Genomic DNA, 114557 nt, shown 5'->3' on the forward strand with positions numbered 1-114557 from the left:
TCCGGTAGGGATCGGGCAGACGTCGCCCTGACCAGATCGCCGATCCCGCGCCTGCGCCGGGTCTCGTCGGCGGGGTCGAGCTCGGGATCGATCACCCGACGAACCCGGCGAATCAGGCCATCCGGATTCGCTGTGTCCGATAGTGATTCGGCCAGAAGATCACCGAAACCCGAACCCCGGCAGTTGGTCGCGATACCGCGGATCAGGTCGACGATCGCGTCGTCTGCCTCGATGCGGGACACGACGCCGTCGATCGTGAGCCGTCCACCGTCGGACACCATGACGGCGTCGTCCCGCAGCGTCACCGGACGGCCGCGGCGCGTGCCCGCCAGTTCGACCTGGTCTACCAGGTCCGCGACCAGTTGTGCGGCTTGCGGCGGCGTCAGCCGCCCGACCGACAGCAACGTCGGCAGCGTGACACCGGTCCCGGTGACACCGGGACCGCCGCCACCCGAATCGTCGTCGATCGGTTCCGGCGGTTCCGGTCGGGTCACGGCAGGCTCGCTACCGCTCGCATGGACACCCAAGGCTGCTTCGTTCATCGCGCATCCCCGAAACGGTCTGCCTCCCGCAGGCGGCAACCAGACCGGAGCGGGCGGGCGGTGGACTGGGCTGGCCGAGCTGACTCCTGTCGAAATCCCTTGCGCCTGTTCGAATCTATTTAACTCCGATCCGGTCCGTCGAGGGGAGGAATCGAGAAGGCGACGGGACCGGATCACACGTTCGGCGTCATTCCCGGTTTGTCTGATTCGATCGCACCCCCGAACGTTTCGTAACGTAATGATTCGTGTCGATCGAAACGCCTCCCCAGTTACCCACGCCGACGCGGCCCTGGCCCGCGCTGGTGCGGGTGCCGCGGGACGGGCGCCGCTGGCCGGGGACAGCGCGAGCAGCCGTCGCCGTAGCCCTGCCCGGTCTGGTCGGTGTCGTGCTCGGCCACGACCTGGCGGCTGCGACGGCGGCGCTCGGCGCCTTCGCGGTGGTTTACGGCGAGAGCCTGCCGTACCGGGTGCGGTGGCGGGCGGTCTCGGCGGCGGCGGGCGTGATGGTGGTCGCGGCCGCCCTCGGTGCGGTCGTCGGCAGCACGGTCCACGACGCGGCGGCCGCCGGTGGGTCTGCTCTGTGGCCGATGGCGCTGGTGCTCACGATGTCGGCGTTCGTGGCCGTCGCCGCATTCGTGGTCGACGCGCTGCGCATCGGCGCGCCCGGTGCGTTCCTCCCGCTCCTCGCCGTGGAGATCGCGTCGGCGTTGCCCGCGGCCGGTGTTCCCGTCGGCCACGTCGTCGCCTGGACCGCCGTCGGAGCGGTCACCGCCGTGCCCGTCGCGATGTCGGGGTGCGTGCTGCGGCCGCGCACCCCCGAACGCGCTGCGGTCGCATCGACGATCGCAGCGGTCGATGCCTTCGACCACGATCCGGGATCGGCGGCGCGACGACACGCGGCCGTCAAGGCCGTCCACGCCGCCTGGCAGTGCCTGCACGACGCCGGCATCGCCGCCCGAGATCATCCCCTCACCCGGGATCTGCTCACCGCCCAGGACCGCTGCGTCGCACTGCTGCACGGCAGCCCGGCGATTCTCGATGCCGACGGCGAGGATCTGTCGCGGCGCGTCCCTGCACCGCGGCCGACCGTCCGATTCCGCCTCGGTCGCGCGGCGAACCTGCGCAGCCGATCGACGCTCATCGTCGTGCGCCTGCTCGTCGCGTGTCCGACAGCAGGTGCCGTCGCGATGCTTCTCGGTGTCGCCCGGCCGGACTGGGCCGTCATCACCGCGGCGATGATCCTGCACCAGGGCCCGGACCGGATTCTGGGGACGTACCGGGCAATGCACCGCTTCGCGGGAACGGTGCTGGGTCTGGTCATCCTCGCCGCGCTGACCCCGCTCGACCCGACCGGCGCGGTGCTCGTGCTCGTGCTCGCCGTATCGATGGCCGGCATCCAGGCGTATCTCGTCCGCAACTACGGACTGGCGATGGTGTTCATCACGATCCTCGCACTGGTGTTGGCAGGGCTCGGATCACCGGACGACCTGACCGGGGTCACCCGGGATCGACTTCTCGAGACTGTGATCGGCGTCGTCGCCGCGATCGTCGTGCTGTGGGCAGTGCTGCCCGCGTCGTACCGCCGGATCCTCGACGACGCCGACGACCGGGTCGGGGTCACAGTCGCGCAGATCGACGCCGCGTCCGACCCGGCCGAGGCACGTGAACTGCGGCGCGGCCTCGAGTTCGATCTGCACTCGGCGACCGCGGCCGCGCTGGTGGCCGCACACACCGACCCCGAGTGGACCGAGACGCGGTGGCGGCGCCATCACGAACTCAACGAGGCCGGCTACCGCGCCCTGGCGCTGTCCTGACCGCCACATGCGAGCGACCGCGGATGTCCACGACAATGAGCTGCGCCTGCTCGGCGTACTCGCTGAGCACCCGCACCGGCCGGTCGCGCGCGCTCGACCGAACAGGTGCGCATGCCGACGCGTCTCACCGACCCGTCCTCGTGCGTCGTCGGCGAAGACTCCGACATGTTCCCCGCGCTCGAGCCCGATGCACTCTGGAGTCGGACGCGCGCGCTGTCAATCGCCGTCGGTCAGTTCGCACTCAGCCCCAAGGGTTCTCCACTCCGATGTACTGGGTCGCGGTGTACTCGGCGATCCCCTCGGCACCGCCCTCGCGCCCCAGACCAGACTGCTTCATTCCTCCGAATGGTGCCGCCGCGTTCGAGATCACCCCGACGTTGAGTCCCATGAGACCGAAATCGATACGCTCGCCGACGCGCAGACCTCGAGAAATGTTCTCGGTGAACACGTAAGACGCAAGCCCGTACTCGGTGTCGTTTGCCATCTCGACTGCCTCGTCCTCGGTGGAGAAGGTCATGACAGGGGCAACGGGACCGAAGATTTCCTCGCGCACGACGCGAGCATCCCGCGGAACATTCCGCAACAGCGTGGGCTCGAAGAAGTAGCCGGGACCATCTATGCGCTTGCCACCGACCACAATCTCTGCCCCGCGCGCCACCGCATCGGACACGAGCTGCTCGACGCTGTCGCGAGCCTTGGCGTCGATGAGTGGTCCGACCGCCGTACCGGCGTTGAGGCCGTTACCGACTTCCAAGACTCGCAGCCTGTTCGCGAGCTTGTCCACGAACTCGTCGACGATCGAATCGTGGACGAGGAATCGGTTGGCGGCAGTACATGCCTCACCCATGTTGCGCATCTTCGCAGCCAATGCTCCCGCTACGGCTTTGTCGATGTCTGCGTCCTCGAACACGAGCAGGGGAGCGTTTCCACCGAGCTCCATGGAGGTACGCAGCACGTTGTCCGCTGCGACCTTCATGAGCGTCTTGCCCACGGCGGTCGAGCCGGTGAATGAGACCTTACGCAAGCGCGGGTCTGCCATCACCGGCCCGGACACCGCGGAAGCGGAGACCGAGGGAACGACATTGAGCACTCCGGCGGGGATTCCCGCGTCGACCATGATTTGTGCGAAGTACTGGGACGTCAGCGGAGTGAGGCGCGCCGGCTTGAGCACCATGGTGCAACCCGCCGCCACCGCGGGTGCAACCTTGCGAGTGGCCATGGCGAGCGGAAAGTTCCACGGCGTGATGAGTAGGCAGGGACCGACAGGCTTCCGAGTCACCAGCATGCGAAGCTCGCCCTCGGGCGCATTCATGTAGCGGCCGTAGTCACGAGGAGCTTCCTCGGAGAACCAGCGCAAGAACTCGCCGCCGTACCTGACCTCGCCCTGTGCCTCGGCGAACGGCTTCCCCATCTCCAGGGTCATCAACAGGGCAAGATCGTCGCGGCGCTCCTGCACAAGGTCGAACGCCCGACGCAGAATCTCGGCCCGTGCACGTGCCGGGGTGCGCGCCCAGGACTCCTGCGCGCCGGCGGCGGCGTCCATGGCCGCTTGCGCGTCCTCACCTGTCGCGGAGGCCAGAGTGGCCACCGTCTCCCCAGTGGCCGGGTTCTCGACATCGAAGGTCGACCCGTCCGAAGATTCGCGCCAATCACCATTGATCAACAGACCCTTGGGAGTCCTGTCGAGCACCTCTCCGATCCGCTCGATACCGCTCGCCGCAGTGGACCGGTCCAGGATCTTCATTTGTCAGCCTCTCGTGTCATAGCGGGTCCTTCATCGATTCGCACGCCGCCGGCGTCTGCGAAGTGGTGGTTCGCCATGGGGCGGCGCCAGGCAGTAGCCGGTTGACATACAGGCCGTCGTTGACGAACGCCACCGGAGCGCCGGCATCCCTCACCGATTTGCCTCGTTCTCGACCAGTGCTGCGATGAACTGCACAGCCCGGTCCAACAGAACACGGCCGGTCGCGACGCGTCCCGCCGAGGTGAAGATGCCGTGGGCATGGCCAGGAAGGTGATGATGCTCCACCAACGTCCCGTGCCGCGCCAGATATCCGGCGTAGGCGACGCCCTCGTCCCCGAGCGGGTCGAGCCCGAGCGACACCACGAACGCGGGTGGGAACGATCCCCCCTTAGCGAAGCGGATCGGTGAGATCCTCGGGTCGTTGGGATCGGTCCCCGGTTCCAAGTACTGGTCCGCAAACCACCTCATCGAGTTCGCCGTCAGAGGAAAGCCTGCCGCGATCCTTCTGTAGGAGCGGGATTCGGCTGCGAGGTCGGTCACGGGATACAGCAGGACCTGCCCGATCACCGTTGTACCCGTGACGGCGCACTCGGGGATATTGGCCAGCACAGTTGCCAGGTTGCCGCCGGCGCTGTCGCCCACCATCACTATTCGGTGCGGGTCCACCTCCAAGCTGTCCGCGTTGTCACGAACGAACGACAGCGCTTGGAGACAGTCCTGCAACGAGACTGGGAATCTGTACTCCGGGGCAAGCCGGTAGTCCACGGCAATGAGCACCACCCCTGTATGAGCCGCCAGATACCGACAGAGTCGATCGTGGGTCTCCAGGCTGCCCAATGCCCAACCACCACCGTGGATGAAGACGATGGCGGGGCCGGCGCTCTCGACGCCGTCAGGCGCGTAGCGGCGCAGTGTGATCGAACCACCTGGCACGGGGCAGAGGATGTCCGTCACGTCCGCGAGCTTCTCGGCCGGAACACCGTTGACCGTGCAGGAACTGGCGTAGTTCGCCCTCGACTGTTCGAGCGGGACGTCCTGGAACGAAACCGCTCCCGAATCCCGGAACGCTGCGATGAGCGCTACCTGGTCGGGGGCAACCTCGCTCAGCGGCACCGTAGACGAGATGATGCCGCACCCAACGTGCATGTCGCTCATGCCGGCTGAATCTCCTTTGCCGGGTACCGAATGTAATCGCCCTCGACCCACGCGCCAGCGAGACGCCGGTATTCGTCGACCGTGCCGGACCAGTTGTTGATGACCTTGCCCGCCGCGTTCTTGTACCAACTCGAGCATCCGGCAGAGAAGGCGGAATGCTCCATCTCCGCCTGCAGCCGCCGGTTGTATTCGGCGAGGACGTTCGAGCATACGGATACCGACTCGCCCTGAACGTGCTGAAGCGCCTCGACGACCTGAATGATGTAGCTCTGCTGAATCTCGAGCATGGCGAGGATCGAGTTGTGGTTCAGATTCGTGTTCGGCCCGTAGATCATGAACATGTTCGGGAAGTTCTCCACCGCCATCCCGAGGAACGCTTCCGGCCCGTCGACCCATCGCGATTTGAGGTCGATCCCGGCGAGTCCGGTGATCGCGAGATCGCCCTGGAACGCCTGGCTGTCGAACCCGGTGCCGAAGATGATGACGTCGGCCTCGTGCACGACACCGTCGGCCGTGATGACGCCCTCGGGAACGAACCGCGCGATTCCCGAGGTTACGAGCTCGACGTTATCGCGCATCAGCGCCGGATAGTAGTCGTCGGTACGCAGGATTCGCTTGCACGCGAACTCGTAGTCCGGTGTCAGCTTTCGGCGAAGTTCCTCGTCCGCGATCTGGGAGGACAGGTGGGCCAGCGCCTGCTCCATCCCCGCCCTCTGCGCATCGGTACCGCGTCGGGTGCGCTCGAAGCCGTCTTCGCGGAACGCATGCAACCGGCGACGGCTGTCCTCGAACAGCTCCGGATTCGCCTCGAAGGCATCCAGCTCTTGTTCCGAAAAGACCACTTGATTGCGGGGCATGATCCAGTTGGGGCTGCGTTGGAGAACGGTGAGCCGGTCCGCGGCCTCGGCAACCGCCGGAACGTACTGGACGGCGCTGGCCGCTGCCCCCACGCTGACGACCCGCTTCCCGGCCAAATCCACCGAGTGATCCCACTGCGCGGAGTGGAAGAAGGCGCCCGCGAAATCCTCCAGACCTTCGAAGGCCGGGATGTGGGGATTGTTCAGCTGACCCCACGCAGGAACGAAGAACCTACTCCGCCAGACTGTTCCGTCCACGGAACGGATGACCCAAACACCGACCTCCTCGTCCCAGTCTGCGCTGGCGACCTCTGTGTCCAGGTTGATGTGGGACTCGAGTTCGAACGAATCGACGAGGCTGTGCAGGTACCCCATGAGTTCGTCTCGGCCGGCGTACATGCTGCTCACCCGTAAATGGGGGGCAAAGCTGTAGCAGTACAGATGCGACTCGGTGTCACAGGCGGCCCCCGGGTAGGTGTTGTCCCGCCATACACCCCCGATTCCGGAGGCCTTGTCGAGAATGACGAAATTGCTCAGCCCGGCCCGCTTGAGCTGGGCGCCCATACCCAGCCCGCCGAAACCGGCTCCGAGGACGACGACGTCGTATGTGTGGGTGGAGTTGTTCATTGTTGATCTGTCCCTCTTGTGAGCTACTGAAGCTGGTTCCGTCAGAAAGTGATGATTTGACGCAGGACGGTGCCCGCCGCCAGCGCATCCATGCCGTCGTTGATCTGTTCGAGACCGATCCGGTCCGAGATCAGTCTCTCCAGCGGCAATGTCCCCTCACGCCAGAGGGTCTCGAACTTGGGGATGTCGCGACTCGGCACGGCGGAACCAAGATAGCTCCCGACGATCGTCCTCGCGCCGGCCGTCAGGCCCAAGGGCTCGATCTCCGCGACGGCCCCCGGTGAGGGAAGGCCGACGGTGATCACCGTCGCTCCCACCCCGGCCATCCGGTACGCCGTTTCGAACGCGCCCGGGTGCCCGACGGCTTCGAGGACGATGTCGGCGGTCACGCCGGCGGCAACGGCTTCCTCCGGCGTGTAGGCCTGGTTTGCACCCCAGGTCCTCGCCAGATCCAGTTTGGCCGGCACGTTGTCGACGGCGATGACCTGCCGGCAGCCCACAGCGAGGGCGGTCAGTAGCCCCGCCATACCCACCCCGCCCAGGCCGACAATCGCGACGCTGTCGTCTGCCTTGATCCGGCCCGCGTTCAGAAGCGCTCCTCCCCCGGTGAGAACGGCGCAGCCGAGGAGTGCGGCGATTTCGGCGGGCACATCGGCGCCGACGGGCACCACCGAGCGTCGATCGACGACCGCGTAAGTCGCGAACCCGGACACACCGAGATGATGAGTGATCGGGCGACCACCCTCGGCAAGCTTGACGTCACCGCTCAGCAGGGTCCCGGCCGCATTGCTGGCGCTGCCACGGGAACACGGCAGCTTCCCGTCTGTGCGACATTCCCGGCATTCGCCGCACCGAGGAAGAAACGTCATCACGACTCGCTGCCCCTTCGCGAGATCACTGACGCCGCTACCGAACTCGACAACCTCACCGGCGGCTTCATGACCCAACAGCATGGGCACTGGGCGGGGACGCGTTCCGTTGACCACAGACAGGTCCGAGTGGCAGATACTAGCGGCCTCCACACGCACCAAAACCTCGTTGGCGCCCGGGCCCCGGAGTTCCAGGTCCTTCACGACAATCGGGCGGCTCTGCGCATAAGGGGGTTCTGTGCCCGTGGCTTCCAGCACGGCTCCTCTGATGCGCCGCGCCGAATTCTGTTCGCTTCCAGTGTGTGCCGCAGTCGTCATCGGCGTGCCTCCTCGTGGGCTTCGTCGACGCTCTCGAGTGAGATGCCCCTCGTCTCGTGCAGGGAAAGTAGTGCCACTACGGAGAGCGCAATGACAAGGATCAAGTAGAAGACGATAGGCGTCGGGCCGCCGAACCTGTTGAGCAGAGCCGTGGCGACAAGCGGCGCGACAGAGCCGGCGAAGATGGTGGCCACCTGGTAGCTGAAAGACGAGCCCGAGTAACGCATCCTTGTGGGGAAGATCTCGGACATCAGTGCGGCCTGCGGTGCATAGCAGAATGATTGAACGAACAGGCCGAAGCTGACGACACCCATGATCACCCAGAAGTTGCCTGTGTCGAGAGCAGGGAAGAAGGCCAGAGCCCACACGATCAGCCCGGCGTAGCCGAGGAGAATTGCTTGCTTGCGTCCGATCAGATCGGAGAGATGACCCCCGAGCAGCATCGAGAAGAACTGCACGATGTTGGCTAGGAACATGACCAGCAACACGGTGCTGTAGCTCATCCCGACCTGGGTAGTCATGTAGGTGATCGAGAAGACGACGATAACGTAATACGCCGTGTTCTCGCCGATGCGCATCAACAGGCTCTTCGCGACCTGCTTCGGGTAGTACTTCAGCACTTCCTTCAGGCCGGCTGCCTTCTCCTCGGCCGCCTGCTGTTTACGAAGGGCCTCCAGGAAGACCGGCGCATCCTCGACACTGCGGCGGATGTAGTAGCCGATGAAGATGATCGCGGCCGACAGCCAGAAGGCCACACGCCATCCCCAGCTCATGAAGGCTTCGTCCGGCAACATCCATGAGAGACAGAGCAGTACAACGGTGGCCAACACGTTGCCGACTGGGGCCGCGGCCTGCGGGAAGCTCGCCCAGAAGCCACGCCTGTTGTCCGGGCTGTGTTCGCTCACGAGCAGGACCGCTCCACCCCATTCACCACCGACGGCAAAGCCCTGAAGGAATCGCAGCATGACGAGCATGATCGGGGCCCAGTACCCGATCAGATCGAATCCCGGGATGCAACCCATCAGGAATGTCGATACACCCACCAGTAGGAGACTGAACTGGAGCAGCTTCTTGCGGCCGAAGCGATCACCGAAATGTCCGAAGACCAATCCGCCCACGGGCCGAGCAAGGAATCCGACGGCGTACGTCGCGAAAGCCGCGATGATGCCGTCCAACTGGTTGCCCGTCTGGGGGAAGAAGAGGGCGCCGAACACAAGTGTGGACGCCGTGCCATAGATGAAGAACTCGTACCATTCCGCGACTGTGCCGGCCATCGAGGCCCCGACCACCCGCTTGATGGACGACTGGCTCGTGCTGGAACGCGCTGGAGATTCTGTCAGCGGTCCAGGTTCATGAGTGCGGGAGCTCATAGCTTCTCCTCGGAAAGGGCGTGGAAGGCGATGTAAATCACAACTTGCTCAAGAATGGAGGAGCAGTCGCCGTCTCGACATGTACAAATCTCTACAATATTCGCGAAAGCATGGACACTTACACATGATGAGGTCGGGATGACGCGGACCACGCCGGAGATGATCACGCACGCACTCGAGCTTCCTACCGAGGAGTTCCAGTCAGCAGTCGACGACATTGCGGGGTCCGGGGTCGAACCGGCCATGAAGGCCGCCCTGCTTCGGGTCAACCAGCTTGCCTCCGCATCGCACAGCAACCGGTTTCTCGCGCGAGCACTCTCCGAATCCGCGGTGAGCGTCTCGTCGCTGCGCGAGCGCGGCGGGACTCTTCGTCAAATCGTGTCCACCACACGAACCATCACCGGGGCCGATATGGCCTACATCAGCCTCAACGACCCGGAACGTAACGAAACGCGAATCATCGAGACTGAAGGCGTGTGGACGCAGGATTACCGCAACATTCGGATGCCTTTCGACACGGGCGTTCTCGGCCGAGTCGCAAGAGCGAACGGGCCTATTCAGGTATCCGACTATCTCAGCGACGCCGACCTCGACCATCTTCCCCACATCGATTCCGCGGTGGCGAAGGAAGGCGTGCGGGCGATCCTCGGCGCCCCGTTGCGGGTCGATGGTGACATAATCGGTGCTCTCCTCGTCGCAGAGCGCCAACCCCACCGCTTCACCCTGAGTCAGGTGTTCGCGGTGGAGGCATTGGCCAACCAAGCAGCCGTGGCACTGGACAACCTTCGACTTCTCGACGAGGTGACAGCTTCCCTCGAACGACTCGAATCTGCTCAGGCGCAAAGCCGCTCGTACATCCAACGACTCGAGGCACTGTCGACGGCAGACGATCGACTGTTCGCCAGCATCAGCTCGAGGCAGGGCCTTCCCGGCCTTTCGCATTGTCTCGAAGAACTGCTCGGCGCCGACGTGGACGTCTTCGAGTCGCACACGAGGTTCATCCTCTCCCACCGCCCACCGGAGGACTCTGCAACCGTCCGTCAACTCCTGTCGACGTCGGCAGCTACGAACGCGCCGACATACGGAATGCTCAACAGTGCCGAGGAACTCACCGTCATGGCTTCCGTCGTGGAGGGTCAATTGCTTGGTGGCATAACCGTCCACGCAGCCTTGACGGAGGACCAGCAGTCAGTTGTCAAGCGAGCGGCGCTGGTGTTGGGCACGTTCATCTCCTACGCCGGCGTGTCGAGACGGGACAGAGAAAGACAGCGCAGCGAACTGCTCTCGTCGTTGCTGCACCCGTCATATGAAGGCCTGACAACGTCGACGCGCAGGCAGGCCGAGCAGTACGGATTGCGTGACGGCTACCCGTTCCGCATTGCTGTGGTGAACGGCCCGACCGAAGCACTGAACGAGGTGGAGATCCAACTCGAGGCCAGGCTCGGGGATCCGTTTCTGCGATCACAGATTCACGATCACTTGTGCCTGGTCGTGCCCGAAACCGTGCACTCCTGGGTGACGGACTACTTCGAAAAGTCCAACGACAGCTCGCACAAGCGTCTGCTCGTGGCACACTCGGAGCCATTGTCCGATTTGGGCCGGCTACCGGATGAGTTCATACTCACCGAACGCATCCTTCACGCAGCACAGTCACTGGGAGTGACGGACACAGTCGTCTCGTGGCGTTCACTGGGGGCGATCGGAATCTTCCTGGCCAACACCGACGAAAAGACGATCCTGGCCGCACTGCAGCGATCAATCTGGCCGCTGGTCCAGTACGACTCCACCCATCACACCGCCTTGCGTGACTCGGCACTCGCCTTCCTCGACGCCGGGCAGAACGTTGCAAGTACCGCCAGCACGCTGGTCATCCATCCGAACACGGTGCGACAACGCTTGGAACGGATCGATGCCCTACTCGGCGGCGACTGGCGGCTGGGACGGCGCGCATTGGATATGCACGTCCTGTTGGTCATATCCAAGACGATGCTCGCGGGACGAGAGGCACCCGAGTGCTGAAGCGTCATGGCGGCACCCCCCAGCCCGACTGCGCAGCGACCTGGGCCTGGAAGGTCTCCTGGCGATCTTGACGCGAAACAGCTCCACGTCGCGACAGGAGACCTCCTGGTCGAACTGGCGGCGAACCGCCCAGGCCATCGGGACATACTGCAGGTCAACGTTGTTCAGTGAAACCTGACGGGACGATCAGTACCGGGCAGTCGGCGGTGTGCAGCATCGCCCGGCTGGTGGATCCGAGCAGCATGCCCCGGAATCCGCCGCGGCCGCGCGTGCCGACCACGATCAGCTGCGCCTGCTCGGCGTACTCGCTGAGCACGCGCACCGGCCGGTCCCGCGCGACGACACGCTCGACGGCGACGTCCGGGTAGCGTTCCTGCCAGCCCGCGAGGCGCTCGGCCAGCACCACTTCCTCACCGGTCTGGATGCTGCTCCAGTGCGGATCGTCGGGGGTGGCGCCGAGCGACGGCTGCACACTCACATCACTCCACACGTTGACCGCGATCAACGCGGCGTCGCGCATCGCGGCCTCCTCGAACGCAACCGCCACGGCCGGCTTGCACGACTCCGACCCGTCGACACCCAGGACGATCGGTCCCTCGGTGGGCGGGTGCCCGTCGAGCGTGCGCCCGCGGACGACCGCGACGGGGCACGCCGTGTGCGCTGCCACCGCGGCGGTGACGGAGCCGACGACCAGACCGGTGATCTCGCCGTGTCCGTGCGAGCCGAGGACCAGCATCCACGCCTTCGCCGACAGGTCGATCAGCACGGGCGCCGGCCGGCCCTCGAGCTGCTCGGTCGTGATCTCGATCGACGGCAGGTCCTCGACGGACTGCTTCGCCAGGACCTGCGCGCTGTCGAGGCGGGAGCGCGCGGTGTCGCGCAGCTCGTCCTGGAAGCTACGGGCCAGGTACGGCTCGGAGTAGTAGAAGGCGGGGATGTGCACTGCGGTCACGATGTGCAGGCGCCGCTGGTGCACCGCAGCGGCCCGAGCCGCCCACACCACCGCGTTCGATGCCGCCTCGGATCCGTCGACGGCGACGACGATCGCTTCGGTTGCGCTCATTGGATTCAGCTTCTCCTTCACCCTTACGGACCGGTCGAGCACCATTGTCCCGGTTTCGGCGGTCCGGCGTGTAGGTCTTCGGTCCCGTGCCGGCCGTGACGCACAGCACCACGTCAGGCCCGGGCGCGGTCAGGCACGGACGCGAGAGCCCCGGTTGTCCGAGGGGACTCCGGAGCTCTCGCCGAGGTGCATGCCGTCAGTCGACGATGGCGCGCAGCTGCTCGATCAGCTTCACTCGCCCGGACCGGTCCGCCGCCATCGGCGTCACGTTGAGGGTCGTCACGCCGGCCGCGGCGAACGCGGCGACACGCTCCTTGACGAAGCTCTCGGTGCCGATGAGGGAAACCGCCCGCACCAGCTCGTCGGGCACAGCTGCGGCTGCCTCGTCCTTCTTGCCGGCCAGGTACAGGTCCTGGATCTTCTCGGCCTCCTCCTCGTAGCCGTAGCGGCACGCGAGGTCGTTGTAGAAGTTCTTCCCCTTGGCACCCATGCCGCCGATGTAGAGCGCCAGATGCGGCTTGATCCACTGCAGCATCGGCTCGACGTCGTCGCCGATCGCCAGCGCGGGACCGGCATAGATCTGCAGGTCACCCAGAGCCGGGTCCCGCTTCGCCTTGCCGGCCGCGAGCGCGTCGCCCCACACCGATTCCGCCTTCTCCGGGTGGAAGAAGATCGGCTCCCAGCCCTCGGCGATCTCGGCCGTGAGAGCAACGTTCTTGGGGCCGAGCGAGGCGATGACGATCGGAATGCGCTCGCGCACAGGATGGTTGATCAGCTTCAGCGGCTTGCCCAGGCCCGTGCCCTGATCCGCGGGCAACGGCACCTGGTAGTACTTGCCCTGGTAGTTGACCTTCTCCCGGCGCCACACCTGGCGGCAGATGTCGACCAGCTCGCGGGTGCGCCCGAGCGGGGCGTCGTACTTGACGCCGTGGAAGCCCTCGATCACCTGCGGGCCCGACGCCCCGATGCCCATCACGAATCGACCGTTCGAGACGTAGTCCAGGCCGGCCGCGGTCATCGCGGTCAGGCTCGGGGTGCGGGTGTAGATCTGGAAGATGCCCGACGCCAGTTCGATCTTCGACGTCTTCGCGGCGAGGAAGCCGAGCTGACTGACGGCGTCGAACGAGTACGCCTCGGGGACGAAGACGATGTCCAGCCCGGCCCGTTCCAGGTCGGCGACCTCGTCGACGGTCTCCGTGAAACCTCCGCTGTAGTTCAAGCCCATACCGATGCGCACTTCGGCGACCCCATTCCGTATTACATGTGACGGATGTTACGACGAAGTGGACTCTACGACCGCTCGGGCCGAACCACCATCACCGGGCACTGCGCCTTCTGCACGAGCTCGTTGCTGGTCGACCCCAGTAGGAGTCCGCGGAATCCACCCCGGCCGCGGCTGCCGACCACCACCAGCTGCGCCTTCTGCGACCACGCCAGCAGGTGGGTGCGAGGGCCGTCGATGTAGAGCTCACGCTGCACGTCCACGTCCGGGTACCGGTCGGACCACCCGGCGAGACGCTCGGCGAGCACCTCCCGCTCGGCGTCCTCGAACGCGCGCGGATCGCGGATCGCGCTGCGCCCACCGGCGAGCGTCCCGTGCGGGGTGTCGCTCCAGGCGTGGATCGCGACGAGCGGAACCCCGCGCTGCGCCGCCTCCTCGAACGCGACCCCGATGGCCCGCTCACTGGTGGGACTGCCGTCGATGCCCACGACGACCGGACCCTCGTCGGGGACCTTGCCGTCCCGCTCGTGGACGACGACCACCGGACACACGCCGTGGCTCGCCGCGTTGACGGCGGTCGATCCGATACCGCCCGCCGCGCCGCTCCCGGACGCACCGAGAACCAGTGCCCGCGAGTCCTCGGACAGCGACACCAGCCAACGGGCTCCGCCCATCGTGGAGATCTCGGTGGAGATGTCGAGATCGGCGGACACCTCCCGGGCCACCGCCGCGGCACGACCGAGGATCTCCTTACCCTCGTCCTCCATCCAGTCGTAGATGCCCGCGACGTCGAGGTACGGCGCCCCGTAGGTGTAGGGCGAGAAGTTGAGGGCGTGGATGATCCGCAGCGACAGGTTGCGGTCGGCGCACATCCGCGCGGCCCAGGCGACGGCAGCCTCCGCGGATGCCGATCCGTCCACACCGACGATCACCGAATTGGCGTCCCGTGCGGCCGACGGCTCCCTGGTGTCCTTCTCCGTGCCCTGTGCGGTCATCCCGCTCACCCTCTTCCGGTTGCGACGAATCGGTGCAGCATCCGCGTTCGGTCCGGTCCCGGACCGAACGTCGGGGTGCCACTTCCGACGGTAGTCACTCGAACCGGTTTGCGCGGGGAGGCGTCGGTCCCGAGTGGTTCGGGACCTAAGTCCCCGTCGCCCGATGCCGAAGGTCGGGACTTCCGCCGACGGCCGCGACGCGGGTCACACTTAATTGGAATTTTGGATTCCAATTTTCTACGGTCGGTTCATGCAACTGACGCAGTTCACCGATCTGGGCCTGCGGATCGTCATGCGACTGGCGGCCGACCAGCCCGGATCCGACGCTCCCAGCACCCGGGCGGTGGCCGAACAGCTTGCGGTGTCGTACACACACGCGACGAAAGTGGTTGCGCGGCTGAGTGAACTCGGCGTCGTCACCACCCGGCGCGGACGCGGCGGCGGGCTCGCGATCACCGAACTGGGCCGCTCCGCGTCGGCGGGTTGGTTGACCCGACAGCTCGAAGGCGACGGCGAGGTCGTCACGTGCGAAGGCGACAGGCCGTGCCCCCTGCGTCACGGTTGTCGCCTGCGCTCGGCTCTGCGCGACGCACAGGAAGCCTTCTACTCCGCCCTGGACGCGATGACCGTCCGCGACCTCACGGCGTCCGTCCCCACAACCGTGCTGCCGGCACCGACCGTGCCGGCAGCAGTCGAACCGTAACCCCCTCGAACGACAGGAGAATCCGATGCTCTCGGAGGCCTCGAAGGAAACCGTCCGCGCCACGCTGCCCGCGGTGGGCGCCGCGATCGGCGACATCACGACGCTGTTCTACCGCAAGATGTTCGACGCGCATCCCGAGCTCGAGCGCGACCTGTTCAATCGCGGCAACCAGCAGCAGGGCGAGCAGCAGAAGGCGCTCGCCGGGGCCATCGCAGCGTTCGCGACGCTGCAGCTCGATCCCGATCCGGCACGGGTCGCGACGGTCCTGTCCCGGATCGCGCACAAGCACGCATCGCTCGGCATCACCGCGGACCAGTACTGGATCGTGCACAAGCACCTGTTCGAGGCGATCGTCGAGGTTCTCGGCGAGGCCGTCACACCAGACGTGGCCTCCGCGTGGGACGAGGTCTACTGGCTGATGGCCAACACGCTGATCGCGATGGAGGCCGGACTCTACGAGAAGGCAGGAGTCGCCGCCGGTGACGTGTGGCGCGCGGTGCGAGTGACCCGACGCGAACACCAGTCGGCGGACACCGTCTCGTTCACGCTCGCGTCGGCGGACGAATCGGTGCTGCCGACGTTCGCACCCGGCCAGTACATTTCGGTCGCCGTCCACCTGCCCGACGGCGCCCGTCAGATCCGGCAGTACAGCCTCGCGTGCAGCCCCACCGATGACGAATGGCGGATCACCGTCAAGCGCATCGGCGCCCACACCCTGCCCGACGGATCCACCGCTCCGGCCGGTGAGGTGTCGAACTTCCTGTACGACAATGTCTTCGAGGGCGACGAGTTCGCCGTGTCGCTGCCGTTCGGCGATCTGGTACTGCCCGAGGACGATTCGCCGCTGCTGCTCGTCTCGGCAGGCATCGGCTGCACGCCGATGATCGGCATGCTCGACCACCTCGCAACCACCGGCGACCGTCGCAGCATCTCGGTGCTGCACGCCGACCGCTCGGCAGCGCAGCACGCCCACCGCGCGGAGCTGACCGAACTGGTCGATCGCCTGCCGTCGGGCGTGATGCACCGTTGGTACGAGGATCTGGGCGCCCGCGAGGCATTCGAGGGGACCCATGTGGGGCGCGCGGACCTGTCGGAGGTGCCGCTCGAGCCCGGTACCCGTGCCTTCCTGTGCGGTCCGCTGCCGTTCATGCTCGCCATGAAGGACTCACTCATCGCGCGGGACGTGCCGGCGGAGAACATCCACTACGAGGTGTTCGGCCCGGACAGCTGGGCGGGCGCGACGGCGTAGAGGCGCTTCGCGCCCGTGCGCCTTTCTGGTAGTTCCGGCTACCAGAAAGGCGCACGGGCGACGGAGTCGCCCGGAGTGTTCTAACGTAAGGCGTGGCCCGATCTCAGTTGATCCTGACGCCGCTGACACCAGCGGCGATCTTCCTCGTGCTCACCATCGACGAGGGCGGTGAGGACACCGTCCGTGACGTACTCTCCGACGTCGACGGCCTCCGCAAGGCCGTCGGATTCCGGGTGCCCGACTCGGGATTGGTGTGTGTCACCTCGATCGGCTCGTCCGCATGGGACCGGCTCTTCGACGGCCCCCGGCCTGCGGAACTGCACGAGTTCGTCGAACTCGACGGCGGCCGGCACCGCGCCCCCGCGACACCGGGCGACCTGCTCTTCCATATCCGTGCGGTGTCGATGGACCTGTGCTTCGAGCTGGCGTCGAAGATCGTCGGACGGCTGCGCGGCGCCGCGACCGTGGTCGACGAGACGCACGGCTTCCGCTACTTCGAGCAGCGCGACCTGCTCGGTTTCGTCGACGGCACCGAGAACCCTGAGGACGTCGAGGCCGCCGAGGCCGCGCTGATCGGCGACGAGGACCCCGATTTCGTCGGCGGCAGCTACGTGATCGTGCAGAAGTACCTGCACGACATGGATTCCTGGAACGCGATCTCCACCGAGGAGCAGGAGCGCGTCATCGGGCGCACCAAGCTCGACGACATCGAATTCGCCGACGACGTCAAGCCGTCCAATTCCCATGTCGCCCTCAACACCATCACCGACGAGAACGGCGACGAGCGGCAGATCCTGCGCGTCAACATGCCGTTCGGCAGCCTCGGTGACGCCGAGTTCGGCACGTACTTCATCGGATACGCGGCCACCCCGGAGGTCACCGAGGAGATGCTGCGCAACATGTTCATCGGCAAGCCCGAGGGCAACACCGACCGCATCCTCGACTTCTCCACCGCCGTCACCGGCGGCCTGTTCTTCTCCCCCACCGTCGAGTTCCTCGACGATCTCCCGCCGGCGCCGGGCATCCGGGCGGCCGACACCGAAGACACGAGCCCGTCTCCCGCCGCTGACGGATCACTCGGAATTGGCAGTCTGAGAAGGAGTTCCACAAAATGAACAACCTCTACCGCGGTCTTGCCCCCATCACCGACGCCGCCTGGGCGTCGATCGAGGAGGAGGCGACCCGAACCTTCAAGCGGCACATCGCGGGACGCACCGTCGTCGACGTCTCGGGCCCGCACGGCACCGACTTCTCCGCGGTCGGGCTCGGCCGCACCACCGCGATCGACGCCCCGGCCACCGGCGTGCAGGCACGCCAGCGCCGCGTCGCCCCGCTCGTGGAACTGCGGGTGCCGTTCACGTTGTCACGCGAGGAGATCGACAACGTCGAGCGTGGCGCGCAGGACGCCGACTGGGACGCCGTGAAGGAGGCCGCGAAGAAGATCGCATTCGCCGAGGACCGCACGATCTTCGAGGGCTACGCCGCCGCCGGCATCGAGGGCATCCGCGCGAGCGCGTCGAACCCGCCGCTGCAGTTGCCCGAGGACGTCCGCGACGTGCCCGAGGTCATCAGTCAGGCCCTGTCCGAGCTGCGCCTGGCCGGCGTCGACGGCCCGTACTCGGTGCTGCTCAGCGCCGAGGCGTACACGCTGGTGAGCGAGACGTCGGACCACGGCTACCCGATCCGAGAGCACATCAAGCGTCTCATCGACGGCGACATCATCTGGGCACCGGCCATCGACGGCGCGTTCGTGCTGACCACCCGCGGCGGCGACTTCGACCTGCAGATCGGTCAGGACCTCTCGATCGGCTACCTGTCGCACGATTCCGAGACAGTGGAGCTGTACTTCCAGGAGTCGCTGACGTTCCTCACCTACACCGGCGAGGCCTCGGTGGCGCTGTCGCCCCGCTAGTCACAGCCGGAGTCGCAGCCCACACGCGCGAGACGAGGGGTTGACAACAGGATGGGAGTGAAGGCTAACCTAATCACCGTTACCGAACGGTGACATCGAATCCCCGACGACCGGGGTGTGAGGAGCAGCCTTCGTGATCGACGACCTGATCGAACTCGCATATGCGCAGCACGTCGTGCGCGAGGCGCTCCCCTGCCCCGACGGCTGCGACGAGTACGTGCTCGGGCGTGCGGACGCCGCGGATGCATCGATCCGCCTGTGGGTGCGCCCGGACGGCCGATTCTCCCGAGCTCAGGGCGACGAGGGGCAACTGAGCCTCGGCCAGGTGATGACCGCGTGCGGGCTGACCTACGCGTCCCGTAAGGCCGCCGCCCCCGCCACCTGAGACCGACCGACCCCCGAACAACGACGAGTCCCCGCCGGGTGCGCATTGCATCCGACGGGGACTCGTCTCGTTTCGGGGGTCGACTCACATGGTGGTCGAGGCGCCGCGCCACGTGACGGCCACGCCGCGCTCCTCGAGCCACGCCGAGGGATCCATCTTGGCGCCGCCCGGGCTCCACACCTCGAAGTGCAGGTGCGGACCGGTGGACTGACCGCGGTTGCCGACGGTGGCGATCTGCTGGCCGGCGACCACGTGCTGACCGGTCGTCACCTGGTAGTCGTTGATGTGGCCGTAGACGGAGGTGGTGCCGTCGTCGTGCTTGACGCGGACCCAGAGGCCGAAGCCCGAGGCCGGGCCGGCATCGACGACGACGCCGTCGGCGGCTGCGTACACGGGGGTGCCGATCGGCGCTGCGATATCGAGACCGCCGTGGTGGCTGCCCCAACGGGGGCCGAAGTCGGAGGTGAGGGTGCCGGAGACCGGCTTCACGGCCCGGGGCTTGGTCACCTGGTCGAGAGAACCGAAGCTGGCCTCGGCGGCGGCGGTGAGATCCCGTACGACCTGCTGGACCGGCTGCGGCAGTTCCTGCGGCAGCTGCACGGCCTTGAACGACGCGATCGCCTGATCCGGCGTGGGCAGTTGCGGCAGAACCGGCAGCTGAACCTGAGGCAGGGCCGGGAGCTCGAGCCCCTCGGGAAGCAGGCCTTCGGGAAGCTGGATCTGACTGGGCGCGCCCACGGTATCGGCGGCGGCGCTTCCTGCGCCGAGCTGCGCGCCGGCGGTGAGGATCGCACCCGTTGCCGCGGCGACGGTGGCGGCCTTCAGGCCTGCGCCGGGACCGGACGCCTCACAACGATGGCGTCCCCGCACTGCGGTCGGGTCGAGCTCGAAGATGACAGCGTCGGCTTCCGTCCGGCGATGGCGTCCCACAGTCAGTTACCTCGTCAATTCGTCTACGGCCGCACACTTCCGGAGTGCACTCGATCTTGCTGCCGGGCCAAGGTAACAAATTCATATAGGCCGTGGCCAGCGTTACCGGATCTTTATCTGGATTGTTTCGGCCCGGCGTGGGCATACGCAGGACGGTTCCGGTTCGCGGACCGCCCGCACGCTCCGGCGTGTCGGAGCGGCGACGGCCGACCCGTCGATCCGGTACGCCCCGCGACCGATTCATCCCGGACCCTGATCGGCCGCTACACTCCCTACTGCGGAACAGCGCGAACATAGTTCGATCACGCGTTCGCTTCGCCCCCGCCCTCGTAGCTCAGGGGATAGAGCACGGCTCTCCTAAAGCCGGTGTCGCAGGTTCGAATCCTGCCGAGGGCACCCTCGAGAAACTCTGTCGCTCCACTTTTCGCGGTGCCGCGCTCCCGATCGGCGACGCGACGCCGCCAGCACCGGAGCGGCGGCCGGTGGAGATGTCGCGGATCCAGTCCAGGTCGGCCATGTCCATCACCGTCGTCGCCCGGATCCGGTCGCATCCTCGCTGCTCGGGTAGCCCCTCGGGCCTCTTCCTGCGGAATCGGACGCCCATCCCGGTCGTCCCGCTTCCGACCCGGCCCCTCACGGTCCATCATCACCCGCCCTCCATCGTCGGAGCCACCTCGACGACGTGCGCTGGGCACTGCCCCGGTTTCGGCTGACGAGTGCATCGGCAAGCAGATATCTATGCCAGATGATATAGATTTACTAATCAGATTGACGAAGACAAGATGAAACGAACGAGAGAGGAAACCACTGCCGCCTCGGCACCACCGAGGTCCGGTACATCGCTTCCGCGATCCGCGAAACCACTCCGCGAGGTTCGGTAGCCCGAAAGAGAGACGAACGTCATGGCACGCAAGCACGAGTACTTCACAGATCTCTACACCGACGCCCTGATCGGGTTCGCCGCCTACACCCATCTGCCGGCATCAGTCGTGCGGACCACCTCGGGTTACGCCATCCGCGCCGATGCCGACTTCGGGCGCTTCCTCCTCGCCACCAACGGAGATTCCGGACTGTCCGAGACACGCACCGACTTGGACACCTGGACCGTCGAGATCCACGAGAACTCCGCCGTGGGGGCCGACCTACTGGCGACGGAAACCGACCGTGACCTGGTGGCCGCGTACGGACGCGCGGTTCAGCGCCTCGAACTCGAGGGCTCCTGGTCGCCTGTCGAGGTCGCGCTCGACCGCCCGGTCACGATCGTAGAAGGCGCCGCCTGACGCCGTCCCCCGTCAGGCCTGATCGGATGTGACCGGAGACTTCACGAGCTCACCGAACTTGACGTCGGACTCGATCCACTTTCCCGAGTTGCGCAGAGTGTCGAGCGCATGGTCGAAGGCGTCGGCCAGCCATTCGTGCTGGGCCTCGGCGAGCAGCTCGTCCCCGGTGGCAGCGTCCGACTGCTGGAAGAAGGCCACGTGCCAGGCCTCGATCGCGTCGACGTCGGAGGTCAGCCCATCGTCCGCATTCGTCGCCAGAACGTAGCGATTGAACTCGAAGTCGACGCGGATCGCGTACCGGCCCGCGGCGTTCACGATATTGGCTGGACGGTGTGTGGCGGCCGCGAGAGCAATCAGGGCGTCGGTGTAGCGATCGACATGTTCCTGTGTGCGGGGCATATGCCCTCATCTCTTCCTTGAAGTGGCCCCCGTGGAGCCCACGGTGGCAGCCGCGCGCAGGACTCGAACTGGCCCGCCCGTTGCGTTTCGCCCGTTGGATCGTAACGGCCGCGACGGCGATTCCCACAAGTCAGGGCGCAGCTCTGACGCCGTCGAATGCGATTACCTGTGTGTCGACGACACAGGTTTCGACCGGTCAGCCCGCCGCTGCCACCCACGTCCGACGCACATCAGCAGCACTGCAACGAAGCGGAGGATTCGATGAGCACTCCTGCCCGCAAGCACTCGGCCCGTCCCCGTGGTTCGACCACGGCACCCCCCACCCGGGGTGTGTACGGCATGTCGGTGGCCACCGAACTGTCCGGCGTCGGTCCACAGACCCTGCGCCTGTTCGAACGCCGCGGCCTGCTCGCGCCGGGCCGCACCGACGGCGGCACCCGCCGCTACAGCAGAAACGATCTCGATCGGATACGACGCATCACCGAACTCGTCGAGGCAGGCGTCAATCTGGCCGGGATCCGCGAGATCCTCGCGCTCGAGGGCCGGGCGTCCGAGCCGGGCGGCGCCGGCGAGGGCCCCTCGGAGCGCAGGTCCTCGACGAGCACACCCTGATCGACACGTTCACGAGTCCTCGACTCGAACGTCCTCCGGCGACTTGTCGTCCCGCACCCCACGCCAACTCGGGTGCCGCAACCGGCCGGCCTCGGTGCGCTCCCGATACCGCACCTCCCCGACGATCCTCGGGGTCACCCACACCGTGTCGCGGCCGACGTCCGGGACCTCCCCGGCGAACGGGCTCGTCCTGCGCTCGAGGGGCGCGAGCATCGCGGCCAGTCGTTCGAGTTCTCGTTCACCGAACCCGGTGCCGACCCGCCCGATGTAGCGCAGTCCGTCCGCTTCGGGGATACCCAGCAACAGGGACCCCACTCCCCCGCCTCGGGCGCCCCGTCCCCGCCGCCAACCCCCGATCACCGCCTCCTGGGTGAGCCAGTTCTTCGTCTTGATCCACGCCGATCCCCGCTTGCCCGGCAGATAGACCGAGTCGCGGCGCTTCGCCACGACGCCCTCGAGGTCGCGGCTGCTCTCTCGGACCTCGGCGACAGACCCGGTCAGCTGAGGCGGCACCACCAACCCGTCGACGGCCGCGGCCAGCGCGTCGAGGATGCGACGGCGGTCGTCGTAGCGCTTGCGGACCAGGGAAACCCCGTCGAGATAGAGCACGTCGAAGGCCCAGAACTGCGGAGCTCCCCCGGCCTGCAGCACGGGAAAGCTGGTTCGCCCCTGACTGTCCAGGCTCACGACTTCGCCGTCGAGCACCACCAGGTGCCCGTCCAGCGTCCGCGCGAGGGGCTGCAGCGCCGGGTACCGATCGGTGACGTCGTTCCCTGCCCGCCCTCGCAATCGAACTGCGTCACCGTCGAATTCGACGATCAGCCGGATACCGTCCCACTTCCCCTCGAACGCCCACTCGTCGGGGTCGAGGCCGTCGAGACTGCCCGCGGTGGCGAGCATCGGGGCGAGTCCGCGCGGAAGCTCGGTCCGGTTGCCGTCCCCGTTGCCGTCACTCTTCATCAGGTGCATCAACCACTGGTCGCCCTCGGTGCGGATGAGCGCGTACCGGCCCTGCACGCGGCGGCCGAAGAGTCGGACGATCACCTCGTCGTCCCGCCACTTCTCCGGTTCGTATGTTCCGGCGTCCCAGATGCTCACGGTGCCACCGCCGTACTCCCCACGGGGAATGCTGCCCGAGAAGCCGGCGTACTCGAGTGGGTGGTCCTCGGTGTGCACTGCCAGGCGGTTCTCCTTCGGCGACGTCGGCACACCCCGCGGCACCGCCCACGAGACCATGACGCCGTCGTGTTCGAGCCGGAAGTCGTAGTGCAGTCGTCGGGCGTGGTGTTCCTGGATGACGAACGAGTTACCCTCGCCGCCTTCTTCTTCCGTCCGGGGGATCGGCTCGGGCGTGCGGTCGGGGTCGCGCTTGCGGCGGTACTCGGCGAGCGGATCCAGCGGTGGGTCCAGGCCGGCCAGCAGGTCGCCGTCGCGGTGGAACCGATCGAGCACCTCGTCGAACCGCAGGTGCCGCAGATCGGGATCCTCGAGTTCCTCCCACGCGCGCGGTGCCGCCACCGTCGGAGCGGAACGTCCGCGCATCGAGTACGGCGCGATGGTGGTCTTCGCGGCGTTGTTCTGACTCCAGTCCAGGAACACCCGCCCGCCCCGCACCGACTTCGCCATCGTCGCCGTCACCAGGTCGGGATGCATCTGCTCGAGACTCGTCGCCACCTTCTTCGCCACCGTCGACGCCCCACCCGGCGCGAGCGCCCGGTCCAGTGGCACGTAGACGTGAATTCCCTTGCTGCCGCTCGTGACCGGGAATGCCGACCATCCGAGGGTCGCGACCAGGTCGCGGACCGCGAAAGCCACCCGTGCACACTCGGCCAGTCCGACGCCGTCTCCCGGATCGAGATCGAACACCAGCCTGGTCGCCGGCCCCGGCTCGTCGTCGACGAACCGCCATTGCGGCACGTGCACTTCCAGCGCGGCCTGTTGGCCGATCCACGCGAGCGCCGCCGTCGAATCGATCAACGGGTAGCGGACGGTCCGGTCCTTGTGGTGCACCGCCCTGCTGCTGAGCCATTCCGGGGCGGACGCGGCGAGGTTCTTCTCGAAGAACGACGGCTCGTCCACCCCGTTGGGCCAGCGCTTCCGGGTGACCGGACGATCGATCGCGTGCGGGAGCAGGGCCGGTGCGATCGCGGTGTAGTAGTCGATGACCTCACCCTTGGTGGTGCCGGTGGCCGGGTACAACACCTTGTCGAGACGACTCACGGTCACGCGTCGGCCGTCGATCGTGCGCGTGGGCATCCGGGGCACCTCCCGTCACGGATTACCCACATTGTGCGCCCGCACGCTCGCCTCCCGTCCGCATTTCGCGGCCGAGAGGACGAGCGGCAGGTCCGCTACGCGGCCGCGGCGTCCACCAGATAGCGTGCCAACGCCTCCGCGACACAGACCGGCTTGGTCGTGCCCTCGCACTCGACGCTCACCTTCAGCGACACCTGGACGCCCCCGGGCACCTCGGCCACGGAGGCGATCTCCCCGTGCGCACGAATCCGTGATCCCGCGGGAACCGGTGCAGGGAAACGCACGCGGTCGAGCCCGTAGTTCACCGCGACCGTCACGTTCTCCACGCGGATGAGGTCCTCGAGGAACCGGGACAGCAGCGACAACGTGAGGTAGCCGTGGGCAATCGGTGCACCGAACGGCCCGTCCACCGCCCGCACCGGATCGGTGTGGATCCACTGCCGATCCTCGGTGCAGTCCGCGAACGTGTCGATCCGGTCCTGCGTCACGCTCACCCAGTCGCTGACCCCGAGACTCGTCCCGGAGGCCCGGCGAAGGTCGTCGAGTGAACCGAACGTCGTCATCAGACTCCCCCTCCCATCGTCAGCCCACCATCGACCACCAGCGTCTGGCCCGTGATCCAGGAGGCGTCGTCGGAGGCGAGAAACGCGACTGCCCCGGCGATGTCCGCGGGTTCACCGAGACGACCCAGCGGATACCTCGCGACCACCTCGTCCTCCCTGCCCTCGAACAGCGGCCCCGCGAACCTCGTCTTCACGACCGCCGGTGCCACGGCGTTGACCCGAACGGCAGGACTGTTCTCGGCCGCGAGTTGCGCCGTCAACGCGATCACCGCGGCCTTGCTCACCCCGTACACACCGATGCCGGTGGCAGGCCGCAGCCCGGCGACCGACGCGACGTTGACGACGGCCCCGGGACGACCGGCGAGCCGGTCCCGGAAGCAACGGGCCCAACCGAGCACGCCGAGGACGTTGACGTCCAGTATCTTTCGCGCCGCGCCGAGGTCGGTGTCGAGTGCGGGCCCGGCCACCGGGTTGATGCCGGTGTTGTTGACGAGGACGTCGACCCGGCCGAAGGCCTCGACAGCCCGGCCGACGGTCTCCGACTGGTGCGCCTCGTCGTCGGCATGCCCCGCGACCGCGAGCGCCACCGACGGGCCACCGAGCCGCTCGACGGCCTGCTCCAGTGCCTCCGGCCTGCGTGCGGTGATCACGACGCGGGCGCCTTCCTCGACGAGTCGTTGCGCCACCGCGAGACCGATTCCCCGGCTGGCGCCGGTGACGACCGCGACGCGGTCGGTGAACCGGCCCGCCACTCCGCTCGTCATATCGAGATGCCGCCGTCTACGGGAAGTACGGTTCCGGTGATGTATCCGGCGTTCGCGGAGGCGAGAAACGCTACGGCGGCGGCCATCTCACGCGGGTCGGCGAAGCGCCCCATCGGCACCTGAGCGATCAGCTCGGCCTTCTTGTCCTCCGGGATCGACGCGATCATGCGGGTCTCCGCATTGGGCGAGATCGCGTTCACCGTGACGCCGAAGCGGGCGAGTTCCTTCGCGGCGGTCTTGGTGAAGCCGATGATGCCGGCCTTCGCCATGGAGTAGTTCGCCTGGCCGGGGTTGCCACGCAGTCCGGTGTAGGAGGTGACATTGACGACGCGTCCGTAACCGCGCTCCCGGAAGTGCGGCACACACGCGCGAGTGAACCGGAACGTGCCGCCCGCATGGACCGCCATGACCTGCTCGTAGTCGTCGTCGGTGAGCTTCCACAGCACACGGTCGCGCAGAATGCCGGCGTTGTTGACCAGCACGTCGATCCGTCCGGTCTCCGCGATCACCTGATCGACCACCGACTGGACCGAATCGGTGTCGCTGACATCGGCCACCGCACAGCGGCACCCCACCTCGGCGGCGGCTTCCTGCACCGCATCACCGTCGAAATCGACGAGATACACGGTGGCGCCGGCCTCGTGGAAGAACCTTCCCAGTTCCAGCCCGATGCCCCGGCCACCACCGGTCACGATCACGGACTGTCCGGTGAAGTCGAACGTCAGGTTCGACGCGTTCCGCGTCTGCACTGCAGCAGTTTCCGTCATCAGCTGAGCCTTTCGAAGACGATGGCCATGCCCTGGCCCCCGCCGATACACATGGTCTCGAGTCCGAACTGGCGGTCGCGTTCCTGCAGCGAGTGCAGCAACGTGGTGGTGATGCGGGCACCGGTCGCGCCGAAGGGATGCCCGAGGGCGATCGCCCCGCCGTTCACGTTGAGCTTGTCGATGTCGATGCCGAGGTCCCGATAGGACGGGATCACCTGCGCCGCGAACGCCTCGTTGATCTCGACGAGGTCGATGTCGGAGATCGACAGACCGGCCTTGGCAAGCGCTCGCCGTGACGCCTCCACCGGACCCAGCCCCATGATCTCGGGAGACAGTCCGCTCACGGCCGTCGAGACCACCCGCGCCAGCGGAGTCAGTCCCAACTCGGCGGCGCGCCGGTCGCTCATGACGACCAGTGCGGCGGCACCGTCGTTGAGGGGGCACGCGTTGCCGGCCGTGACGCTGCCCGCCTCACGGAACACCGCCCGGAGCCCGGACAGCTTCTCGACGGTGGTACCGGCGCGGGGTCCGTCGTCGGTGCGTACCACCGTCCCGTCCGGCAGTGTGACCGGTGTGATCTCCCGATCGAAGAAACCGTCGGCGATGGCCTTCTCCGCCAACTGCTGTGAGCGCGCCGCAAACTCGTCCTGCTCGGCCCGACCGATCCCCCGGTAGGTCGCGACGTTCTCCGCCGTCTGCCCCATCGTGACGTAGATGTCGGGCAGGGCGCCCGCGGCCCGCGGGTCGGTCCAGGCCTGGTTGGAGGCAGCGAGTCCCGCCGTCCGCTCCTGCGCCTGCGCGAAGATCGGATTCTGGAACTGCGCGTCACCGGCACCCACGCCGTTCTGCTGGGGGTACCGCGAGACGCACTCGACGCCGGCCGAGATGAACACGTCGCCGTCGCCGGCCTTGATGGCGTTGAACGCCATGCGCGTGGTCTGCACGCTCGACGCGCACGCACGGTTCACCGTCACCGCGGGCACCGCGTCCATCCCCAGCTGGACCGCGACCCGGCGCGCGACGTTCTCGCTCTGCTCGCCCGTGTGCTCCCACGCCCCCAGGTACAAGTCGTCCACAGAGTTCGGATCGAGCGCGGGAACGGCCTCCAACGCCGCTCGAACCATCTGCGCAGCAAGATCGTCCGGCCGCATTCCGGCCAGCGATCCCTTACCCGCCCGGCCGATCGGCGAACGTGCGGTCGCAACGATGACTGCTTCGGTCATGATTCGTAACTCCTGTTCCGCCGGCCACGGCCGGCACAGGTCACGGCGCCGGATCGCGCCACGGTGACTTATCCGCACTAAGCGTTTGCTTAGTTTGGGATGGATGTCCGCGAATGTCAATCCTCGACACCCGGATGGAATCCGCTTCTGGCGAGCCGACGGATTCGCCGCGCGATGACTTGCGGAGCAGACGTTCTCGCATGTCGGTGCGCACGAGCCGCGCACCGAGCCCGCGGATGACGTCGTGCGGCGCGGCGGGTACCACGCCCCATACACATGAGCAATCGCTTATGTGGCCACGGGCGCCTGCGCCGGCGACACCGAGGCCCGCCGCACATCCAGTGCAGCGGGCCTCGGGTTCGCTTCGCCGGTACGAATCAGAGCATCAGCACACCGGTCAGGGCGATCAGGAACACCCAGAGGGTCGACACCGCCGCCAGAATGAAGGGCCGGCCTCCCACCTTCTTGATCGTGGCCACCCGCACGCCGGCGCCGAGCGCGAACATCGCGGCAGTCAGCAACCCGGTCTGAACGGATGACGCGACAGAGAGAACGCCCGCCGGAACGACTCCCGTCGATCGGATCGCCACGAACACGAGGAAGGCCACGACGAACAGGGGCAGGATGGGAGGCCGTTCGGTCGCTACGGATTCACCGGTCGACCGCCGACGCTGCATCACACTCAAAACGACGATGACGGGTGCCAACATCACGACTCGCGCGAGCTTGACGATCGTCGCGACCGTCAACGCAGCGCCGCCGATGATGCCGCCGGCCGCAACCACCTGCGCGACCTCGTGGATGGATCCGCCGGCCAGAAGTCCCGCATCGAAATCACCGAATCCGAATGCGCTCGTCACCAACGGGATCGTCGGAATCATGGCCGTACCGAAGATCACCACGAGCGCGACGGCGGTGAGGACTTCCTCTTCCTCCGCGTCCACGACTCCATCCGCCGCGGCAACGGCCGCGGCGCCGCAGATCGAGAACCCGCAGGCGATGAGCACCCGCTGCGCCCACGAGATGCCGAGCAGGTTACCCACGAACATGGTGCCGACAATTCCCAGGACCACGATTGCGACAACCATCACGATGACACCCCAACCGAGACCGAGGATGTCGCCGATGACGAGTTGCAATCCCAGCAGGGCGATCCCGATACGGAGGAGCTTCTTGGACGCGAAGGTGAGTCCGGGCCCGAACGACGACGGCAGGACCACAAGATTCGCCAGCCCCGCACCCATGATGATCGCGATCAGCAGCGGGCTCACGGCAGGGACGAGGTACTTCACACCCAGCGCAATCAACGCCGCCACGGCAGACAACCCGATCCCCGGGACGAGAGCGGACACCTTGCCCGTCGGCAGCCCCCGGGGCTGGGGCGGTTCCGCCACTTCCACTGATCGCGATTGCCCTGGTTGGGAACTCATAGTACAAAGATCCGCCATCGCGTGCGCCTCCGGTAGTGCCGGATCGGGCAACACCCCATGCGAATCTGATATATCCCGGAACGCGTCTACACTCGTCGCATGTCACTTCGCCCGCTCGACTACACCGCATTGGAGTTACTGGTGGGCGTCGATGATTGCGGAAGCCTCAGCGCTGCAAGCAAGCTCGTCGGAGTCGCGCAACCGAATGCAAGCCGCGGCATCCGCCGACTGGAGCGACGTTTCGGAGTGGCACTGATCCAGCGGAGAGCCACCGGATCGGTACTGACCTCCAGCGGAGTGGTCGTGGCCCACTGGGCGCGCAAGATCATGGCCGATACCCGCAAGCTGCTCGAGGTCGTCGACAGCCTCAAGGCGGAACGCTCGCGAGGACTCATGGTCAGCGCGAGCATGACCATCGCCGAACATCTGATTCCCGTATGGCTGGGGAACTTTCGGGAATCGCATCCCGATCTGACGATTCACCTGCAGGTGCAGAACTCACATCGTGTGTTCGAGCAGATCTCCGACGGTTCGTGCGAGCTCGGGTTCGTCGAGTCTCCGTCGATTCCGCGGCACCTCGAGAGCACGCCGGTCGCACGAGACCGATTGGTCGTCGTCGTGCACCCGGGACACCCGTGGGCCCGACGCAGGAGACCGGTCACGGCCGCCGAACTCGCACTGACGCCACTCATCGTTCGAGAGCCAGGATCGGGCACTCGAACGACACTCGACGTGGCCCTCGAACACCATCACAGTTCGCCTCCGATGCTGGAGCTCGGAAGCTCGGGCGCGATCCGCAGTAGCGTCCTCGCTGGAGTCGGCCCCGCCGTGCTGAGCACACTGGCGGTCGCCGACCATGTGGCGTCGGGCGACCTCCGGGTGATCGAGATCGAGGGGCTCGATCTCACGCGCACCCTCCACGCCGTGTGGAGCACGCAAGGCCCCATGCACGCCGCCGCAGAGGAACTGGTGCGGCTCGCGCGCACTCGACACTGAGCGCAGAGTCGAGCAGAGTCCCCGGCAGTCCCGACGACCACTCGTGGCGCTCGGCCGATGAGGGGCTCGGTGGACGATCGAGTCCACCGAGCCCCTCAGCCGATCCAACCGTCAGTTCACAGCGCGAGATCGCGCCCGATGATCTCCTTCATGATCTCGTTGGATCCGGCCCAGATCTTCGTGACGCGGGCATCCATCCAGGCCCGCGCGACGCGATACTCACGCATGTAGCCGTAGCCACCGTGCAGCTGTACGCAGTGGTCGAGGACCTCGTTCTGCACCTGCGCCGACCACCACTTGGCCTTGGCCGCGTCGACGGCGCTGAGGCCGGCGTCGGCATGCTCGGCGACGGCGGCGTCGATGTACGCCTGCGCCACCTCGATCTTGGTGACCAGCTCGGCCAGCAGGAACTTGTTGTGCTGGAACGTACCGATCGAGTTCCCGAACGCCTTGCGCTCCTTGGCGTATTCGATGGTCTCCAGCAGGATCTGCTTGGCATGCGCGACATTGGTCACCGCGGCGCCGATACGTTCCTGCGGGAGGCGTTCCATCATCGCCACGAATCCGCCGCCGGCATCGCCGAGCAGGGCATCGGCGGGCAGGCGGACGTCGTCGAAGAACAGCTCCGCGGTGTCGGCCTCGGGCTGGCCCACCTTGTCGAGCTTGCGTCCCCGCTCGAATCCGGGGAGCGACGCATCGACGAGGAAGAGGCTGATGCCCTTGGACCGCTTTTCCGGGTCGGTCCGCGCCGCGACGACGACCACGTCGGCCGTGTAGCCGTTCGTGATGAAGGTCTTGGATCCGTTGAGAACCCAGTCCGAGCCGTCGCGGACGGCCGACGACTTCAGGTTGGCCAGGTCGGAGCCCGCCGACGGCTCGGTCATGCCGATCGCCGCCACGGCCTCACCGGAAGCCATCCGCGGCAGCCACTGCTGCTTCTGCTCCTCCGACGCGAGGTCGACCACGTACGGCGTCACGATGTCGAAGTGGATCCCGAAGCTCGACGCCAGGGCCATGTTGACCGCGGCCAGTTCCTCGGTCGCGACGGCGTTGAAGCGGTAGTCACCGGCCTCGCTGCCCCCGTAGACCTCGGGAATCTCGAGACCGAGGATGCCCTGCTTGCCGGCCTCACGCCACACCTCGCGCGCGATCAGCTTGTTCTCGCTGTAGGACTCGGCGTTCGGGACCACGTCCCGCGCCAGGAAATCGTGGACCGACGCGCGGAACTGCTCGTGATCGTCGGTGAAAACTGCTCTCTTCACTTCGTACCCTTCCCGACTCAACCTACATCGGCTAAGCGTTCGCTTAGTTTGCGATGAGAGTGTAGGAAAGTCAATGTGGAAACGCCGACACCGGGTCGGCTGATGCGCCGGAGGTCGGAGACAGATGTCATCGCAAGCAGCAGCACCCCGCGCGGACCGCCCCACCGGGGAGGCCGAGCAGCGACTCCTGGACTCCGCTCGCGACGCGTTCGCGGCAAAGGGCTACCACGGGACCAGCACGCGTGAGATCGCAGCCGGCGCGAACATGAGCCCAGCCGCGATGTACATCCACTTCCGGTCCAAGCAGGACGTCCTGGCCAGGCTGAGCCTGGAGGGGCACACCGCGGCGTTCGCAGTCCTGCGCAGCGGCGCCGAGATCGCTGGATCTCCGACGAAACGCCTGCGTGCCGCGGTCTATGCATTCGCGCACTGGCACGCGGAGAATCACAAGGCCGCCCGGGTGGTTCAGTACGAACTCGCCGCACTCGACGACGAGATCCACGCCCGGGTGGTGCAACTGCGCCGGGACATCGTCGCCACGGTCCGTTCGATCATCTCGGACGGGACGCGGGACGGGGAGTTCGCGGTGGACAACATCGACGTCACCGCGCTCGCGATCCTGTCGCTGTGCATCGACACTGCGCGGTGGTACCCGTCCCGCGAACTGCACACTCCAGAGTCGGTCGGTGCGTCTTTCGCGGCCCTCGCCGAACGTATGGTGCAGGCGGGCGCGTGACACCGCACACCCACCCGCACCACTAAGCGATCGCTCAGAAGGTCGTTCGGTGGCTCAACTGCTGCTCACCGAGTATGAGCAGCAGCGCGCGCACAGTGAGCCTTCCTGTGCAACCGTCCAAGTGCCCGAGAGCCTAGGCTCGGACTCCCCGTGCAGGAGTCAGAACTGTGAAATCCACTCTCGGGTAGAGGCATTCGGACGGCCGCGGCAGCTCACACCAGTTCGCGTTTGAGGATCTTCCCGGTACCGGTCATCGGGAGCCGATCCACGATCCTCATCTCGCGCGGATACTTGTAGCTCGCCATCCGCTCCTTCGACCACGCGATCAACTCGTCGGCCGAGATCCCCGAGCCCGCGTGCGGGATGACGTAGGCGCGCACCTCCTCTCCGTGACTCTCGTGCGGCACCCCGATCACCGCGGCCAACGAGACGGCCTCGTGTGTCATGAGGACTTCCTCGATCTCGCGCGGATAGACGTTGAACCCGCCGCGCACGATCATGTCCTTGGCCCGGTCGACGATGTAGTAGAAGCCGTCGGCGTCGCGGCGGGCCAGATCTCCCGTGCGGAACCACCCGTCGCGCATGACCTCCGCGGTGGCTTCGGGGCGCCCGAAGTAGCCCTTCATCACGTTGTGCCCTCGGATCGCGAGTTCGCCGACGGTGTCGGGGTCCTCGACGATGTTCCAGTCACGGTCGACGAGGCGCACGTCCACACCCCAGAGCGGGATGCCGATCGATCCGGCTCGCGGCGCCTGTTCGGGGTCGCTGAACAGGGCGACCGGCGAGGTCTCGGACAGTCCGTAGCCCTCGAGGATCTGGACCCCGAATCGCTTCGCGAAGCGCTCGAGGATCTCCACCGGGAGCGCGGCACCTCCCGAGATCGCCTTGCGGAGGTTGGCGGCGATCCGACGCACGTCGACCGTGTCGTCGACGGCGCCGAGCAGGCCCCAGTACATCGTCGGCACGCCCGCGAACATCGTGATCGACTCGCGCTCCATGATGTCCAGCGCAGCGCCCGCCTCGAAACGCGGCAGCAGCACGAGGGTCGCGCCCACCGAGAAGCCGGCGTTCATGTTGATCGTCTGCCCGAACGAATGGAACAGAGGAAGCGTCAGCAGGTGGGTGTCGTGCAGGCTCGGGCTGCTGTCGAACAGCCGGTTCGAGGCGATCGCGTTCATGACCATGTTCGACTGCGTCAACTCGGCGCCCTTCGGCCGGCCGGTCGTCCCGCTCGTGTAGAGGATGACCGCCGTGTCGGTGGCCTCCCTGGCGGCCGACTCGAATGTGGACGGCTGATCGGGAAGCACCGTCGAGAGCGCGGTGATGCCCGCATCGCCCTCGTCGGCACCACCGCCGTCGCCCCCGATCACGAACATCGTTCGGCACGAGGGCGCCTCGGCGAAGCCGTTCCGTCCGTACTCGCCGATCGGGAGATCCGGTCCGCCTTCGAAACAGAAGTAGGCGACCGCCCCGCAGTCCTGCAGGTGGTAGGCGATCTCCCCGCCCTTCAGCAGGACGTTGAGCGGGACGACCACCGCCCCTGCCTTGAGGATCCCGTAGTAGACGATCGGGAACCACGGCAGGTTGGGGCAGGAGATCGCGACGCGGTCTCCGGGCATGATGCCGGACGCGACGAGAAGATTGGCGACCTGGTTCGCGAGACCGTCGGTCGCGGCATAGGTGAACCGGTCGTCTCCCAGCACCAGGGCGTCGCGACCCGGGTACTTGCGGGCCGAGTCCTCCAGGAACATGGACAGATTGAGCATCGGATCGTCTCTCTCGGGCAGCGGTCGTGGACGTCAGCGACCCGGCGCGGCCACGGCGCCGATCGTGGTGAACAGTTCGTCGAGAAGTTCGGTGGCGCGGGGCCATTCGCCGTATCCCGCGGCGGGATTGAGGTGGCCGACCGCGCCGAGGTCGACCAGTCGGCTGCCCCACGCGTGTGCGAGGTCGACGACCGCAGCGAAGTCGGCGAGGGGGTCGTCGGTGCTGGCGGCGACGATGCTCGGGAACGGCAACGGGCTGCGCGGGGCCGGGTTCCAACCGTTCGCGTCGAATTCGGGGCGTGTCGGGTAGCCGGCGGGCAGCGGGGTGGAGAAGTCCGGTGGGGTGGCCAGGATCGCGCCCGCGATGGGGCGGTCGTGCCGGGCGGCCCAGTGCACGGTGATCATCGCCCCGGCGCTGTGTGCAACGAGCACGACGGGGCCGTCGATGTCGGCCAGGACGGCGTCGAGCGCGGCCACCCGGGCATCGAGGCTGAGCTTGTCGTGCTCGAGCGGCGGGACGGTGCGGACCTTGTCGAGGCCGGCGGCCAGCAAGGTCTGCCAGTGGTCCTCGACGTGGTCACGCAGTCCGGGGACGATCACGATGGTCGGGGATACGTTGCTGCTCATGACATTTCCTTCACAGGGGTGGACAGGCGAGCGGAGCGGGGCCACCAGGGTTGTGGGTGTCCCCGCTCCGCCGAGACGGTGCTGACGCGGTCCTGGCCGCTCAGGCGTGTCCGGTGAAGCCGACCTGGCCGGGAAGCCTGTTCGGCACGTACCCGAGCTTCGCGAGGGTCTCGTCGACATCCTTGTAGGACGTGCCGATCTTGTAGATGTCGCGGGCTTCCTTGCCAGTGGCCACCTCGCGACCGAGTTCCTTGGCGACGCGCACCAGCTGGCGGACCTGCTCGGCGGAGGTGATCTTGACCTCGCCGCTCGGCGCCCACAAGTTGTCCTCGTTGCCGCAGCGCGCGTGCAGACCCATCGCGATCGCCATCGTGTTGACCGGCAGCACGCTGCGCATCAGCGTCTCGAGCGTGAGGCAGGCGCCGTCCGGGACCCGGTCGACGAACTGCATCATGTTGTACGGGTTGGGGCCGTCGAAGCCACCACCGATCGCGACCCAGGTCAGGTTCAGCGGGCCGGTGTAGACGCCCCGACGAATCAGCCGCTCCACGGTTTCGAGCTGCGGGATGGACGAGAGCTGGAAGTGCGGCTGGATACCGGCGGCCTGCAGGCGACGCAGGTGCTCCTCGACCCACTCCGGGCCGGCGGGGACGGTCATCTCGCGGTAGGTCGCGGCGAGCTCGGCGTTCTCCAGGGAGGTGCCCTCGATGTCGCCCGGCGTCATCAGCTCCATGATGTTCATCTGGCTGGTGTTGATCGCGATCGTGACCTGGTCCGGCTTCGGATCCAGCTCGGCGAGCATGTGCCGGACATCGTCCGAGAGCCACTTCGCGTCCGCGCCATCACCTTCCGGCGCGAACGAGATCGAACCACCGACCTGCAGGATCATGTCCGGCACGGCCTCACGGAGGCGCCCGAGGAGCTCGTTGAACTTCGACAGCCGCTTGGAGCCCTTGCCGTCCTCCTCACGGACGTGGATGTGCAGCACCGTCGCGCCGGCCTCGTAGCAGTCGACGGCCTGCTGGACGTGCTCGTCCATCGTCAGCGGCAGGTCCTCGGGAAAGTCCTCCACCGCCCACTCCGGGCCGTACGGCGCGACGGTGATGACCAGCTTGTCCTGGTTCTCCGGGAAGAGTGCATCGTCGTGGAAATGCATCGGGAAACTCCGTTTCTGGATAGAGGTGAGAAAACTTGGTGCTATTGGGAACTCAGAAGGGGCGATCGCCGATGATCCCGGCGCGCTCCATCTTTCGAACGGCAGGCCAGTAGTCCTGGACCGCATAGTGCTGGGTGGATCGGTTGTCCCAGATGGCGACACTGTTCTTCGTCCACTTCCAGCGCACCTGGTACTCGGGAATCGTGGCCTGGCTCTGCAGGTAGCGCAGCACCTCACCGGCGCCCGGGGCGTAGTCGATTCCGCATCGCACGTTGCCCTCGGTGTGGTAGTTCGTGAGATGCGTCGTGAAACTGTTGACGAACAAGATCTTCTCGCCTGTCTCGGGATGTGTACGGACCACCGGGTGCTCGGCATCCGGGAAGCGCTCCTTGAGTTCGAGGCGCTTCTCCATCGGCAGTCGTGCTCCGAAGGATGCCTCGATGCTGTGCCGGGCACGCAGCCCGTCGATCTGCTCCTTGACGCGCTCGGGCAGTCGCTCGTAGGCCAGTGCCATGTCGACCCAGATCGTGTCACCGCCCACGGCAGGGCCCTCGACGCACCGGAGCACGCATCCCATCGGGGGGTTCACGCGCCACGTCGCGTCACAGTGATAGGCGTTCTCGAATGCCTCGCGCGGACTGTCGAGATCCTTGTAGATCCGGACCAGGCCGGGGTACTCGGGGTCGCTACCGACCACCGGGTGATCCTCGAGCTGACCGAACCGCTCCGCCAGTGCGACGTGCTCACCCCGGCTCATGTCCTGGTCACGGAGGAAGAGCACCTTGTGCTTCAGCAGCAGCGCCTTCAGTTCGGCGAAGAGGTGCTCGTCGCGGGAGACGTCGGCGAGGTCGACGCCGTGCAGTTCGGCACCGATGCTGCAGGTGAGGGGCCGGGCATCCATCGGCGTGACGGTCGTGACGGTCGTCCGACGGGGCGCGAATTCGACAGTGGTCATGACGCTCTCCTGTACAAGCTGTGAAGTAGTGAGCCGTAGCGCCGTCACGTGCTCCCGGCATCCCGAACGACGTTGGCTTGATGAATGTTTCAGGTCAGAACGAGAACACCGACGAACCGATGCTCTTGCCGGACTCGAGGTCCCGATGGGCCGCCTCCGCCTCTTCCAGCGCGTAGTGCTGGTTGATCTCGATCTTGATCCGGCCGGCCGCGACATGACCGAACAGCTCACCGGCGAGCTCGGCCCGCTCGGCCGGATCGGCGATGTAGTCGGCGAGCGCCGGACGGGTCACGAACAGCGAGCCCTTGACCGCGAGCTCCATGGCGTTGATCGGCGGGATCGGGCCGGACGCCGTCCCGAACGCCACGAGCAGGCCCCGGCGCGCCAGCGAGTCGATGGACGACCGGTAGGTCGATTCACCGATGCTGTCGTACACGACCGGCACGCCCGTTCCGTCGGTGAGCTCACGGACCCGCGCCGCGACGTTCTCACGCTTGTAGACGATGACCTCGCCGCAACCGTGCGCCCTGGCGACGTCCGCCTTCTCGTCGGTGGACACCGTTCCGATGACGTTGACGCCCAGCAGCTTCGCCCACTGGCAGAAGATCAGTCCGACGCCTCCGGCAGCGGCGTGCAACAGGACCGTGTCGCCGGACTTCAACGGATGGATCCGGAGCAGCAGGTACGACGTCGTGAGCCCGCGCATCGTCATCGCCGCGGCCGTCTCGAACCCGATGCCGTCGGGCAGTGCGATCAGGTGTTCGGCGGGCATGACGCGCTCGGTGCTGTACGCCCCGAGCGGGCTGCCGGTGTAGGTGACCCGGTCACCTTCCTCGAATCCCTCCACGCCGGCGCCCACCGCCTCGATGACGCCGGCGGCCTCGACCCCCATGCCCGCAGGCAGCGGAGCCGGGTACATGCCGGTGCGGAAGTAGGTGTCCGCGAAGTTCAGGCCGACGGCCTCGTGCCGGATGCGTACCTCGCCGGGGCCGGGATCGCCGACCTCCACCGACTCCCACTTCAGGACCTCCGGCCCACCGGTTTCGTAGAAGCGAATCGCCTTTGCCATTGCCATCTCCTTGTTCGCGAATCCGCCCGACGGACGAACCCACACGCACTGTTGCCGAATCTTCTGGACCGCAACCTTTTCCGAACATGCACCCCGCCAGCCCGGGAACGATCCCTGCCACCCGGTGCGACTCGACGCTGGAACCGGAACTCGGTTCCGGTGTGATTCAGCTGACACGACACTATCGAGCCGTTGCGCGACATACATGCCTCTGCGGGACATATTTCTTTCCATTTCGGGACAGCTCGGGATCCAGACCACACCAGCCGTGACGCGTGAGCCCCCACACACTTACCCTTGCGGGACAGCCGGGACATTCGAGACGAGGTGACAAGCGTGGCCAGACCCCTCGCGCGATACGCCGCACTGACCGGATACATCGAGCTCAGCCGCACGTTGGGCACCGATCCGGTCCAGCTCCTCCGGGCCGTCGGGCTCGACTCGGCCAGCCTCGATCTCCAGGACCGGTGGATACCGGCATCATCCGTCGCCCGCCTGCTGGAGTTGTCGTCGGCGGCGACCGGACGCCAGGACTTCGCACTCAAACTCGCCGAGCGCCGCAGGTTCTCCACACTCGGCCCGCTCAGCGTCAGCATCCGGGAGGAGCCGGACGCACGCAGTGCTCTCCGGATGCTGATCCGCTACCAGCACATGTACAACGAGTCCCTGCACATCCGCATGTCGGAGAAGGACGGACTGACAGCGATCAGAATCCGGATCGAACCCGGGGAACCGATGATCGTCCGACAGGCGGTCGAACTGGCCGTGGCCGTTACCCACCAACTACTCCGGAACATGCTCGGAGACCGCTGGCACCCGGTGGCGGTCTGCTTCGACCACGCTCGACCGGTCGACGACTCGACGCACCGAAGAATGTTCGGAGCACCGCTCACCTTCGACAACGATTTCAGCGGAATCATCACGTACACAGCCGATCTCAACCAACCCAACCAGATGTCCGATCCCCACCTCCGCTCGTACGCGCAACAGTTCCTCGACACGCTCACGACACCCGAGGAACCGACGATCGAGGGCCGGGTTCGCGAACTCGTCGAACTCCTCCTGCCCACCGGTCGGTGTTCGATCGATCAGGTGGCCCGAAGCCTCGGCATCGACCGCCGGACGGTCCACCGCCACCTCGCCAAGTCGGGACAGACGTTCTCGTCCGTACTCGACGCCACGCGAACCGAACTCGCGAATCGCATGGTCAGCGGCCAGCGGTACTCGTTCACCGAGATCTCGGAGATGCTCTCGTTCTCGACCCCGAGCAGCTTCTCGCGCTGGTTCCATCAGCAGTTCGGCGTCAGCCCACGGGAATGGCGCAAGCAGTCCATCACGTCCGCGAACACGCCTGCCGACGGCTGACCGAACCCCGGCATATCCCCCGCCTGTCCCGAAATGAATAGAATCGGGTCCCCGAGGGGCAACTACGAACGGCCGAGCCCCTATAGCGTGATGTGCGCCACCATTTCAGCGGGTTGCATCCCGCATCACATCCCTCTCGACTGCCGTGAAACGAGTACCCCCATGACCGTGAACCCCGAACCTGCACACACCCCGACCGTCGACGGCATGCAGCAGGACGGCAACTGGAACCCGTTGTGGAACACACTCTTCGACTGGGACCCCGAATGGACCGAACAGTTCATGGCGATGAACGCGACCCCGATTCGGCGCGGAGTCTTCCCACCGGAGTTCGTCGAACTTCTCAGCATCGCGATCGACGCGGCGGCCACCCACATGTACGCACCCGGCGTCCGGCGACACATCCGCGCCGCGCTCGAGCTCGGCGTCACCCGTGAGCAGATCCTCACGGTGCTGCAGATGGTGAGCGTCCTCGGCATCCACGCGTGCAACCTCGGGGTGCCGATCCTCGAGGAAGAGCTGACCGCTTTCGAAGCCCGGCCCTAGACCACCCCGGCGCGGCATCGATCCCCGCGCCCTCGATCACGCTCTCCACCAGCCCATCCGTCTCCAGGAGCCACCATGGGACTGCCCCCCACCCCGACCGAAGAACTGGTCGGAACCGTCGAACCCGACGACGCCGAGCAGGCGCTCTCGCCGACCGTCCGCCGCCCGCGTGCCCGAATCTATCCATGGCTCGTCGCCGGCCTCGCCTTCGCGCTGCTCCTGTCGGACTACATGTCCCGACAGGTCCTGAGCGCGGTCTTCCCGATGCTCAAGGCCGAATGGGCACTGTCCGATTCTCAGCTCGCCTCGCTCTCGAGCGTGGTCGCCCTCATGGTCGGCCTCCTGACGTTCCCACTGTCGCTGCTCGCCGACCGATGGGGCCGAGTCCGAAGCCTGGTCCTGATGGCCGTGCTGTGGAGCCTCGCGACCCTGTGCTGCGCGATCGCGTCCAACTACGAGCAGATGCTGGCGGCCCGGTTCTTCGTCGGAGTCGGTGAGGCCGCCTACGGCAGCGTCGGGATCGCGGTGGTCCTGAGCGTGTTCTCTTCGCGGCTCCACTCGACCCTGAGCGGTCTCTTCATGGCCGGTGGGTCCTTCGGTTCCGTGGTCGGTGTCTCGCTCGGTGGCGTGATCGCCGTGAACGTCGGGTGGCGTTGGTCGTTCACCGCGATGGCGGTGCTGGGACTCATCCTCGTCGCACTGTTCCGGGCCGTGGTCACCGAGTCCCGCCTCGCGAATAACGCCGTGCACGACGAACCCGTCGCCCCGTCCGACGGCTCCACCGCGTCCGCCCCGGTGATCCGTGTCCCTGTGTCGACCCTGTTCACGAACCCGGCCGTGTGGTGCGCCTACCTCGCCGGCGGATTCCAGATGTTCACCGCCGCAGTCCTGCTGTCGTGGACGCCCAGCTTCTTCAACCGGTACTACGGTATGGCACTCGACAAGGCCGCCGGGGTCGCCGCACTGTTCGTCCTGTTGATCGGCACGGGAATGGTGGTGTGCGGCATGATCACCGACCGGGTGAGCCGTAGCGATCCGGGACGGAAGTGGATGACCGCGGCCGCGTTCTGCGCAATCTCGCTCGTCGCGCTCGGTATCGGATTCCGTCTGGACACCGGTGCGCCGCAGCTGATCCTGCTCGGAATCGGTGCCTTCTTCTCAGCGGGCTGCTCGGGCCCGACCGCTGCGATGGTTGCCGGCCTCACCCACGAATCGGTTCGCTCGTCGGCACTGGGTACACTCACGATCGCCAACAATGTTCTCGGTCTGGCGTTGGGCCCCTTCGTCATCGGAATCCTTGCCGATCGACTGGGACTTCTCGAATCCCTCCAGCTCGCGCCGTTCTTCTACGTCGCCGCCATCGTCGCGCTGCTCGTCGGCAAGCGTGTCTACCCGGAGGGACTACGCAAGCTCGCGTCGCAGAGCACAGCGTCCGCCTGACCCAGCGATCACCGAGACAGTCGGAGACGGAAAGGTACTCATGAGCAAGATCTATGCCACGGCGGACGACGCTGTCGCCGACATCCCGTCCGGGGCGTCGCTGGCGGTCGGTGGGTTCGGATTGTGCGGGATCCCGGACAGATTGATCGCCGCCCTCGCGGCCGGTAGCGCGACGGATCTCGAGGTGTTCTCGAACAACTGCGGAACCGACGGGCACGGACTCGGGATCCTGCTCGAAGACAGAAGAATCCGACGCGTCACGGCGTCCTACGTCGGAGAGAACAAGGAGTTCGCGCGGCAGTACCTGTCGGGCGAACTGGAGGTGGAGCTGACTCCGCAGGGCACCCTCGCGGAGAAGCTTCGCGCGGGTGGTGCCGGAATTCCGGCCTTCTTCACGCCGTCCGGCGTGGGCACGCCGATCTCCGACGGTGGGCTGCCGTGGCGCTACGCCGCCGACGGGTCCGTCGCGATCGCGTCTCCTCCCAAAGAGATTCGCGAGTTCGGCGGAGCCTTCGGCAGCAAGAAGTACGTGCTGGAGGAGTCCATCGTCGCCGACTTCTCACTGGTGCACGCCATGGTCGCCGACACTGACGGCAACCTCGTCTTCAACAAGGCCGCGATGAACTTCAACCCGCTGGCCGCGATGGCCGGCCGAGTGTGCATCGCGCAGGTCGAGGTCGTCGTGGAGGCCGGCGAGCTCGACCCGGAACAGGTCCACCTGCCGGGCATCTACGTCGACCGCATCGTGCATACCGGGCAGCAGGACAAGAAGATCGAGAAGCGGACCGTCTCGGCCGCGAAGGAGGACGCACGATGACCGCAGTCCTGGAGACCGTCGGGTGGACCCGCGAGTCGATGGCCGCGCGTGCCGCGCGGGAACTGACGACCGGCGAGTACGTCAACCTCGGGATCGGCCTGCCGACCCTGATCCCGAACCACCTGCCCGACGGCGTCGAGGTCACCCTGCACAGCGAGAACGGCATCCTGGGCACCGGCCCCTACCCCACCGAGGACGCCGTCGATCCGGACCTGGTCAACGCCGGCAAGGAGACCGTGACGGTCAATCCCGGAGCATCGTTCTTCGACTCCGCGAGCAGCTTCGGCATGATCCGCGGCGGGCACATCGACACCGCGGTGCTCGGCGGGATGCAGGTCTCCGTGACCGGCGACCTGGCGAACTGGATGGTGCCCGGGAAGATGGTCAAGGGCATGGGCGGCGCGATGGATCTCGTGCACGGCGCACGTCGGGTCATCGTGCTCATGGAGCACACCGACAAGGAAGGCTCGCCGAAGATCGTCCAGCGCTGCACGCTGCCCCTCACGGGGCGTGCGGTGGTGAACCGGATCATCACCGACCTGGCGGTGATCGACGTGACGGAGTCCGGGCTGGTTCTCGTGGAATGCGCCCCGGGCGTCGACGAGGCGCTGGTTCGCGCCGCGACGGACGCACCGTTCGTGTGACGTCGGGGGGTGGGCGGCGACCACTCACCGCCGACCCCCGCGCTCAGCTCGTCGCGCGGCTACGCATCGCGTCGACGAAGACCCCGGGGATCTCGGCCGGGGTGCGCGCGATGTGACTGGTTCCGCCGGTTGCCGCCGAGATCTTCTGCAGGACAGCCGCGTCGGCGTCGTCGGTGATTCCGATCGTGACGATGATGACGGGACGCGCCGGATCCTGCTCGCGCTTCAACATCGCCAGCAGTTCGTCGAGCGAGATGCTCGACGGGTCCTCGTTGGCGCCGTCGGTGAGCAGGATGACGCTGTTGATCGCGCTCGGGTCGTATCCCTCCTTGACGGTCCGGAACGCCGCGAGCGTGGTGTCGTAGAGCCCGGTTCCGCCCTTGACGAGCGAGGGCAGCGTCCGGACGGCGTCGGTCATCCGCTGCCGGTGACTCACACCGTCGACCGTCTCGCCCATCCGCCGAATGGGCGCCAGCTCCTTGTAGTCCTTTCCGTTGCCGCCGAGTCCGATCGAGAACGCCCACAGACCCAACTGCGCGTTGTCGGGGAACAGCATGGCGCCGGTCTCGCTGGCCTGCACGGTCAGGGCGATCCGGGTGTCGGAGCCGGCGGTCTCCGCCATCGAGCCCGAGACGTCCTCGACCACCAGCGCGCGGGACGGCAGCGCCAAGACTGCGTAGCGCCGGAGCACCCGGGCCGTGGAGTCGGGATCGGCGACCGTCAGCACGGTGGCCTCCCCCACACTGCGGCCGGCGTCGAGCACCGCCCGGTCGGGCCCGCGGAATCCGCTCTGCGACAGAGCGGCCCGCCCCGCTTCGTTGCCCATCACCTCGGCCAGCGCGACGCCGGCCGCGCGCGCGTCGGCGTGGTCGGCGCCCGATGCCGTCGCCACCACCGGGTAGTCGAGGAACACCGCACCCGAGTTCGGGACCGTCACCGCCAGCTTCGTCGACGAGTCGTCCTGACCGTGCACGGCCACCTGCTGCTCGGTGGCGATCGCGACGCCGCCGTCCGAGACGACGGCGGCGAGCCGCGCGGAGGCATCGGTCAGGTGCAGGTTGGCGGCCTGCGCCTGCGCGATCGGGACGAGCGCGCCGGGCACGGCGTCGGCCGCGACGGTACCGGCGTCCGCCTCCGAGAGCGCCCCGACGATGGGTGCGACCGAGACGCTGCTGGTGAGCGGGTCACCGATCCGCAGCCCGGACAGTTGCAGCGCGCTCGTCCACGTCGCGAAGAACGGCATCTCGGACTCGCGCGCCGCGATCACCACCGGTGTGGCCGCGATGGACGTGGCCGCGACGTCGAACAACGTGCCCGTGCCGCTGCTGGCCTTGGCCACCCACTGGGTCGAGTCCGGAATCCACAGGTCCGGTCCGTCCTGCTGTCCGGGCGCCCCGAGCGGCTCCATGCCGGACGCCGCCTCTATCCGATAGCTGCGGCACCCGAGATCCTCCGCGGATGCCTCGGTCGTGACGGCGGTGAGCACCGGGGCGATCGACGGGTCGGCCGCCACCACGTACTCACTGGTCGAGTCGCATCCCCCGCCACCGAAGCGGTCGAACACGAAGTACCCACCGGCGCCCACGACGACCAGCGCGGCGAGACCGATCGCCCCGTACTTGACGACGGGCGACGTCGACGCCGATTTCGCGCGCGGTGCGCTGTGACGACCGGCCATGGCTTCGAGACCTCCAGGGAGAAAGGACAGGGAGCGCTGGTGGGCGCGGGGATCGGACGGGGACCGCCGAATCAGGCGTACAGGGTGACGAACTTCTGCAGCGAGCTTTCGATGTCGCCGCGTAGCGCCTTCGCCACGCCCGAACCGATGGGACCGAACAGCGGCGCACCACCGAGGTCGATGTCGAGGGCGACCTTCGCACCGTCGGCCGCGGGATCGACACTCAGGACCAGCCCCAGCTTGACGCCGCCCTTGCCGTCACCCTTCAGGACCAGGCTGCGGGGCGGGTTGTACTGCTTCAACGTCCACTTGACGCGATTGCGCAGTCCCTTGACCGTGACGACCGAACTGATCGTGGTGCCGGCGCTCAATTCGGCGGGGAGTTCGCTGCGCCATCCCTCGTGGATGCTGAGCCACTGCTCGAATCCGTCGAGATCCGACGCCTTGGTCCATGCGTCCTCCGGACTCATGGGGACGTCGATCGACACCTTCAGCTTTGCCATTGACGGATCGTAACCAATCAGAAAGGTGACGTACACGACAGCTGTGCCCCGTGCCGCGGCCGCGACACGAGGCACAGTTGGGTGACCGCTAGTGGGAAACGGCCTTCTCGACGCCGACACCGGTGAGCGAACGAACCTCCATCTCGGCCTGCTTGAACGGATCCTCGAGCTTGTTCCGGCCGACCCAGGTGCCCACGATGCCGAGGACGAAGGCCAGCGGGATCGACACGATGCCGGGGTTGGCCAGCGGGAACCACGCGAAGTCGGCATTCGGGAACATCGAGCTCTTGGCGCCCGAGACAGCCGGGGAGAACACGATCAGCACGAGGCAGCTGATCAGACCGCCGTAGATGCTGAACAGCGCGCCGGTGGTGTTGAACTTCTTCCAGAACAGCGAGTACAGCAGCGTCGGCAGGTTCGCGGACGCGGCGACCGCGAAGGCCAGGGCGACCAGGAACGCGATGTTCTGTCCCATCGCCAGGATGCCGAGAACGATCGCGACGACGCCGATGACGACGACGGTGATCCGCGAGACCCGGACCTGCTCCTCCTCCGACGCCTTGCCGCGCTTGATGACACTGGCGTAGATGTCGTGGGCGAACGATGCCGACGCGGTGATCGCCAGCCCGGCGACGACGGCGAGGATCGTCGCGAACGCGACCGCGGAGATGATGCCCAGGAAGATCGTGCCGCCGAGTTCGAACGCGAGCAGCGGCGCCGCCGAGTTCTCCTTGCCAGGGGCCGCGAGGATCGTGTCGGGGCCGACCATCTTGGCGGCACCGTAGCCGAGGACGAGCGTGAACAGGTAGAACGCGCCGATCAGTCCGATCGCCCACGTGACCGAGCGGCGGGCCTCCTTCGCGGTGGGCACGGTGTAGAAGCGCATGAGCACGTGCGGCAGACCGGCGGTGCCGAGGACCAGCGCGATGCCGAGCGACAGGAAGTCCAGCCGCGACATGTCACTGATGCCGTACTTGGCGCCCGGCGCGAGCACGTCCCGCCCGGCGACGGCCTCGTTGGCCGAGCCGTTCACCATGTTCTGCGCGTCGGCGAGCAGCTGTGAGAAGTTGCCCTTCACCGCGAACAACACCAGTACGAACATGATTCCGGCACCGGCGATGAGCAGGACGGCCTTGACCATCTGCACGTACGTCGTGCCCTTCATCCCGCCGATCAGCACGTACACGATCATCAGGACACCGACCACCGCGACCACGATCGCCTGACCCGCGAAGTCCTTGATGTTCAACAGGAGTGCGACCAGCCCGCCCGCACCGGCCATCTGCGCGAGCAGGTAGAACAGCGACACGACGAGGGTCGACAGCGCCGCCGCCATCCGCACCGGTCGCTGCTTCAGCCGGAAGCTGAGCACGTCGGCCATCGTGAATCGCCCTGTGTTGCGCAGCAGTTCGGCCACAAGAAGCAACGCGACCAACCACGCGACGAGGAATCCGATGGAGTACAGGAAGCCGTCGTAGCCGTACACCGCGATGGCACCCGCGATTCCGAGGAACGACGCCGCCGACAGGTAGTCGCCGGCGATCGCGAACCCGTTCTGCGGGCCGGAGAACTGGCCGCCGCCCGTATAGAAGTCCGATGCCTTCTTCGTCGAGCGGCTGGCGCGGATCACCAGTGTCATGGTACCGACGACGAAGGCCACGAAGATCGCGATGTTGAACAGCGGATTGCCGACATCGGTGGCGGGTGCGGCAGGTGCCGCCTGGGCGAGTGTGGTGATCACTGTGCCGGTCCTTCCAGTTCCTCGCGGATCGCCGACGAGCGCGGGTCGAGTTCACGGTTCGCGAACTTCACGTACAGGGCGGTGATGACGAACGTCGTCACGAACTGGCCGAGGCCGAGCACGATGCCGAGGTTGACGTTGCCGAAGACCTTGGTGGCCATGAAGTCCGACGCGTATGTCGCGAGCAGGACGTACACGAAATACCACGTCAGGAAGAACGCGGTCATCGGGAACACGAAGCGCCGCAGCCGATGTCGCAGTTCCTGGAACTCGGGACTCGCCTGCATGTCGAGGAAGGCCTGCGCGTCGGGGGCCGGCCGCTGCGGCGGCGCTCCCGAACCGAGGTCGGTGGTGGTCATGGCGAACTCCTACGAGTACGGGCGACCTGCGTCGCGGGGTATGCCAAGCGACGCTAGTGAGAGCCAAGTCACAGGAGAAGCATGTGGCGCCAGTCACACGCCGAGCTGTCGGCGCGTGCGCCCAGTGGTCGCCCGCACGCGACGAGCGGTCACCTCGCCGCACGCGTCGAGGCGCCCGGCACCGGAGCGGCACCGGCCAGCCACTCCGCCGGACCGGCCTTCGCCGCCCGACCCGACGCCGGAGCGTCGTTGGCCTGCACGTAGAGCAGGCCGTCCCGCTCCTCCGTGGTCCAGGAGCGGATCGGCAGGAGCTTGGGCGAGCCGCCGACGCACCGCCCGAGCCCGTTCCAGCGCCACTGGTGCGCCGGGCAGTCGATGGTGTCGCCGACGATCCGGCCCTTGCTCAGGTCGGCGCCCATGTGCGGGCAGCGGGCGTCGAGAAGGTGGATGACGCCCGCGCGGTCGGAGAAGGCCACGAGATCGGTGTCGAAGGCCCGGACGGCGTGCGCCTTGCCGTCGCGATAGTCCTCGGCGGTTCCCACACACTGCCATTCCGTCACGATCGTCTCCTTCTCCCGAGCGTGCGCATCCCCGCGCCCGCGGCGCAGTCACGGTGCGCGACGCACCACGATCACGTCAATCGCGAGACCCATCCACCGGAATCCCGCATCACAGCGAGCGCAGGTCGTCCTCGCGGTCCCGCCCCATCCCGAGCCGCTCGGGCGCGTGCATGCGGGTGAAGATCCGGCCGACATCGGCCGGCGCCTGGCGCCGGGTGGCGATGCTGGCGAAGACCATCGCCGCGAACGACAACGGGACGCTCACCGCGGCGGGATACCCGATCAGCACCGACGGCCACCCGTTCCACACGTCGTCCGACGGCACCCCGAGCACCGCCAGCATCGCCGCTCCCCCACCCGCCACGAGCCCGACGATCAGTCCGGCCGCGGCCCCGGCCGCCGTCAACCCGCGCCACCAGATACCGAGGACCAACAGCGGACACAGCGTGGACGCCGCGACCGCGAAGACCAGGCCCACCGAACGGGACAGGTCCAACGAGGCCGCGCCCAGCGCCAGCACGAGCGGCACCGTCCCCGCCAGCACTGCGGCCACCCGGAAGTCGCGGATCCGACCTCTCAGCACGTCGGTGCTCAGCACGCCCGCGATGCTCACCAGCAGTCCCGACGACGTCGACAGGAACGCCGCGATCGCGCCGGCCGCGACCAGCGCCGCGAGCAACTGGCCGCCCCATCCCGACAGCACCGACACCGGCAGCAGCAGCACCGCGGCATCGGACGTCCCGGTGATGAGCAGTTGCGGCACGTACAGCCGCGCGAACACCCCCAGCAGCACCGGGAACAGGTAGAACACACCGACGAGCGCGATCACCACGAGCGACGTCAGCCGCGCGGCCCGGCCGTCCGGGTTGGTGTAGAAGCGGACCAGCACGTGCGGCAACCCCATCGCGCCGAGGAACGTCGCGAGGATCAGGGAGTACACCTGGAACAGCGGGTGCGGACCGCCGAAGCCGCCACCGGGATCGGCCCATCCGGCGCCGTCGGCGGGGGCGCCCGCGACGACGGGCACCGGTGATCCTGCGGGCAGGACCAACGCCGTCCCCTTACCGAACTCGTGCCGGCCGGTACCCAGCCGGACGTCGCCCGACACGTCCCGGCCGTCGAGCTGACCGTGCACCGTGACGTCGGTCGGGGTCGAGACCTGCACCACGACATCGGTGGTGATGTCCACCGACGTCTGCGTGGTGACGGTGGGCGGTGCGGGCGCGCCCACCGGCTTCGCGTCGGCGAAGTAGTGCACCGAGAGCACCAACGCCGGGACCGCGACGGCGGTGAGCTTGAGCCAGTACTGGAATCCCTGGACGAACGTGATGGACCGCATACCGCCGCCCACGACGTTCGCGATCACGATCACCCCCACCACGACGACGCCCACCCAGCCGGGCACACCCAGCAGGATGTTCAGGGTCAGGCCGGCCCCCTGTAGCTGCGGCACCATGTACAGCCCGCACACCAGAGCCACCACCACCATCGCGATCCGGCGCACCCGCACCGATCCGAGACGGAACTCCGCGAAGTCGGGCACCGTGTACGCACCGGACCGACGCAGCGGGGCCGCGACGAACAGCAGCAGACCCAGGTAGCCGGCGGTGAATCCGATCGGATACCACAATGCATCGGCGCCGTACTTCGCGATCAGCCCGGCGACCCCGAGAAACGATGCCGCCGAGAGGTATTCACCCGAGATCGCTGCCGCATTCCACCGCGGACCGACGCTGCGGGACGCGACGAGGAAGTCGGATGTGGTGCGCGCCAAACGAACCCCGTAGATGCCGATACCCACGGTGGCCACCGCTGCGGCGACGAGCGCCAGCACCGTCAGGAGAGGAATGGGCTGTCCGGTCATCGGTACCGGCCTCAGTCGTCGACCAGGTCGGTGAAGTCCTGTTCGTTGCGCTCGGCGGCACGAATGTAGAACCATCCCGCCGCCAACAGGATCGGGAGTGGCGCGACGGCGAGGAACCACGGCAGGCGGATGCCCAGCACCGCGACGTCGGCGATCCGGGGGAACACGAGCAGCAGTACCGGGACAGCGCCGAACGACAACCCGACCGCGGCCGCGACCCGCAGCGCCAGGCTCAGTTGTGCCCGGACCAGCCCGCGGATCATCGCATCGCCGACCTCGGTCTGTTCCTGGACCTCGACACGGGTGCGCACGATCCGGGCCCCGCGCCGCTGCGCGAGCACCACCCGCTGCCGGGCGGGCGGTACGGCACCCGACCCGGTCATCGGGTGTTCCAGTGCTGACGCGGACCGCGGATCAGCTTGTCCTTCAGTTCGCGCGTGTGCCGGCGGCTGACCGGTAGTTCGACGGCGGGAGCGCTGCCCTGCGGGCGCAGACACACCACGAGGCCCGAGCCGACGCTGCGGATGCCGATCACCTCGGAGAGCGACACCAGATACGAGCGGTGCACCCGCAGGAACCCGGCGTCGGTCCAGCGGCTCTCGAGCGACGAGATCGGGATCCGGACGAGGTGCGATCCGGTCGCGGTGTGCAGGCGGGCGTAGTCGCCGTCGGCCTCCACCCACTTGACGGTCGAGCGCGGCACCAGCGTCGTGACCCCGCCGAGTTCCACCGGGATCACCTCGTCGGCCTCCGACGCGTCGTCGGCCCCGTCACGGGTCCTGCGGCGGCGCTCGACGATCCGGCGCACCGCTTCCGCGAGACGCTCCTCGCGCAGCGGCTTGAGGAGGTAGTCGACGGCACCGAGATCGAAGGCCGCCACCGCCCGGTCCTCGTGCGCGGTCACGAACACCACCGACGGCGGATTCGCGAACTGGGTGAGGATGCCGGCGAGCTCGAGTCCGTCGAGGCCCGGCATGTTGATGTCGAGGAACGCGGCGTCGACGGCGCCGTCACGCAGGATCCGCAATGCGGTGGTCGCGTCCCCGGCGGTGAGGACCTCGCCGATGTCGTCACGGGCGCGCAGCAAGTACGCCAGCTCGTCGAGGGCGGGGCGCTCATCGTCGACGGCCAGCACGGTCAGGGGGCCATCCGAGGGCCCGTCAGCGGTCTCTTTCACAACGGATCCATCGTGCCATGTCGCCGCGGCGAGTCGGACCGAGGCGGGCCGACCCGCCGGTGATCAGGCGCGGATGCCCGGCCGGAACTTCGGCACCCGCATGCTGACCTTGGTGCCCGCCCCGGGCGCGGTCTCCACGACGAGCCCGTAGTCGTTGCCGAACGCCGCACGTAGCCGGTCGTCGACGTTGGCGAGGCCCACGTGGGCGGCCTCGGACGCGCTCGGACCACCGGGGCGGGACTCGATGGCGTCGAGTTCCCCCGAGCGCAGCAACTCCGGGTCCATGCCGACCCCGTCGTCCTCGACGCTGATCACGCAGTCGGTGCCCTCGTCGGAGGCGACGATCGTGACCGTTCCCCCACCCCGTTTGCCGGACAGCCCGTGCCGCACCGCGTTCTCCACCAGCGGCTGCAGCGCGAGGAACGGCAGCACCACGCTGAGGACTTCCGGCGCCACCTGCAGTCGCACCTGCAGGTTGTCGCCGAACCGCGCGCGCTCGAGGGTGAGGTACCGGTCGATGTTGCGCAGCTCGTCGGCCAGGACGGTGTACTCGCCCGCCGACCGGAACGAGTACCGCGTGAAGTCGGCGAACTCGAGCACCAGTTCGCGTGCCCGATCGGGATCGGTGCGGACGAACGACGCGATGGTTCCGAGCGCGTTGTAGATGAAATGAGGGCTGATCTGGGCGCGCAGCGCCCGGACCTCGGCGCGGTCGATGCGTGCGCGGGACGCGTCCAGTTCGGCCAGTTCGATCTGGCTGCACGCGTACCGGGCGACCTCGGTGAGCGCGCCGAGCATCGCCGGCCCGGGCTCGGTGGTGACCACCACTCCGAGCACCCCGACGACACCGGTGCCCTCGATCAGCAGCGGCTGTGCGATCAGCGCCCGCACGTCGTGGTCGTCGCCGGTCCGGTCGAGGTCGGCCCGGTCGACGAGGACCCGCCGCTCCCCGGCGATCGCGCGGGTCGCCGCGGCCACGAACTGCTCCGACAGCCCGTCGTGCGGGCCGTTCCAGGCCAGCAGGTCAGCGTCCGGGCCGGCGACGGCGAGCGACTGCGCACCGGTGAGCAGCCGCAGGTGCGGAGCCGCCTCCCGCGCGGACGTCTCGTCGAGTCCGCGGCGCAGCGGTCGTGCCGCCAGCGACGCCGTGTGCAGCGTGTCGTGGACCGCGCGTTCGGCCGGCGTGGTGAGCACGCGTCGGGTGCGCATCCCGACGACGGTGAGGGCGACGGCGAGCGCGACGACGGTCACCGTCCACACGATGGCGGTCACGGCACCGCCTGGCCGGCGCACGTGTCGACGGCGGGTGCGCCGGCGAAGCGGTCCGCAACCCAGTCGATCGCACCGGGCAGCGCCTTCGAGTCTGCGTGTACGTCGTCGGCGCGGTACCGCAGTTCGACCACATCCCCCTGCCCGCACGCGCGCCCGACCGCGGCGGTGGTCCAGTCGGGCCGGATCAGGTTGTCCCGGCCCGCGACCACCACCAGCAGCGGACCCGCGGCCGGTTGCTGCGGCAGCGCGTCGTGGGCCAGCCACTCGCGCATCTGCACGACGTCGCTGTTGCTGCGCGGCAGCGTGTCGGCGGGTGTCAGGTTGAGCGCCACGGACAGTTTCCGGGACGCGAGTTCGCCGGTGCAGGACCTGATCACGTCGCGGTTGTCGGCGAGGGCCCCCCGAATGTAGGCGCTCGCGTCGAGGTCGGGGTGGGACACCGTCAGTCCGTCGAGCAGCATCGGCAGGAAGAACTGTTGCGGCACATCGAGGGTGACCGGGCCGTCGGAGACGATGGGCGTGAGGTCGGCGGGCGGCGACAGGGCCGCGGCGCCGAGGAACTCGAGTCCGTCGCCGTACTGCGCCGCCTGCTCCGCGGCCGCCCACGACGCCTGACCGCCCTGCGACACCCCGATCGCCGTCCACCGGGTCGAGGTGTCGGGCACGAGGTTCCGCGCGGCTCGGACCGCATCGATCAGGTTGTGCGCGGCCGTGACCGGCTCGAGGTACGGGTGCGGGCCGTCGGTGCCGAGCCCCTCGTAGTCGGTGACGGCGACGACGAGTCCGCGCGCGAGCAGATCCCGCACCAGTCCCGTCGAGCCGAGCAGGTCCGGGTGCCCGGACGGCGCGCACTCGTCGAGCAGACCGGTGGTCGGATGCCCCACCGTGACGATCGGCCATCCGCCGGGCGGCGCCTGCCCGGGCGGCGCGAACACCGTGCCCGACACCTCGGTGCCGCGCGCGTCGATGCCCGAGGTGGACCGGTACAGGATCCGGTGCCCGGACAGCCCGGTCCCGGCGAACGGTTCGTCGCGGGTCACGACGCCCCGGTCGGCGGGGTCGGGCAGCGCGATCGCGCTGGTCGTCGGGGCCGGCGTCGGCGTCGAGCGTTCCGGGGAGTCCGCGGTCGCCGAGCAGCCCGCCACCAGCGCCGTGCACGCGAGCGCGGCGAGCGCCATCCGGATTCGGGTCACGGCTCGATTGTGCCCGTCAGCCACGCCTGCGGCGCACTCTCTGCTCCGCGGCGGCTTCCTCGATGTCCCTCGACTCGAGTTCGACGCGCAGCACCTCGTCGTCGAGGACGCCGTCGTCGCGGGCCGCGATCAGTGCGCTGCGCTGCGCCTGCAGCACTCGTCGCCGGACGGTGTCGAACAGTGCTCCGGCGCGCCGGAGCTTGGACGCGGTGCCGCCGTCGTCCTCTTCGGCCTCCTCGACCCGTGCCTGGGCGCGGACCGAGATCCGGACCCGGTCGAGGGCCTTCGCGAACTCGCCGGGATCGGCGCCGGCCGGCGGTCTCGCGGCGACCTCGGCGAGCGCACGGTCGGCCGCGTCGGCGGCGATCCGGCGCGCGAGCAGTGTCTGCTGCCGCGTGCGTTCGAGTTCGTGTGGGTCGGCGACGTCGAGGCGCCGGATCATGAACGGGATCGTCGACCCCTGGATCAGCAGGGTGCCCACCGCGACGACGAACGCGATCGCCTGGATGACGCCGCGACCCGGGAACGGCTCCCCCGACGCCGTCAGCACCGGGATGCCGCCCGCGGCGGCGAGCGTGACGACGCCGCGCATGCCCGCCCACGACACGACGAGCTTCTGCCGCCAGTTCAATCCGGCCTGGGTGGCGGTGCCGTGCCGGGGACGGAACCGCATCCGGATCCCGCCCCAGTTCAGGAACACCCACATCGGGCGGACCAGGATCACCACGACCAGCACCGCGAACCCGTAGGCGAAGACGTGGTGGACGGGCAGTCCCTCGTCGGCGACGTCGTCGATGACGAACTTCAATTGGAGGCCCATGTACGCGAAGACGAACATCTCGAGCAGCATGTCGAGCGTCGCCCACAGCGAGCGTTCCTGGAGTCGGGTCGGGATCGACACGTCGGTCGCGTGGTGGCCCATGACGAACCCGGCGACCACGACGGCGAGGACCCCGGAGGTGTGGATCTCCTCGGCGGCGAGGTAGGCCGCGAACGGCAGTACCAGTCCCAGAACGGTTTCGAGTGGTGAGTCGTACATCCGGGCGCGCACGAAGCGCACGACGGTGGCTGTCACGAGGCCGACGGCGACGCCGCCGATCACCTCGTACAGGAAGAAGAGCACCGGCTGTTCGACCACGACGCGGGTGCCGGCGACGGCCGCGACGCCGACGGTGAACAGTGTCAGCGCGGTCGCGTCGTTGAGCAGGCCCTCACCGGTGAGGATCGCGAGCACGCGTTTCGGCAGTCCGAGTTTGCGGCCGACGGTGACCGCGCTGACGGCATCGGTCGGAGATACGACGGCCCCGAGGACCAGTGCCGCACCGAGCGTCAGCTCGGGTACCAGCCAGTTCGCGAAGAATCCGACGGCGAAAGCCGTCACCAGCACCAGGCCGACACCGAGCCGCAGGATCGGCGCGATGTTGCGGCGCAGGCTCGACATCGAGAAGTCCAGCGCCGCCGAGTACAGCAGCGGCGGCAGGACCAGTCCGAGGATGATCTCGGGGTCCAGTTCCAGCCGGGGCATGCCCGGGATGAACGACGCGGCCGAGCCGACGGCCACGAGGATGAGAGGAACCTGCAGGTCCCGCCGCTTCGCGAGGCTCGTCACCGCGATCGACACGATGACGACGAGCAGTACGAGGGTTCCGTTCACACGACGATTGTGCCGCCGACCGGGCCCCCGTCACCTGCTGCCGCGCCGCGCTGCACCGACGGCGGACTCACGTTGTCACTCCTTCGGCGGCACAGCCTTCTTGGCCGCCTCCGCAGCCTTGTCGATCTTGTCGCTGTACTTGCCGCCGGTCTTCTCGTCGGCGATGTCGGCCGCCTTGTCGATGACGTCCTGCACCTTGTCGGAGTGCTCCGCGGCGAGTTCCTGGCCCTTGCCGACCAGTCCCTTGACCGAATCCATGAATCCCATACCGACATCCTCCTCGGGTTCGTCCACGGCCACCATGCCGCCCGACCAGTTTCACACCCTCACCGCAGGGTTTTCCACAGTGGGTGCACCAGTGGGCGCGTCACCGACCGCTCAGGCCGGTCCCGGCACCGGCATCGGGTCCGATCCGTCGGCACCACGGGCCCAGCGCGGCAGGATGAAGATGCCCTCGGCCTCGATGCAGACGCCGTCGGGGCCGGCCAGGTGGCCGGTGACGAACGTCTTGACGCCCTCGACCCGGTCGATGCGCGCCTCGGCGTGGAGTTTGCCCAGCGGCGTCGGTCGGCGGTAGCGCAGGGTCAGGGTCGCGGTCATGCCCGGGGCGCCGCCGGCTTCCGCGGCCTCCCCGAGGACCTGGTCCAGCACCAGGGCCGAGACACCGCCGTGGGTCAGGCCGGCCGGCCCCTCGTACGGCATCCCGAGGTGGAAGTCTGCCCACACACGTCCGTCGGATTCGCGGTTCACGGTCAGCGGGGGCGCGACGGCGTTGCGCAAACCTATCGCGGCGTTGCCCCACGTCCGCTTGGCGCCCGACGCACCCCACCGCACGCCGTAAGGGGTGGGCCGGGTGCGCTTGCCCAGCAGTTCCTTCGCCGCCTCGATGTGCTCGCGGGCGCGGGCGATGTCCGCGGCCTCGACCTCGGTGGCCAGGGTCAGCTCGATCAGTTCACGGACACTGTCGGTCAACGGGCCGTAGAGATCCGCCTCGCGGGCGATCTCGTCGTCGGTTGCCCCGTCGTAGACGTAGAGGAGCTTCTGCTGCTCGGTCGAATCGGTCATACTGCCTCACTCCCACTACGGACCACCACGCGGTATGCATCATGCACGTGATGTGAGCGACACGAACGACCGGCCCGGTGCTCGGGCCTGTGCCGGGGAGCCGTGCCCGAGGCCCGACGGCCGCGGGCGCTCCCCGTCAGTCGAAGCCCAGCCAGGAATCCGGGGCGAACACCTCGTAGTGAATGCTCTCCGGACGGACCCCCTTGACCACCGCGATCTTGCGAACCTGCCGCATGAACTGGGGCGATCCACACAGGTACACGTCGGCGTTGCGATCCCAGTCGTGCCGGCGGAGTGGGGCGATCCCGTCCTCGATGTCGCCGGCGTAGAAGGTCTCGATCGACGTCCGGCCCGCGTACGTGCGCAGCAGTTCCTCGATCTGGCCTCGGTGACCGAAGGACGCCACGTCCTTGTCGACGTGGAACACGTGCACCGGGCGGGTGTCCTGATCCTCGACCATCTTCTGCAGGACGGCGACCGTGAGCGCGGAACCCACGCCGGACGAACCGAGCACGATCGGGCCGTCGGCCGGAATTGGATACGGCGTGCCCGACGGGATCGACACCACGAGGGGATACCCGACGCCGACCTCGGCGATCAACTTGCTCGACACCCGGCCGCCCGGCACCGCACCGACCGTGAACTCCCAGGTGCCCGGGTCGCGGCCCGCCATCACCGTGTACTGACGGATCTGGCGACTGCCGTCCTCGTAGATCACCGAGACGGAGATGTACTGGCCGGCCTCGAACCGATTCATCGGCGAGTTCTCGTCTCCGGCAAGGGTGAACGTCCACACGTCCGGTGCGATCTCGCGGCGATCGACGACCGTGAGCGCGGACCATATCTGTCCGGTGGGAACTCCGGCCCGCTCGTACATCTCGGCTTCCTGCTTGACGAGCGAGTTGGCCATGAGCCAGTACACCTCGTCCCACGCCGCAGCGACCTCCGCCGTCACCGCGTCCCCGAGGACCTCGACGATGGCCTTGAACAGGGCACGGTGAACCATGTCGTAGTGCACCGGGGCGATGCCCAGCGACGCGTGCTTGGCAGCGATTCGCGACATGACGTGGTCGACAGGCGGCGCGTCCTCGGTGACCAGCAGGGTTGCGAAGGCCGCGATCGCGCCGGCCAGTGCCTTCTGCTGCTCCCCGCTCTCCTGGTTGGTCTGGTTGAAGAGGTCCTTCTCCAGCGTCGGCAGACCGTCGAAGAGGTTCTTGTAGAAGACATTGCTGATCTGGCCCAGATGGGCGCCCACCACGGGCAGGGTTGCCTCGATGACAGGCAGCGACGCAGGCGAAAGGAGCGACGAATTCGGCGCAACAACAGCTTCGGACATCAGATAGTCACGACCTTTCGAGACCAATGAACAACGGCGGACAGTCCATCGCCGACGCCCTGATGAAAGGCGACCTGCACGGACGAGTCGGACACACGATCGTGGAATCGGGGACCGAATTTGTCCTGGAGGGTGATGATCAGACGGGTGACCGGTCCGGAGACGTCGACCGCGGCGGCGTGGGGTAGGTAGAGGGTGTCGGATTCGTGGAAGACGACCGACACCCCCTTCAGGTAGTACTGGAGTTCCAGGGCTTCCAGATACCCGGCAAGGTCGGTCGTCGTCGAACCCCACTTCTCGACGTCCTGGATCAGGGACTCGAGCTCACGGGTTTTCGTGAACGGTTCGTAGCGAAGGGATTCTCGATGATCCAATTCCGCACCCACCCCAGACCGGGTCAGGGTCATCTTTCCAATCCTTCGTTCGCTGCCACGGAATGAGCTTCTGTCACTGCAGGAAAGCGCCGAACAGAACAAGGGTGAGGCCGGATCGGTGCGGCCCCACCCGATGTTCGGACGAATCGAGTGCTCAGGATCGGAGCCAGGAATCCGGCCCGAACACCTCGTAGTGGATCCGGGAGTCCGCGACGCCGGCGACGTCGAGCAGTTTGTGGGTGGCCTCGACGAAGTCCACGGAACCACAGATGAGCGCGCTGTCGGTGGCCTCGAAGTCGAGGTCCTCGATCGCGCGAGCGAAGGTGTCGTCGGAGTCCGAGTAGCAGAAGATGTGCTGCCCGCCCAGCTTGTCGACCAGGTCCACGGTCGTGTCGGCGAAGGCGTGTGATGCGCTGTCCGGGTCGGTATGGATCACGACGACCGGATTGGTCCGGCCCTGGGCGACCATGCCGCCCAGGATCCCGACGAACGGAGCGTTGCCGATCCCCTTGGACAGCAGGAACACTCGACCGTCGCCCGCGGGAAGTCCGACGTCACCGAAGGGCGACGACGCGATCACCGTGGATCCCTCGACGACATGGTCGTGGACGAAGTTGGATACCTCGCCGCGCGGATCGCTCTTGTCCCGCTTGACCGCCACCTCGATCCTGCCGTTGCCGAAGTCGACGATGGAGTACTGGCGGATCTGCCGCGCGCCGTCGGGGAGCTCCACCCCGAGCGACAGGTACTGACCGGGAACGGGATCGTGGAAGCCGGTGGCGTCGAGGACGAGTGACACCACGTCCTCGGTACGCCTGACGACCTCCAGGACCTGGACCTCGCGGAGCACGGTGTCGGGATCGACGTCGGCGTCCTTGTAGAGCTGCTTCTCCGCGTCGATCAGGGCGTTCGCCAGGAGCCAGTACACGGCGTCCCACGCCTCCGCGACCTCGGCGGTGACCGCGTCGCCGAGCACCTCCACGATGGCCTCGAACAGGAACGTGTGCACCACGTCGTACTGGGTTTCGCTCACCCCGAGCGAGGCGTGCTTGTGCGCGATCCGCCCGATCGTCGCCCGAGGATCCTCGCCCGTCTCCGAGATCAGGAGCGTCGCGAAATTGGCGATGGAACCGGCCAGCGCCTTCTGCTGTTCGCCGCGTGCCTGATTGCTCCTGTTGAACACGTCGCGCTCGAGCGCCGGAGCGGCATCGAAGAGCTTGGTGTAGAACAGCCCGGTGATGGCGCCGATGTTCTCGCCCACCACGGGCAGCGTCGCCCGGATCACCTCGGCATGCTTGTCCGACAACAGTTGCGCTGAAATGGCTCTCCCCTTTGATCCCGACCGAAAATCCATTGGTCCCGTCGTGTCTGCGCGGAGGACTTTACGACAGGGATCACGGAATTTGTCGGGATTGCGCAACATACGTTCGAACAGCGACGACAGCGGTTTCCGACGTGAGAACCCGGAACCGCCGCGCAGCTCTGCGATCACTCCCCGTGCACGCCCGGAAGGTCGTCGCTCGACGCGAACAGGCGCCGGTGCTCACCGTGGATCCGGCCTGTCACCCACCATGCGATCTCGACCAGCACGACACCGACCAGTCCGATCGTGAGTGCACCGGTCGTGGCCGCCACATTGGAGGGATCCAGCTTGAAGAACTCACGGGTGAAATCGAATCCGAACAGAATGACGTATCCGAGCACCGAGCCGGCGAGCAGCACGATCTTCCACCACGTGTACGGGCGGGCGACCACGGCCAGCACCCACAGAGCGATCATGATGAGGGTGATGAGTGCGGTGGTGCCGGCCTGCTCCACCTGCTGTTCGGTGGCATCCGGGCCCGCATACGCGAGCAGGTACGACACGTACGTCGCGACACCGATGATGACGCCGGACGGGATCGCCAACCGCATGACGCGCGAGACGAACCCGGAGCGCGCCCGTTCGTTGTTCGGGGCGAGCGACAGGATGAACGCCGGGATGCCGATCGTGAACCAGGCCGCGATCGTCACGTGCCGCGGCAGGAACGGGTACGGCAGCGGATCGAAGTCGAAGATCTGCGCCACCACACCGGAGATGCCGATGAGGAACGCCAGCAGCACCGAGTACACGGTCTTGGTCAGGAACAGGTTCGAGACCCGCTCGATGTTGCCGATCACTCGGCGCCCCTCGCCGACGACGTACGGCAGCGTCGCGAACTTGTTGTCCAGCAGGACGATCTGCGCCACCGCGCGGGTCGCGGGGCTGCCCGAGCCCATCGCGACTCCGATGTCGGCGTCCTTGAGCGCCAGCACGTCGTTGACGCCGTCGCCGGTCATCGCGACAGTGTGCCCACGGGACTGCAGCGCACCCACCATCGCCCGCTTCTGATCCGGGCGCACCCGGCCGAACGTGGTGGCCTCGTCGAGGGTGTCGGCCAGCTTCTCGGGGTCCTCCGGCAGCTTCCGGGCATCGATCGCGTTGTCGCCACCGGGCAGCCCGAGCGCCGTCGCGACGGCGCCCACCGAGACGGCGTTGTCGCCGGAGATGACCTTGACGTCCACCTTCTGGCTCGCGAAGTACTCGAGCGTCTCGCGGGCGTCCGGGCGCACCTTCTGGTCGAGGACCACCAGGGCGCGGGGCGTCACGGTGCCGGGGGCATCGGGTGCGTCGACGGGCCGGTCGCTGCTGCCGAGCAGCAGCACGCGCAGTCCCTGGGCGCCGATCTCCTCGGCCTGCCGGGCCATGTCGCTGTCCGGATCGAGCAGGACGTCGGGGGCGCCGAGCAGCCAGTTGCCGTTGTTACCGTACGACTGGCCGCTCCACTTCTTGGCGGACGAGAACGGCGCGACGGCGGTGGGCTCCCACCCGGGGTCGTCGCTGAGCGCCTCGCGGATGGCGAGCATGCTCGCGTTGGGGCGCGGGTCGTCGGCGGCCATCGCGGCGAGCGCGCGACCGGCCTGCACGTCGTCGGCCTTGGCGGTACGCAGTTCGGCGAGCTTCATGCCGTTCTCGGTGAGGGTGCCGGTCTTGTCGGCGCACACGACATCGACGCGGGCGAGGCCCTCGATCGCGGGCAGCTCCTGCACGAGACACTTGCGCTGGCCGAGCCGGACGACACCGACGGCGAACGCGATCGACGTCATCAGCACCAGTCCCTCGGGGACCATCGGCACCAGCGCGGCCACCATGCCGTTGAGGGCCGGGCCGAGGGCCTGACCGCTCGAGAACAGCTGGTTGTAGATGATGAGCAGACCCGCCGGGACCATCAGGTAGGTGATGAACTTGAGGATCTTGTCGATGCCGGAGCGCAGTTCCGAGTGGACGAGCGTGAACTTGCTGGCCTCCTCGGCGAGCTTGGCTGCGTACGCCTCGCGGCCCACCTTGGTGGCCCGGTAGGCACCGCTGCCGGCGACGACGTAGCTGCCCGACAGCACCTGCGCCCCGATCGGCTTGTGCACCGCGTCGGCCTCGCCGGTGAGTAGCGACTCGTCCACTTCGAGCGCCGACGCTCCCACGACGATGCCGTCGACCACGATCTGGTCGCCGGGGCCGAGCTCGATGATGTCGTCGAGCACCACGTCCTTCGGTGCGACGGGCGCGGCCGTGCCGTCGCGGCGGACCACCGGCTTGGCCTGGCTGACGATCGCGAGCTGATCGAGCGTTCGTTTGGCGCGGATCTCCTGGATGATGCCGATCCCGCTGTTGGCGATGATCAGCAGACCGAACATCCCGTCGATGATCGATCCCGTCGACAGCACGATGACGAGCAGCACGCCGAGAATCGCGTTGATCCGGGTGAAGACGTTTCCCCGGACGATGTCCTTGACCGAGCGGCTGGCCCGGTCGGGGACGTCGTTGGTCTGCCCGTTCGCGACCCGCTGCGCCACCTCGTCGGCGGTGAGGCCGTTCTCGATGTGCCGGGGATCGGTGTCCAGGGTGCCGACTGCGCCGCTGTCGGCCGGATCGTCCGTTGCCATGACAGGAAGGCTATTCCAAGCTGCCCCGTTTGCCACAGACGGTCCACGGCGCGCCCGCATGCCAGGCATCCTGATGGGATGACGCCACGCGACCAGGTATCTCTCACATCGGGTGCCGACTTCTGGAACACCGATGCCCCCGCCGGAACGGGCCTCCCGGCCATCATGCTGACCGACGGGCCGCACGGCCTCCGCAAGCAGCGCACGGATGCCGGGTACACCATGGAATCCGTTCCCGCGACGTGCTTCCCGACGGCGTCGGCGCTGGCGGCGACGTGGGACGCCGAACTGCTCCAGGAAGTGGGTGTCGCCCTCGGTACCGAGGCGCGCACCGAGGGCGTCAGCGTCCTGCTGGGCCCCGGCGCGAACATCAAACGCAGCGCGCTGTGCGGGCGGAACTTCGAATACTTCTCGGAGGACCCATTCCTGTCGTCCCGGATGGCCGCGGCGTGGATCCGCGGCGTGCAGTCCACCGGCGTCGGGGCGTCGCTCAAACACTTCGCGGTCAACAACCAGGAGTTCCGCCGATACAGCGTCGACGCGCTCGTCGACGAACGCGCGCTGCGGGAGATCTACCTGGCGAGTTTCGAGCACGCCGTCGTCGAGGCCCGGCCGGCGACTGTCATGGCCGCCTACAACCGCGTCAACGGCACGCACTGCGCCGAGAACCGCTTCCTGTTGACCGACGTCCTGCGCGAGCAGTGGGGGTTCGACGGTCTGGTCGTCTCCGACTGGGGTGCGGTCACCCGGCGCTCCCGGTGCCTCGAGGCCGGCCTCGATCTGGAGATGCCGGGTTACGGCGGCCGCGGGGACGACGCGGTGCTCGAGGCGGTCGCCGCCGGTGAGCTGAGTGCCGCCGCCCTCGACCGGGCCGCCGGGTCGGTGCGGCGGTTGATCGAACGCACGGAGCCGGCGCGCTCCGCCGCGAAGGGCTACGACCAGGCCGCTCACCACACCCTCGCCCGGCGCACGGCGCAGGCGGGCACGGTGCTGCTGAAGAACGACGGCGCACTGCCGATCGGCCGGGCCGGACGCGTCGCGGTGATCGGGGAGTTCGCCAAGCAGCCCCGCTACCAGGGCGCCGGTAGTTCCGGGATCAACCCGCACCGCCTCGACGACGCATGGACCGACCTGACCGAACAACTCGGCGCGGACCGCCTGTCCTACGCGCCGGGCTACGTGCGCGGATCGGGGCGCACCGAGCCCGCGCTGCTCGACGAGGCGCGCCGGGTGGCCGCGGCGGCGGACGTCGCGGTGGTGTTCGCGGGTCTGCCGGACAGCTACGAAACCGAGGGGGTCGATCGCGCGAACTTTGATCTGCCGGCCGGTCACGACGCCCTGATCGCCGCGGTCACCGAGGCCTGTCCGCGTGTGGTGGTGGTGCTCGCGAACGGCGCCCCGGTGGCGATGCCGTGGCACGACGACGTCGCTGCGATCCTCGAGGGGTACCTCGGCGGGCAGGCCGCCGGCAGCGCGGTCGCCCGAGTCCTCACCGGCGAGGCCGAACCCGGCGGCCGTCTGGCCGAGACGTTCCCGCTGCAGGTGACCGACAACCCGGTGCACGTATGGCCCGCCGGTCCGTCGATCGTCGAGTACCGCGAGAGCGTCTACGTCGGCTACCGCTACTACGACGCCGCGCACGTCGACGTCCGCTACCCGTTCGGTCACGGCCTGAGCTACACGACGTTCGACTGGACCGAACTCGAGATCACCGAGGTGGAGAACGACGACGCCTCCGAGCAGCGGTTCGATGTCAGCGTCCGGGTGACGAACACCGGTGACCGGCCCGGCAGTGACGTCGTCCAGGTGTATGTGCGGGACGTCGAGTCCACCGTCTTCCGGCCCGATCAGGAACTCGCCGGGTTCGCCAAGGCCCACCTGGTTCCCGGCGAATCACGCCGCATCACAGTGCAACTGGATCGTCGAGCCTTCGCGTTCTGGGACACGACCGTCGGCGGGTGGTCGATCGAGTCCGGCGATTTCGAGATCCGCGTCGGCGCGTCGTCCCGCGACGTCCGGATGTCGGCGACGGTGACGCTCGAGTCGGATCGCACAGGCTTCGTGCCGGGACCGGCGGCGTATCACGGGTCACCGGTGTTCGAGCGCGAGGCGTTCGCCGAACTGTACGGCCGCCCGCTGCCCGACAATGTCGTCGACGCCCCCGGGCACTACACCATCGACACCCCACTCGCCGACATCCGCCACCCCGCGGCGACGCTGCTGACGACCGTGATGCGGAGGAAAGCCGCGGCGCTGATCCCCGTCACCGACGAGGACGACCCGCTGTCGTTGCTGTTCGAACGGTCACTGCAGGAGTTGCCGCCGCGGATGATGACGATGCTCACGCAGGGCTCCGTCACGCCCGAGGTCGCCCAGGCCTTCGTCGACATCTGCAACCGGCGCGGTCTGCTGCGGGGCACCCGAGCGTTGGTGGCGGCCCTGCGCCGCAAGTAGCCCCGAGCCGCGCAGATCGCCCGGTCCGGGGTCAGCCCAGGTCCTCCCACCAGGCCTTCCGCGCGGGCGGTCGGAGCACGTCGACGCGTTGCCCCACCATCGGCACCGCCATCGTGACACCGGCCTCCGCGGCCGCCTCCGCGACGCGGGCGATCGGCTCGCCCCATGGGTGGAAGGCGAGGTTGAAGGTGGCCCAATGGATGGGGATCAGCAGCGCGCCGCCCACGTCGAGGTGGGTCCGCACCGCTTCCTCCGGGTTCATGTGAATGTCGGGCCAGCGCTCGTCGTACGCGCCGACCGGCAGCAGCGTGACGTCGAACGGCCCGTACGCGCGGCCGAGGTCCGCGAAGCGCGGCGTGTAGCCGGAGTCGCCGCCGAAGAACACCTTCCGCCGCGGACCGGCGATCACCCAGGACGCCCACAGCGTCGTGTCGCGGGCGATCCCGCGCCCCGAGAAGTGCCGGGCCTCGGTGCAGGTGAGGGTCAGTCCGGCGACCTCCGCCTGCTCGTCCCAGTCGAGTTCGACGATCCGCTCGTCCGGCACGTTCCAGCGGCGCAGGTGCGCCCCGACCCCGAGCGGAACCACGAACACCGTCTCCTGTGTACGGGCGAGAGCGGTGACGGTGGCCTGGTCGAGATGGTCGTAGTGGTCGTGCGAGATCACCACGGCATCGATCGCGGGCAGGTCCGCCAACGCCATCGGCACCGGATGCATGCGTGCCGGGCCGACGACCGCCGACGGTGAAACCCGTTCGCTCCACACGGGATCCGCCAGTACCCGACGGCCGTCGACCTCGACGAGCACACTCGAGTGCCCGAACCAGGTCACCGCGAGCTCACCCGCGGTGGCCGGCGCGAGCGGCGTCGCGAGCGGGATCGCGCGGTGCGGACGTCCCGTCGTGCCGCGCGTGAGGAATGCCTTCGCGAGCCCGGACTGTGACCCCGCGGGCAGGGACGAACCGGGATCGGAGTTGTGGAACCGACTGTCCCGGTACCGCGGTGACGCCGCGGCGTACGGTTTGATCGCGGCTCGCGATGCACCCAGCGCCGGTACCGTCCCCCACGCGGCTCGCGCCACCCAACCCGCGCCTGCGGCCGCTGCCGCGACCAGGACACTCCTGCCGATCATCGCCGTCCCACTCCCCTGCCTGCGCTGGTTGTCCGCCTGCCCCGCCCGTCTACCGCCCGCGGAATTCCGGTGCCCGCTTCTCCGCGCGGGCCGCGCGGGCCTCCTGCGCGTCGTCGCTGCCCCAGGCCGCGAACAGCGCTGCGAGCTGCTCCTCGGTCTGCGGCTCGCGGGTGCCGTCGTCGTTGAACACGAGCTTGAGGTGCCGCACCGACAGCGGCGCGAGCTCCGCGATGGTGCGCGCCCATTCCTGCGCAACGACGAGATCACCGATCTTGTTCGCCAGCCCGCGCGCGAAAGCCTCTTCCGCCGAGAGCATCTCGGCGCCGAGCAGCATCGTCCGCGCCGGTCCGCCGCCGACGAGAGACACCAGCCGGCGCACCGTCCACTTGTCCACTGTGATGCCGAGCTTCGCCGCCGGGATCCCGAACCGCGCCTCGGGTGCGACCACGCGCAGGTCCGACGCGAGTGCGAGCTGGGTGCCGGCTCCGATCGCGGGGCCGTTGATCGCGGCGATCACCGGGATCGGGATCGAGTCGATGGTGTGCAGCATCTCGAGCAGCGTGTCGGTGAAGCCCTCGGCGTAGACGTCGCCGGACAGGTCGGCGCCCGCGCAGAACGCGGTGCCCTGCCCGGTGAGCACGACCACTCGGGCCTCCTCCGCGACCGCCTTCTCGAGGCCCTCGCGCAGCGCGATGCACAACTCGGAGTTGAGAGCGTTGCGTCGATCCGGACGCCGCAGCTCGAGCGTGACTACGTGGCCGTCACGGCTGGTCCCGATCATGTGGCTCCACTCGCTTTCTCGGATGCGGGGATCCCGTCCGCGTCTGGACGGGCCCCGGCGGGTGTGCTCCGAACAGTACCTGTCACGCAGCATCCACAGACACACCGAGTTCGATGGAACAACGGACCCGTCGGAGGCGTTGCGGCAGATTCAGGCTATGTCAGAACGGAGCGTGATGGACACCGACGTCGAGGTCGTGGTGATCGGGGCAGGGCAGGCGGGCCTGTCCACCGCGTACCACCTGCGCCGTTTCGGGCTCGCGCCCGAGCAGGGGTTCGTGGTGCTCGACCACGCGCCCGGGCCGGGCGGGGCATGGCAGTTCCGCTGGCCGTCGCTGACACTGCGGACCGTCAACGGTGTGCACGATCTGCCCGGGATGCCGTTCGCGGACACCCTCGGACCCGACACCGACACGGTCCGGGCCGCCGATGCCGTCCCGCACTACTACGGACTCTACGAGAAGCGGTTCGAGCTGCCCGTCCACCGGCCCGCGCACGCCACCGTCGTGTGCGATCGCGGCGAGCGGCTGGCCGTCGAGACGCCCGACGGCACCTACCTCACGCGCGGGCTCGTCAACGCGACCGGCACGTGGGAGCGCCCGTTCGTGCCCACCGTCACCGGCGCCGAGCGGTTCACCGGACATCAACTGCACACCCGCGACTACCGGTCGGCGCGCGAGTTCGAGGGGCAGCACGTGATCGTGGTCGGCGGCGGCATCTCCGCGGTCCAGTTGCTCGACGAGATCTCGTGCGTCACGACCACCGCCTGGGTCACCCGCCGCGAACCGCAGTTCCGCGAGGAACCGTTCACACCCGAAATCGGCAGAGCCGCAGTGGCGCTCGTCGAGGACCGGGTACGGCGCGGACTCCCGCCGGGGTCGGTGGTGTCGGTGACCGGACTGCCGGTCACGCCCGCGATCCGGGCCGCCCGCGAACGCGGTGTGCTGGACCGGCTGCCGATGTTCGACGAGATCACCGAGACCGGCGTGCGCTGGTCGGACGGATCCGAACAACGGGCGGATGTCATCCTGTGGTGCACCGGTTTCCGCTCGTCTCTCGACCACCTGGCACCGCTGCGGCTGCGCGGTCCCGGCGGCGGCATCACGATGACCGGACGTCTCGCGACGCAGGTGGCGGCCGATCCCCGCGTGCACCTGGTCGGCTACGGACCGTCGGCTTCCACTATCGGAGCCAACCGCGCGGGACGCGCCGCGGCCCGGGAGTTGACCCGGTATCTGACGAGATGACTCAGCCGCGGTCGGCCTTCACGATCGGCGGTATCTCGTAGCGGCCGTCGAGCACGGCCTCGTCGGGGATGTACATGCGCAGCAGCGGCCGGAACGAACCCGTCGGTGTGGGAAGCCAGTTCGCACGCGCCGTCGGATCCTCCGGCTCGGTGGCGCTCAGCGTCACCGTGAGCGAACCGTCGTCGCCGTAGACGAGGCCCTCGGTACGATCACCGATCGAGTACCGCTCCAGCGGATTCGACACGAGGTAGTAGTTCGGCGTGCTGTACATGGTGATGGACCAGAAGGCCCCGACGGGCGGGGTGGGCGCGAAGGTGATCGTGTAGGTGTGGTCGCCGGTCAGTTGGTCACCGTCGGAGTCCGTGTAGATGGGACTGTAGGCGGCCTCGTACCCGTGGTTTCCCCACAGACCACCCATCGCTGCCGCCGCACGCAGTCCGATCGCTCTGGCACGATCCGAGATTCGCCATTCCGGCGTGTCGATCGTGCCGATCTCGAAGTAGTCGTCGTTGTAGTCGAACACGTGGAACGTCTGGTGCCACCCGTTCACCACGGCGTCACCGGCACCCGACTTCAGGGCGTCCTCCACCTTGGCCCGGCCCTGCGCGGCGCCCTCGACCAGGATCTCGGCGAGAGCCGGATCGACGTCGGCGTAGGGCGACGGTCCCGCCTCGAGCAGTCCCAGCGGCGCGAAGGCGTGCTGCAGGGCCAGATCGCGTGGAGCCGGCGGGAAGGCCTGCAGATACAGCCGCAGCTTCTCCCAGAACAGAAGCTCCTCCGGCACTGCGGGATCCGGTTCGGGCAGCCCCTCCGGATCGGTGGAGGTCATCGCGCTGAGCGATGTCTGCTCCTGCAGCTTCTGCACCCGTGGCAGGTCTCCCGGTCCGTCACACGCCCACCGACCGACGACCGACACGATACGAGTCGAGCAGTGCACGGGCGTCGCACCCGCGGGCAGTTCGCCGGGCCAGCCCGGCGGCACCAGCACGTAGGTTCCGGCCTGGGTTCCGGTCGCCCGCTTGCCGATGTAGGCGAAGTTGTTGGTCCACGCATCGACGAACTGCAGGACGAAGTACGCGTCCTCCGTGTCGGGCACGTCCAGCAGGAGCGGGCCCACACCGAGATCGAGTTGCGCAATCGAGTACACGGTGTCGTTGTTGATCGAGACGAACGTGTCCTCGGGACCGGCGAGATCCGTCGCATGACTGAAGGAATTGAACGGCGCCGCCGCGTTGGCCCCGACTCCCGTCGTGACGAATCGTTGTACTTGGGACAGATTGAACACCGGAGCGAAACCGTAGATGAACGCCATGACTGCGGACTCGACGCTGACTGCCGAATCGCTACTCGGGTTGGTCATGACTCATTCCACCATCGTCGTCGGACCTGCGCTCGCGATCCGCGAAGTTTGGGTTCATCATGGTCTGGTGACCGAATTCCCCGCGTGGGCGCGCTCGCTCGACCTCCTACCCCATCCGGAAGGTGGCTGGTACCGCGAGACCTGGCGCAGCGACATCGAGCTACCCGGCGTTGCGCTGCCGAACATGTTCGGCGGCGCCCGCTCCGCCGGGACGGCGATCCTGTTCCTGCTCGAGACCGGACAGCAGTCGGCGTGGCACTGCGTGCGCGGCAGCGAGATCTGGCTCTACCACCGCGGCAGCCCCCTGCTGCTCGAGATCGGCGGCGACGGCGACTCCCCCGACGCAATCACGACGCATGTGTTAGGACCGGATATTTCGGCCGGCCAGAGCCCGCAGGTGATCGTGCCGCCATGCGCGTGGCAGCGGGCACGGCCGATCGGCGACGAGGCGGGCCTCGTCAGTTGCATCGTGGTCCCCGGTTTCGACTTCGCGGACTTCCGCGTCGAGGGTCAGGAGTACCCGATGCCGTCGCCGGCGCAGTTCTGAGGGCGCGAGCACACAAGTAAAGCGGTGGAAACGCCCACCCGAGAGGGTTAGGTTCATCGAGATCCAGATCCTGCGTTCGAACGAGGTGTTTTCGATGACGGTCCGACCGATGACAGCCGACTCCCGTCGACTGTCCTCCCCGAACGTCACGACCTCATCGAGTCAAAGGAGTACTCCTCGTGGACCTTCCACGCATCTTCACCATTCGCGAAAGTAGCCACCGGATCCACAACCCGTTCACCCCGGCCAAGCTCGCCGCCCTGGGCCAGGCGCTGCACCTGGCACCCGGAACGCGTGTGCTCGACCTCGCCAGCGGGTCGGGCGAGATGCTGTGCACGTGGGCTCGCGATCACCGCGTCACCGGTACCGGGGTCGACATCAGCACGGTGTTCACCGAGGAGGCCCGCGCCCGTGCCACCGCACTCGGCGTCGACGACCTGGTCACCTTCGTACACGCCGACGCCGCCGGGTTCGTCGCGGATGAGCCGGTCGATCTCGCCGCGTGCGTCGGCGCCACCTGGATCGGAGGCGGTGTCGCCGGCACCGTCGAACTGCTCGGCAAGAGCCTCCGCCCCGGCGGCCTGATACTGATCGGTGAGCCGTACTGGCGGCGAGAGGTGCCCGACCAGGACACTGCCACAGCCTGTGGCGCCAGCAGCGAGGACGACTTCCTGCTCCTGCCGAAGCTGATCGAGCAGTTCGGCGATCTCGGATACGACGTCGTGGAAATGGTGTTGGCCGACCAGGACAGCTGGGACCGGTATCAGGCGGCCCAGTGGCTCAATCTCCGCCGCTGGCTCGACGACAATCCTGACGACGAGCTGGCCGCCGAGGTTCGGGCAGAACTCACCACCGAGCCTGCTCGCTACACGCGGTACCAGCGTGAACACCTCGGCTGGGGCGTCTTCGCGCTGATGGCTCGCTGATCATCCGGCAAGGCGCGGGTCCGGGTACGCAACAGCCCCGGCCCGCGCCTTGTCACGGCTTTTGGGCATCACTTGCTCGTGATCGATGAGTCGACTCCGCTTTCGGCTTCCTCACGCCAATCCGATTGCGGCGAACCCAGCGAGAGTCGCCGAGCAGGCGTTCGCGACCTCCAGGCCCCACTTGTCGACGTGCTGGCAGCGCGGTAGGTAGTCCGGGCGAAGCACGCCGGCGGCGGGGCATCGAGGTGTCGGATCCCTCCAATAGGCTCATCGCGAACGGTCGGGTAAGCCAGGACTGGAACGGCGAGTTCCGCTAGGCGTGCAGGAGGGCGCAGACCTCGTCGTGCCGACGCGCCAGGCCGACTTGCTGCGCTCTAGAAGGGCACCCAGCTTCTCATCCTGGGCTTTCTGTCGATGACCCTGTTGGTCACGCGACATCCGGAGGCTGACCACCTCATCGCTGGCGACCACCCGGAACACCCTGACCAGTTCAGCAACCGTGACCAAAGTGACCGACACCTTGCTGGTGCGATCTGATGCGACGAAGAGGCCTTCAACGCAGAACGAAGAGCCCTCACCGAGGTCGAACCCGAAGACCAGGCTGTGAACGACCCGATTACACAGGTCTCGCAGGCCGATCGCCGCCGACTTCGACTGGTCGTGGTCGAGGCGGTAAAAGTCCCAGAAGTCATGGAGCGGGCGGGTCGGGCTGGCGTCCGCCTGGCGAAGGCATGGGAATACCTATATGGCCTCAAGCCGAATCCCAGTGCGCATGAGGGTTGAGCACGCGTCGAGGAATGCACCCTAGGGCTGGGCGGATGAGGTCAATCTCTAAACACCTGCCGCCGTTAGCGATCAATCGCCCGTTGCCGGACTGAGCGAATGAGCCGATTGCCACGATCACCCCGTCGGCGGCGAGTACCACAGCACCGCCGACGGGCGGAACACCGACAGCTCCACCCTCAATCGGTCGACAGAGGCACAGAGCGAGCAGCACTGCCTGTGCAGAATCGGTGAGACACCCAGTGCCATCTGGGTTCGTCGCGATCAGGTCGACGCCCACTCCGACGAATACTCGCCACGCACCTCGGCGACCATCCGCACCGCCCGCTCACGCAGCTCGGCCGGGTACTTCCTCGAACCTGACATGACTCCATCCTTCACAAGAGATGAAGTCTCCGGACTCACCGGGGCGATTCAGGGGTCTAGCCTGGCCTGACAGGGTCTGGACAGACGGCACACCCCCGGAGGTTGCACATGATCCCTAGTGGCTGGATGTGGGGACTCCCGTTGCCGTGGGAGTGGCGGCGCATGATCTGGGCCGTGATCCCGTGCGACCTCGGCGGACACTGCCCCTGATTGGAGGCGACTGATGAACGACAACTCCCTGGTGCCACTAAACGGCATCCTCATACCGCAGTGGCTCTACGAGGTGCTGTACCAGGCATGGCTTGTTTGGGAGCCGCTGGTCGGGCCACCGGTAGCCCATTGATCGACCTCGGCGGACGCTGCCCCTGATTGGAGGTGATCGAGATGATGGGTGCAACAGCTTGGGCATTTTGGGGACCAATCGCACCGCTCATGTACGTGCTCTCCCTACTCGGAGTGGAGGTCGACTGAAACGGGCACGGCAGCGGGCCAGTTGTTCCAGCCCAGTTACGTCACTGGCTAGAGCACGATCTCGGCCGTGATCCCGTGCGACCTCGGCGGACACTGCCCCTGGGAGGAGATGATCGAGATGGACTTTCCATGGATCTACTGGCTGTTGCCCGCGGGCATATTCTCACCCGAGGCGCGGCAATGGATCGCCCAGAACTGGCCGTGCTCGTTGGGCGGCTACTGCCCCTGAAACCAAAGGGATGACAGCGGGTCAGCATGATGATTCGGATGCTTGCCCGATGTCGTGTGATCAGGGGTGTACTACCTCTGTTTCGATCGGGGGTCGCACCCATCGAAGGCGGCGAACGACCACACCTGTCGCTGCACGTGAATGCCAAGGATCTCGCGAGCGCAGCTGCCGATCATGACAGCACGCCGGACCTGTTCGGCGACAAAGACATCGCGCGGATGCCGCACACGGGGCCACTCTCGATCGCGACCGCACGCCGCCACGCCTGCGACTGCCACCTCACGCCCATCGTCACGGACGACGGTGTGCCGCTGAACCTGGGCCGCACCAGCAGAACAGTCTCCAAGAAACAGCGCAGGGCGTTGGTTGCCCGCTATCACGGCTGCGCCTTCCCCGGCTGCGGCGCACCACCCGCCCACTGCGAAGGCCACCACATCACACACTGGGCCGACGGTGGACCCACCGACCTCGACAACCTCGTGCTCCTGTGCCGCTACCACCACACGCTGCTGCACCACTCCCACTGGGAAGTGCGAATCGGCGGCGACCGACATCCGTGGTTCACGCCACCGAACACCGTCGACCCCTACAAGAAACCCATTCCAGCCCACAATCGGGCAGGCCCACGGGCCGCATGACGCTGCAGCCGGCACCCAGGGAAAGCGGTGTCGGCCACAGTGGGGTGCAAGTCAGGACATCGGCAAGTCAGGATTCCGCGAGCACCGCCAGCCACAACCGGACCGTCGAACGAAGCCGATCCGCTCGCAGCGCCGACCCGCTGCCGAGCACTGACCTGGATCCGTAAACCGCGTCGAACACCAACCCCTCCAGCAAGCTGATCAGGTCGTGCGCCGCCGCGCCCGGGTCGCTCGCACCGAGCACCTCCATCAATCCGGTCGCCCTATCCACGGAGAAGAGGCACCCCGCGAGGGCAGGTCGAAGCTCCTCGTCGGCGGCGGCATCCACGGCGAGGGCGTAGCGAGCCAGGACATCCCGGCGCCGTTCGGTCAGCAGCAGAACGACCTGGCCGGCGATCAGGTCGGCGGCACTGTCGACGACCGAGGGAGCCGAATGGGCAACGTACGCCTCGACGAACGCGGCCCGAGACCGCTCGGTCAGGCGTCGAACCGCGGCACCCACCAGCGCATCGCGTGTCCGGAAGTAGTACGACGTCGAACCCTTCGCCAGATCCAGACGCCGGTCGATCGCCTGGTGCGTGACGGCATGGTTTCCGCCCTCGGCGGCGAGGTCGAGGGCGGCCTCGCAGATCGCTTCACGACGGGACGGACGGTGACTCATGTCTCCATCCTGTCAGACTCTACGATGCTAGAGTTTCGAGCATGCGATGGCCAAGGCGCGTGTCACGTCCGGTTCTGTCGGTACCCGTCGAGGCGTTCGACAACGCGGCGCGGGCGCAGGGGTACACGATCGATCAGGCTCAACGGCAGGCGATCTCGCAACTCCGCGAGGCAAACGGGCGGGGCGTCTACCTGTGGGGTCCGGTCGGGCGCGGCAAGAGTTGGCTCATGTCAACGTATTTCGCCGCACTGCCTACCGAACACAAACGCCGCGTACACTTCCACGAGTTCTTCCGTGAATTGCACGCCGAGATCCGTCGGCACCGGAACGATCTGGACGCAGCACTCGACACCATCCTCGACGGTATCCACGTCCTGTGCTTCGACGAGTTCCACGTCCACGACATCGCCGACGCGAAGTTCGTCGAACGGCTCCTTCCGGCCCTGTTCGCCAAGCACGTCAGCCTCGTCGTCACGTCGAACCATCCCCCGCACCGACTGCTGCCGAACCCGCTGTTCCACGACACCTTCATGCCGACGATCGAGCTGATCGAGCAGTCGCTGGAGATCGTCGTGGTCGACGGCCCGCGGGACTACCGGACCACGTCGGATCACGCCTCGGGATTCGCGTCGGGTCGATGGGTGACGCCCGGTGACGCCGATCAAATGGCCGAGCTCGGGCTCGAGTACCCCGGGCCGGGCGAACGACGCACGCTCACACCGTGCGGGCATCCGATCGTGGCACTGCGCGCGGAGCCGGAATGCCTGTGGCTCGACTTCGCGGACCTGTGCGAGCACACCACAGCGCCGTCCGACTACCTGGCACTCGCCGCACGGTTCGACCGCTGGGTCGTGAGCGGGATTCCGGATCTGGTGCACGCGGGACACGAAGCGGCACAACGGTTCGCGAACCTCATCGACGTGCTGTACGACCAGGATGTCCAGACGGTGGTCCTGGCCGTCCGGCCCCTGGACTCGCTCACGACCACGGGCCGGCTTCCCGTCGATATCGACCGGATTCTGAGCCGACTCGGTCAGTTGCAGGCCGTACCGGCGGCCTGATCCGCTCGACACGAAAGGAGGCGCAGCCGACCGAGATCGGGTGCGCCTCCTTCACAACCCTCGTCAGTGTCCGGAGCGCACCGACTCGCCGTCGGTGCCCGCGGGAACCTCCGGCATCGTCTGGCCCTTGCGCGGATTGACGAAGAACAGCACGACGGCGAAGCCCAGCATCAGCACGGCTGCGGGCAGCATCGCCGACTGCGCCATCGCGGTGGCGAACGGTTCGCGGACCGCCTCGGGCAGCTGGCCGCCCATGAAGTGGCCCTCCCCGGCCGAGGCGCCGCCGCCGACGCCGACCGTGGACAGTTCGGCCGTGATCCGCGACGTCATCAGCGCGCCCATCGCGGCGCTACCGAGCACGGCACCGACCTGGCGAGTGGTGTTGTAGACACCCGAACCGGCCCCGACGTGTGCCATGGGGAGGTTCCGGGTCGCGGTCGCGGAGACCGGGGCCCAGATGAAGGCGTTGGACGCACCGATCACGGCCATCGGCACCAGGATCTGCCAGATCGGGGTGGTCGGCGTCAGGCGCGTCGCCAGCCAGGCGGTGGCGAGGGCGAACGTCAGGAAGCCCGGTCCCGCGATGAATCGCGGGTGTGCCTTGTCGACGAGCCGCCCGACGAACGGGGCGAGGATGCCGGTGACGATCGCCATCGGTGCCATCAGCAGGGCGGACCGGGTCGGCGACAGGCCGGTGACGCTCTGCGCGTAGTACATGAACGGCAGCATCACCGCGGTGATGGAGAAGCCCATCGTCATGATGCCGAGATTGGCGACCGAGAAGTTCCGATCGCGGAACAGACCGAGCGGGACCAGCGGTTCGCTGCGATTGACCTTCTGCCACCACACGAACGCGACCATGAACGCGACACCGACGCCGATGAGCGCCCAGGTGCGCGCATCCCAGTCGTACGAGTTGCCTTCCTGCAGACCGAACACGATGCAGAACAGGCCGATCGCGCTGAGCGCGACGCCGATCATGTCGAACTTGTGGTTGTTGGTCGGCAGCACCGGAACCAGGCGCCACGCGAGCACGAACGCGACCACACCGACCGGGACATTGACGATGAAGATCCACTCCCAGCCGAGATTGTCGACAAGGACGCCACCGAGGATCGGACCCACCAGCGTCGCGACACCGGCGACCGAGCCCCACAGGCCCATCGCGGCGCCACGCTTGTCCGGCGGGAAGATTCGGGTGATGACGGCCATCGTCTGCGGCGTCATCATGGCCGCGCCCAGGCCCTGGAAGACGCGGGCGACGATCAGCATCTCGATGCCGCCGGACAGGCCGCACCACAGGGACGCGAGGGTGAACACGACCAGGCCGACGAGGTACATGTTCTTGGGGCCGAAGCGGTCACCGAGTCGACCGGTGACCAGCAGCGGCACCGCGTACGCGAGCAGGTAAGCGCTCGTCACCCAGATGACCGCGTTGACGTCGGCGTCCAGTTCGGCCGTGATGACCGGGTTGGCGACCGCCACGATCGTGCTGTCGACCAGGATCATGAAGAAACCCAGACAGAGGGCCCACAGGGCCGGCCACGGCCTGACGTCGGTTTTCATCGGTTGCCCTTCTGATCTGTGAGTATTTGGTCCGCGCGTCGGATGGATTCGAGGTGTTCGTCGGTCACCCACGGGATCCCACCGCTGCGGACCCGGGCCGCGAATGCCCGCAGCCAGTCGAGCTCGGCCTGTGCCATGGCCCGGGTGTACGAGAACGGGATGGTGAACAGTTCGGGGACCTCGCGCCCCCGGGCCGCGTCGGTGAAGGCGTCGAGGTCCTCGATGTCGGTTGCCAGCGTGGCGATCCGTCGGTCCAGCAGCGCTAGAGCCTCCCCCGATTCGAGGTTGTGCAACTCCGCGAGCCCGAGGGTGAACTGCCGATACTCGGACGCCGGGACCTCGACGATCTCGGCCACGCGTTCACGGACCGCGGCGCGTCCCGCCGGGGTGATCTCGTATGTGGTCCGCTCGGGGCGGTTGCCCTGCCGCTCGGTACCCACCACCGCCACCAATCCGTCGCGTTCGAGGCGCTCGACGGTGTGGTAGAGCGAGCCCGGACGGACCTTGACGATTCGATCCTTCCGGCGGGTGACGAGGAGTTGGTACATCTCGTACGGGTGCATCGGCCGCTCGAACAGGAGCGCGAGGACGGACACCCCGAGGGGCGTGACCGATCGCGGCAGCATTCCCACCACCCCCACTTCCGCGTCGAATATTCCGCGTGGAATATACGGCCGTGAGGGCACCACGGGCAACGCTCACCGACGCCTGTGACCAGGAACACCACCGCGAACCGGCGTCAGCCGAACGACTCCGGGTCCGGACCGAGACGGCCGTCCGGCGAATCCAGGGAACCGATCGCGAACATGTCCTCGGCAGTGAGTTCGAAGTCGAACACGTCGAAATTGCCGGCGATCCGCTCCGGCGTCACCGACTTCGGAATCACGACGTTGCCCAACTGGAGGTGCCAGCGCAGGATCACCTGCGCGGGGGTGCGGCCGTGAGCCTCGGCGATTGCACCGATCGTGGGGTCGCCGATCGTGGTCCCCTGCCCGAGCGGGCTCCAGGCCTCGGTGACGATCCCCATGTCCGCGTGGACCGAACGCAAGTGCGCCTGCGCGAAACCGGGGTGCAGTTCGATCTGATTGAGCACCGGCGCCTCCCCGACCGCCTCGACCAGGCGCTCGAGATTCTCGGCGGTGAAGTTGGAGACACCGATCGACCGCAACCGACCGTCGGCCTTCAACTGCTGGAACGCCTTGAACGTGTCGACGAACCGGCCCTTGGCCGGGGCCGGCCAGTGGATCAGGTACAGGTCGAGATAGTCGAGTCCCAGTCGCGCGAGGCTGTCGTCGAAGGCGCGCAGCGTCGAGTCGTAACCCTGGTCGTCGTTCCACAGCTTCGTGGTGACGAACAGTTCGTCCCGAGCGACGCCGGAGTCCGCGAGCGCGCGCCCGGTACCGGCCTCGTTGTCGTAGATGCGGGCGGTGTCGATGCTGCGATACCCCACCCGCAGGGCCTCGCCGACTGCGTCGTACGCCTGATCGTCGGGCACCTGGAACACCCCGAAGCCCAGTTGCGGAATCGTGTTGCCGTCGTTCAGTTCGACGGACGGTACGGAACTGATGGAGGTCATGTTCGGGGCAACCACCGTGGCGCCTCCACATGTTCCCGGGCGTCTCAGGAAGTGGACCCTCCCCCGCGTCGTTGCGCGGCGCGCGGTGCGGGCCTACGTTCATTCCAGGTGGTCTGATCTCCCGGAAGGGGCGGGCAATGAACCTCGGGTACCGGCTGGCGTATCGGCTCGGCTTCACACCGTGGGAGAACGCTGGACGCACCGTCTTCGCGGAGCAGTTGGGTCACCTGTTCGATGCCGGCCCCGCACCCGGCGAGGACGCAAAAGCACTCGACCTGGGCTGCGGCACCGGTGACCATGCGATCGAACTGGCGATCCGCGGGTGGTCGGTCACCGCGGTGGACTCGGTCCCGCTCGCGATCGACCGGGCCCGCTCGAAGCTGCCCATCGCCGGCGCCGACGTGACGTTCGTGCTCGGGGACGTCACCAATCTGCCCGCGTACGTCGATCACGGGTACACCCTCGCACTGGACGTCGGCTGCTTCCACGGGCTCGGTGACGAGCAGCGCACGGCGTACGGCAACGGCCTGACCGCGGTCACCGACCCTGGCGCACAGTTGCTGATGTTCTCGTTCTCGCCCGGTCACCGCGGCCCGCTGCCCCGCGGTGCGTCACGCGCGGACGTCGAGCGCGCCATGGGCGGGTGGACCGTGGTCGGGGACGACGCCATGGACACGAGCGGGGCTCCGGGGATTCTCGCGAAGGCCGAGCCGCGGTTCTTCCGCCTGACCCGCAACTGACGAAGCGGCCCGCCCACATCGTCGATGTGGGCGGGCCGCTTCGTTCCGATCTGGTGTCAGGCGTGAGGCGTCCGCTCCGCAGCGTCGCGCGCCGCGATGTACCCGAACACGAGACCCTGGCCGATCGTCGCGCCGGCACCCGGATAGGTGTGTCCGAACGCGTTGGCCGCGGTGTTGCCGATCGCGTACAGACCCTCGACCGGGCTGCCGTCCTCACGCACGACGCGTGCATGCTCGTCGGCCTGCACACCGCCACAGGTGCCGAGGTCGCTGAGCGTCATCTTCACCGCGTAGAGCGATCCGCCCGTCAGCGGCCGCAGGTTGGGGTTCGGCTGCTGAGTGGGGTCGCCGTAGTAGCGGTCGTAGGCGCTCTGACCACGCTGGAACTCGCTGTCGGTTCCGGTGGCCGCGTCCTCGTTGAACTTTCGGAAGGTCTCCGCGAACGCGTCCTCCGGCAGGCCGACCTTGCGGGCCAGCTCGGCCGGATCCGACGCCTGGTGGGCAATGCCGTTCTTGTACCAGGACTCCGGCAGCGGCTGACGCGGGAAGAGTCCGGCCGCGAAGATGTAGCTGTTGCGGTACTTCTGGTCGAAGACGATCCACATCGACTCGATCGGGTCACCGGCGCGCTCGCGCTCGAGAACCTTCTGTCCGTAGGACATGTAGTCGATGGACTCGTTGATGAACCGGCGACCGGTGTGGTCGACGATGAACGAGCCGGGCAGCGAACGCTCGGCGAGCATCACGGTCGGCGGACGACCGGGCAGGGCCGCCACGGCGGGGAACCACCACGCCTGGTCCATCAGGTCCGTCGTCGCGCCGACTTCCTGGGCGATCCGGATCGCGTCGCCGGTGTTGCCCTCCGCGCCGAGGCTCTCGTGGTCACCGAGAGACTCGGACTGGTACTTGTGCCGCATCGCCATGTCGTGGTCGAAACCACCGGCCGCGAGCACGACGCCGCGGCGCGCGGTCACGGTGACCTCACGGTCACCCTGCGTGACGACAGCACCCGTGACGCGATCGCCCTCGGTGACCAGACGAACCAGCGAGGTCTCGGTCCATACGGGGATCCTGGCACGCACGACGCCTGCGAACAGGCCCGCCGCCAGCGCCTGGCCACCGGCCATGTACTCGCGGCGCAGCGCGAGACCGCCGACGCCCTGCGCGAGACGCTTGACGATGCGCGGGATGCCCTTCTGGGGCACGCGCGCCATGAGGTTCATCCACTTGTAGTCGGCGCCCGTGGTGGGCATCGGCATCGGGGCCTCCATCAGCCCCGGACGCAGACGCGGGCGCTCCGCCCCGAGGACCGAGGCGTCGAACGGGCGGCACTCGCAGGTGCGGCCGATCGCCGATCCGCCCGGCAGCTCGGGGTGGTAGTCCGAGTAGCCCTCGGCCCAGAAGAACTTCATCGGCGTCGTGCGCTGCAGCAGCTCCACCGTGGCGGCCGAGTTGTCGACGAACGCCTTGCCGCGCTCGGCAGGTGCTGTTCCACCGACGACCGCCTCGACGTAGGTCTGCGCCCGCTCGTGGGAGTCACCCGCGTTCGCATCACGCAGGATCGGGTTGTCGGGCAGCCAGAAGGCGCCGCCCGAGCGGGCCGTCGAGCCGCCCACGTACTTCGTCTTCTCGACGATGAGCGTGGACAACCCCAACTCCTTCGCCGCCAGAGCGGCAGCCATACCGGTGCCGGCACCGATCACGAGCAGGTCGACGGTGGTGTCGTGCGCGGTAGGTGTGGTCGCTGCAGAACTGACTGCCATGAGTGCTCCTTCGCCTTGTTGTGGGAGCACGCTAAGGAGGTTCTGGACGCGCCGAAAGCGGCAATCCCATTTGCTGGGAGCTCCGCGGGCGCACACGGGCCGCGAAAACGGTCCCGGCCAGTGGAATCGGGGGCGAATTGCGATTCAGGTCACACCATACTTCGGACTACCCGGTCCGAACGGACGACCGATCGGGCAGATCTCCCGACCGTCGGGATCGAACAACGAAGGGACCGATACATGATCGACGTAGCCAAGTACGGGCCGTGGGCCGTGATCGCGGGCGGCTCGGAGGGCGTCGGCGAGGAGTTCGCCGTCCAACTCGCGGAGGCCGGCCTGAACCTGGTACTGCTGGCTCGCAAGCCCGAGCCGCTCGAGGTGGCTGCGGAGAAGGCCCGTGCGAAGGGCGTCGAGGTTCGCACGCTGTCCGTCGATCTCACCGCTGCCGACATGCTCGACAAGATCCGCAGCGTCACCGACGGCCTCGAAGTCGGCCTGCTCGTCTACAACGCGGGCGCCAACACCTACGGCCACGAGTTCGTCACCGGCGACCTGGACCGCTTCCAGCAGGTCATCGATCTCAACATCACCGGCCAGCTCGTGCTCGTCCAGCACTTCGGCGCAACGATGAAGGAGCGTCACCGCGGCGGCCTGCTGCTGGTCGGTTCGATGGCCGGCTTCCTCGGCTCGGCGCAGATCAGTATCTACGCAGGCGTGAAGTCGTTCTGCCGCACGTTCGCCGAGGGCCTGTGGCTCGAGATGCGCGAACACGACGTCGACGTCCTCGAGATGGTCCTCGGCGTCACCCGGACCCCGGCGATGGCCCGGGCGGGCCTCAACATGGACATCCCCGGTCTGAACGTCTCCGAGCCTGCGGACGTCGCGGCGCAGGCCCTGGCCAACTTGGGCAACGGTCCCGTGGTGGTCGCGAAGGGCAACGAGGGCGCAGTCGAGAAGCGCAGCGGTGGCAACCGGGCCGAGCTGCTACTCGCGGCCCAGGCCGCGTCGAAGGCGATGCTGCCCCCGGAATCGAAGTAACCCCGGACACCCCGAACGGGGCCGATCGGCACGTGCCGGTCGGCCCCATTCCTGCCCGCGAGTCAGGTCAGCTCGTGGCGCGCTCGGAGAGCTCCCACAGTGCCTGCGCGGTCACAGAATCGACTGCATGCGCTTCCGCCCGATCGATCCCGCAGTCGGCGAGATAGGCGCCACCCGCGGAATCGAGTTCCGCGGCGGTCGCCGCCCACACCGACGTCGCAGCCGCAGCCGGAATCGACTTGAGATTCGCCAGCAGGCCCGGCTTGCCCGAGCTCATGGCCTTCATCTCGGCGAAGTCGTCGCGGGACATGTACCGCGACAGTCCAGTCGCGCACACCCCGGGATGCACGGCGTACGCATGGATCCCGCTGTCCGCGTACCGTCGTTGCAGCTCTACGGTCATGAGGACGTTTGCCGCCTTGGACTGCGCGTACGCCACGAACTTGTCGTACGGCCTGTCCCGGAAGTTCGGATCGGCGAGGTCGACGGGATGCGCGCGGTGCGCGTCCGACGACACCGTCACCACTCTGGACGCCATCCCCGACCGCTCCGCCGCGCCCGTCAGGTTCGGCAGCACCAGAGTGGTGAACAGGAAGTGGCCGAGATGATTTGTGCCGAACTGCAATTCGAATCCGTCAGCGGTGCGCTCGAACGGGGTGTACATCACTCCCGCGTTGTTGATCAGCAAGTCGATCGGCCGCCCGCCCAGCCTCTCGGCCGCAGCGCGGACGCTCGACAGGTCTGCCAGGTCCAGTGCCGTGACGAACAGCTCGGCACCGGGCACGGCTTCACGGATGCCGTCGGCTACGACCGCAGCGGCGTCGCCGTCCCGGGCCGCGAGGATCACCGCCGCACCGGACGCGGCCAACGCACGGGCGGTTTCCCCGCCGAGTCCGCTCGTCACCCCCGTGACCAGTGCGGTGCGTCCGGTCAGCTCGACGCCGTCGAGCACGTCATCGGCGATGGTATCGGGGCTGAAAACGTTCATTCCCAAGGTAGTTCCTTCCAATCCGTGGATACCCTCGCGGTCCATTGCGGGTCGCGGCGTTGGAGGAAGGCACGCACGCCCTCGGACGCATCGGCGCTACCCATCACGCGGTGGTGGAGTTCGGTCTCGAACTCGGCGACCCGTGCCGGGGTGAACCCGTATCGCGCGGTGTCCCACAGCAGCCGCTTGCTCAGTGCCGCCGACATCGGTGCGACGTTGGTGGCGATGTCGCGCGCCAGTTCCAGTGCGGCGGGAAGTACCTCGTCGGCGGGCAGGGATCGGCTCGCGATTCCCAGCCGTACCGCCTCGGGGCCGTCGAACCTGCGTCCGGTCAGCAGTATCTCCGCGGCCACCGCCATCCCGGCGGCACGCGGAACGGTCCAGTGCGACATCGCGTCCGGCACCACCCCGCGGCGCACCTGCGGGATCGCATACTGGGCGTCGTCGGCGACGATGCGGATGTCGGCCTGCATCGCGAGGGTCAGTCCGATCCCGATCGCGTGACCGTTCACCGCGGCGATGACCGGCTTGCGGATCTCGAACGCGGCCGGATTCACCGGGGACGCACTGAACCCGGCATCCGTCGGTGACGCGAAGGTGTCGCTGCCCGCGGTGAGGTCGGCTCCCGCGCAGAACGCGGGCGGCGTGCCGGTGAGCACGACGGCCCGGACGGCGTCGTCGGCGTCGAGCTCGCCGTACAGGTCACCGAGACGGCGGCCCATGCCGCCGGTGAACGCGTTGCGCGTCTCCGGCCGGTGGAGCGTGAGAATCGCTACGTCGCGGTCGATCTCGACCAGAACGTGACTCACGACGTCAACGCCTTCACCGCTGCGACCAGGTCCGCGATGTGCTGGTCCCGGATCGGGTAGCCCGGGAAGTAGCAGCACACTCGGTCGCTGTACGCGCCGAAGCGCTCGACGATCTCGGCCGCGCATTCTTCCGGGGTTCCGTGCACCGCGAGGGTCCCGAGCATCCTGCCGTCGATCAGATCCGCCATTGCGGCGTACTCCCCGATCTTCGAGAGGGCGTTGAGTTGGGGCTGCAGGTCGCCCCAACCCTCGACGTCGAGCACGGGACGGTAGGCGGGCGTGGATCCGTAGAACGCGAGCAGGCCCCGCACGCCGCGCGACGCAGCGGCCAATTCGTCCGGGGTGCGGCCCGTTCCGACGATCACCTGCGGGTATATCGCGAGATCCTCGGCGGCACGACCTGCGCGCTCGAGCCCCTCCGCGATCGCCGGCAGCGTGCGCTCGCGGTAATGCCGAACGCTGTTGAACGGCATGACGAGCAGCCCGTCCGCCACCTCCGCGGCCGTACGGGTCATCACCGGCCCGAGCGCGCCCAGGCAGATCGACGGCGGGCCGTACGGATTGGGCCCCGGATCGAACGTGGGCGGCATCAGCGTGTGCGTCGTGAATTCGCCCTCGAAACGCAGGCGCGAATTACCCTCCCACGCATCGAAGATCGCCTTGACGGCGAGGACGGTCTCGCGCATCCGGGCGGTCGGGCGCGACCACTCGGCGCCGTAGCGCTTCTCGATGTGGGGGCGGATCTGCGAACCCAGCCCCAGGCGGAACCGGCCACGGCTGAGCGTCTGCAGGTCGTAGGCGGTGTGCGCGAGGTGCATCGGACTGCGTGGCAGTGCGATCGCGACGTTCGTCATGAGGTCGGCGTCGACCGCCCCCGCGGCCGCCACCAACGGGAGGAACACGTCATGCGGGCCCTCGAACGTGAACAGACCGTCCACACCGAGATCGACCAGTTCCCGCGCTCGAACGGCCGCATTCTCGGGACGGCCGTCGAGTTGCACATCGATCTTCACGGGTCACTCACCTTCGTTTCGGGCGACGACGACGAGGCCGTCCGAACTTGCCCGGCTTCACGTTCATTACGTTACAAGGTAACACGTTATCCTCGGAGCCGAAGGGGAAATCGACTTCCGGACGAGACGATGGTTTCGAACGGACCCATATGCCACCCAATGGAATTGCGTCCGCCCCTTTCGGGTCGAACTGCGAATGTGGGGCCGACCCGCTCGACGCGAGCGCCCCTCCGAGAACGACAGTGAGGAACACATGACTATCGCCGACACGCCGGAACAGGTCGCGGCCCAGGACACGGTTCGAGCACTCGGCCGTACCGGCAAGCCGATAGCGGCGACCCGAGATCCGGCGCCCGACTCATGGCTTCGTCTGTGGCCCGCGGTCGCCGACCTCGGCCTTTTCGCAGTGACGGTCCCGGAGGACCGCGGTGGCGCGGGCGGTGATCTCGTGGACCTGTGCGCGATGCTCGAACAAGCTGGTGCCGAGATGATTCCGGGACCGATCGCGTCCACCGCGATCGTCGCCCACCTTGTCGGCCGGCACGACGGCCCACAGGATCTGCTGGACGACGTGATGTCCGGGACGCTGCCCGTCGCCATCGTCTCGCCCGACGCTGCGCGACTGTCGGTGATCGGTGACACCGTCTCCGGTGACCTGGGGCTGGTGGCGGGAGCGTGCTCGCGGAGCGCGGTCCTGGCCGCGGCGGAGTCCGAGGGAGCGTTGTCGTGGTGGCTGATCCGCCCCGGCGCTGTCGGTCTGGCCGTCGCGGAGGCGGACACCGCCGACCTGTCGACACCGGCAGGTCGGGTGCGCTGCGCCGGCACCCCGGCGTCGCGCCTCGACGTCCCGTTCGAGTCGGTCGAGAACCTGCACGTCACCGCGGTGGCGTCGCTGGCCGCGGGTATCGCCGGACGCACCACCGAGATCGCGTCGGAGTACGCGAAGATCCGTGAACAGTTCGGTCGCCCCATCGGACGTTTCCAGGCGATCAAGCACATGTGCGCCGACATGCTGTGCCGAGCCGAGCAGGCCCGGATCGTCGCATGGGACGCGGCGGCGGCCGATCCGAGTGAACTTGCGATCTCGGCGGCTGTCGCCGGTGCCGTCGCGCTGGATGCCGCGGTCGACAACGCCAAGGACTGCGTCCAGGTTCTCGGTGGCATCGGGTTCACGTGGGAGCACGACGCCCACCTCTACCTGCGGCGGGCGCTGTCGTTGCGCCAGTTCCTCGGCGGCAGTGCATCCTGGCGACGACGCACGACAGAACTGGTCCGATCCGGCCTGCGCCGCAACCTCGGCGTCGATCTCGACGCGGTCGAGCACGAGCGCGAGGCGGTCCGACGTGATGTCGAGCAGATCGCCGCACTGCCGGCGCAGGACCACCGGAAGGCGCTCGCCGAGTCCGGCTACCTCGCTCCGCACTGGCCCGCGCCCTATGGGCAGGATGCGTCCGCCGCACGTCAGGTGCTGATCGACGAGGAACTGCAGCGGGCGTCCGTCGAGCGCCCGGATCTCGTGATCGGCTGGTGGGCCATGCCCACGATTCTGCAGGGCGGCGACCCCGCGCAGATCGAGCGGTTCGCCCTGCCGACACTGCGCGGCGAGGTTACGTGGTGCCAGCTGTTCAGCGAGCCGAGCGCCGGTTCCGACCTGGCCTCGTTGACGACCACGGCGATCCGTGAGGAGCGAGGCTGGCGGCTCGTCGGCCAGAAGGTCTGGAATTCGATGGCGGTGGAGGCGGAGTGGGCGATCTGTCTGGCCCGCACCGACAAGGGCGCACCGAAACACAGGGGCATCACCTACTTCCTGGTCGACATGCGCTCCCCGGGCATCGACGTGCGGCCGCTGCGGGAGATCACCGGGGAGAGTCTCTTCAACGAGGTGTTCCTCGACGGCGTCTTCGTCCCCGACGACTGCGTCGTCGGCGAGGTGAACGACGGATGGCGGCTGGCCCGAACGACCCTCGCCAACGAGCGGGTACAGATGGCGGGCGGCTCGACCCTCGGTCACCGCATGGAGGCGATGCTGACGCTCGCCGAGGGCAACGACGACCCCCTCGTGATCGATCGGCTGGGTTACCTCATCGCACAGACGATGTCGAACGCGTTGCTGGCCCACCGGGCACTGCTCGCCAGCCTCGCCGGCGGCCAACCCGGATCGGAGTCCGCGGTCCAGAAGATCGTCGGGGTGCGGCAACGACAGGCCGCGGCCGAGTTCCAACTCGAACTGGCCGGCGACGCGGGCCTCCTCGAGGGCCCCGCCATGCGCGAGTTCCTCACCACGCGAGCCATCTCGATCGCGGGCGGCAGCACCCAGATCCTGCTGTCGCTCGTCGCCGAGCGAATGCTCGGACTCCCCCGCGACTGATGCGTCCATCCGAATCGCGGGGCCTGGTCGGGCAGGCCCCGCGATTGCCACGGACACTCAGTCGAGCAGGACCTGCGCCTGTCCGCTGAACACCTTCGCGCCCGCTCCGTTCACTGTCACGAGTGCGAGATCGGCGGCTGTTCCTCCGTCGTCGCGCTGACTCAGTCCGCTGACATCGACACGGGCGGTGAGGGTATCGCCGGGCCAGACCTGAGAGATGATGCGCCCGCCGAACGACCGGACGCTCGCGTGGCCGAATCGGTCGGTGATCGCCCGCCCGGTCATGCCCATCGTGAGCATGCCGTGTGCGAAGACTCCCGGGAACCCGCGGTCACGGGCATAGACGTCGTCGCTGTGGAGCGGATGGAAGTCGCCGGACGCACCCGCGTACATGACGAGTTGGGTACGCGAAAGATCCTCGACCAGGACCGTGGTCCAGGTGCGACCGACTGCGAGATCGCCTGTGGAAGAATCCGAGTCGTCCACTCCCATCACCTGCGTGGAGCCGGCGACCGGCGCGGACCCCTCGGTCGACGCGGGCTTGTGCTCGACCATGGCCGATATCCAGTGTGCGGTGGCGACCAGCTCGCCCTCGGCATCTCGGTAGTCGGTGAGGATCTCGGTGAACGTCATGAGGCCGGCACGGCGACCGCTCTTCTCCCAGGTGGCACCGGGCCGCGAATCGGCCGTCAGCACATCCCCGGCGCGCACGGGCCGCCGGAAGACGAAGTGCTGCTCCATGTGGAATCCGGACTGCTGACTGCTGTCCCGAGACCGGGAGCCGATCCACGGAACGCCCGGCCGCGGACGACGCGCGTAGGTGGGGTCGAAGTGGTCTGCCGCCATGAGAAAGGTCGGCGGCGCGGCCGGAGCGTCCGGGCCGGTGTGCATCAGCCTATCTACGTCCTCGAACACCGGGGCGCTGTCCCCGATCGCCCGCGCGAACTGCATGAGGTGAGAACCGTGAACGACGAACTGGTACATACAACCTGACCTTCAGACGGAGAGGACGATCTTGCCGAAGAAGTCCGACGACTCCATGAGCCGGTGCGCATCCGCGATCCGGTCGAGTGGGAAGACTGCGTGGACGACGGGCCTCACCGATCCCTGCTCGACCAGACGGAACAGTCCGGTGAGCACCTGGCGCATCCGCTGCTCGTCGGGCCGCCCGACACCGAGGATCGACAGCCCCTTCTCGAAAACTCGCCCGAGATGGAGTTCAGCGAGGTGGCCTGCGGTGACGCCGGTCGTCACGTAGCAACCGAAGGGCCGGAGCGAGCGGATTGCGTCGGCGAACACGGGGGCCCCGACATGGTCGAGCACCACGTGTACACCCGCCCCGGCCGTATGGTCCCGCACACGTGTGACGATGTCGTCGCGGTAGTGGTCGATCACCACCTCGGCGCCGAGTTCGATTGCACTCGAGTGCTTGTCGTCACTACCCACCGTCGTGATGACACGGCAGCCGGCGGCGCGGGCGATCTGGATTCCGAAGCTGCCGACGCCACTGCCACCGGCGAACACCAGGACGTCGTCGCCCGGGCGGATCCGCGCCCGGTTGATCAACGCGTCGTAGGCACTGCGCCCGGCAGTGGGGATCGCCGCAGCTTGTTCGTACGAACAGCCTGCGGGCAGCGGGAACGTCCGGACCGCCGGCGCCACGGCGAGCTCGGCGTGAGCGCCGTGCAACCCGATCGCGACGACGTCGATCCCGGGGGCCAGGTCCGGATACGAGTGCCGCGCGGCCTCGCCGACCGCCACGACGGTGCCCGCCATGTCCCGCCCACCGATGTGCGGAGGCGTGACCCGCATACCGTGCGAGCCCTCACGCCAATACACGTCCACTCGGTCCAGCGCCGTCGCCCGGACCCGGACCAGTACGTCGTCGGGTCCGGGTGCCGGATCGGGAAGATCTCCGACACGCAGGACGTCCGGACCACCCTGCTCGGTGTGGAATGCGGCTCGCATCAGATGAGGACCCCTCGACTCGGCGGCGATCGATGGACCTGCGCCCACCTCCATGAACATCCCACACGATCCACGCGCCACCGGACGTGGTTCCACTGGACGGTACCGAAGACCCGACCTTGTTCTCCGTCACCGCACTGGCGCGAGAACAACGCAAACGGACGGTCCACATCACCGAGTGCTACGGAGCGCCGTTGCCCCCTCGTCGTCGAGACTCCACGGCCGGTGCGCCGGACAGCCCCTGGGTCAGATCGTGGGAGATGCGTCGGGCCGCAAGTGCAACAAGAGGTGCGAGGGCGTCGAGGGAGACACGACCACGAGCTGCGGCCGAGATCGCCGCGACGGGCCCGCCGGGACCGGTCACGACGGTCGCCACCGCGCCGATGCCGAGTGGACACTCGCCGGCGGCCGCGAACGCGAGACGGTTCCGTCGGCGAATCCGATCCAGGTCGCGGTGCAGCCCGGGGAGCAGCGCCGCGGTGGAAGTGCTGCGGTCCAGAGAGAGAAGCTTGTCGACTCGCTCGGGCGGCATCGAAGCGAGCAGTGCCTGGCCCGCGACGGTGTACGAAGCGGGAACACGTGAGCCGATGCGGGAGGGCACCGTGCCCGCCACGGTCCCGCCGATCTTGTCGAGGTACAACACCTGGGCTCCCTCACGGACCACGAGATGCACCACCGTGCCGGTGGTGAGGTGCAGGTGGTTGAGATGCCCGGCCGCGGACATCCATGCGATCGTCCCGACGCGCCCCCATCCAACGGGCTCGCTCACCGAGGCGATACCCGGGGTTGTCGTGTTCGAGCCACTGCAGTTCGACAAGCTGATTCAGGATCCGAAAAGCAGTCGACCGGGGAAGGCCGGTGACCGAGATGACGTCCTCGAGAGTGAGCCGCTCGCTGCCCGCCAGGAATGCGTCCACGATCTGCGTCGCCCTCTCGATGACCGCGGGACGCCTGACTCGTTCGTCCGCGTCGAACACTTCCACACCCTTCAACGCCGTCGCTATCGAACCTCTCTGGTGCACAAGGGATTCACGATCTCGCATTCTCGACCTGCGTGTCGAACCACAACGTAGCGGGTGCGAACCTACCTCGGTCGGCCGATCCGGTCGGGCTGAATCCCAGCCACGAAGACTCACCTGGCACTTGCACCGCACGCGGAGACTCTCCGTCGCCATCGCCAGTCGTCGCCTTCCCACCGACGGGAAGGCGGTGCTGTGGAAGTGAGCGACCGCTCGGGTCCTCGAACGACCGACACCGCGAGTCTCCGAGACAGGACACTCCGGGGATAATCGTCGGGTGACTGCAACACTGCGTATCTCCGGCCTCTCCGCGTCCCGGGGCGAGCGCACGCTCTTCTCCGACCTCGACCTGACCGTCGCTCCCGGCGACGTGATCGGACTCGTCGGCGCCAACGGGGCCGGCAAGTCGACGCTGCTGACCACCCTCGCCGGTGTCGGGAGCGCCGATGTCGAGGGCAGCGTCACGCTCAGCCCGCCGGACGCCACGGTCGGCTACCTCGCCCAGGAGCCGGACCGGATCGCCGGCGAGACCGTCCTCGAGTTCCTCGGGCGCCGGACCGGCGTCACGGCCGCCGAGACCGCGATGAACGCCGCCGCCGAGTCGCTCGCCGACGGCGGCGAGGACCTCTACTCGCCCGCCCTGGACCGCTGGCTCGCCCTCGGTGGCGCCGACCTCGCCGAACGCGCCGAGAAGGTGCTCTCCGATCTCGGTCTCGACGTCACCGGCGACGCACTCATGACAGAACTGTCCGGCGGCCAGGCCGCCCGCGCCGGACTGGCGTCGCTGCTGCTGTCCCGCTACGACGTACTCCTGCTCGACGAGCCCACCAACGACCTGGACCTGCCCGGCCTCGAGCAACTGGAACACTTCGTCGCCGAGACCCGGACCGCGCTGGTCGTCGTGAGCCACGACCGAGAGTTTCTGGCGCGCACCGTGACCGGCATCGTGGAACTGGATCTCGCGCAGCAGCAGATCGCGGTGTACGACGGCGGCTACGAGGCCTACCTGGTGGAACGGGAGGTGGCCCGCCGCCACGCCCGCGAAGCGTACGACGAGTACGCCGGCAACCTCTCCGCCCTCGAGGATCGCGCGCAGATGCAGCGGAACTGGCTCGAGCACGGCGTCCGGAACGCCCGACGCAAAGCCAAGGGTGGCGACTCCGACAAGATGGGACGCAAGGCCCGCGCCGAGTCCACCGAGAAGCAGGCCGCGAAGGCCCGCCAGACGCAGCGCCGGATCGAACGGCTCGACGTGGTGGAGGAGCCCCGCAAGGAGTGGGAGCTGCGGATGGAGATCGCCGCGGCGCCGCGCAGCGGTGCGGTGGTCGCCACGATGAGCGGCGCCGTGGTGCGACGCGACGGCTTCACGTTCGGACCGGTCACCGCCCAGGTCGACTGGGGTGACCGCATCCTCATCACCGGACCCAACGGCTCCGGCAAGTCGACGCTCCTGAGCGTCCTCCTCGGCAAGCTCACCCCGGATGAGGGCACGGCAACCCTGGGATCGGGCGTTGCGGTCGGCGAGATCGACCAGGCGCGTGGACTCTTCGAGGGCGACGAGGTGCTGTCCGACGCATTCGGCGCGCAGGTCCCGGACTGGCCGGAGGCCGAGGTCCGCACCCTGCTCGCCAAGTTCGGCCTCAAGGGACACCACGTCATGCGGCGTGCGTCGTCGCTGTCGCCGGGCGAACGCACCCGCGCGGCGCTCGCACTGCTGCAGGCGCGCGGGGTGAACCTGCTGGTGCTCGACGAACCCACCAACCACCTCGACCTCCCCGCGATCGAACAGCTCGAGCAGGCGATGGAATCCTTCACCGGCACACTACTGCTCGTCACCCATGACCGGCGGATGCTGGAGTCGACCCGCAGCACCCGCCGGTGGCGGATGGACGGCGGCCGGCTCAGCGAGGAGTAGGCACTTCGTGCCCGTGCGCCTTTTTGGTAGCCAGGACCACCAGAAAGGCGCACGGGCGGCGCAGCTGCCTAGCCGAGCAGGCGCTGCCCCAGGTACTCGCCGTCGCGGCAGCCCGGCAGGATCGCGAACACCGCCGACCCGATCGGCGTCGACCACTGGTTGAACATGTCCAACTCGGCGAGGCGCTGCTGCACCGGCACGTACTGGACGTCGACGTCGGCCTGGTAGGTCACGAAGATCAGCCCCGAGTCGGAGACACCGATACCGTCCGGCGCCTCGTCGTAGTTGTACGCCCGGCGGTGGAACCGCTCCCGCGGGGCGTGGGGCCGGGCCCGAGCGATGTGCGAGAACTCGGAGATGACCTTGAGTCCGCCGGGCCCGGTGGCCTCGAAATCAGGTGTGTCGTACTCGGATTCGCCGGTAAGGGGCGAGCCGTCGGACATCCGTCGGCCCATGACCTCGTCGCGGCCGGGCGTGTCGAGTTCGTCCCACCCGTCGAGGTCGAGGTGGATGCGTCGGATGACCATCGACGTCCCGCCGGCCATCCACGGCTGCGCCGCGCCGTCGTTCCACACCACCTGCCCGAAGTCGTCGCTGCCGCCCTGCGGGTTGACGGTCCCGTCCACCTGCCCCATCAGGTTCCGCATCGTGGTGCCGTCCGGTTCGCTGCCGCGGGCGCGGCGGAACCCCCGCTGCACCCAGCGCACGGTCGCGGTGTTGCGGGACGCCTTGAGCAGCACCCGCAGCGCGTGCGCGACGGTGACCGGGTCGTCCGAGCCCACCTGCAGCAGGATGTCGCCGTCGTTCCACCGGTCCTCGAGTCGGTCGATCTCGAACGGCGGCAACGGCTTGCACCACGACGGCCGCCGATCCTCGAGCCCGGTGGCCCGGAAGACGCCCGAGCCGAAACCGACGGTGACGGTGAGCCGGGCCGGTGCCGTCGCGAGGTCGGGTTCGGTGTCGGCGAGTGCGCCGCGCCCCTCGGTGAGCCGGACCGCGTCGTCTGTCCACACTCGCATCAGCCGGACCAGGGCGGCCCGGTCGGTGCCCGGCCGCAGGTCGAGTCCGACGAACGTGGTGTGCGCCTGCGGGGTCGTCTCGATGCCGGCCTGGTGTTCCCCGTGGAACGGAACGGTCTCGGCCACCGGTTCTGCCTGCGCGGGGCGGGCGACCACGACGCCGGCCCCCAGGCCGAGGCCGACGCCGCCGACAGCGGCGGCCCCGGCCCCGAGCAGCCGACGACGACTGAACTCAGCCACCGTGGTTCATCCCCTGGGTTTCGGCGGGCGCCGCACCGTGGTCGCCGCCGCTGTAGTCCTCGCGGGCCCCGGTGAAGTCGCGGACCTGCGCGGTGAACTGGGCGGTGGCGCCGTCCGCGAACTCGAACGTGAACGGGACGTCGGTGCCGGCCTGGACCGGTGCGGGCAGGTCGAACAGCATGATGTGGTCCGCGCCCGGCTCGAGCTTGTACGAACCGTTCGCGGGGACGGTGACGCCGCCGTCCTTCTCCCGCATCTTCATAGCGCCCGTGCCGTCGGGGGTCATCTCGTGCAGTTCGACGCGCGGCGACACCCCGGTGGTCACCGAGGTGAGCGTGACGTCGGAGTTCGAGTCGTTGACGATGGTGCCGAACATCGAGGTCATGCCACCGTCGGCGGCCTTGATCCACGATTCCTGGAACGAGATGGCGGCGGTGTCGGTCTTCGACGCGGAATCGTCGGAGTCGCTGCTGCAGCCGGTGAGGACGAGTCCGGCGGCGACGCTCGCGCCGATCGCTAGGGTGCGGGCGCGGGTGAATGCCTTCATGAGTGTGTGCCTTTCGTGTGCGGGCGCGCGGCAGCCGTCGGGCGCGCGCAGGCGCAGCCGTCCGAGTCGTGACGGCGCGGCCCGCAGAGGGTGTGGAGGACACGCATCGACGGCGCGAGACGGCCGCGACGCGGTGAGGGAAAGGATCAGCAGAAAGCGGGTGGTCCGCGGCGCGCGATGGGGCCGACGCGCACCACCGACAGCGGTGGGCGGATGTCGGCGACGACGTGCGGAGCGCTCGGCTCGAGCCGGACCGGCAGGACCGCGAGAATCCGCGGCAGGATGCGGCGTAGCGCGGCGTAGGCGCGGGGGCCGATGCGTTCGGCACCGGCGATGAGGGCCGCACACAGCACGACGGCGGCGGAGTGCGCTAGCAGCATCGGCGCCGTCAGGTGCGAACCCGTGTGGACACCGGCGTGCGCGTCACCGAGCGAGAGCGCGAGGTGCGAGAGCACCTGGCCGGTGGCCAGGACGGGCACGAGCCACATTCGCCGGACGGCGAGGGCCGGCACCGCGACCACACACGCGGCCAGTACCGTCGCGACACCGGCGAGCAGCAGCAGGGTTCCGCCGTGCGGGGCCCCGCCCCCGGCGATTCCGTGCGCACCGATCGCCACCGCGATCGCGGACCCGGCGACGGCGACCGCACGCACTTGACGTGCGAGCTCCTCACCTGGGCCGATGCGCATGCCCCGAGGTTACTACAGGGTGTCGTACCGCCCGGCTCCCGGTCGACGCGGATCGTTTGCTCGATTTGACAGATTGTTGGGTTTTCCCAACAATCTGTTGCATGAGTCCGGTGCGGCGCGGGGCCAACCTCCCCATCCACAACCGCATCGCCGTGCTGCGCGCCGAGCGCAAGATCAGTCGGGCTCGACTCGCCGAACTGATCGAGGTGAACCCGCAGACCGTCGGCGCGCTCGAGCGGGGCGACCACTACCCCAGCCTCGATCTGGCGTTGCGAATCTGCGCGGTGTTCGGGCTTCCGGTGGAGGCCGTGTTCTCCCGAGAGGAGTTCGAACCCCTCAGTGCGGAGCTGTACCGAAACGATCGAGCCCGAGAAGGAGAGAGCCATGCCTGACGCCGGCATGCTCGAGCGCTATCAGGCCTTCCGCACCCGCCGCTTCCTGCGCAACGAGGAACAGTTCAAGAACTGGCTACCGAGTTGGCGGACACAGCGTCGACGGCGCGCACTCGTCGCGCTGCTGGCCGTGATCTTCGTATGCATGCTCGCGGTGGGCGTCGTCTGCCTGACGAACATGAGGATCGGTCCGCTGCTGTGGCTGCCGGCCGGAGCGTTGTTCATCATGGTGTGGACGACCCTGCAGATCGTCTCCGGCCGCCAGGGCGACGCCCCGCGTGACGCTCTCGACGAGTGGGAGATCGCGCAGCGCGACAGTGCCCGCTCGATCGGCCTCACGGTGACGCAGGTGTTGACCTTCGTGCCGGCGATGTTCCTCATCATCGGCGGAACACTCGACCTCGGCATCGACCGCCCCAACTTCATCTATGCCAGCGGGCTCTTCGTCCTCACGACGCTCATTATCGGTGCCTGTGCACCCGCGATGATCCTGGCGTGGACCCGCCCCGACCCCGACCCCGACGACCATCTGGAGCCCGCATGACCGGACAGACCCTCACCTTCGACGGGATCTCGAAACGCTACGGCGATCTCGTGGCCCTCGAGAGCCTGAGCTTCGAGGTACGCCCCGGCGAGATATTCGGGTTCGTCGGCAGCAACGGCGCCGGCAAGACCACCACGATGCGTATCGCGCTCGGAGTCCTCGCCGCCGACCGCGGGGAGGTCCGCCTCGGCGGCAAGCCCGTCGATCTCGAGGTGCGGCGTTCGATCGGTTACATGCCCGAGGAACGTGGCCTCTACCCGAAGATGAAGGTGGGCCGCCAGCTCGCGTACTTCGCGGAGCTACACGGGCTGTCCCGCGCCGACGCCGCCGATTCGGTGCGCCTGTGGACCGAGCGCCTCGGTATCGCCGAGCGCGTGAACGACACCGTCGATTCGTTGAGCCTGGGCAACCAGCAGCGCGTGCAACTCGCGGCCGCACTCGTCCACGATCCCGCGGTCCTGATCCTCGACGAGCCGTTCTCGGGGCTGGACCCGGTCGCGGTCGACGTCATGAGCAACGTCCTCGTCGAGAAGGCGAAAACCGGTGTCCCGGTGATCTTCTCGAGCCATCAGCTGGATCTCGTGCAGCGCCTGTGCGATCGGGTCGGCATCGTCGCCAAGGGCCGGATGAGCACGATCGGGACCGTCGACGAACTCCGCAGCCGGGGCGAGGTCCGGCTCGAGGTCCACGCCCCTGCGGCGCCGGCAGGATGGGCCGACCACCTCTACGGCGTCACCACCGTGAGCCACACCGACGGGCGCACCCTGCTCACCCTCGGAGCCGGCGCCGACGACCAGGCCGTCCTCGACGCCGCCCTCAAGACCGGACCGGTGCACGAGTTCACCGTTCGCAAGCCGTCCCTGACCGACCTGTTCCGAGAGGTGGTGTCCGCATGAGCGGCACTCGAGAGCGGGAGGGCATCAGCCCGATCCGCGCGATCGCGCTGGTGGCCCGCCGCGAGTTCCTGACACAGGTGTCGAAGAAGAGCTTCGTCATCAGCAACGCGATCATCCTGATCGCCATCGTGGGCGGCATTTTCGCCGTGTCCCTGTTCTCGGGAGGCGACGACGACAACCGCGCGAAGGTCGGGCTGGTGGGCGACCAGTCGCTGAGCGCCGCCCTGGTCGCGACGGGGGACGCCGCCGGCAACCCGGTCGAGGTGACCGAGGTCCCCGACGAGCAGACCGCCCGCAGCCAGGTGGAGAGCGGCGACCTCGACGTCGCGCTGATCCCCGGCACCGGCAACGGCGTCACCGCGATCACCGAGTCCGAGATCGACGCGACGCTGCGTGTCGTGCTCGACGGTGCCGTCGCGACGCAGGCGCAGTCGGCGGCCCTGGCCGCCCAGGGCGTCGACGCCGGCCAGCTCGCCGCAGCCACCGAGGGCGCCGTCGTGACGGTGGAGGCCATCGATCCGCCGGACCCCGAGCGCGGACAGCGCATCGCACTCTCGACGGCCGTCGTCTTCCTGCTCTACATGCAGATCCTCGTGTTCGGCATGTACGTCGCGATGGGCGTGGTCGAGGAGAAGTCGTCCCGCGTCGTAGAGCTGCTGCTGTCGACGCTACGACCGCTGCAGCTGTTGTGGGGCAAGGTGATCGGTATCGGCGCGGTCGGGCTCATGCAGCTCACGGCCTACGGCGTCGCGGGTGTCGGCACGGGTGTGGCGACCGGCGCCCTGACGTTGGGCGGCACCGCGTGGGGCACGCTGGCCGGCACCCTGGGCTGGTTCGTGCTCGGGTTCGCGTTCTTCGCGGTGCTCTACGCGGCGACCGGATCGATGGTCTCGCGCCAGGAGGACGTCAATTCCACCGCGATGCCGCTGACCATCCTCGTGATGGCGATGTTCTTCTCCGCGTTCACCGCGGTGCAGGATCCGGACGGCACTCTGTCGAACGTGCTCAGCTGGATCCCTCCGTTCTCCGCGATCCTGATGCCGCTGCGCATCGCCGCGGGCGTCGCGTCCGCCGCGCAGATCGCCGGCACGATCGCGCTGATGCTCGTCGTCACCGTTGCGATGTCGGCCGTCGCCGCGCGCATCTACCAGCGGTCGATCCTGCGGATGGGCAAGACGGTCTCGTGGCGCGAGGCCCTCGCTCGGTAACTAGGCTGGTGCCGTGACGGCCGCCGCCGCTCCTCGAGCGGCGGCGGCCGCTTCGTACCGAAAGTGGAGGAAGGTCCGTGGCCCAGAAGAAGATCTCGGCTCCTGAACTGATCGGCCAGGTGTTCGACGCCGACAGCTTCGTCTCGTGGGACACCGCCCCGGTCGACGTCTCCCCCGATCCGACGTACCGGGCCGAACTCGACGCGGCCGCAGCGAAATCCGGCGTCGACGAGTCCGTACTCACCGGCACCGCGACGCTCGGCGGCCGACGGGTCGCGGTGATCGCGTGCGAGTTCGCGTTCCTCGCGGGATCGATCGGGGTGGCGGCGTCGGAGCGGATCGTCACCGCGATCGAGCGGGCCACCGCAGAGGGGCTGCCGCTGCTCGCGTCGCCGACGTCGGGCGGCACCCGGATGCAGGAGGGCACGCTCGCTTTCGTACAGATGGTGAAGATCGCGGCGGCCATCGCGGCGCACAAGGCCGCACACCTGCCCTACCTCGTGTACCTGAGGAACCCGACGACCGGTGGCGTGTTCGCGTCGTGGGGTTCGCTCGGGCACGTCACGATCGCCGAGCCCGGAGCACTGGTCGGGTTCCTCGGCCCCCGCGTCTACGAGGCCCTCTACGGCGAGAAGTTCCCGGAGGGGGTGCAGACCTCGGAGAATCTGTACCGCAACGGTGTGATCGACGGTGTCGCGTCGACGGCGCAGTTGCGCGACCTGGTCGAGCGTGCACTGCATGTGCTGGTCGATCCCGCGGATTCGATCCGCACCGATACGGATCTTGTTGCCGAACAGGATGTTCCGGATGTCCCGGCGTGGCAGTCCGTGATGATCTCGCGCCGCGACGACCGCCCCGGGATCCGCGAACTGGTCCGACATGCCACCTCGACCCGGGTACCGCTGAGCGGCACCGGCCAGGGCGAGGTCGATTCGACGGTACTGCTGTCGCTGGCCCGCTTCCACGGTCAGCCGTGTGTGCTGTTCGGGCAGGACCGCGCCGGCCAGTCGGCCCTGAACACGATGGGCCCGGCCGCGCTGCGGGAGGCCCGCCGCGGGATGCGGATGGCCGCCGAACTGCGGCTACCCCTGGTGCTGGTGATCGACACGCTCGGTGCGGCGCTGTCGAAGGAGGCCGAGGAACGCGGCCTCGCCCCCGAGATCGCCCGCTGCATCTCCGACCTCGTCACCCTGCGCGCCCCGACCGTGTCGGTGCTTCTCGGCCAGGGCACCGGTGGCGGCGCGCTGGCGCTGCTGCCGGCCGACCGCGTCCTCGCCGCACAGAACGGCTGGCTCGCACCCCTTCCCCCGGAGGGCGCCAGCGCCATCGTGCACCGCGACACCACCCACGCCCCGCAGATGGCGGCGTCTCAGGGCATCCGCGCCCGGGACCTGCTGCGCGACGGCGTCGTCGACGCCGTCATCCCGGAGTGCCCGGACGCGGCACTCGAGCCCGTCGAGTTCTCGAGGCGTGTGGGCGCGGCCATCGCGCGCGAACTCGTCACCCTGAACGACATGCCGGGCGACGACCGGATCGCCGCCCGGGTCGCCCGCTACCGGACGTTGGGGATGCCGCAGAGCTGACCTGCGCGGGCGATACGGAGGACACTGGAGGTGCACACCTGCTCGGGACCGGGGGACGAGGAAGGGGACACCATGAATCAACCTCGAGGTGTGGGCGCGACGGCGGTGTTCGTCGCCGCAGCACGTGCCCTGGAGAGCCGGCGCGAGGATCGACTGTTCGACGATCCGTGGGCCGGGTCCTTCGTCCGCGCGTCGGGCTGGAGTCCCCCGACCGAGACAATGGCCGAGATCAGTCGCGAGGAACTCACCACCTGGATGGCCGCGCGGACGAAGTTCCTCGACGACTTCGTGCTCGAGTCCGTCGCCGGCGGCTGCCGTCAGTTGGTGTTTCTCGGCGCCGGACTGGACACGCGGGCCTTCCGGTTACGTTGGCCGGCGCGCGTGACCGTCTACGAACTCGACACCGCGGACATGCTCGACTTCAAGGCGTCGGTGGTGGGCGACGCCGCGCCTGGTGTGAACGCGACCCGGGTGCCGATCCCCATCGACCTGCGCGACGACTGGCCCACCGCCCTCCACGACGCGGGATTCCGTGACGACGTCCCGACCGTGTGGGTGCTCGAGGGACTGCTGATGTACCTCACGCCGGAGGACGTCGACGCCCTGATGACCCACGTCGGTGACCTGTCGGCCCCCGGCAGCACGCTCGGCGCCACCGTCACGACCGTCGACGTCAAGTCGGTGATGGACGATTCGCCGATCTTCCAGGACAGCCCCCTCAGCCGGGAGGAGTGGCTGCAATTGCTGCGCTCGAACGGCCCGGACGACCCGGTCGCCTGGTTCGGCCGGTACGGCTGGCGGGCGCGGGCGTTTCCCACCGCCGACCTCGCCGCCCGGTACGGGCGCCCGCTCCCCGACCTGGACAACCTCCACCGGGGCCGCCCGGGAGATCGGTGGATGGTCTCGGCCACCAAGGCGTGACGACGATCCGCTAGCTCCTCGCCGCGGACCACTGCGCCAACTGGTCGAGCGCGGTTCGCGCCAGCGCCGCGGCCTCGTCCCGGTTGACGCGGGAGAGCAGGAGCGCACTGATCGACAGCGACGTCAGGAGACGGGTGCGATGGACGATCTGGTCGGCCGAGGTCTCGGGGTCGAGGGCGCGCAGCGCGTGGGCCAGTGCGGCGGCCAACTCCGACCGGTAGGCGTCGACCACCGCACGCTGGGCGTCGTCGTGCGCAGCGAAGCCGGCGGCACTGTTGAGCAGCAGGCAGCCGCGGCCCGGGTAGTCGGCGGGCAGGGATTCGATGAGCTCGACCACACCGCGGTAGTAGCGCGTCGCGGCATCGGGTGCGGTGGGCTCGTCGGCGAGGATCCGCAGTCGCGGTCGCACGACGCGGTCCAGGTAGTCCTGCACGGCGGCGTCGAACAGACCGCGTTTGCTACCGAAAGCGTTGTACAGACTCGACCGGTTCAAACCCGTGGCCCGCTCGAGATCGGGGACGGATGTCGCCTCGAATCCCCTGTCCCAGAAGAGGTCCCGGGCATGACCTACCACGGAATCGGTGTCGAACTCCTGCGTTCGCGGCATGACGGCCCTCACTTCCGGTTCTGGAACGACCATTGCAGTATATATTGAAACGATCAGTTCAAAACGAGGAGGAGTGACCATGGTCGTCGCGGGACTGATCTTCGCCGCACTCGCCGGCGTGCTGCACGTCTACATCTTCGTCCTCGAGTCGCTGCGCTGGACCGCCCCGCGCACCCGAGCGACGTTCGGCACCAGCGTGGAGGAGGCCGTCGCGACCAAGGAGCTCGCCTTCAACCAGGGCTTCTACAACCTCTTCCTGGCGATCGTCACCGCCGCCGGCATCGTCGGCGTCCTGGTCGGCGCGACCGCGGTCGGGTCGGCACTGTTGTTCGCCGGAACCGGATCGATGCTCCTCGCAGCGCTCGTACTGCTGCTGTCGTCGCCGGACAAGGCCCGGGCGGCGATCACCCAGGGCACTCTCCCCCTCCTCGCCGTCGCGCTCCTCGCGCTCGGACTGATCCTCTGAACCCCGCACCACCACGAAGGGACGAACCCATGTCGACCAGCACCCAGATCCAGCTCACCACCCGCCCCGTGGGATGGCCCACGCCCGAGAACTTCCGGACCGTCACCGTCGAGCTGCCCGACCTCGCGCCCAACCAGGTGCGGGTGGCCAACGAGTTCCTCTCCGTCGATCCGTACATGCGCGGCCGGATGAACGACGTGAAATCGTACGTGCCGCCGTTCGCCCTGGGCGAGACCATGACCGGGGGCGCGGTGGGCCGGATCGTCGAGTCGACATCGCCCACCCATCCCGTCGGCTCCGTCGTCGTGCACGATCTCGGCTGGCGCGACGTCGCGCAGGGCGACGCCGCGAGCTTCCGTGTCGTGGAGGAGATTCCGGGAGTTCCGGTCTCCGCGTACCTGGGCATCCTCGGCCTCACCGGACTGACCGCGTATGTCGGCCTGATGCACATCGCCCACCTGAAGCCGGGCGAGACCGTGTTCATCTCCGGGGCCGCGGGCGCCGTCGGCACCGCCGCCGGGCAGATCGCCCGCCTCGAAGGCGCCGCCCGGATCCTCGGCTCCGCGGGTACCGCCGAGAAGGTGGAACTGCTCACCGACCGCTTCGGCTACAGCGCGGCATTCGACTACAAGCAGGCCCCCGTGCGGGAACAGTTGCGGGACATCAGCGGTGACGGCATCGACGTATACTTCGACAATGTCGGCGGCGACCACCTCGAGGCCGCGCTCGACGTGATGCGGGACGGCGGCCGGGCCGCGCTGTGCGGCGCCATCGCGGCGTACAACGCGACCGAGCGGACCCCGGGCCCGGACAACATGGCCAACATCATCACTCGCGGGCTGACACTGCAGGGCTTCACACTCGGCAACTACACCCACTTCTTCCCAGAGTTCGCCGCCAAGATGGGCCCCTGGCTCGCATCCGGCGACGTGGTGTTCGAGGAGACCGTCGTCGACGGCATCGACAACTCCGTCGACGCGTTCCTCCAACTCATGCGCGGCGCCAACGTCGGGAAGATGCTCGTCAGGGTCTGACCACCGCCCCCGGACTGCCTCCGACCGTCACCGACCGAATGTCACACGCGTTCAGTTCAGCTGAACGCGTGTGACATTCGTCCATTTCGTGACGATCGTGCCACCGTCGTGCGACGCGGCGCAGTCTACCGAAACCGCCCGAACGTCAGCGGGCTTCCTGCTAGCCTGCCAGTCACGCCATCGGTGCCCCTGCCGAACACTCTGACACACCACAGGTTTCGATCAGCGGGGCGACGTGGATCGCATCTTGCAGTGGACGGCCTGCTCTCGCGATGGCGCGGCTGTCCGGATCCGTTGCATCGGCGGACGCCGGCCACGGATCGCCCCATCGTTCACCTGGTACCGATCCATGGACAGAGGACCTGTGATGCAATCGATTCCACAATGTTCTTCCCGACGGCCGCACAACGGCCGAATCGCCGTCCGCGCCGCCGCGGCCTCGCTCGTGCCGATCGCGGTAGCGTTCGTCGGCGCGCCGGCCGCCGAAGCGGACACCGTGATCCGCACCGTCGTCGCCGGAGACGCGCCGTTCGGGGTGGCGATCGCTCCGGACGGCGCACTTGCCTACGTGACCGGCAGCCTGAGCAGCAACGTGGTGACGATCGACACCACGACCGCCGCAGTCGACAACATCAACGTCGGACAGACGCCCGGAGGTCTCGCGATCACGCCCGACGGCACCCGCGCCTACGTCAGTAACCTGTTCGGCTCGACGGTGTCGGTGATCGACACTGCCACCGGCACGGTCACCGGGACCGTCCCGGTGGGCGACGCACCCTCCGGGGTGGCGATCACACCCGACGGCACGCAGGCCTACGTCGCGAACAACAACGGGGTGGCGGTCTCCGTGGTGCGTATCGAGAACCCGGCGCCCACTGGATCCCTGGGCTCGCTCGGCTCACTGTTCGGCAGCTGACCCCCTGTTGGCGGAATGTCACATGCGTTCAATCCAACTGAACGTATGTGACATTCGGCCGGTGGGCCCGGATCCGCCCGGCGGCGCCGCCGGGCGATGTAACACGAACGCCACACGCGCTTACGCCACCTTTACTGTCATGTAACCCCTCGCGACACGACGCTCCGTACTTTCTTTCACATGACAGGTAATCCGGTCCGTGTCGCCGGCAGCGACGAGATCACGGGCACAGCCGTGACCGTGGAAGAACTGATCGGCACCCGTCTCATCCGCCCGCTGCTGATCCGCGCCGACGGGTCCCGCGACACCACCACCGAGGTCACCTGGCTCCAGGGCGCCCGTCTGTACTGCGACGTGCGGCGCCCCCACGACATCGCACCGGTCACCGGTGCGTACATCGACGACCTCGACATCGACGACCTCCTGACGCTCGCCACCCAGGAGGCGTTCGCCGGACAGTTGATCGCGCATCCGTCGCACGTCGAGTGGACGCACACCGTCGATCTCCATCCCGGAACATCCACGGACGAAGGGACTTTGGCCCGACTCGACGATTCGACCCTGATCGAGCACGGCCATCGGGAGCCGTACGTCGAGGAATGGCGGATCACCTCCACCGGTGCGGTCACCGAACATCTGCTCCGTGAGGACGACACCGGCGCGGTCGGTCTGCTGATCCGGGCCGGCAACCACTTCGGGTTTGCGCGCGCCCGGTCCACACCGATCGCCGAGAACCCGCTGGCCGAACAGGTACTCGCGGCGGCCTCGGTGGCCGAGGCCCGCGGCCTGTTCGACTGTGAGGTCTCCCTCGGTGCCGTCGTCGACGACCGCTGGATCATCACCTCCTCCACGTTCCCCTTCCGCGCGGGAGCCGACATCTCGCCCGCGTTCACCGGGACATCGTTGTCGACGAACGACATCGGCCCCGACGGATCCCCTGTCCGCCGCCATTGGACCACTCTCTGACCCGAGGAGCTCGTATCGTGTCCACCTTCACGACCATCCCGACGATCGACGTCTCCGGACTCCGCTCGGCCGACGCTGCGCAACGCCGCTGTACTGCAGACGAACTCGGGCGCGCGGCCCGCGAGGTCGGATTCGCCCAGGTGATCGGCCACAACGTCCCGGCCGACGTCTTCGAGGAGATGTTCGACGCCACCCGACGCTTCTTCGCGCTGTCGACAGACCGGAAGATGGAGGTCTACATCGGCAACTCGACGAACCACCGCGGCTACGTTCCTGCAGGAGAGGAGGTGTTCGCCGGTGGCACAACCGATCTCAAGGAGGCCTACGACCTGTCGATCGACCTTCCCGCCGACCACCCGGGCTATCTGACCGGAAACCCGCTGCTCGGACCGAACCAGTGGCCCGATCTCGACGGGTTCGCCGGGCCTGTCGGCGCCTACTACGACGCGGTCTTCGACCTCGGTCGGCTCCTGCTGCGCGCCTTCGCCGAGTCGCTCGGGCAGTCGGCCGACCTCTTCGACCGGCACGTGAGCACTCCCCCGTCCCAGCTCCGACTGATCCACTACCCGCTGGACCCGTCGGCCGAGGACCGTCCGGGCATCGGCGCCCACACCGACTACGAGGCCTTCACGCTGCTGCGTCCCACCGCCCCCGGCCTGGAGGTGATGAACGGCCGCGGAGAGTGGATCGACGTGCCCTACCGTGCGGATGCCTTCGTCCTCAACATCGGTGATCTGCTGGAGATCTGGACCAACGGCGAGTTCGTCGCGACCTCGCACCGCGTGCGTAAGGTCACCGAGGAGCGGTACTCGTTCCCGCTGTTCTTCAACGTCGACTACGACACCGTCGTCGCCCCGCTGCCCGAGTTCACCGGCACCGAGGGACCCCGCTACGAACCCGTCGTCGCCGGCGAGCACCTGTTCGCGCAGACCGCGCAGATCTTCGCCTACCTGCTGCGCCGCCGGGAGGAAGGCCGTGTCGACCTGCCCGACGGCGCTCGCCCGCTCAACTCCCTCGGGCGTCAGGCCCGTCACGTCGACGCGCACTGACACCGCCGTCCTCCACCTCGTCCGAGACGCAGCGCCGCGTCGAGGGTCCTTCAGTTCCCTTCCACCCCTGGAGATTCCATGATCATCGCTGGTGTAGCGGTATGCATGGTGGTACTACTCGGCGCAGGCCTGTACTCCACCCGCAACATCAAGGGCAAGGCCGGTAACTTCCTGCTCGCGGGACGCTCGCTGGGCGCCCCCGTCGTCGCGGTCCTGTGCATGTCGCAGGTGATCGACTCGAGCGCCACGGTCGGCAGCGCCGATCTGTCCGCGAGTTTCGGATTCTGGGCGGGCGCGGCCATGCCGATCGGGGTGGCACTGAGCGTGCTCCTCGTCGGCATCTTCTTCGCGCGCCGACTGCACGCGACCGGCATCGTCACGCTGCCGGAGTTCTTCGGACGCCGCTTCGGACGCGCCGCCGAGATGGCCGCCTCGGTCCTGACCGTCGCCAGCTTCGGAATCCTGGTGGCGGGCAATCTGGTCGCGCTGGGCTTCCTGCTCGACTACTTCGTGGGTATCGACTACACGTGGGCCGTGCTGGCGCTCATCCCGTTCGCCCTGGTCTACACCATGGCGGGTGGCATGTTCGCGAGCGTGTACACCGGAATCGTGCAGTTCGCCATCATGGCGGTCGGCATCGTCTCGCTCATCGTGTGGGTCGCGCTCGGGCCGGGATTCAGCGCGGCCGACGGCATGGGCATCGGCGGACTGCACCAACTCACCAACGCCGCGGACGGCGCGGCGATCAACTGGGCCACCATCGTCGCCCTCGGAATCGGCAATCTGGTCGCGATCGACCTGATGCAGCGCGTGTTCTCGGCGCGGTCGCCGCACGCGGCACGGCGGGCGTGCTTCTCGGCCGCCGCCGGCATCCTCGCGCTGTGCGTGCCGCTGTCGTTGATCGCGCTCGCCGCGGTCACGATCGTCGGCGACAACGCCGCCGACGGCCCGATCCTGTACGTCCTGCTCGGCGAGTACACCCCGATGTGGCTGAGCATCCTCGTCCTCTCCGGACTCGTCACCGCGTCGCTCACCACCGTCAGCGGGCTCCTGCTCTCGACGTCGACGGTGATCGTCCGCAACATCGTTCGTGTCGGCGGCCCGAATGCCGAGATGTCCCCGAAGGTCATGACGGCCACCCGGATCGCGATGCTGCCGATGGCGGTACTCGGGGCCATCGTGGCATTGCGGGTCCCGCAGACCGGCATCCTGCTCACGCTCACGTTCGACCTGCTGCTGGCGAGCCTCGTCACGCCGTTCGTCCTCGGCATGTTCTGGCAGCGCGGCGACACGCGGGCCGTCATGGCCGCGATCGTCGCGGGAATCAGTGTGCGGATCGGATTCTTCGTCCTCACGCCGACGATCTACGGCGTCGAGAACACCTTGCTGTACATCCCGAACGACACGGTGTCCGCGGCCATGGACGGCTGGACCACGTTCATCGCAGCCGCCGTCTCGCTGGCCGCGTACGTGGGCGTCGCCCTGGTCACCAGGCCCGCCGACGCGATGCCGCCCACGATGACGTCCACTGCCGTCCCGGACGTCCCGGACGTCCCGGTCCGTCAGCCGGCCGCCGCCACCGCCTGACCGAATGTCACACGCGTTCAGCTGAACTGAACGCGTGTGACATTCGCCCGGTAGCGCCTAGGAGCTGCCGATCGTGGCCGCCGGCACGATGACGGCCACCATGACGGCGGTGTTGATCGCGTCGACCGCCTTGCGCACAGCGGCACCGGCCCATTCGCCGTCCGAAATCTCCTTGGCACGCTTGCGGACCGACTTGCGATCGGCGTCGGGGAGAACCTTGGCGGTGGCGTCGACGGCAGACAACAGCGAGACCAGCGCGGCGGTGCGCGGAGCGGGGTCCAGCCCCTCGACCAGGACACCGGACAGCTCGTGCCGGACCGCCCGCTCGTGACTCTCGTCGACCGGTGGCCACGTCTTCGCAGGGAAGATCCCGAGAATCCTGCGACGACTCTCACGAACCCAGCCACGCTCGATCACCCGCTCGAACAGCGCGGTCCGTAGTTCGGTGTCGAGCTTCTCGATCACGGTCTCGGGCTTCATCGGCCGACGCGCATCACGGATCACGTCGAGGGTGCGGGCGAGGATGGGGTCGTCGGGAGTCCCGTCGAGTCGCACCGCCAGTCGGCCCTTCTTGACGTCCTCACCCGACTCGGCCGGCGTGACGTAGCCGTCGAGCGCCAATTGGAGCAGCACGGCGCCGGCCAGCACACGGGGCAGCTTGGTGCCGTCCACGAGGGGATTGCCGGACTCGTCGTCGAGCAGCAACAGCAACAGATCTTCGGCGATGAGCGTCATGCCTCCACCGTACGTATCCGGGTATGGCAGGGTCCGACCATGTCCGATGCCTCCCAGGTGACCGAGATGCTGGCCGAGAACTCCGACGCCGGTGACGCGCAGCATCTTCAGCGATTCTTCAAGACCGGCCCCGGCGAGTACGGCGAGGGTGACGTCTTCATCGGGGTGCGGGTGCCGGCGATCCGGAAGGTCGCGAAGCGGTTCGCCGCGCTGCCGCTCACCGAGATCGACGCCCTGCTCGACTCCCCCGTCCACGAGCACCGCCTGACGGGTCTGCTGATCCTGGTCGAGCAGTTCGGCCGGGCGAGCGCGGTGCGCACCCGGGACGACGTCGCGCGAGAACGGATCGCGGACTGCTATCTCGTGGCGGTGCTGCGGGGACGGGTGAACAACTGGGATCTGGTGGACCTGTCGGCTCTGCACGTCCTCGGCGGCTGGCTGTACGACCGCCCCCGCGATCTCGTGTTCGACCTCGGAGCCGACGATGACCTGTGGCGCCGCCGCGTCGCGTTGCTGACGACGTTCGGCTTCATCCGCCGCGGCGACGCGTCGACCACGCTCGCGCTGGCGGCACGCGTCCTCGACGACCGGCGCGACCTGACGCAGAAGGCGACCGGGTGGATGCTGCGGGAGGTCGGCAAGCGGGTGGAACCCGCACTGCTCGTCGAATTCCTCGACGAGCACGCCGGCGACATGGGCGCGACCGCGTTGAGCTACGCGACCGAGCATCTGGACGCCGACGTGCGGGCCCACTACCGGCGTCTGCGCCGCTGAACCGGACGGGAGGGCCCGCCGTTCACCGACCGTTCGGCACCGTCCGGCGCAGGCCGATCCCCCGACGGACCGACCGACACGTCGAACGGACACCGGTCGAATAGTGTGTTGTGTGCATCACAGATGCGTGGTCAGTTACCGAGAGGACACGAATCGATGAGCTCAGCCGAGCACGCAGCAGGCGCGTACGCGAAGACCTACTCCGCAGCGTTCCGGGAGAGCGTGGAGCAGCCGGAAAAGTTCTGGCTCACCGCCGCCGACGCCGTCGAGTGGGACACCGTACCCACCCGTGCCCTCGACGACTCGAACGCGCCCGCGTACCGCTGGTTCCCCGATGCGGCCCTCAACACGTGCTTCAACGCCCTCGACCGGCACGTGCGTGACGGCCGCGGCGACCAGGCCGCGCTGATCTACGACTCGGCGATGGTCCCGGCCAAGCGCACGTACACCTACACCGAACTGCTGGCCGAGGTCGCGCGCTTCGCGGGCGTGCTCGCCGAGCAGGGTGTCGTCGCCGGCGACCGTGTCGTCATCTACATGCCGATGATCCCCGAAGCCGCGATCGCGATGCTCGCGTGCGCGCGCATCGGCGCGGTCCACTCGGTCGTGTTCGGCGGCTTCGCGGCCAAGGAACTCGCCACCCGCATCGACGACGCCCAGCCCGTCGTACTGGTCACCGCCTCCGGCGGCCTCGAGCCCGGCCGCACCATCGAGTACCTGCCGATGGTCGACCAGGCACTGGAGATGTCGGCGCACGCACCGCACACCGTCATCGTCAAGAACCGGGAGACGATTCCCGGCTCGGCCGCCGACTACCGCGACCGCGGCGCCGCGTGGTTCGACTGGGACGAATTGACCGCCGACGCAACCGATGCCGCGCCGGTCTCCGTCGCCGCCACCGATCCGCTGTACATCCTCTACACCTCCGGCACCACCGGAAAACCCAAGGGCGTCGTGCGCGACAACGGTGGTCACGCCGTCGCGCTCACCTGGTCGATGCGCAACATCTACGACATCGGTCCCGGCCAGGTCATGTGGACCGCGTCCGATGTCGGCTGGGTCGTGGGCCACTCCTACATCGTGTACGCGCCGCTGCTCGCGGGAGCCACCACGGTGATGTACGAGGGCAAGCCCGTCGGCACGCCCGACGCCGGCGCGTTCTGGCGAGTCATCCAGGAGCACAGCGTCTCCGCCCTGTTCACCGCCCCCACCGCGATCCGCGCCATCCGCAAGACCGACCCGGAGGCCGGCGAGCTTGCCAAGTACGACATCTCGTCGATGAAGACGCTGTTCGCGGCCGGCGAGCGACTCGACCCCGACACGTACGTGTGGGCCACCGAGAAGCTCGGCGTCCCGGTGATCGACCACTGGTGGCAGACCGAGACCGGCTGGGCGATCTGCGCGAACATGCGTGGGCTGGAGCCGATGCCGATCAAGGCCGGCTCCCCCACCGTGCCCGTCCCGGGCTACCGGGTGGACATCGTCGACGGCGAGGGCGCCCCCGTCGCGGCGGGCACCGAGGGCAACATCGTGATCGCGCTGCCGTTGCCCCCGGGCACCCTGGCCGGCCTGTGGCGTGACGAGGAGCGCTACGTGAAGTCGTACCTGTCGACGTTCGACGGCTACTACCTCACGGGCGACTCCGGCTACATCGACGAGGACGGGTACGTCTTCGTCCTCGGCCGCAGCGACGATGTCATCAACGTTGCCGGACACCGCCTTTCGACGGGCAGCATGGAGGCCGTCGTGGCCGGCCACCCGGCGGTTGCCGAGTGCGCGGTGATCGGCATCCACGACGAACTCAAGGGTCAGCGCCCCAGCGGGTACGTCGTGCTCAAGGCGGGTGTCGAGATCGACGACGAGGTGCTGCGCAAGGAACTGGTCGCGATGGTGCGCGAGCAGATCGGCGCGGTCGCGACGTTCCGCGACGTCACCGTGGTCCAGGCGCTGCCGAAGACGCGCTCCGGCAAGATCCTGCGCAAGACGATGCGCCAGATCGCCGACAACGACGAGTACACGGTGCCGTCCACCATCGAGGACCCATCCGTCCTCGCCGAGCTGGAGAGGCTGCTCCGCGGGTAGCCGCGGATCGCACCTACATCGACGGAAAGGCTCCGCACCGCAAGGTGCGGGGCCTTTTCCCATTTCGGATAAATGGGATTATCCGAACCATATTGGCCAAACGACATATAAGTTAAACCAACCAAACACGCAGGTCAGGGCCAGCGCGATGCTTGACCATCACGGTATGATCACGGTAGATTCACGAACAGGGTTTCACCCGATCCTCGATTTCGACGACACAGATTCGTATTTGCCCGAGGGGGAGAATTGTCCGCAGTCGCCACGCCGTCCGTCCACGCTCTCATGCGTGATCTCGTCGCGAACAGCCCGCGCCGCCACTTCCTGCACGACCCCGAGGGGGTCGAGGTGTCGAACCAGGGCGCCCTGATGCGGGAGTTCCTGACGGCCGTCCAGGTGTGCCTGGAACCGGACCTCAACGCCATGCGCGAATCCGAACGCAAGGAGCGGGCCACCGATCCCGACTGGGCGGCCGGACCGGGTCTGCGTCTCATCGCGGCGATCGCCCAGTACGACGAGATCCTCGACACCCTCCTCGACGCCGTCGCACCGCTCGAGGCCGGGCGCATCACGACCGTGTGGACACTGCTCGGGTCGGCCACCGAACGACTCCGCTTCCTCACGGCGCTGGAATCGCCGGTGGGCGACCTGGTGGCGGGCGGACTCGCCGCCACGTCGGCGCGCGCCCGCGATCGGCTCACCGCGGCCGCGGCAGCCGAGAACGTCGACCTGGACCTCCCGGCCGCGTTCGTCTCCGCGGACCTCGTTGCAACGAATCACGATCCGATTTCGCTGCCCGCACCGCACGCACAGGTCGCCGCGCTGGTCGAACTCGTCGGCCACGGTACCGCCACCGTCCGCGACGGTGGCCCCCTGGACATGCAATCGCTGTGCCCCTCGCCGCACTCCACCGACTACGAGCACCTCGCCACGATCGGCGGCTACCAGTTCCACCTGGTGCTCGAGATCGTGCGCGAGGCCACCGACGCGCTGTGTTCGGTGGCCGACCTGCTGACGCACGAGACGGTGTGGAGCGAGTGGGCCGCCGACGTGCGGGCGGCCGTCGAGTACGCGTCGGCCTGCATCTGACGGCCTGCCCGGCTCACCGGCGGCGGACCGGTGCCGGGTCGACCAGGACGCAACGCGCCCCAGAGAAGATCGTCGGCATGCACTTGTTGCAGTGGATGCACAGCGACCGGGTGCGCGACTCGGCCTCGATGCGGTTGATCAGGTCGGGTTCCCGTAGCAGCGCGCGCGCCATCGCGACGAACTCGAAGCCCTCGGCCATCGCGGTGTCCATGCCGGCCTTGTCGGTTACGCCGCCCAGCAGCACGAGCGGCATCTCGACCGCGGCCCGGATCTGACGCGCCTCCTCGAGCATGAACAGCGGCTCGTACGGGTACGTCTTGATGAAGGCCTTGCCGACCATCTGCACACCGAGCTTGACCGGCTGCGGCATCGCGGCCGCGAAGTCGCGAACGGGGGCGTCGCCCTTGAACAGGTACATCGGGTTGAGCAACGAACTGCCCATCGTCAGTTCGAGGGCGTCGAGGCTGCCGTCGGCCTCGAGCCAACGAGCGACCTGGATCGCCTCGTCCACCCAGAATCCACCGGGCACGCCGTCGTCCATGTTCAGCTTGGCGAGGATCGCGATCCGGTCGCCGACCGCCGCACGGACCGCACGGGCGGTCTCGCGCACGATCCGGGCGCGATTCTCGAGGGAGCCGCCGTAGTTGTCCTTACGCTTGTTCAGCTTGGGGCTCAGGAACGAACTCGCGAAGTAGTTGTGACCGAAGTGGATCTCGACGGCGTCGAAGCCGCCCTCGATCGCGAATCGGGCCGCGTCGGCGTGAGCCTGGGTGATCCGGGCGATGTCGGTGGTGGTCGCCGCGTGGATCTTCTTCATGCTCATGGGATTGAACGACATCGACGGTGCGAGGGCCGGCAGCCGGTTGGACTTCTCGTTCGCGACCGGGCCGGCGTGCCCGATCTGCGCGGACGCGGCGGCACCCTCGGCGTGGATCGCGTCGGTGAGCTTGCGCAGTCCCGGCACCACCTCGGGACGCATCCACAGCTGGCCGCGTTCGGTGCGCCCCTCGGGCTGCACGGCGCAGTACGCGACGGTGGTCATGCCCACACCGCCCGCGGCCGGCTTGCGATGGAACTCGATCAGATCGTCCGTGACCAGAGCCTGCGGCGTCCGGCCCTCGAAGGTGGCGGACTTGATGATGCGGTTGCGCAGCGTGATCGGCCCCAGCTTGGCCGGCGCGAACACATCAGGAGGAGTGATCTGGGACACCATGGAACCTTCCGTCGAGGGGCGGCCCGAGGCTATACCGAAGCCAGCGGTCTCGAAAGTGGGGGTGTCCACCCAGTGGGACGATTCATGGGCAGGCGGGGATCACGAGGTCGTAGATCTGCTGCGCCTGCTCGGGGGACGGCCTGGTGCCGTCGTCCTCCGCGCGGTCCACGATCCGCGTCGTGACGGTCTGCTGGTCGGCACCGTTGGCGAGATCGGTGCACGACTCGACCGCGATCTCCTCGATGTCGCCGTCGTCGCGGCCCGCCGACAACTCGGGGTACGCCGTCCGGAACGCCGCGGTGAACGTGTCCAGCTTCGCCTGATCGAACGCGCCGTAGTTGTCCGGGGTGTCGTCTCCGTCGTCGCCGTCGGGCATCACGGACGTCGTCGCGGCCGGACCCGCGTGCTCACCGTCGTGGCCGTCGGAGTTGCCGTCGTCTCCGCAGGCGACGGCCAGGACCAGCGCGCCCGCCGCCACCGCGATCGTCATCAGTGTCTTCATGCACTGCGGGTACCCGCCGTCGAGAGCACCGAAACGTTGCCGGACCGCCCCGGCGCCAGCGCGACAATCAGGTCAACTCGCCGTAGCGCGCCAGGGCCTCTCGCCGCTCCTCGGCGTGGTCGACGACCGGGTCGGGGTAGCCCGCGGGCCGACCGGACTTCAACGCGTGCACCGCCTTGCCCTCGACACCGCGCAGTTCCGGCACCCACCGCCGCACGTAATCGCCCGTCGGATCGAACTTCTCGCCCTGGCCGGTCGGGTTGAACACCCGGAAGTACGGGGCCGCATCGGTGCCGGACCCGGCGGTCCACTGCCAGCCGTGCTGATTCGACGCGAGATCGCCGTCCACCAACTGCGCCATGAAGTACCGCGCGCCGCGCCACCACGGCAGGTGCAGGTCCTTGACGAGGAACGACGCGACGATCATCCGCACCCGGTTGTGCATCCATCCCTCGGCCGCCAGCTGCCGCATGCCGGCATCGACGATCGGGAATCCGGTGCGGCCCGCGCACCACGCCGCGAACAGGGTGTCGGCGTCCGGCCCGGTGTCGTAGCGGATCGCATCGAACTTGCGGTCGTAGTTGCGGCGTGCACTGTCCGGACGCTGGAACATGATGTCCGCGTAGAAGTCTCGCCACGCCAGCTGGCGACGATACTGCTCGGCGCCGTGGCTTCGCCGGCGTGCGAGATCGGCGAGCATGGTGCGCGGGTGAATGTTGCCGAACTTGAGGTACACCGACATCCGGCTGGTGGTGTCGAGGTCCGGGCGGTCACGTTCTTCGTCGTAGCGGATCAGGTCGTCGTCGCAGAACTCCCGCCACCGCGCCAGCGCCGCGCGCTCACCGGCCGCGGGACCCGGCTCCGACGGCGCCGGTATCGCGACTCGGCCGCGCAGCCCGCCGACGTCGTCCGGGTCGATCCACGCGACGGTGTCGGCACCGGTCTGCGCGGGACCGCGCCAACCGTGGTCGAGCCACCGTCCGAACCATGGGGTGAACACCTTGTACGCGGTGCCGTCGTTCTTGGTCACCCGGCCCGGCGCGATCGCGTACGGCGAGCCCGTGGCGACCAGCTCGACCCGGCCGGCCACCGCGGCATCGCGCTCACGGCCGTACGGACCGTAGTCCGCGCTGACATGCACTGCTTGCGCACCAACGGCTTTCGCGACACTGGGGATCACCTCGACCGGGTCGCCTCGCATCACCAGCAGACGCCCGCCGAGCTGCTCGTCGAGCGCGGCGAGGCTGCGGTACAGGAAGTCTCGACGCGGGCCGCCGGACGGACCGAGCAACCGGTCGTCGAGCACGAACAGTCCCATCGCCCGTTCCCCCGCCGCGAGCAACGTCGGCAGGTCCGCCAGGCGCAGGTCGCGCCGGAACCACACGAGCGATTCGGTCACGTCGTCCTCTCCGTCGTGGTGCATGCGGTGCGCCACCCACGGTAGTTCAGCGGTCGTGGCCCGGGCCCGACCCAGCCGCCTCGGACTCGGACTCGGGCTCGGACTCGGATCGGCGCCGACGCACGACCCGCAGCGCCACGACCACGAGCACCACCAGCACGACCGCGAGCAGGACACCGGTATCGGACACCTGCCGAGCCCAGTCGCTCAACGTCACCTGGAGCGAGAACTGGTCGTCCACACCCATCACGCTCCCGAGATTCGCGGTCCCGTCCGTGACGAGGAAGAGGACCCCGAGCGCGATGAACAGCAGACCCGACACCAGTGACGTCGTGTGCGTGCGCACGGGCCCGAGCACGATCTGCCGACCCCGCAACCACGGACGCCGCCCCAGGTCGAATCGATCCCACAGCAACGCCAGCACGAACAGCGGGACGGTCATCCCCAACGCGTAGACGGCCATCAGCAGGCCGCCGTAGCCGGCACCGCCCCCGGCCACCGCGATGGTGAGGACGCTGCCCAGCAGTGGCCCCGAGCAGAACCCGGCGAACCCGTACACCGCCCCCAGCACGAACACCGACACGGTGCCGGAGATGCGGACGGACCCGGCGGCACGCTGCGCGGGTGCAAACGCGAATCCGCGACCGAACATAGCCATGACCCCGAGCGCGATCAGCACCAGACTGCTGACCGTCGTGACCGTCTCCCGGTGCCGGGTCAGCAACGATCCCATCGCCCCGAGACCGGCGCCGAGTGGCACCAGCACTGCCGCGAGTCCGAGGTAGAACACCGCGGTCCGGGCCGCGAGGCGGCCGACACCGTCGAAGGCGTACGCGAAGAAGGACGGCAGCAGCAACGCCGAACAGGGACTGACCAGTGCGAGCAGGCCCCCCAGCAGTGCACCGAGCAGTCCGACGTCGGTCACGACAGTTGCCCACCGGTCTTCTCGATCAGTTGCTCGAACACCGACAGCGGCTGGGCGCCGAGCACGGGATACCCGTCGATCACGAACGACGGCGTGCTGGCCACTCCGATTGTATTGGCCTCCAGCGCATCTGCGGCGATCGCCGCGTCACCCGAGGTGTCCGCGGCGTCCCGTACGAAACGGTCCAGGTCCGGCACACCGGCCTGCTCCGCGAAACCACGCAGCGCGCCCGGGTCGAGGTTCGGATGCCCGCGATCCGGCGATGCCGCGTACAGGGCCGAGTTGAACTCCCAGAACCGGCCCTGCGCTGCGGCAGCCCGGCCGGCACGCGCCGCGACCATCGACTCCTCGCCGAAGATCGGGAGGTCACGCCACTCGATCCGCAGTTGTCCCGCCTCGACGTACTTCTCGACGAGCTGCGGTTCGGTGTCGCGGCTGAACTTCGCGCAGAACGGGCAGCGATAGTCCGAGTACGCGACCAGGACCACCGGAGCGTCGACCGGTCCGCGCGCCAACGGGTCACCCTCCACCCGGCGGGCCATGTCGCCGACCGGCCCGATTCCGGCCTCGAGACCT

Annotated in this window: 106 protein-coding genes, 1 tRNA gene and 1 pseudogene (2 of these 108 running past the window's edge); 43 read left to right on the top strand and 65 right to left on the bottom strand. The window is 68.0% G+C overall.

The genetic code is table 11. The features are described 5' to 3' along the window. Positions 1–542: the 5' portion of a hypothetical protein gene (locus tag AC1RIF_RS02260; RefSeq protein ID WP_492599744.1), read on the bottom strand. It extends 712 nt beyond the left edge of the window; only the first 542 of its 1254 coding nucleotides appear in the window; its start codon is at positions 540–542; the stop codon falls past the left edge of the window. Between the two features lie 245 nt (positions 543–787). Here AC1RIF_RS02260 and AC1RIF_RS02265 point away from each other — a divergent pair, with 245 nt between their 5' ends. Continuing rightward, on the top strand, positions 788–2356 hold the full coding sequence (locus tag AC1RIF_RS02265) for an FUSC family protein (RefSeq protein WP_492599745.1): 1569 nt from the start codon (positions 788–790) through the stop codon (positions 2354–2356). 241 nt (positions 2357–2597) lie between these two features. Here the strand turns inward: AC1RIF_RS02265 and AC1RIF_RS02270 are convergent, their stop codons facing one another. The 5 genes from AC1RIF_RS02270 to AC1RIF_RS02290 all read right to left on the bottom strand — a co-directional run bounded on the left by AC1RIF_RS02270 (position 2598) and on the right by AC1RIF_RS02290 (position 9296). Continuing rightward, positions 2598–4100 carry an NAD-dependent succinate-semialdehyde dehydrogenase gene (locus AC1RIF_RS02270; protein WP_492599746.1) on the bottom strand — a complete coding sequence of 501 codons (1503 nt, stop codon included), beginning with the start codon at positions 4098–4100 and terminating at the stop codon, positions 2598–2600. A gap of 150 nt (positions 4101–4250) precedes the next feature. Further along, the gene (locus AC1RIF_RS02275; RefSeq protein WP_492599747.1) at positions 4251–5255 is read right to left on the bottom strand and encodes an alpha/beta hydrolase; all 1005 of its coding nucleotides are present in this window, start codon (positions 5253–5255) and stop codon (positions 4251–4253) included. Further along, on the bottom strand, positions 5252–6739 hold the full coding sequence (locus AC1RIF_RS02280; RefSeq protein ID WP_492599748.1) for a flavin-containing monooxygenase: 1488 nt from the start codon (positions 6737–6739) through the stop codon (positions 5252–5254). The genes AC1RIF_RS02275 and AC1RIF_RS02280 overlap by 4 nt, the downstream gene beginning before the upstream one ends. A gap of 41 nt (positions 6740–6780) precedes the next feature. Next, positions 6781–7926 carry an alcohol dehydrogenase catalytic domain-containing protein gene (locus AC1RIF_RS02285; RefSeq protein ID WP_492599749.1) on the bottom strand — a complete coding sequence of 382 codons (1146 nt, stop codon included), beginning with the start codon at positions 7924–7926 and terminating at the stop codon, positions 6781–6783. Beyond that, positions 7923–9296, bottom strand: coding sequence for an MFS transporter (locus AC1RIF_RS02290; RefSeq protein ID WP_492599750.1), 1374 nt, complete (start codon positions 9294–9296; stop codon positions 7923–7925). The genes AC1RIF_RS02285 and AC1RIF_RS02290 overlap by 4 nt, the downstream gene beginning before the upstream one ends. 138 nt (positions 9297–9434) lie before the next feature. Here AC1RIF_RS02290 and AC1RIF_RS02295 point away from each other — a divergent pair, with 138 nt between their 5' ends. Next, complete coding sequence (locus AC1RIF_RS02295; protein WP_492599751.1) at positions 9435–11315, top strand: helix-turn-helix domain-containing protein; 1881 nt, start codon at positions 9435–9437, stop codon at positions 11313–11315. A gap of 154 nt (positions 11316–11469) precedes the next feature. Here the strand turns inward: AC1RIF_RS02295 and AC1RIF_RS02300 are convergent, their stop codons facing one another. From AC1RIF_RS02300 to AC1RIF_RS02310, 3 genes are all read right to left on the bottom strand, one after another. Further along, positions 11470–12378: a universal stress protein gene (locus AC1RIF_RS02300; protein WP_492599752.1), complete on the bottom strand. Its 909-nt coding sequence runs from the start codon at positions 12376–12378 to the stop codon at positions 11470–11472. A gap of 196 nt (positions 12379–12574) precedes the next feature. Further along, positions 12575–13615: an LLM class F420-dependent oxidoreductase gene (locus tag AC1RIF_RS02305; protein WP_492599753.1), complete on the bottom strand. Its 1041-nt coding sequence runs from the start codon at positions 13613–13615 to the stop codon at positions 12575–12577. A gap of 53 nt (positions 13616–13668) precedes the next feature. Further along, a complete protein-coding gene (locus AC1RIF_RS02310) occupies positions 13669–14595 on the bottom strand; it encodes a universal stress protein (protein ID WP_492599754.1) in 927 nt (308 codons plus the stop codon). A 250-nt stretch (positions 14596–14845) separates the two neighbouring features. On the opposite strand from AC1RIF_RS02310, the gene AC1RIF_RS02315 reads away from it, so the two are divergent. From AC1RIF_RS02315 to AC1RIF_RS02335, 5 genes are all read left to right on the top strand, one after another. Continuing rightward, complete coding sequence (locus tag AC1RIF_RS02315; protein WP_492599755.1) at positions 14846–15298, top strand: RrF2 family transcriptional regulator; 453 nt, start codon at positions 14846–14848, stop codon at positions 15296–15298. A 25-nt stretch (positions 15299–15323) separates the two neighbouring features. After that, on the top strand, positions 15324–16547 hold the full coding sequence (locus tag AC1RIF_RS02320) for a globin domain-containing protein (RefSeq protein ID WP_492599756.1): 1224 nt from the start codon (positions 15324–15326) through the stop codon (positions 16545–16547). A gap of 92 nt (positions 16548–16639) precedes the next feature. After that, positions 16640–17662, top strand: coding sequence for a Dyp-type peroxidase (locus AC1RIF_RS02325; protein WP_492599757.1), 1023 nt, complete (start codon positions 16640–16642; stop codon positions 17660–17662). Further along, positions 17659–18459, top strand: a complete 801-nt coding sequence (locus AC1RIF_RS02330) for a family 1 encapsulin nanocompartment shell protein (RefSeq protein ID WP_492599758.1) — start codon at positions 17659–17661, stop codon at positions 18457–18459. Before AC1RIF_RS02325 ends, AC1RIF_RS02330 begins: the two co-directional genes overlap by 4 nt. Positions 18460–18592: 133 nt before the next feature. Beyond that, positions 18593–18844, top strand: a complete 252-nt coding sequence (locus AC1RIF_RS02335; protein WP_492599759.1) for a hypothetical protein — start codon at positions 18593–18595, stop codon at positions 18842–18844. 84 nt (positions 18845–18928) lie between these two features. On the opposite strand, the gene AC1RIF_RS02340 is transcribed toward AC1RIF_RS02335, so the two are convergent. Next, on the bottom strand, positions 18929–19774 hold the full coding sequence (locus AC1RIF_RS02340; RefSeq protein ID WP_492599760.1) for a M23 family metallopeptidase: 846 nt from the start codon (positions 19772–19774) through the stop codon (positions 18929–18931). A 323-nt stretch (positions 19775–20097) separates the two neighbouring features. Here AC1RIF_RS02340 and AC1RIF_RS02345 point away from each other — a divergent pair. Together AC1RIF_RS02345 and AC1RIF_RS02350 are read left to right on the top strand one after the other, a co-directional pair. Then, a tRNA-Arg gene (locus tag AC1RIF_RS02345) sits at positions 20098–20170 on the top strand. Positions 20171–20676: 506 nt separating this feature from the next. Continuing rightward, complete coding sequence (locus AC1RIF_RS02350) at positions 20677–21054, top strand: hypothetical protein (RefSeq protein WP_492599761.1); 378 nt, start codon at positions 20677–20679, stop codon at positions 21052–21054. Positions 21055–21066: 12 nt separating this feature from the next. Here the strand turns inward: AC1RIF_RS02350 and AC1RIF_RS02355 are convergent, their stop codons facing one another. Then, positions 21067–21453 carry a hypothetical protein gene (locus AC1RIF_RS02355; RefSeq protein ID WP_492599762.1) on the bottom strand — a complete coding sequence of 129 codons (387 nt, stop codon included), beginning with the start codon at positions 21451–21453 and terminating at the stop codon, positions 21067–21069. Positions 21454–21792: 339 nt separating this feature from the next. Between AC1RIF_RS02355 and AC1RIF_RS02360 the strand changes: the two genes are divergently transcribed. Continuing rightward, the gene (locus AC1RIF_RS02360) at positions 21793–22065 is read left to right on the top strand and encodes a MerR family transcriptional regulator (protein WP_492600117.1); all 273 of its coding nucleotides are present in this window, start codon (positions 21793–21795) and stop codon (positions 22063–22065) included. Between the two features lie 9 nt (positions 22066–22074). On the opposite strand, the gene AC1RIF_RS02365 is transcribed toward AC1RIF_RS02360, so the two are convergent. From AC1RIF_RS02365 to AC1RIF_RS02390, 6 genes are all read right to left on the bottom strand, one after another. Continuing rightward, the gene (locus tag AC1RIF_RS02365; RefSeq protein ID WP_492599763.1) at positions 22075–24321 is read right to left on the bottom strand and encodes an ATP-dependent DNA ligase; all 2247 of its coding nucleotides are present in this window, start codon (positions 24319–24321) and stop codon (positions 22075–22077) included. 95 nt (positions 24322–24416) lie between these two features. Continuing rightward, entirely contained in the window at positions 24417–24884 is a 468-nt protein-coding gene (locus tag AC1RIF_RS02370; RefSeq protein WP_492599764.1) for a MaoC family dehydratase, read from the bottom strand. Further along, positions 24884–25648 (bottom strand): SDR family oxidoreductase, encoded by a 765-nt coding sequence (locus AC1RIF_RS02375; RefSeq protein WP_492599765.1) that lies wholly within the window; start codon positions 25646–25648, stop codon positions 24884–24886. Before AC1RIF_RS02375 ends, AC1RIF_RS02370 begins: the two co-directional genes overlap by 1 nt. Beyond that, positions 25645–26415 (bottom strand): SDR family NAD(P)-dependent oxidoreductase, encoded by a 771-nt coding sequence (locus AC1RIF_RS02380; protein ID WP_492599766.1) that lies wholly within the window; start codon positions 26413–26415, stop codon positions 25645–25647. Before AC1RIF_RS02380 ends, AC1RIF_RS02375 begins: the two co-directional genes overlap by 4 nt. Continuing rightward, positions 26415–27638 (bottom strand): acetyl-CoA C-acetyltransferase, encoded by a 1224-nt coding sequence (locus AC1RIF_RS02385; protein ID WP_492599767.1) that lies wholly within the window; start codon positions 27636–27638, stop codon positions 26415–26417. The genes AC1RIF_RS02380 and AC1RIF_RS02385 overlap by 1 nt, the downstream gene beginning before the upstream one ends. 377 nt (positions 27639–28015) lie before the next feature. Then, positions 28016–29068, bottom strand: coding sequence for a YeiH family protein (locus AC1RIF_RS02390; RefSeq protein ID WP_492599768.1), 1053 nt, complete (start codon positions 29066–29068; stop codon positions 28016–28018). A gap of 99 nt (positions 29069–29167) precedes the next feature. On the opposite strand from AC1RIF_RS02390, the gene AC1RIF_RS02395 reads away from it, so the two are divergent. Beyond that, on the top strand, positions 29168–30064 hold the full coding sequence (locus AC1RIF_RS02395) for a LysR family transcriptional regulator (RefSeq protein ID WP_492599769.1): 897 nt from the start codon (positions 29168–29170) through the stop codon (positions 30062–30064). A gap of 116 nt (positions 30065–30180) precedes the next feature. Here AC1RIF_RS02395 and AC1RIF_RS02400 read toward each other — a convergent pair whose 3' ends face one another. Continuing rightward, positions 30181–31326, bottom strand: a complete 1146-nt coding sequence (locus tag AC1RIF_RS02400; protein WP_492599770.1) for an acyl-CoA dehydrogenase family protein — start codon at positions 31324–31326, stop codon at positions 30181–30183. A 124-nt stretch (positions 31327–31450) separates the two neighbouring features. On the opposite strand from AC1RIF_RS02400, the gene AC1RIF_RS02405 reads away from it, so the two are divergent. Continuing rightward, positions 31451–32062, top strand: coding sequence for a TetR/AcrR family transcriptional regulator (locus AC1RIF_RS02405; RefSeq protein ID WP_492599771.1), 612 nt, complete (start codon positions 31451–31453; stop codon positions 32060–32062). Positions 32063–32274: 212 nt separating this feature from the next. On the opposite strand, the gene AC1RIF_RS02410 is transcribed toward AC1RIF_RS02405, so the two are convergent. From AC1RIF_RS02410 to AC1RIF_RS02430, 5 genes are all read right to left on the bottom strand, one after another. Further along, on the bottom strand, positions 32275–33828 hold the full coding sequence (locus tag AC1RIF_RS02410; protein WP_492599772.1) for a long-chain-fatty-acid--CoA ligase: 1554 nt from the start codon (positions 33826–33828) through the stop codon (positions 32275–32277). A gap of 33 nt (positions 33829–33861) precedes the next feature. Continuing rightward, the gene (locus AC1RIF_RS02415) at positions 33862–34455 is read right to left on the bottom strand and encodes an RBBP9/YdeN family alpha/beta hydrolase (protein ID WP_492599773.1); all 594 of its coding nucleotides are present in this window, start codon (positions 34453–34455) and stop codon (positions 33862–33864) included. A gap of 100 nt (positions 34456–34555) precedes the next feature. Further along, positions 34556–35611, bottom strand: a complete 1056-nt coding sequence (locus tag AC1RIF_RS02420) for a beta-keto acid cleavage family enzyme (RefSeq protein ID WP_492599774.1) — start codon at positions 35609–35611, stop codon at positions 34556–34558. A 52-nt stretch (positions 35612–35663) separates the two neighbouring features. Beyond that, positions 35664–36512, bottom strand: a complete 849-nt coding sequence (locus tag AC1RIF_RS02425; protein ID WP_492600118.1) for a TauD/TfdA dioxygenase family protein — start codon at positions 36510–36512, stop codon at positions 35664–35666. Between the two features lie 148 nt (positions 36513–36660). Next, positions 36661–37635 carry a quinone oxidoreductase family protein gene (locus AC1RIF_RS02430; protein ID WP_492599775.1) on the bottom strand — a complete coding sequence of 325 codons (975 nt, stop codon included), beginning with the start codon at positions 37633–37635 and terminating at the stop codon, positions 36661–36663. Positions 37636–37971: 336 nt separating this feature from the next. Between AC1RIF_RS02430 and AC1RIF_RS02435 the strand changes: the two genes are divergently transcribed. The 5 genes from AC1RIF_RS02435 (at position 37972) to AC1RIF_RS02455 (ending at position 42447) form a co-directional block, all read left to right on the top strand. Continuing rightward, positions 37972–39000: an AraC family transcriptional regulator gene (locus AC1RIF_RS02435; protein ID WP_492599776.1), complete on the top strand. Its 1029-nt coding sequence runs from the start codon at positions 37972–37974 to the stop codon at positions 38998–39000. Between the two features lie 162 nt (positions 39001–39162). Continuing rightward, on the top strand, positions 39163–39546 hold the full coding sequence (locus AC1RIF_RS02440; RefSeq protein ID WP_492599777.1) for a carboxymuconolactone decarboxylase family protein: 384 nt from the start codon (positions 39163–39165) through the stop codon (positions 39544–39546). Positions 39547–39621: 75 nt separating this feature from the next. Further along, positions 39622–40986 carry an MFS transporter gene (locus tag AC1RIF_RS02445; RefSeq protein WP_492599778.1) on the top strand — a complete coding sequence of 455 codons (1365 nt, stop codon included), beginning with the start codon at positions 39622–39624 and terminating at the stop codon, positions 40984–40986. 40 nt (positions 40987–41026) lie between these two features. Next, on the top strand, positions 41027–41803 hold the full coding sequence (locus AC1RIF_RS02450; protein WP_492599779.1) for a CoA transferase subunit A: 777 nt from the start codon (positions 41027–41029) through the stop codon (positions 41801–41803). Further along, a complete protein-coding gene (locus AC1RIF_RS02455; RefSeq protein ID WP_492599780.1) occupies positions 41800–42447 on the top strand; it encodes a CoA transferase subunit B in 648 nt (215 codons plus the stop codon). The genes AC1RIF_RS02450 and AC1RIF_RS02455 overlap by 4 nt, the downstream gene beginning before the upstream one ends. A gap of 43 nt (positions 42448–42490) precedes the next feature. Here the strand turns inward: AC1RIF_RS02455 and AC1RIF_RS02460 are convergent, their stop codons facing one another. From AC1RIF_RS02460 to AC1RIF_RS02540, 17 genes are all read right to left on the bottom strand, one after another. Next, positions 42491–44125, bottom strand: a complete 1635-nt coding sequence (locus AC1RIF_RS02460) for a substrate-binding domain-containing protein (protein ID WP_492599781.1) — start codon at positions 44123–44125, stop codon at positions 42491–42493. A gap of 71 nt (positions 44126–44196) precedes the next feature. Then, positions 44197–44628 (bottom strand): type II toxin-antitoxin system Rv0910 family toxin, encoded by a 432-nt coding sequence (locus AC1RIF_RS02465; RefSeq protein WP_492599782.1) that lies wholly within the window; start codon positions 44626–44628, stop codon positions 44197–44199. 88 nt (positions 44629–44716) lie between these two features. Next, on the bottom strand, positions 44717–46366 hold the full coding sequence (locus AC1RIF_RS02470; RefSeq protein ID WP_492600119.1) for a monocarboxylic acid transporter: 1650 nt from the start codon (positions 46364–46366) through the stop codon (positions 44717–44719). After that, entirely contained in the window at positions 46366–46728 is a 363-nt protein-coding gene (locus AC1RIF_RS02475) for a DUF485 domain-containing protein (protein WP_492599783.1), read from the bottom strand. Before AC1RIF_RS02475 ends, AC1RIF_RS02470 begins: the two co-directional genes overlap by 1 nt. Positions 46729–46877: 149 nt before the next feature. Continuing rightward, positions 46878–47288, bottom strand: coding sequence for a Rieske 2Fe-2S domain-containing protein (locus AC1RIF_RS02480; RefSeq protein ID WP_492599784.1), 411 nt, complete (start codon positions 47286–47288; stop codon positions 46878–46880). A 109-nt stretch (positions 47289–47397) separates the two neighbouring features. Next, entirely contained in the window at positions 47398–49152 is a 1755-nt protein-coding gene (locus AC1RIF_RS02485) for a sodium/solute symporter (protein WP_492599785.1), read from the bottom strand. Between the two features lie 11 nt (positions 49153–49163). Continuing rightward, on the bottom strand, positions 49164–49535 hold the full coding sequence (locus tag AC1RIF_RS02490) for a hypothetical protein (protein WP_492599786.1): 372 nt from the start codon (positions 49533–49535) through the stop codon (positions 49164–49166). Next, positions 49532–50329, bottom strand: coding sequence for a LytR/AlgR family response regulator transcription factor (locus AC1RIF_RS02495; RefSeq protein WP_492599787.1), 798 nt, complete (start codon positions 50327–50329; stop codon positions 49532–49534). Before AC1RIF_RS02495 ends, AC1RIF_RS02490 begins: the two co-directional genes overlap by 4 nt. A 63-nt stretch (positions 50330–50392) precedes the next feature. Next, positions 50393–51538: a sensor histidine kinase gene (locus tag AC1RIF_RS02500; protein WP_492600120.1), complete on the bottom strand. Its 1146-nt coding sequence runs from the start codon at positions 51536–51538 to the stop codon at positions 50393–50395. Positions 51539–51597: 59 nt separating this feature from the next. Continuing rightward, on the bottom strand, positions 51598–52779 hold the full coding sequence (locus AC1RIF_RS02505; RefSeq protein WP_492600121.1) for a lipase family protein: 1182 nt from the start codon (positions 52777–52779) through the stop codon (positions 51598–51600). A 31-nt stretch (positions 52780–52810) separates the two neighbouring features. Further along, the gene (locus AC1RIF_RS02510) at positions 52811–54448 is read right to left on the bottom strand and encodes a Na+/H+ antiporter (protein ID WP_492599788.1); all 1638 of its coding nucleotides are present in this window, start codon (positions 54446–54448) and stop codon (positions 52811–52813) included. A 75-nt stretch (positions 54449–54523) separates the two neighbouring features. Then, positions 54524–54715, bottom strand: a complete 192-nt coding sequence (locus AC1RIF_RS02515; protein WP_492599789.1) for an antitoxin — start codon at positions 54713–54715, stop codon at positions 54524–54526. A gap of 111 nt (positions 54716–54826) precedes the next feature. After that, entirely contained in the window at positions 54827–55513 is a 687-nt protein-coding gene (locus AC1RIF_RS02520) for a PaaI family thioesterase (RefSeq protein WP_492599790.1), read from the bottom strand. A 136-nt stretch (positions 55514–55649) separates the two neighbouring features. Then, positions 55650–56768: a globin domain-containing protein gene (locus AC1RIF_RS02525; RefSeq protein WP_492599791.1), complete on the bottom strand. Its 1119-nt coding sequence runs from the start codon at positions 56766–56768 to the stop codon at positions 55650–55652. Between the two features lie 80 nt (positions 56769–56848). Beyond that, positions 56849–57256, bottom strand: a complete 408-nt coding sequence (locus tag AC1RIF_RS02530; RefSeq protein ID WP_492599792.1) for a hypothetical protein — start codon at positions 57254–57256, stop codon at positions 56849–56851. 121 nt (positions 57257–57377) lie between these two features. Then, positions 57378–58529, bottom strand: coding sequence for a globin domain-containing protein (locus AC1RIF_RS02535; RefSeq protein ID WP_492599793.1), 1152 nt, complete (start codon positions 58527–58529; stop codon positions 57378–57380). 182 nt (positions 58530–58711) lie between these two features. Continuing rightward, positions 58712–61183, bottom strand: coding sequence for an HAD-IC family P-type ATPase (locus tag AC1RIF_RS02540; RefSeq protein ID WP_492599794.1), 2472 nt, complete (start codon positions 61181–61183; stop codon positions 58712–58714). Between the two features lie 78 nt (positions 61184–61261). On the opposite strand from AC1RIF_RS02540, the gene AC1RIF_RS02545 reads away from it, so the two are divergent. Beyond that, positions 61262–63637 (top strand): glycoside hydrolase family 3 C-terminal domain-containing protein, encoded by a 2376-nt coding sequence (locus AC1RIF_RS02545; protein ID WP_492599795.1) that lies wholly within the window; start codon positions 61262–61264, stop codon positions 63635–63637. A gap of 31 nt (positions 63638–63668) precedes the next feature. On the opposite strand, the gene AC1RIF_RS02550 is transcribed toward AC1RIF_RS02545, so the two are convergent. Continuing rightward, positions 63669–64766: an MBL fold metallo-hydrolase gene (locus tag AC1RIF_RS02550; RefSeq protein ID WP_492599796.1), complete on the bottom strand. Its 1098-nt coding sequence runs from the start codon at positions 64764–64766 to the stop codon at positions 63669–63671. A gap of 49 nt (positions 64767–64815) precedes the next feature. Further along, positions 64816–65547: an enoyl-CoA hydratase gene (locus AC1RIF_RS02555; RefSeq protein ID WP_492599797.1), complete on the bottom strand. Its 732-nt coding sequence runs from the start codon at positions 65545–65547 to the stop codon at positions 64816–64818. 175 nt (positions 65548–65722) lie between these two features. Between AC1RIF_RS02555 and AC1RIF_RS02560 the strand changes: the two genes are divergently transcribed. Further along, positions 65723–66793, top strand: coding sequence for an NAD(P)-binding domain-containing protein (locus AC1RIF_RS02560; protein ID WP_492600122.1), 1071 nt, complete (start codon positions 65723–65725; stop codon positions 66791–66793). Between the two features lies 1 nt (position 66794). On the opposite strand, the gene AC1RIF_RS02565 is transcribed toward AC1RIF_RS02560, so the two are convergent. Further along, entirely contained in the window at positions 66795–68153 is a 1359-nt protein-coding gene (locus tag AC1RIF_RS02565) for a DUF1254 domain-containing protein (protein WP_492599798.1), read from the bottom strand. Positions 68154–68220: 67 nt separating this feature from the next. Between AC1RIF_RS02565 and AC1RIF_RS02570 the strand changes: the two genes are divergently transcribed. The 4 genes and pseudogenes from AC1RIF_RS02570 to AC1RIF_RS02585 all read left to right on the top strand — a co-directional run. Continuing rightward, positions 68221–68700, top strand: a complete 480-nt coding sequence (locus tag AC1RIF_RS02570) for a cupin domain-containing protein (protein WP_492599799.1) — start codon at positions 68221–68223, stop codon at positions 68698–68700. 179 nt (positions 68701–68879) lie between these two features. After that, on the top strand, positions 68880–69626 hold the full coding sequence (locus tag AC1RIF_RS02575; RefSeq protein WP_492599800.1) for an SAM-dependent methyltransferase: 747 nt from the start codon (positions 68880–68882) through the stop codon (positions 69624–69626). Between the two features lie 1687 nt (positions 69627–71313). Beyond that, entirely contained in the window at positions 71314–71475 is a 162-nt protein-coding gene (locus tag AC1RIF_RS02580; RefSeq protein ID WP_492599801.1) for a hypothetical protein, read from the top strand. A gap of 86 nt (positions 71476–71561) precedes the next feature. Next, positions 71562–72113: pseudogene (locus AC1RIF_RS02585) on the top strand (HNH endonuclease signature motif containing protein); the annotation flags it as partial. A gap of 67 nt (positions 72114–72180) precedes the next feature. Here the strand turns inward: AC1RIF_RS02585 and AC1RIF_RS02590 are convergent. Further along, positions 72181–72774: a TetR/AcrR family transcriptional regulator gene (locus tag AC1RIF_RS02590; protein WP_492599802.1), complete on the bottom strand. Its 594-nt coding sequence runs from the start codon at positions 72772–72774 to the stop codon at positions 72181–72183. 59 nt (positions 72775–72833) lie between these two features. On the opposite strand from AC1RIF_RS02590, the gene zapE reads away from it, so the two are divergent. Beyond that, positions 72834–73835: a cell division protein ZapE gene (zapE, locus tag AC1RIF_RS02595; RefSeq protein WP_492599803.1), complete on the top strand. Its 1002-nt coding sequence runs from the start codon at positions 72834–72836 to the stop codon at positions 73833–73835. A gap of 63 nt (positions 73836–73898) precedes the next feature. On the opposite strand, the gene AC1RIF_RS02600 is transcribed toward zapE, so the two are convergent. The 3 genes from AC1RIF_RS02600 to AC1RIF_RS02610 form a co-directional block, all read right to left on the bottom strand. Then, positions 73899–75401, bottom strand: coding sequence for a DHA2 family efflux MFS transporter permease subunit (locus AC1RIF_RS02600; protein WP_492599804.1), 1503 nt, complete (start codon positions 75399–75401; stop codon positions 73899–73901). Continuing rightward, complete coding sequence (locus AC1RIF_RS02605) at positions 75398–76027, bottom strand: PadR family transcriptional regulator (protein WP_492599805.1); 630 nt, start codon at positions 76025–76027, stop codon at positions 75398–75400. Before AC1RIF_RS02605 ends, AC1RIF_RS02600 begins: the two co-directional genes overlap by 4 nt. Before the next feature lie 113 nt (positions 76028–76140). Beyond that, entirely contained in the window at positions 76141–76977 is an 837-nt protein-coding gene (locus AC1RIF_RS02610) for an aldo/keto reductase (protein WP_492599806.1), read from the bottom strand. A 137-nt stretch (positions 76978–77114) separates the two neighbouring features. Here AC1RIF_RS02610 and AC1RIF_RS02615 point away from each other — a divergent pair, with 137 nt between their 5' ends. After that, positions 77115–77717: a class I SAM-dependent methyltransferase gene (locus AC1RIF_RS02615; protein ID WP_492599807.1), complete on the top strand. Its 603-nt coding sequence runs from the start codon at positions 77115–77117 to the stop codon at positions 77715–77717. A 56-nt stretch (positions 77718–77773) separates the two neighbouring features. Here the strand turns inward: AC1RIF_RS02615 and AC1RIF_RS02620 are convergent, their stop codons facing one another. Further along, a complete protein-coding gene (locus AC1RIF_RS02620) occupies positions 77774–79480 on the bottom strand; it encodes a 3-ketosteroid-delta-1-dehydrogenase (RefSeq protein ID WP_492599808.1) in 1707 nt (568 codons plus the stop codon). A 240-nt stretch (positions 79481–79720) separates the two neighbouring features. On the opposite strand from AC1RIF_RS02620, the gene AC1RIF_RS02625 reads away from it, so the two are divergent. After that, a complete protein-coding gene (locus AC1RIF_RS02625; protein ID WP_492599809.1) occupies positions 79721–80518 on the top strand; it encodes an SDR family NAD(P)-dependent oxidoreductase in 798 nt (265 codons plus the stop codon). A gap of 67 nt (positions 80519–80585) precedes the next feature. Here AC1RIF_RS02625 and AC1RIF_RS02630 read toward each other — a convergent pair whose 3' ends face one another. Genes AC1RIF_RS02630 through AC1RIF_RS02640 form a run of 3 tightly spaced genes read right to left on the bottom strand, consistent with a single transcriptional unit; the run spans position 80586 to position 83328 of the window. Next, positions 80586–81506 carry an SDR family NAD(P)-dependent oxidoreductase gene (locus AC1RIF_RS02630; RefSeq protein ID WP_492599810.1) on the bottom strand — a complete coding sequence of 307 codons (921 nt, stop codon included), beginning with the start codon at positions 81504–81506 and terminating at the stop codon, positions 80586–80588. Further along, entirely contained in the window at positions 81503–82315 is an 813-nt protein-coding gene (locus tag AC1RIF_RS02635; protein WP_492599811.1) for an enoyl-CoA hydratase/isomerase family protein, read from the bottom strand. Before AC1RIF_RS02635 ends, AC1RIF_RS02630 begins: the two co-directional genes overlap by 4 nt. Continuing rightward, positions 82312–83328, bottom strand: coding sequence for a TIGR03617 family F420-dependent LLM class oxidoreductase (locus AC1RIF_RS02640; RefSeq protein ID WP_492599812.1), 1017 nt, complete (start codon positions 83326–83328; stop codon positions 82312–82314). The genes AC1RIF_RS02635 and AC1RIF_RS02640 overlap by 4 nt, the downstream gene beginning before the upstream one ends. A 253-nt stretch (positions 83329–83581) precedes the next feature. On the opposite strand from AC1RIF_RS02640, the gene AC1RIF_RS02645 reads away from it, so the two are divergent. Next, positions 83582–85696: an acyl-CoA dehydrogenase family protein gene (locus AC1RIF_RS02645; protein ID WP_492599813.1), complete on the top strand. Its 2115-nt coding sequence runs from the start codon at positions 83582–83584 to the stop codon at positions 85694–85696. Positions 85697–85753: 57 nt separating this feature from the next. Here AC1RIF_RS02645 and AC1RIF_RS02650 read toward each other — a convergent pair whose 3' ends face one another. The 4 genes from AC1RIF_RS02650 to AC1RIF_RS02665 all read right to left on the bottom strand — a co-directional run bounded on the left by AC1RIF_RS02650 (position 85754) and on the right by AC1RIF_RS02665 (position 88839). Next, positions 85754–86680: a MaoC family dehydratase gene (locus AC1RIF_RS02650; RefSeq protein WP_492599814.1), complete on the bottom strand. Its 927-nt coding sequence runs from the start codon at positions 86678–86680 to the stop codon at positions 85754–85756. A 12-nt stretch (positions 86681–86692) separates the two neighbouring features. Continuing rightward, positions 86693–87664 carry a quinone oxidoreductase family protein gene (locus AC1RIF_RS02655; RefSeq protein ID WP_492599815.1) on the bottom strand — a complete coding sequence of 324 codons (972 nt, stop codon included), beginning with the start codon at positions 87662–87664 and terminating at the stop codon, positions 86693–86695. Between the two features lie 181 nt (positions 87665–87845). After that, positions 87846–88433 carry an IclR family transcriptional regulator domain-containing protein gene (locus AC1RIF_RS02660; RefSeq protein WP_492599816.1) on the bottom strand — a complete coding sequence of 196 codons (588 nt, stop codon included), beginning with the start codon at positions 88431–88433 and terminating at the stop codon, positions 87846–87848. Further along, positions 88318–88839 carry a helix-turn-helix domain-containing protein gene (locus AC1RIF_RS02665; protein ID WP_492599817.1) on the bottom strand — a complete coding sequence of 174 codons (522 nt, stop codon included), beginning with the start codon at positions 88837–88839 and terminating at the stop codon, positions 88318–88320. Before AC1RIF_RS02665 ends, AC1RIF_RS02660 begins: the two co-directional genes overlap by 116 nt. 121 nt (positions 88840–88960) lie before the next feature. Here AC1RIF_RS02665 and AC1RIF_RS02670 point away from each other — a divergent pair, with 121 nt between their 5' ends. Beyond that, a complete protein-coding gene (locus tag AC1RIF_RS02670) occupies positions 88961–90598 on the top strand; it encodes an ABC-F family ATP-binding cassette domain-containing protein (RefSeq protein WP_492599818.1) in 1638 nt (545 codons plus the stop codon). A 68-nt stretch (positions 90599–90666) separates the two neighbouring features. Here the strand turns inward: AC1RIF_RS02670 and AC1RIF_RS02675 are convergent, their stop codons facing one another. The 3 genes from AC1RIF_RS02675 to AC1RIF_RS02685 all read right to left on the bottom strand — a co-directional run bounded on the left by AC1RIF_RS02675 (position 90667) and on the right by AC1RIF_RS02685 (position 93093). Then, positions 90667–91857 (bottom strand): Dyp-type peroxidase, encoded by a 1191-nt coding sequence (locus AC1RIF_RS02675; protein ID WP_492599819.1) that lies wholly within the window; start codon positions 91855–91857, stop codon positions 90667–90669. Next, entirely contained in the window at positions 91850–92404 is a 555-nt protein-coding gene (locus tag AC1RIF_RS02680) for a copper chaperone PCu(A)C (RefSeq protein ID WP_492599820.1), read from the bottom strand. Before AC1RIF_RS02680 ends, AC1RIF_RS02675 begins: the two co-directional genes overlap by 8 nt. 146 nt (positions 92405–92550) lie before the next feature. Continuing rightward, positions 92551–93093: a hypothetical protein gene (locus tag AC1RIF_RS02685; protein ID WP_492599821.1), complete on the bottom strand. Its 543-nt coding sequence runs from the start codon at positions 93091–93093 to the stop codon at positions 92551–92553. Positions 93094–93194: 101 nt separating this feature from the next. On the opposite strand from AC1RIF_RS02685, the gene AC1RIF_RS02690 reads away from it, so the two are divergent. The 6 genes from AC1RIF_RS02690 (at position 93195) to AC1RIF_RS02715 (ending at position 98637) form a co-directional block, all read left to right on the top strand. Continuing rightward, positions 93195–93485, top strand: coding sequence for a helix-turn-helix transcriptional regulator (locus AC1RIF_RS02690; RefSeq protein ID WP_492599822.1), 291 nt, complete (start codon positions 93195–93197; stop codon positions 93483–93485). Further along, entirely contained in the window at positions 93478–94029 is a 552-nt protein-coding gene (locus AC1RIF_RS02695; protein ID WP_492599823.1) for a hypothetical protein, read from the top strand. The genes AC1RIF_RS02690 and AC1RIF_RS02695 overlap by 8 nt, the downstream gene beginning before the upstream one ends. Beyond that, positions 94026–94925, top strand: coding sequence for an ABC transporter ATP-binding protein (locus AC1RIF_RS02700; protein WP_492599824.1), 900 nt, complete (start codon positions 94026–94028; stop codon positions 94923–94925). Before AC1RIF_RS02695 ends, AC1RIF_RS02700 begins: the two co-directional genes overlap by 4 nt. Next, on the top strand, positions 94922–96133 hold the full coding sequence (locus AC1RIF_RS02705; protein ID WP_492599825.1) for an ABC transporter permease: 1212 nt from the start codon (positions 94922–94924) through the stop codon (positions 96131–96133). The genes AC1RIF_RS02700 and AC1RIF_RS02705 overlap by 4 nt, the downstream gene beginning before the upstream one ends. A 77-nt stretch (positions 96134–96210) precedes the next feature. Beyond that, positions 96211–97716, top strand: coding sequence for a carboxyl transferase domain-containing protein (locus AC1RIF_RS02710; protein ID WP_492599826.1), 1506 nt, complete (start codon positions 96211–96213; stop codon positions 97714–97716). Positions 97717–97788: 72 nt separating this feature from the next. Then, on the top strand, positions 97789–98637 hold the full coding sequence (locus AC1RIF_RS02715) for an SAM-dependent methyltransferase (protein ID WP_492599827.1): 849 nt from the start codon (positions 97789–97791) through the stop codon (positions 98635–98637). A gap of 10 nt (positions 98638–98647) precedes the next feature. On the opposite strand, the gene AC1RIF_RS02720 is transcribed toward AC1RIF_RS02715, so the two are convergent. Further along, positions 98648–99244 (bottom strand): TetR/AcrR family transcriptional regulator, encoded by a 597-nt coding sequence (locus AC1RIF_RS02720; RefSeq protein ID WP_492599828.1) that lies wholly within the window; start codon positions 99242–99244, stop codon positions 98648–98650. Between the two features lie 79 nt (positions 99245–99323). Here AC1RIF_RS02720 and AC1RIF_RS02725 point away from each other — a divergent pair, with 79 nt between their 5' ends. The 6 genes from AC1RIF_RS02725 (at position 99324) to AC1RIF_RS02750 (ending at position 105262) form a co-directional block, all read left to right on the top strand. Beyond that, positions 99324–99710, top strand: a complete 387-nt coding sequence (locus tag AC1RIF_RS02725; RefSeq protein ID WP_492599829.1) for a DUF1304 domain-containing protein — start codon at positions 99324–99326, stop codon at positions 99708–99710. A gap of 29 nt (positions 99711–99739) precedes the next feature. After that, a complete protein-coding gene (locus AC1RIF_RS02730; protein ID WP_492599830.1) occupies positions 99740–100744 on the top strand; it encodes an NADP-dependent oxidoreductase in 1005 nt (334 codons plus the stop codon). A gap of 367 nt (positions 100745–101111) precedes the next feature. Further along, positions 101112–101660, top strand: a complete 549-nt coding sequence (locus tag AC1RIF_RS02735; protein ID WP_492599831.1) for a YncE family protein — start codon at positions 101112–101114, stop codon at positions 101658–101660. Between the two features lie 180 nt (positions 101661–101840). After that, positions 101841–102626, top strand: a complete 786-nt coding sequence (locus AC1RIF_RS02740) for a hypothetical protein (protein WP_492599832.1) — start codon at positions 101841–101843, stop codon at positions 102624–102626. Positions 102627–102640: 14 nt separating this feature from the next. Next, positions 102641–103675 (top strand): isopenicillin N synthase family dioxygenase, encoded by a 1035-nt coding sequence (locus tag AC1RIF_RS02745; RefSeq protein WP_492600123.1) that lies wholly within the window; start codon positions 102641–102643, stop codon positions 103673–103675. A gap of 78 nt (positions 103676–103753) precedes the next feature. Further along, positions 103754–105262 (top strand): high affinity choline transporter 1, encoded by a 1509-nt coding sequence (locus AC1RIF_RS02750; protein ID WP_492599833.1) that lies wholly within the window; start codon positions 103754–103756, stop codon positions 105260–105262. 57 nt (positions 105263–105319) lie between these two features. On the opposite strand, the gene AC1RIF_RS02755 is transcribed toward AC1RIF_RS02750, so the two are convergent. Continuing rightward, entirely contained in the window at positions 105320–105997 is a 678-nt protein-coding gene (locus AC1RIF_RS02755; RefSeq protein ID WP_492599834.1) for a GOLPH3/VPS74 family protein, read from the bottom strand. Positions 105998–106036: 39 nt separating this feature from the next. Between AC1RIF_RS02755 and AC1RIF_RS02760 the strand changes: the two genes are divergently transcribed. From AC1RIF_RS02760 to AC1RIF_RS02770, 3 genes are all read left to right on the top strand, one after another. After that, complete coding sequence (locus tag AC1RIF_RS02760; protein WP_492599835.1) at positions 106037–106771, top strand: DNA alkylation repair protein; 735 nt, start codon at positions 106037–106039, stop codon at positions 106769–106771. Between the two features lie 156 nt (positions 106772–106927). After that, positions 106928–108853: a propionyl-CoA synthetase gene (locus tag AC1RIF_RS02765; protein ID WP_492599836.1), complete on the top strand. Its 1926-nt coding sequence runs from the start codon at positions 106928–106930 to the stop codon at positions 108851–108853. 249 nt (positions 108854–109102) lie between these two features. Continuing rightward, positions 109103–109942, top strand: a complete 840-nt coding sequence (locus tag AC1RIF_RS02770) for a hypothetical protein (RefSeq protein ID WP_492599837.1) — start codon at positions 109103–109105, stop codon at positions 109940–109942. Between the two features lie 13 nt (positions 109943–109955). Here the strand turns inward: AC1RIF_RS02770 and AC1RIF_RS02775 are convergent, their stop codons facing one another. The 5 genes from AC1RIF_RS02775 to AC1RIF_RS02795 all read right to left on the bottom strand — a co-directional run. Beyond that, on the bottom strand, positions 109956–111155 hold the full coding sequence (locus AC1RIF_RS02775) for an NADH:flavin oxidoreductase (protein ID WP_492599838.1): 1200 nt from the start codon (positions 111153–111155) through the stop codon (positions 109956–109958). A gap of 82 nt (positions 111156–111237) precedes the next feature. Further along, a complete protein-coding gene (locus AC1RIF_RS02780; RefSeq protein ID WP_492599839.1) occupies positions 111238–111657 on the bottom strand; it encodes a hypothetical protein in 420 nt (139 codons plus the stop codon). Between the two features lie 67 nt (positions 111658–111724). Continuing rightward, positions 111725–113056: a cryptochrome/photolyase family protein gene (locus AC1RIF_RS02785; RefSeq protein WP_492599840.1), complete on the bottom strand. Its 1332-nt coding sequence runs from the start codon at positions 113054–113056 to the stop codon at positions 111725–111727. Between the two features lie 46 nt (positions 113057–113102). After that, positions 113103–113981, bottom strand: coding sequence for a cytochrome c biogenesis CcdA family protein (locus AC1RIF_RS02790; protein WP_492599841.1), 879 nt, complete (start codon positions 113979–113981; stop codon positions 113103–113105). Continuing rightward, on the bottom strand, positions 113978–114557 hold the 3' portion of the coding sequence (locus AC1RIF_RS02795) for a DsbA family protein (RefSeq protein WP_492599842.1). 152 nt of this gene lie beyond the right edge of the window; 580 of the gene's 732 nt are visible here — the last part of the coding sequence; the start codon falls outside the window, past its right edge — the gene reads right to left on this strand; its stop codon occupies positions 113978–113980. Before AC1RIF_RS02795 ends, AC1RIF_RS02790 begins: the two co-directional genes overlap by 4 nt.

The organism is Prescottella sp. GW823-FHT02E09, from assembly GCF_058797375.1.

Bases quoted from the DNA above. Each gene is read 5' to 3' on its own strand.
- AC1RIF_RS02540 (WP_492599794.1), bottom strand. From the start codon at position 61,183: ATGGCAACGGACGATCCGGCCGACAGCGGCGCAGTCGGCACCCTGGAC.
- AC1RIF_RS02310 (WP_492599754.1), bottom strand. From the start codon at position 14,595: ATGACCGCACAGGGCACGGAGAAGGACACCAGGGAGCCGTCGGCCGCA.
- AC1RIF_RS02355 (WP_492599762.1), bottom strand. From the start codon at position 21,453: ATGCCCCGCACACAGGAACATGTCGATCGCTACACCGACGCCCTGATT.
- AC1RIF_RS02620 (WP_492599808.1), bottom strand. From the start codon at position 79,480: ATGGCAGTCAGTTCTGCAGCGACCACACCTACCGCGCACGACACCACC.
- AC1RIF_RS02705 (WP_492599825.1), top strand. From the start codon at position 94,922: ATGAGCGGCACTCGAGAGCGGGAGGGCATCAGCCCGATCCGCGCGATC.
- AC1RIF_RS02600 (WP_492599804.1), bottom strand. From the start codon at position 75,401: ATGAAAACCGACGTCAGGCCGTGGCCGGCCCTGTGGGCCCTCTGTCTG.
- AC1RIF_RS02780 (WP_492599839.1), bottom strand. From the start codon at position 111,657: ATGAAGACACTGATGACGATCGCGGTGGCGGCGGGCGCGCTGGTCCTG.
- AC1RIF_RS02755 (WP_492599834.1), bottom strand. From the start codon at position 105,997: ATGACGCTCATCGCCGAAGATCTGTTGCTGTTGCTGCTCGACGACGAG.
- AC1RIF_RS02280 (WP_492599748.1), bottom strand. From the start codon at position 6,739: ATGAACAACTCCACCCACACATACGACGTCGTCGTCCTCGGAGCCGGT.
- AC1RIF_RS02465 (WP_492599782.1), bottom strand. From the start codon at position 44,628: ATGGCAAAGCTGAAGGTGTCGATCGACGTCCCCATGAGTCCGGAGGAC.
- AC1RIF_RS02555 (WP_492599797.1), bottom strand. From the start codon at position 65,547: ATGATCGGGACCAGCCGTGACGGCCACGTAGTCACGCTCGAGCTGCGG.
- AC1RIF_RS02695 (WP_492599823.1), top strand. From the start codon at position 93,478: ATGCCTGACGCCGGCATGCTCGAGCGCTATCAGGCCTTCCGCACCCGC.
- AC1RIF_RS02760 (WP_492599835.1), top strand. From the start codon at position 106,037: ATGTCCGATGCCTCCCAGGTGACCGAGATGCTGGCCGAGAACTCCGAC.
- AC1RIF_RS02290 (WP_492599750.1), bottom strand. From the start codon at position 9,296: ATGAGCTCCCGCACTCATGAACCTGGACCGCTGACAGAATCTCCAGCG.
- AC1RIF_RS02360 (WP_492600117.1), top strand. From the start codon at position 21,793: ATGTCGGTGGCCACCGAACTGTCCGGCGTCGGTCCACAGACCCTGCGC.
- AC1RIF_RS02320 (WP_492599756.1), top strand. From the start codon at position 15,324: ATGCTCTCGGAGGCCTCGAAGGAAACCGTCCGCGCCACGCTGCCCGCG.
- AC1RIF_RS02430 (WP_492599775.1), bottom strand. From the start codon at position 37,635: ATGGCAAAGGCGATTCGCTTCTACGAAACCGGTGGGCCGGAGGTCCTG.
- AC1RIF_RS02455 (WP_492599780.1), top strand. From the start codon at position 41,800: ATGACCGCAGTCCTGGAGACCGTCGGGTGGACCCGCGAGTCGATGGCC.
- AC1RIF_RS02425 (WP_492600118.1), bottom strand. From the start codon at position 36,512: ATGGATGCCCGGCCCCTCACCTGCAGCATCGGTGCCGAACTGCACGGC.
- AC1RIF_RS02380 (WP_492599766.1), bottom strand. From the start codon at position 26,415: ATGACGGAAACTGCTGCAGTGCAGACGCGGAACGCGTCGAACCTGACG.
- AC1RIF_RS02720 (WP_492599828.1), bottom strand. From the start codon at position 99,244: ATGCCGCGAACGCAGGAGTTCGACACCGATTCCGTGGTAGGTCATGCC.
- AC1RIF_RS02730 (WP_492599830.1), top strand. From the start codon at position 99,740: ATGTCGACCAGCACCCAGATCCAGCTCACCACCCGCCCCGTGGGATGG.
- AC1RIF_RS02740 (WP_492599832.1), top strand. From the start codon at position 101,841: ATGACAGGTAATCCGGTCCGTGTCGCCGGCAGCGACGAGATCACGGGC.
- AC1RIF_RS02365 (WP_492599763.1), bottom strand. From the start codon at position 24,321: ATGCCCACGCGCACGATCGACGGCCGACGCGTGACCGTGAGTCGTCTC.
- AC1RIF_RS02765 (WP_492599836.1), top strand. From the start codon at position 106,928: ATGAGCTCAGCCGAGCACGCAGCAGGCGCGTACGCGAAGACCTACTCC.
- AC1RIF_RS02545 (WP_492599795.1), top strand. From the start codon at position 61,262: ATGACGCCACGCGACCAGGTATCTCTCACATCGGGTGCCGACTTCTGG.
- AC1RIF_RS02690 (WP_492599822.1), top strand. From the start codon at position 93,195: ATGAGTCCGGTGCGGCGCGGGGCCAACCTCCCCATCCACAACCGCATC.
- AC1RIF_RS02625 (WP_492599809.1), top strand. From the start codon at position 79,721: ATGATCGACGTAGCCAAGTACGGGCCGTGGGCCGTGATCGCGGGCGGC.
- AC1RIF_RS02350 (WP_492599761.1), top strand. From the start codon at position 20,677: ATGGCACGCAAGCACGAGTACTTCACAGATCTCTACACCGACGCCCTG.
- AC1RIF_RS02295 (WP_492599751.1), top strand. From the start codon at position 9,435: ATGACGCGGACCACGCCGGAGATGATCACGCACGCACTCGAGCTTCCT.
- AC1RIF_RS02415 (WP_492599773.1), bottom strand. From the start codon at position 34,455: ATGAGCAGCAACGTATCCCCGACCATCGTGATCGTCCCCGGACTGCGT.
- AC1RIF_RS02615 (WP_492599807.1), top strand. From the start codon at position 77,115: ATGAACCTCGGGTACCGGCTGGCGTATCGGCTCGGCTTCACACCGTGG.
- AC1RIF_RS02520 (WP_492599790.1), bottom strand. From the start codon at position 55,513: ATGACCGATTCGACCGAGCAGCAGAAGCTCCTCTACGTCTACGACGGG.
- AC1RIF_RS02490 (WP_492599786.1), bottom strand. From the start codon at position 49,535: ATGACCGGGTCGGGTGCCGTACCGCCCGCCCGGCAGCGGGTGGTGCTC.
- AC1RIF_RS02270 (WP_492599746.1), bottom strand. From the start codon at position 4,100: ATGAAGATCCTGGACCGGTCCACTGCGGCGAGCGGTATCGAGCGGATC.
- AC1RIF_RS02680 (WP_492599820.1), bottom strand. From the start codon at position 92,404: ATGAAGGCATTCACCCGCGCCCGCACCCTAGCGATCGGCGCGAGCGTC.
- AC1RIF_RS02475 (WP_492599783.1), bottom strand. From the start codon at position 46,728: ATGACCACCACCGACCTCGGTTCGGGAGCGCCGCCGCAGCGGCCGGCC.
- AC1RIF_RS02685 (WP_492599821.1), bottom strand. From the start codon at position 93,093: ATGCGCATCGGCCCAGGTGAGGAGCTCGCACGTCAAGTGCGTGCGGTC.
- AC1RIF_RS02530 (WP_492599792.1), bottom strand. From the start codon at position 57,256: ATGACCCTGACCCGGTCTGGGGTGGGTGCGGAATTGGATCATCGAGAA.
- AC1RIF_RS02315 (WP_492599755.1), top strand. From the start codon at position 14,846: ATGCAACTGACGCAGTTCACCGATCTGGGCCTGCGGATCGTCATGCGA.
- AC1RIF_RS02485 (WP_492599785.1), bottom strand. From the start codon at position 49,152: ATGACCGGACAGCCCATTCCTCTCCTGACGGTGCTGGCGCTCGTCGCC.
- AC1RIF_RS02655 (WP_492599815.1), bottom strand. From the start codon at position 87,664: ATGCGAGCCGCATTCCACACCGAGCAGGGTGGTCCGGACGTCCTGCGT.
- AC1RIF_RS02715 (WP_492599827.1), top strand. From the start codon at position 97,789: ATGAATCAACCTCGAGGTGTGGGCGCGACGGCGGTGTTCGTCGCCGCA.
- AC1RIF_RS02750 (WP_492599833.1), top strand. From the start codon at position 103,754: ATGATCATCGCTGGTGTAGCGGTATGCATGGTGGTACTACTCGGCGCA.
- AC1RIF_RS02505 (WP_492600121.1), bottom strand. From the start codon at position 52,779: ATGGCGCTCGCCGCGCTCGCGTGCACGGCGCTGGTGGCGGGCTGCTCG.
- AC1RIF_RS02735 (WP_492599831.1), top strand. From the start codon at position 101,112: ATGCAATCGATTCCACAATGTTCTTCCCGACGGCCGCACAACGGCCGA.
- AC1RIF_RS02725 (WP_492599829.1), top strand. From the start codon at position 99,324: ATGGTCGTCGCGGGACTGATCTTCGCCGCACTCGCCGGCGTGCTGCAC.
- AC1RIF_RS02330 (WP_492599758.1), top strand. From the start codon at position 17,659: ATGAACAACCTCTACCGCGGTCTTGCCCCCATCACCGACGCCGCCTGG.
- AC1RIF_RS02515 (WP_492599789.1), bottom strand. From the start codon at position 54,715: ATGGGATTCATGGATTCGGTCAAGGGACTGGTCGGCAAGGGCCAGGAA.
- AC1RIF_RS02410 (WP_492599772.1), bottom strand. From the start codon at position 33,828: ATGCTCAATCTGTCCATGTTCCTGGAGGACTCGGCCCGCAAGTACCCG.
- AC1RIF_RS02275 (WP_492599747.1), bottom strand. From the start codon at position 5,255: ATGAGCGACATGCACGTTGGGTGCGGCATCATCTCGTCTACGGTGCCG.
- AC1RIF_RS02590 (WP_492599802.1), bottom strand. From the start codon at position 72,774: ATGAGTCACCGTCCGTCCCGTCGTGAAGCGATCTGCGAGGCCGCCCTC.
- AC1RIF_RS02560 (WP_492600122.1), top strand. From the start codon at position 65,723: ATGGACACCGACGTCGAGGTCGTGGTGATCGGGGCAGGGCAGGCGGGC.
- AC1RIF_RS02650 (WP_492599814.1), bottom strand. From the start codon at position 86,680: ATGTACCAGTTCGTCGTTCACGGTTCTCACCTCATGCAGTTCGCGCGG.
- AC1RIF_RS02370 (WP_492599764.1), bottom strand. From the start codon at position 24,884: ATGACGACGTTCGGTTCACTCGACGACCTTCGCCGGGCCTCCGGGACG.
- AC1RIF_RS02385 (WP_492599767.1), bottom strand. From the start codon at position 27,638: ATGACCGAAGCAGTCATCGTTGCGACCGCACGTTCGCCGATCGGCCGG.
- AC1RIF_RS02645 (WP_492599813.1), top strand. From the start codon at position 83,582: ATGACTATCGCCGACACGCCGGAACAGGTCGCGGCCCAGGACACGGTT.
- AC1RIF_RS02445 (WP_492599778.1), top strand. From the start codon at position 39,622: ATGGGACTGCCCCCCACCCCGACCGAAGAACTGGTCGGAACCGTCGAA.
- AC1RIF_RS02700 (WP_492599824.1), top strand. From the start codon at position 94,026: ATGACCGGACAGACCCTCACCTTCGACGGGATCTCGAAACGCTACGGC.
- AC1RIF_RS02500 (WP_492600120.1), bottom strand. From the start codon at position 51,538: ATGCGCACCCGACGCGTGCTCACCACGCCGGCCGAACGCGCGGTCCAC.
- AC1RIF_RS02565 (WP_492599798.1), bottom strand. From the start codon at position 68,153: ATGACCAACCCGAGTAGCGATTCGGCAGTCAGCGTCGAGTCCGCAGTC.
- AC1RIF_RS02440 (WP_492599777.1), top strand. From the start codon at position 39,163: ATGACCGTGAACCCCGAACCTGCACACACCCCGACCGTCGACGGCATG.
- AC1RIF_RS02460 (WP_492599781.1), bottom strand. From the start codon at position 44,125: ATGGCCGGTCGTCACAGCGCACCGCGCGCGAAATCGGCGTCGACGTCG.
- AC1RIF_RS02610 (WP_492599806.1), bottom strand. From the start codon at position 76,977: ATGACCTCCATCAGTTCCGTACCGTCCGTCGAACTGAACGACGGCAAC.
- AC1RIF_RS02300 (WP_492599752.1), bottom strand. From the start codon at position 12,378: ATGAGCGCAACCGAAGCGATCGTCGTCGCCGTCGACGGATCCGAGGCG.
- AC1RIF_RS02375 (WP_492599765.1), bottom strand. From the start codon at position 25,648: ATGACGAGCGGAGTGGCGGGCCGGTTCACCGACCGCGTCGCGGTCGTC.
- AC1RIF_RS02665 (WP_492599817.1), bottom strand. From the start codon at position 88,839: ATGGCGACGGAGAGTCTCCGCGTGCGGTGCAAGTGCCAGGTGAGTCTT.
- AC1RIF_RS02775 (WP_492599838.1), bottom strand. From the start codon at position 111,155: ATGGTGTCCCAGATCACTCCTCCTGATGTGTTCGCGCCGGCCAAGCTG.
- AC1RIF_RS02550 (WP_492599796.1), bottom strand. From the start codon at position 64,766: ATGATCGGCAGGAGTGTCCTGGTCGCGGCAGCGGCCGCAGGCGCGGGT.
- AC1RIF_RS02420 (WP_492599774.1), bottom strand. From the start codon at position 35,611: ATGCATTTCCACGACGATGCACTCTTCCCGGAGAACCAGGACAAGCTG.
- AC1RIF_RS02630 (WP_492599810.1), bottom strand. From the start codon at position 81,506: ATGAACGTTTTCAGCCCCGATACCATCGCCGATGACGTGCTCGACGGC.
- AC1RIF_RS02450 (WP_492599779.1), top strand. From the start codon at position 41,027: ATGAGCAAGATCTATGCCACGGCGGACGACGCTGTCGCCGACATCCCG.
- AC1RIF_RS02605 (WP_492599805.1), bottom strand. From the start codon at position 76,027: ATGCTGCCGCGATCGGTCACGCCCCTCGGGGTGTCCGTCCTCGCGCTC.
- AC1RIF_RS02285 (WP_492599749.1), bottom strand. From the start codon at position 7,926: ATGACGACTGCGGCACACACTGGAAGCGAACAGAATTCGGCGCGGCGC.
- AC1RIF_RS02405 (WP_492599771.1), top strand. From the start codon at position 31,451: ATGTCATCGCAAGCAGCAGCACCCCGCGCGGACCGCCCCACCGGGGAG.
- AC1RIF_RS02395 (WP_492599769.1), top strand. From the start codon at position 29,168: ATGTCACTTCGCCCGCTCGACTACACCGCATTGGAGTTACTGGTGGGC.
- AC1RIF_RS02390 (WP_492599768.1), bottom strand. From the start codon at position 29,068: ATGAGTTCCCAACCAGGGCAATCGCGATCAGTGGAAGTGGCGGAACCG.